The 114,117-nt window shown below is 70.9% G+C and carries 97 protein-coding genes, 1 tRNA gene and 10 pseudogenes (1 of these 108 only partly in view); 53 read left to right on the forward strand and 55 right to left on the reverse strand.

The annotated features are described in order from the left end of the window. The 4 genes from ACFVT1_RS05560 to ACFVT1_RS05575 form a co-directional block, all read right to left on the reverse strand. On the reverse strand, window positions 1-632 hold the 5' end (the start) of the coding sequence (locus ACFVT1_RS05560) for an NAD-binding protein (RefSeq protein ID WP_389792805.1). 1,360 nt of this gene lie to the left of the window's left edge; the window shows 632 of its 1,992 coding nt (coding positions 1-632); it begins with the start codon at window positions 630-632; its stop codon lies beyond the left edge, outside the window. Between the two features lie 29 nt (window positions 633-661). Next, window positions 662-5,692, reverse strand: coding sequence for a DNA repair ATPase (locus ACFVT1_RS05565; protein ID WP_389792807.1), 5,031 nt, complete (start codon window positions 5,690-5,692; stop codon window positions 662-664). Window positions 5,693-5,952: 260 nt separating this feature from the next. Then, a complete protein-coding gene (locus tag ACFVT1_RS05570; RefSeq protein WP_389792809.1) occupies window positions 5,953-8,073 on the reverse strand; it encodes a flotillin family protein in 2,121 nt (706 codons plus the stop codon). A gap of 118 nt (window positions 8,074-8,191) precedes the next feature. After that, window positions 8,192-8,896 (reverse strand): hypothetical protein, encoded by a 705-nt coding sequence (locus ACFVT1_RS05575; protein WP_389792811.1) that lies wholly within the window; start codon window positions 8,894-8,896, stop codon window positions 8,192-8,194. A gap of 276 nt (window positions 8,897-9,172) precedes the next feature. Here ACFVT1_RS05575 and ACFVT1_RS05580 point away from each other — a divergent pair, with 276 nt between their 5' ends. Beyond that, window positions 9,173-10,243, forward strand: a complete 1,071-nt coding sequence (locus ACFVT1_RS05580; protein ID WP_389792813.1) for a PucR family transcriptional regulator — start codon at window positions 9,173-9,175, stop codon at window positions 10,241-10,243. Between the two features lie 329 nt (window positions 10,244-10,572). On the opposite strand, the gene ACFVT1_RS05585 is transcribed toward ACFVT1_RS05580, so the two are convergent. After that, window positions 10,573-11,028 (reverse strand): TerB family tellurite resistance protein, encoded by a 456-nt coding sequence (locus tag ACFVT1_RS05585; RefSeq protein ID WP_362192843.1) that lies wholly within the window; start codon window positions 11,026-11,028, stop codon window positions 10,573-10,575. Between the two features lie 336 nt (window positions 11,029-11,364). On the opposite strand from ACFVT1_RS05585, the gene ACFVT1_RS05590 reads away from it, so the two are divergent. Next, window positions 11,365-11,790: a BlaI/MecI/CopY family transcriptional regulator gene (locus ACFVT1_RS05590; RefSeq protein ID WP_389793350.1), complete on the forward strand. Its 426-nt coding sequence runs from the start codon at window positions 11,365-11,367 to the stop codon at window positions 11,788-11,790. A gap of 7 nt (window positions 11,791-11,797) precedes the next feature. Next, the gene (locus ACFVT1_RS05595; protein ID WP_389792816.1) at window positions 11,798-12,772 is read left to right on the forward strand and encodes a M56 family metallopeptidase; all 975 of its coding nucleotides are present in this window, start codon (window positions 11,798-11,800) and stop codon (window positions 12,770-12,772) included. A 134-nt stretch (window positions 12,773-12,906) separates the two neighbouring features. Here the strand turns inward: ACFVT1_RS05595 and ACFVT1_RS05600 are convergent, their stop codons facing one another. Both ACFVT1_RS05600 and ACFVT1_RS05605 read right to left on the reverse strand, forming a co-directional pair. Continuing rightward, window positions 12,907-14,166 (reverse strand): cation:proton antiporter, encoded by a 1,260-nt coding sequence (locus tag ACFVT1_RS05600; protein ID WP_389792818.1) that lies wholly within the window; start codon window positions 14,164-14,166, stop codon window positions 12,907-12,909. A 2-nt stretch (window positions 14,167-14,168) separates the two neighbouring features. Beyond that, window positions 14,169-14,639: a TrkA C-terminal domain-containing protein gene (locus ACFVT1_RS05605; protein ID WP_362192851.1), complete on the reverse strand. Its 471-nt coding sequence runs from the start codon at window positions 14,637-14,639 to the stop codon at window positions 14,169-14,171. A gap of 244 nt (window positions 14,640-14,883) precedes the next feature. Between ACFVT1_RS05605 and ACFVT1_RS05610 the strand changes: the two genes are divergently transcribed. Next, window positions 14,884-15,279: a nitroreductase/quinone reductase family protein gene (locus ACFVT1_RS05610; RefSeq protein ID WP_389792820.1), complete on the forward strand. Its 396-nt coding sequence runs from the start codon at window positions 14,884-14,886 to the stop codon at window positions 15,277-15,279. 121 nt (window positions 15,280-15,400) lie between these two features. On the opposite strand, the gene ACFVT1_RS05615 is transcribed toward ACFVT1_RS05610, so the two are convergent. The 3 genes from ACFVT1_RS05615 to ACFVT1_RS05625 all read right to left on the reverse strand — a co-directional run bounded on the left by ACFVT1_RS05615 (window position 15,401) and on the right by ACFVT1_RS05625 (window position 18,072). Continuing rightward, on the reverse strand, window positions 15,401-16,858 hold the full coding sequence (locus ACFVT1_RS05615) for a flotillin family protein (protein ID WP_389792822.1): 1,458 nt from the start codon (window positions 16,856-16,858) through the stop codon (window positions 15,401-15,403). Window positions 16,859-16,928: 70 nt separating this feature from the next. Beyond that, the gene (locus ACFVT1_RS05620; RefSeq protein WP_389792824.1) at window positions 16,929-17,438 is read right to left on the reverse strand and encodes a hypothetical protein; all 510 of its coding nucleotides are present in this window, start codon (window positions 17,436-17,438) and stop codon (window positions 16,929-16,931) included. Between the two features lie 148 nt (window positions 17,439-17,586). Continuing rightward, the gene (locus ACFVT1_RS05625) at window positions 17,587-18,072 is read right to left on the reverse strand and encodes a peroxiredoxin family protein (protein ID WP_389792825.1); all 486 of its coding nucleotides are present in this window, start codon (window positions 18,070-18,072) and stop codon (window positions 17,587-17,589) included. Between the two features lie 119 nt (window positions 18,073-18,191). On the opposite strand from ACFVT1_RS05625, the gene ACFVT1_RS05630 reads away from it, so the two are divergent. The 3 genes from ACFVT1_RS05630 to ACFVT1_RS05640 all read left to right on the forward strand — a co-directional run bounded on the left by ACFVT1_RS05630 (window position 18,192) and on the right by ACFVT1_RS05640 (window position 21,330). Next, the gene (locus ACFVT1_RS05630; protein WP_389792827.1) at window positions 18,192-18,977 is read left to right on the forward strand and encodes an alpha/beta fold hydrolase; all 786 of its coding nucleotides are present in this window, start codon (window positions 18,192-18,194) and stop codon (window positions 18,975-18,977) included. 13 nt (window positions 18,978-18,990) lie between these two features. Continuing rightward, complete coding sequence (locus tag ACFVT1_RS05635; RefSeq protein ID WP_389792829.1) at window positions 18,991-19,263, forward strand: DUF1876 domain-containing protein; 273 nt, start codon at window positions 18,991-18,993, stop codon at window positions 19,261-19,263. Window positions 19,264-19,671: 408 nt separating this feature from the next. Then, window positions 19,672-21,330 (forward strand): SpoIIE family protein phosphatase, encoded by a 1,659-nt coding sequence (locus ACFVT1_RS05640; RefSeq protein ID WP_389793351.1) that lies wholly within the window; start codon window positions 19,672-19,674, stop codon window positions 21,328-21,330. 88 nt (window positions 21,331-21,418) lie between these two features. Here ACFVT1_RS05640 and ACFVT1_RS05645 read toward each other — a convergent pair whose 3' ends face one another. The 11 genes from ACFVT1_RS05645 to ACFVT1_RS05695 all read right to left on the reverse strand — a co-directional run bounded on the left by ACFVT1_RS05645 (window position 21,419) and on the right by ACFVT1_RS05695 (window position 31,993). Further along, window positions 21,419-22,267 (reverse strand): GNAT family N-acetyltransferase, encoded by an 849-nt coding sequence (locus tag ACFVT1_RS05645; RefSeq protein ID WP_389792831.1) that lies wholly within the window; start codon window positions 22,265-22,267, stop codon window positions 21,419-21,421. A 90-nt stretch (window positions 22,268-22,357) separates the two neighbouring features. Then, window positions 22,358-23,017, reverse strand: a complete 660-nt coding sequence (locus ACFVT1_RS05650; protein ID WP_389792833.1) for a hypothetical protein — start codon at window positions 23,015-23,017, stop codon at window positions 22,358-22,360. After that, the gene (locus tag ACFVT1_RS05655; RefSeq protein WP_389792835.1) at window positions 23,014-24,312 is read right to left on the reverse strand and encodes an MAB_1171c family putative transporter; all 1,299 of its coding nucleotides are present in this window, start codon (window positions 24,310-24,312) and stop codon (window positions 23,014-23,016) included. The genes ACFVT1_RS05650 and ACFVT1_RS05655 overlap by 4 nt, the downstream gene beginning before the upstream one ends. Window positions 24,313-24,352: 40 nt before the next feature. Next, entirely contained in the window at window positions 24,353-24,970 is a 618-nt protein-coding gene (locus ACFVT1_RS05660) for a toxin (RefSeq protein WP_389792837.1), read from the reverse strand. Between the two features lie 6 nt (window positions 24,971-24,976). Beyond that, window positions 24,977-25,444 (reverse strand): hypothetical protein, encoded by a 468-nt coding sequence (locus ACFVT1_RS05665; RefSeq protein WP_389793352.1) that lies wholly within the window; start codon window positions 25,442-25,444, stop codon window positions 24,977-24,979. Window positions 25,445-25,949: 505 nt separating this feature from the next. Beyond that, window positions 25,950-27,848, reverse strand: coding sequence for a LamG-like jellyroll fold domain-containing protein (locus ACFVT1_RS05670; protein WP_389792839.1), 1,899 nt, complete (start codon window positions 27,846-27,848; stop codon window positions 25,950-25,952). A gap of 288 nt (window positions 27,849-28,136) precedes the next feature. Beyond that, window positions 28,137-28,904: an SDR family oxidoreductase gene (locus tag ACFVT1_RS05675; RefSeq protein WP_389792841.1), complete on the reverse strand. Its 768-nt coding sequence runs from the start codon at window positions 28,902-28,904 to the stop codon at window positions 28,137-28,139. Window positions 28,905-29,177: 273 nt separating this feature from the next. Further along, window positions 29,178-29,552: a fluoride efflux transporter CrcB gene (gene crcB, locus ACFVT1_RS05680; RefSeq protein WP_389792843.1), complete on the reverse strand. Its 375-nt coding sequence runs from the start codon at window positions 29,550-29,552 to the stop codon at window positions 29,178-29,180. After that, window positions 29,549-30,001: a DUF190 domain-containing protein gene (locus tag ACFVT1_RS05685; protein ID WP_389792845.1), complete on the reverse strand. Its 453-nt coding sequence runs from the start codon at window positions 29,999-30,001 to the stop codon at window positions 29,549-29,551. Before ACFVT1_RS05685 ends, crcB (ACFVT1_RS05680) begins: the two co-directional genes overlap by 4 nt. Then, on the reverse strand, window positions 29,998-30,408 hold the full coding sequence (gene crcB, locus ACFVT1_RS05690; RefSeq protein WP_389792847.1) for a fluoride efflux transporter CrcB: 411 nt from the start codon (window positions 30,406-30,408) through the stop codon (window positions 29,998-30,000). The genes ACFVT1_RS05685 and crcB (ACFVT1_RS05690) overlap by 4 nt, the downstream gene beginning before the upstream one ends. Window positions 30,409-30,619: 211 nt before the next feature. Further along, the gene (locus ACFVT1_RS05695; protein ID WP_389792848.1) at window positions 30,620-31,993 is read right to left on the reverse strand and encodes a hypothetical protein; all 1,374 of its coding nucleotides are present in this window, start codon (window positions 31,991-31,993) and stop codon (window positions 30,620-30,622) included. Between the two features lie 200 nt (window positions 31,994-32,193). Between ACFVT1_RS05695 and ACFVT1_RS05700 the strand changes: the two genes are divergently transcribed. From ACFVT1_RS05700 to ACFVT1_RS05725, 6 genes are all read left to right on the forward strand, one after another. Continuing rightward, window positions 32,194-32,319, forward strand: coding sequence for a lasso RiPP family leader peptide-containing protein (locus ACFVT1_RS05700; protein ID WP_344512892.1), 126 nt, complete (start codon window positions 32,194-32,196; stop codon window positions 32,317-32,319). Window positions 32,320-32,486: 167 nt separating this feature from the next. Next, window positions 32,487-33,095: a hypothetical protein gene (locus ACFVT1_RS05705; protein ID WP_389792850.1), complete on the forward strand. Its 609-nt coding sequence runs from the start codon at window positions 32,487-32,489 to the stop codon at window positions 33,093-33,095. After that, window positions 33,049-34,326, forward strand: a complete 1,278-nt coding sequence (locus ACFVT1_RS05710) for an asparagine synthase-related protein (protein WP_389792852.1) — start codon at window positions 33,049-33,051, stop codon at window positions 34,324-34,326. Before ACFVT1_RS05705 ends, ACFVT1_RS05710 begins: the two co-directional genes overlap by 47 nt. Next, window positions 34,313-34,603: a PqqD family peptide modification chaperone gene (locus ACFVT1_RS05715; protein WP_389792854.1), complete on the forward strand. Its 291-nt coding sequence runs from the start codon at window positions 34,313-34,315 to the stop codon at window positions 34,601-34,603. The genes ACFVT1_RS05710 and ACFVT1_RS05715 overlap by 14 nt, the downstream gene beginning before the upstream one ends. A gap of 5 nt (window positions 34,604-34,608) precedes the next feature. Continuing rightward, window positions 34,609-35,022: a lasso peptide biosynthesis B2 protein gene (locus ACFVT1_RS05720; protein WP_389793353.1), complete on the forward strand. Its 414-nt coding sequence runs from the start codon at window positions 34,609-34,611 to the stop codon at window positions 35,020-35,022. A gap of 83 nt (window positions 35,023-35,105) precedes the next feature. Continuing rightward, window positions 35,106-36,140 carry a protein-L-isoaspartate O-methyltransferase gene (locus ACFVT1_RS05725; RefSeq protein ID WP_389793354.1) on the forward strand — a complete coding sequence of 345 codons (1,035 nt, stop codon included), beginning with the start codon at window positions 35,106-35,108 and terminating at the stop codon, window positions 36,138-36,140. 71 nt (window positions 36,141-36,211) lie between these two features. Here the strand turns inward: ACFVT1_RS05725 and ACFVT1_RS05730 are convergent, their stop codons facing one another. Continuing rightward, a complete protein-coding gene (locus ACFVT1_RS05730; RefSeq protein WP_389792855.1) occupies window positions 36,212-36,403 on the reverse strand; it encodes a hypothetical protein in 192 nt (63 codons plus the stop codon). A gap of 277 nt (window positions 36,404-36,680) precedes the next feature. Here ACFVT1_RS05730 and ACFVT1_RS05735 point away from each other — a divergent pair, with 277 nt between their 5' ends. After that, window positions 36,681-37,517, forward strand: coding sequence for a helix-turn-helix domain-containing protein (locus tag ACFVT1_RS05735; RefSeq protein ID WP_389792857.1), 837 nt, complete (start codon window positions 36,681-36,683; stop codon window positions 37,515-37,517). Beyond that, window positions 37,514-37,729, forward strand: coding sequence for a DUF397 domain-containing protein (locus ACFVT1_RS05740; RefSeq protein ID WP_389792859.1), 216 nt, complete (start codon window positions 37,514-37,516; stop codon window positions 37,727-37,729). Before ACFVT1_RS05735 ends, ACFVT1_RS05740 begins: the two co-directional genes overlap by 4 nt. A 331-nt stretch (window positions 37,730-38,060) precedes the next feature. On the opposite strand, the gene ACFVT1_RS05745 is transcribed toward ACFVT1_RS05740, so the two are convergent. Then, window positions 38,061-38,465 carry a toxin-antitoxin system YwqK family antitoxin gene (locus tag ACFVT1_RS05745; protein ID WP_389792861.1) on the reverse strand — a complete coding sequence of 135 codons (405 nt, stop codon included), beginning with the start codon at window positions 38,463-38,465 and terminating at the stop codon, window positions 38,061-38,063. 431 nt (window positions 38,466-38,896) lie between these two features. Between ACFVT1_RS05745 and ACFVT1_RS05750 the strand changes: the two genes are divergently transcribed. Then, window positions 38,897-40,402, forward strand: a complete 1,506-nt coding sequence (locus ACFVT1_RS05750) for an alpha/beta hydrolase (RefSeq protein ID WP_389792863.1) — start codon at window positions 38,897-38,899, stop codon at window positions 40,400-40,402. Window positions 40,403-40,472: 70 nt separating this feature from the next. Here the strand turns inward: ACFVT1_RS05750 and ACFVT1_RS05755 are convergent. After that, window positions 40,473-41,099: pseudogene (locus ACFVT1_RS05755) on the reverse strand (phosphoribosyltransferase); the annotation flags it as partial. Window positions 41,100-41,218: 119 nt separating this feature from the next. Here ACFVT1_RS05755 and ACFVT1_RS05760 point away from each other — a divergent pair. Further along, window positions 41,219-42,088, forward strand: a complete 870-nt coding sequence (locus ACFVT1_RS05760) for an HAD-IIA family hydrolase (protein WP_389792865.1) — start codon at window positions 41,219-41,221, stop codon at window positions 42,086-42,088. A gap of 26 nt (window positions 42,089-42,114) precedes the next feature. Here the strand turns inward: ACFVT1_RS05760 and ACFVT1_RS05765 are convergent, their stop codons facing one another. From ACFVT1_RS05765 to ACFVT1_RS05780, 4 genes are all read right to left on the reverse strand, one after another. Continuing rightward, window positions 42,115-42,912 carry a VOC family protein gene (locus ACFVT1_RS05765; RefSeq protein ID WP_389792867.1) on the reverse strand — a complete coding sequence of 266 codons (798 nt, stop codon included), beginning with the start codon at window positions 42,910-42,912 and terminating at the stop codon, window positions 42,115-42,117. Window positions 42,913-43,194: 282 nt separating this feature from the next. Further along, entirely contained in the window at window positions 43,195-43,881 is a 687-nt protein-coding gene (locus ACFVT1_RS05770) for a response regulator (protein ID WP_389792869.1), read from the reverse strand. Then, window positions 43,878-45,116 (reverse strand): sensor histidine kinase, encoded by a 1,239-nt coding sequence (locus ACFVT1_RS05775; RefSeq protein WP_389792872.1) that lies wholly within the window; start codon window positions 45,114-45,116, stop codon window positions 43,878-43,880. The genes ACFVT1_RS05770 and ACFVT1_RS05775 overlap by 4 nt, the downstream gene beginning before the upstream one ends. A 195-nt stretch (window positions 45,117-45,311) precedes the next feature. Continuing rightward, the gene (locus tag ACFVT1_RS05780; protein WP_389792874.1) at window positions 45,312-47,561 is read right to left on the reverse strand and encodes an MMPL family transporter; all 2,250 of its coding nucleotides are present in this window, start codon (window positions 47,559-47,561) and stop codon (window positions 45,312-45,314) included. Window positions 47,562-47,984: 423 nt separating this feature from the next. Between ACFVT1_RS05780 and ACFVT1_RS05785 the strand changes: the two genes are divergently transcribed. Then, entirely contained in the window at window positions 47,985-48,689 is a 705-nt protein-coding gene (locus tag ACFVT1_RS05785) for a hypothetical protein (RefSeq protein ID WP_389792876.1), read from the forward strand. A gap of 148 nt (window positions 48,690-48,837) precedes the next feature. On the opposite strand, the gene ACFVT1_RS05790 is transcribed toward ACFVT1_RS05785, so the two are convergent. From ACFVT1_RS05790 to ACFVT1_RS05825, 8 genes are all read right to left on the reverse strand, one after another. Further along, entirely contained in the window at window positions 48,838-49,632 is a 795-nt protein-coding gene (locus ACFVT1_RS05790) for a DUF2785 domain-containing protein (protein ID WP_389792878.1), read from the reverse strand. Between the two features lie 508 nt (window positions 49,633-50,140). Next, window positions 50,141-50,950, reverse strand: coding sequence for an enoyl-CoA hydratase/isomerase family protein (locus tag ACFVT1_RS05795; protein ID WP_389792881.1), 810 nt, complete (start codon window positions 50,948-50,950; stop codon window positions 50,141-50,143). Next, entirely contained in the window at window positions 50,947-52,077 is a 1,131-nt protein-coding gene (locus ACFVT1_RS05800; RefSeq protein ID WP_389793356.1) for a cytochrome P450, read from the reverse strand. The genes ACFVT1_RS05795 and ACFVT1_RS05800 overlap by 4 nt, the downstream gene beginning before the upstream one ends. Before the next feature lie 327 nt (window positions 52,078-52,404). Then, window positions 52,405-53,796 carry a cytochrome P450 gene (locus ACFVT1_RS05805; protein ID WP_389792883.1) on the reverse strand — a complete coding sequence of 464 codons (1,392 nt, stop codon included), beginning with the start codon at window positions 53,794-53,796 and terminating at the stop codon, window positions 52,405-52,407. A gap of 102 nt (window positions 53,797-53,898) precedes the next feature. Next, the gene (locus tag ACFVT1_RS05810; protein ID WP_389792885.1) at window positions 53,899-54,489 is read right to left on the reverse strand and encodes an ATP/GTP-binding protein; all 591 of its coding nucleotides are present in this window, start codon (window positions 54,487-54,489) and stop codon (window positions 53,899-53,901) included. Next, entirely contained in the window at window positions 54,464-54,838 is a 375-nt protein-coding gene (locus ACFVT1_RS05815; protein WP_362192980.1) for a DUF742 domain-containing protein, read from the reverse strand. Before ACFVT1_RS05815 ends, ACFVT1_RS05810 begins: the two co-directional genes overlap by 26 nt. Continuing rightward, window positions 54,835-55,239: a roadblock/LC7 domain-containing protein gene (locus tag ACFVT1_RS05820; RefSeq protein WP_389792887.1), complete on the reverse strand. Its 405-nt coding sequence runs from the start codon at window positions 55,237-55,239 to the stop codon at window positions 54,835-54,837. Before ACFVT1_RS05820 ends, ACFVT1_RS05815 begins: the two co-directional genes overlap by 4 nt. Then, complete coding sequence (locus ACFVT1_RS05825) at window positions 55,236-56,477, reverse strand: ATP-binding protein (RefSeq protein WP_389792889.1); 1,242 nt, start codon at window positions 56,475-56,477, stop codon at window positions 55,236-55,238. Before ACFVT1_RS05825 ends, ACFVT1_RS05820 begins: the two co-directional genes overlap by 4 nt. Before the next feature lie 500 nt (window positions 56,478-56,977). On the opposite strand from ACFVT1_RS05825, the gene ACFVT1_RS05830 reads away from it, so the two are divergent. Both ACFVT1_RS05830 and ACFVT1_RS05835 read left to right on the forward strand, forming a co-directional pair. Then, window positions 56,978-57,979: a GlxA family transcriptional regulator gene (locus ACFVT1_RS05830; protein ID WP_389792891.1), complete on the forward strand. Its 1,002-nt coding sequence runs from the start codon at window positions 56,978-56,980 to the stop codon at window positions 57,977-57,979. 188 nt (window positions 57,980-58,167) lie between these two features. After that, window positions 58,168-58,923: an MBL fold metallo-hydrolase gene (locus ACFVT1_RS05835; RefSeq protein ID WP_389793357.1), complete on the forward strand. Its 756-nt coding sequence runs from the start codon at window positions 58,168-58,170 to the stop codon at window positions 58,921-58,923. 23 nt (window positions 58,924-58,946) lie between these two features. On the opposite strand, the gene ACFVT1_RS05840 is transcribed toward ACFVT1_RS05835, so the two are convergent. Beyond that, window positions 58,947-59,612 carry a hypothetical protein gene (locus ACFVT1_RS05840; RefSeq protein WP_389792893.1) on the reverse strand — a complete coding sequence of 222 codons (666 nt, stop codon included), beginning with the start codon at window positions 59,610-59,612 and terminating at the stop codon, window positions 58,947-58,949. Window positions 59,613-59,700: 88 nt separating this feature from the next. Here ACFVT1_RS05840 and ACFVT1_RS05845 point away from each other — a divergent pair, with 88 nt between their 5' ends. The 6 genes from ACFVT1_RS05845 (at window position 59,701) to ACFVT1_RS05870 (ending at window position 65,007) form a co-directional block, all read left to right on the forward strand. Next, entirely contained in the window at window positions 59,701-60,372 is a 672-nt protein-coding gene (locus ACFVT1_RS05845) for a helix-turn-helix domain-containing protein (RefSeq protein WP_389792895.1), read from the forward strand. 401 nt (window positions 60,373-60,773) lie between these two features. Continuing rightward, the gene (locus ACFVT1_RS05850) at window positions 60,774-60,980 is read left to right on the forward strand and encodes a hypothetical protein (RefSeq protein WP_362192995.1); all 207 of its coding nucleotides are present in this window, start codon (window positions 60,774-60,776) and stop codon (window positions 60,978-60,980) included. A gap of 269 nt (window positions 60,981-61,249) precedes the next feature. Continuing rightward, complete coding sequence (locus ACFVT1_RS05855) at window positions 61,250-62,119, forward strand: JmjC domain-containing protein (RefSeq protein WP_389792897.1); 870 nt, start codon at window positions 61,250-61,252, stop codon at window positions 62,117-62,119. Between the two features lie 35 nt (window positions 62,120-62,154). Next, window positions 62,155-63,033: a JmjC domain-containing protein gene (locus ACFVT1_RS05860; RefSeq protein WP_389792899.1), complete on the forward strand. Its 879-nt coding sequence runs from the start codon at window positions 62,155-62,157 to the stop codon at window positions 63,031-63,033. A gap of 224 nt (window positions 63,034-63,257) precedes the next feature. Continuing rightward, complete coding sequence (locus ACFVT1_RS05865; protein WP_389792901.1) at window positions 63,258-64,319, forward strand: LuxR C-terminal-related transcriptional regulator; 1,062 nt, start codon at window positions 63,258-63,260, stop codon at window positions 64,317-64,319. A 223-nt stretch (window positions 64,320-64,542) separates the two neighbouring features. Beyond that, entirely contained in the window at window positions 64,543-65,007 is a 465-nt protein-coding gene (locus tag ACFVT1_RS05870) for a hypothetical protein (RefSeq protein WP_389792903.1), read from the forward strand. 62 nt (window positions 65,008-65,069) lie between these two features. Here ACFVT1_RS05870 and ACFVT1_RS05875 read toward each other — a convergent pair whose 3' ends face one another. The 3 genes from ACFVT1_RS05875 to ACFVT1_RS05885 all read right to left on the reverse strand — a co-directional run bounded on the left by ACFVT1_RS05875 (window position 65,070) and on the right by ACFVT1_RS05885 (window position 67,032). Further along, the gene (locus ACFVT1_RS05875) at window positions 65,070-65,300 is read right to left on the reverse strand and encodes a hypothetical protein (protein WP_389792905.1); all 231 of its coding nucleotides are present in this window, start codon (window positions 65,298-65,300) and stop codon (window positions 65,070-65,072) included. 203 nt (window positions 65,301-65,503) lie between these two features. Continuing rightward, window positions 65,504-65,731 carry a helix-turn-helix transcriptional regulator gene (locus ACFVT1_RS05880; RefSeq protein ID WP_362193014.1) on the reverse strand — a complete coding sequence of 76 codons (228 nt, stop codon included), beginning with the start codon at window positions 65,729-65,731 and terminating at the stop codon, window positions 65,504-65,506. Window positions 65,732-66,096: 365 nt separating this feature from the next. Continuing rightward, the gene (locus ACFVT1_RS05885; protein WP_389792907.1) at window positions 66,097-67,032 is read right to left on the reverse strand and encodes a LysR family transcriptional regulator; all 936 of its coding nucleotides are present in this window, start codon (window positions 67,030-67,032) and stop codon (window positions 66,097-66,099) included. Window positions 67,033-67,156: 124 nt separating this feature from the next. Here ACFVT1_RS05885 and ACFVT1_RS05890 point away from each other — a divergent pair, with 124 nt between their 5' ends. The 3 genes from ACFVT1_RS05890 (at window position 67,157) to ACFVT1_RS05900 (ending at window position 69,544) form a co-directional block, all read left to right on the forward strand. Then, a complete protein-coding gene (locus ACFVT1_RS05890) occupies window positions 67,157-68,356 on the forward strand; it encodes an MFS transporter (protein ID WP_389792908.1) in 1,200 nt (399 codons plus the stop codon). Between the two features lie 208 nt (window positions 68,357-68,564). Continuing rightward, entirely contained in the window at window positions 68,565-68,960 is a 396-nt protein-coding gene (locus ACFVT1_RS05895; RefSeq protein ID WP_389792910.1) for a PadR family transcriptional regulator, read from the forward strand. Continuing rightward, entirely contained in the window at window positions 68,957-69,544 is a 588-nt protein-coding gene (locus ACFVT1_RS05900; protein WP_389792912.1) for a DUF1700 domain-containing protein, read from the forward strand. Before ACFVT1_RS05895 ends, ACFVT1_RS05900 begins: the two co-directional genes overlap by 4 nt. A 104-nt stretch (window positions 69,545-69,648) precedes the next feature. Here the strand turns inward: ACFVT1_RS05900 and ACFVT1_RS05905 are convergent, their stop codons facing one another. Then, window positions 69,649-74,295 carry a CHAT domain-containing protein gene (locus ACFVT1_RS05905; protein WP_389792913.1) on the reverse strand — a complete coding sequence of 1,549 codons (4,647 nt, stop codon included), beginning with the start codon at window positions 74,293-74,295 and terminating at the stop codon, window positions 69,649-69,651. A 467-nt stretch (window positions 74,296-74,762) separates the two neighbouring features. After that, entirely contained in the window at window positions 74,763-75,800 is a 1,038-nt protein-coding gene (locus tag ACFVT1_RS05910; protein WP_389792915.1) for a hypothetical protein, read from the reverse strand. A 402-nt stretch (window positions 75,801-76,202) separates the two neighbouring features. On the opposite strand from ACFVT1_RS05910, the gene ACFVT1_RS05915 reads away from it, so the two are divergent. The 5 genes and pseudogenes from ACFVT1_RS05915 to ACFVT1_RS05935 all read left to right on the forward strand — a co-directional run bounded on the left by ACFVT1_RS05915 (window position 76,203) and on the right by ACFVT1_RS05935 (window position 79,375). After that, window positions 76,203-76,328 (forward strand): hypothetical protein, encoded by a 126-nt coding sequence (locus tag ACFVT1_RS05915; protein ID WP_389792918.1) that lies wholly within the window; start codon window positions 76,203-76,205, stop codon window positions 76,326-76,328. A gap of 41 nt (window positions 76,329-76,369) precedes the next feature. Further along, window positions 76,370-76,435 (forward strand): annotated as a pseudogene (locus ACFVT1_RS05920) (NUDIX hydrolase); the annotation flags it as partial. A gap of 329 nt (window positions 76,436-76,764) precedes the next feature. Continuing rightward, entirely contained in the window at window positions 76,765-76,992 is a 228-nt protein-coding gene (locus ACFVT1_RS05925) for an integrase (protein WP_389793375.1), read from the forward strand. Between the two features lie 372 nt (window positions 76,993-77,364). Beyond that, window positions 77,365-77,964, forward strand: coding sequence for a hypothetical protein (locus ACFVT1_RS05930; RefSeq protein WP_389792920.1), 600 nt, complete (start codon window positions 77,365-77,367; stop codon window positions 77,962-77,964). Window positions 77,965-78,592: 628 nt separating this feature from the next. Continuing rightward, window positions 78,593-79,375 carry a polysaccharide deacetylase family protein gene (locus ACFVT1_RS05935; RefSeq protein WP_389792922.1) on the forward strand — a complete coding sequence of 261 codons (783 nt, stop codon included), beginning with the start codon at window positions 78,593-78,595 and terminating at the stop codon, window positions 79,373-79,375. Between the two features lie 654 nt (window positions 79,376-80,029). Here the strand turns inward: ACFVT1_RS05935 and ACFVT1_RS05940 are convergent. After that, window positions 80,030-80,602: pseudogene (locus ACFVT1_RS05940) on the reverse strand (IS110 family transposase); the annotation flags it as partial. A 621-nt stretch (window positions 80,603-81,223) separates the two neighbouring features. Here ACFVT1_RS05940 and ACFVT1_RS05945 point away from each other — a divergent pair. Together ACFVT1_RS05945 and ACFVT1_RS05950 are read left to right on the forward strand one after the other, a co-directional pair. Next, window positions 81,224-82,495: an LAETG motif-containing sortase-dependent surface protein gene (locus ACFVT1_RS05945; RefSeq protein ID WP_389792924.1), complete on the forward strand. Its 1,272-nt coding sequence runs from the start codon at window positions 81,224-81,226 to the stop codon at window positions 82,493-82,495. A 437-nt stretch (window positions 82,496-82,932) separates the two neighbouring features. After that, entirely contained in the window at window positions 82,933-83,211 is a 279-nt protein-coding gene (locus ACFVT1_RS05950; RefSeq protein ID WP_389792926.1) for a hypothetical protein, read from the forward strand. A gap of 43 nt (window positions 83,212-83,254) precedes the next feature. Here the strand turns inward: ACFVT1_RS05950 and ACFVT1_RS05955 are convergent, their stop codons facing one another. Then, entirely contained in the window at window positions 83,255-84,193 is a 939-nt protein-coding gene (locus ACFVT1_RS05955; protein WP_389792927.1) for an alpha/beta fold hydrolase, read from the reverse strand. A gap of 127 nt (window positions 84,194-84,320) precedes the next feature. Here ACFVT1_RS05955 and ACFVT1_RS05960 point away from each other — a divergent pair, with 127 nt between their 5' ends. Then, complete coding sequence (locus ACFVT1_RS05960) at window positions 84,321-84,956, forward strand: TetR/AcrR family transcriptional regulator (protein WP_389792929.1); 636 nt, start codon at window positions 84,321-84,323, stop codon at window positions 84,954-84,956. Window positions 84,957-85,285: 329 nt separating this feature from the next. On the opposite strand, the pseudogene ACFVT1_RS05965 reads toward ACFVT1_RS05960, so the two are convergent. After that, window positions 85,286-85,959: pseudogene (locus ACFVT1_RS05965) on the reverse strand (nucleotidyl transferase AbiEii/AbiGii toxin family protein). After that, window positions 85,956-86,303, reverse strand: a complete 348-nt coding sequence (locus ACFVT1_RS05970) for a transcriptional regulator (RefSeq protein ID WP_389792931.1) — start codon at window positions 86,301-86,303, stop codon at window positions 85,956-85,958. The pseudogene ACFVT1_RS05965 and the gene ACFVT1_RS05970 overlap by 4 nt, the downstream one beginning before the upstream one ends. Window positions 86,304-86,365: 62 nt before the next feature. On the opposite strand from ACFVT1_RS05970, the pseudogene ACFVT1_RS05975 reads away from it, so the two are divergent. After that, window positions 86,366-86,590 (forward strand): annotated as a pseudogene (locus ACFVT1_RS05975) (helix-turn-helix transcriptional regulator); the annotation flags it as partial. A gap of 1,369 nt (window positions 86,591-87,959) precedes the next feature. Here the strand turns inward: ACFVT1_RS05975 and ACFVT1_RS05980 are convergent. From ACFVT1_RS05980 to ACFVT1_RS05995, 4 genes are all read right to left on the reverse strand, one after another. Then, window positions 87,960-88,664 (reverse strand): hypothetical protein, encoded by a 705-nt coding sequence (locus tag ACFVT1_RS05980; RefSeq protein WP_389792933.1) that lies wholly within the window; start codon window positions 88,662-88,664, stop codon window positions 87,960-87,962. A gap of 74 nt (window positions 88,665-88,738) precedes the next feature. Beyond that, window positions 88,739-89,404, reverse strand: coding sequence for a response regulator (locus ACFVT1_RS05985; protein WP_389792935.1), 666 nt, complete (start codon window positions 89,402-89,404; stop codon window positions 88,739-88,741). After that, window positions 89,401-90,507 (reverse strand): sensor histidine kinase, encoded by a 1,107-nt coding sequence (locus tag ACFVT1_RS05990; RefSeq protein ID WP_389792937.1) that lies wholly within the window; start codon window positions 90,505-90,507, stop codon window positions 89,401-89,403. The genes ACFVT1_RS05985 and ACFVT1_RS05990 overlap by 4 nt, the downstream gene beginning before the upstream one ends. 143 nt (window positions 90,508-90,650) lie before the next feature. Continuing rightward, entirely contained in the window at window positions 90,651-91,196 is a 546-nt protein-coding gene (locus ACFVT1_RS05995; RefSeq protein WP_389792938.1) for a hypothetical protein, read from the reverse strand. 1,273 nt (window positions 91,197-92,469) lie between these two features. Here ACFVT1_RS05995 and ACFVT1_RS06000 point away from each other — a divergent pair. Both ACFVT1_RS06000 and ACFVT1_RS06005 read left to right on the forward strand, forming a co-directional pair. Then, complete coding sequence (locus ACFVT1_RS06000) at window positions 92,470-92,919, forward strand: helix-turn-helix domain-containing protein (protein ID WP_389792940.1); 450 nt, start codon at window positions 92,470-92,472, stop codon at window positions 92,917-92,919. Between the two features lie 45 nt (window positions 92,920-92,964). Next, window positions 92,965-93,540, forward strand: a complete 576-nt coding sequence (locus ACFVT1_RS06005) for a PIN domain-containing protein (protein ID WP_389792942.1) — start codon at window positions 92,965-92,967, stop codon at window positions 93,538-93,540. 378 nt (window positions 93,541-93,918) lie between these two features. Here the strand turns inward: ACFVT1_RS06005 and ACFVT1_RS06010 are convergent. Further along, window positions 93,919-94,067: pseudogene (locus ACFVT1_RS06010) on the reverse strand (phosphotyrosine protein phosphatase); the annotation flags it as partial. Between the two features lie 187 nt (window positions 94,068-94,254). Here ACFVT1_RS06010 and ACFVT1_RS06015 point away from each other — a divergent pair. From ACFVT1_RS06015 to ACFVT1_RS06065, 11 genes and pseudogenes are all read left to right on the forward strand, one after another. Beyond that, window positions 94,255-94,656, forward strand: coding sequence for a hypothetical protein (locus ACFVT1_RS06015; protein ID WP_389792945.1), 402 nt, complete (start codon window positions 94,255-94,257; stop codon window positions 94,654-94,656). Window positions 94,657-94,798: 142 nt separating this feature from the next. Next, a pseudogene (locus ACFVT1_RS06020) lies at window positions 94,799-95,110 on the forward strand (hypothetical protein); the annotation flags it as partial. A 220-nt stretch (window positions 95,111-95,330) separates the two neighbouring features. Beyond that, window positions 95,331-96,686 carry a type VII secretion integral membrane protein EccD gene (eccD, locus tag ACFVT1_RS06025; RefSeq protein ID WP_389792947.1) on the forward strand — a complete coding sequence of 452 codons (1,356 nt, stop codon included), beginning with the start codon at window positions 95,331-95,333 and terminating at the stop codon, window positions 96,684-96,686. A gap of 58 nt (window positions 96,687-96,744) precedes the next feature. Further along, entirely contained in the window at window positions 96,745-97,926 is a 1,182-nt protein-coding gene (locus tag ACFVT1_RS06030; protein WP_389792949.1) for a MinD/ParA family protein, read from the forward strand. A gap of 22 nt (window positions 97,927-97,948) precedes the next feature. Continuing rightward, window positions 97,949-101,923 (forward strand): type VII secretion protein EccCa, encoded by a 3,975-nt coding sequence (eccCa, locus tag ACFVT1_RS06035; RefSeq protein ID WP_389792951.1) that lies wholly within the window; start codon window positions 97,949-97,951, stop codon window positions 101,921-101,923. 35 nt (window positions 101,924-101,958) lie between these two features. Next, on the forward strand, window positions 101,959-103,377 hold the full coding sequence (locus tag ACFVT1_RS06040; protein WP_389792952.1) for a DUF6177 family protein: 1,419 nt from the start codon (window positions 101,959-101,961) through the stop codon (window positions 103,375-103,377). A gap of 116 nt (window positions 103,378-103,493) precedes the next feature. Continuing rightward, a complete protein-coding gene (locus tag ACFVT1_RS06045) occupies window positions 103,494-103,826 on the forward strand; it encodes a hypothetical protein (protein ID WP_389792954.1) in 333 nt (110 codons plus the stop codon). A 43-nt stretch (window positions 103,827-103,869) separates the two neighbouring features. After that, complete coding sequence (locus ACFVT1_RS06050) at window positions 103,870-104,181, forward strand: pore-forming ESAT-6 family protein (protein ID WP_267797349.1); 312 nt, start codon at window positions 103,870-103,872, stop codon at window positions 104,179-104,181. Window positions 104,182-104,208: 27 nt separating this feature from the next. Then, window positions 104,209-104,649: a DUF6507 family protein gene (locus tag ACFVT1_RS06055; RefSeq protein WP_389792955.1), complete on the forward strand. Its 441-nt coding sequence runs from the start codon at window positions 104,209-104,211 to the stop codon at window positions 104,647-104,649. Beyond that, window positions 104,646-107,531: a hypothetical protein gene (locus ACFVT1_RS06060; RefSeq protein WP_389792957.1), complete on the forward strand. Its 2,886-nt coding sequence runs from the start codon at window positions 104,646-104,648 to the stop codon at window positions 107,529-107,531. Before ACFVT1_RS06055 ends, ACFVT1_RS06060 begins: the two co-directional genes overlap by 4 nt. 11 nt (window positions 107,532-107,542) lie before the next feature. Beyond that, window positions 107,543-108,394 carry an immunity 49 family protein gene (locus ACFVT1_RS06065; protein ID WP_389792959.1) on the forward strand — a complete coding sequence of 284 codons (852 nt, stop codon included), beginning with the start codon at window positions 107,543-107,545 and terminating at the stop codon, window positions 108,392-108,394. A gap of 509 nt (window positions 108,395-108,903) precedes the next feature. On the opposite strand, the gene ACFVT1_RS06070 is transcribed toward ACFVT1_RS06065, so the two are convergent. The 3 genes and pseudogenes from ACFVT1_RS06070 to ACFVT1_RS06080 form a co-directional block, all read right to left on the reverse strand. Beyond that, window positions 108,904-110,034, reverse strand: coding sequence for an IS110 family transposase (locus ACFVT1_RS06070; protein WP_389792960.1), 1,131 nt, complete (start codon window positions 110,032-110,034; stop codon window positions 108,904-108,906). Between the two features lie 170 nt (window positions 110,035-110,204). Next, a pseudogene (locus ACFVT1_RS06075) lies at window positions 110,205-110,609 on the reverse strand (metallophosphoesterase); the annotation flags it as partial. Continuing rightward, window positions 110,606-111,932 (reverse strand): annotated as a pseudogene (locus ACFVT1_RS06080) (UDP-N-acetylglucosamine 1-carboxyvinyltransferase). The pseudogenes ACFVT1_RS06080 and ACFVT1_RS06075, both read right to left, overlap by 4 nt. An 86-nt stretch (window positions 111,933-112,018) precedes the next feature. Here ACFVT1_RS06080 and ACFVT1_RS06085 point away from each other — a divergent pair. After that, window positions 112,019-112,781 (forward strand): annotated as a pseudogene (locus ACFVT1_RS06085) (tyrosine-type recombinase/integrase); the annotation flags it as partial. 217 nt (window positions 112,782-112,998) lie between these two features. Here the strand turns inward: ACFVT1_RS06085 and ACFVT1_RS06090 are convergent. Further along, window positions 112,999-113,072: transfer RNA gene (locus ACFVT1_RS06090), tRNA-Gly, on the reverse strand. Between the two features lie 468 nt (window positions 113,073-113,540). Here ACFVT1_RS06090 and dcd point away from each other — a divergent pair. Then, window positions 113,541-114,116: a dCTP deaminase gene (gene dcd, locus ACFVT1_RS06095; protein WP_072487843.1), complete on the forward strand. Its 576-nt coding sequence runs from the start codon at window positions 113,541-113,543 to the stop codon at window positions 114,114-114,116. Window position 114,117: the final 1 nt, after the last annotated feature.

The following is a 114,117-nucleotide window of genomic DNA, read 5'->3' on the forward strand; positions in this document are numbered from 1 at the left end:
GAGCCGGTGAGCGCGGTGGCGGCGAGGGCGGGCGCGGCGGTGTCGGCATCGGAGAGGACGGTCGTCGAGGTGTCCAGCGCGCGGCGGTCGAGGTCGGGGGCGGCGACGGCGGCGGCCTGGTCGAGCAGGGTCTCCAGGTACTGGCCCAGCTTGCGGTTGTAGAGCCGGATGACCAGCCGGAGACGGGGGTTGAGGCGGCGGGCGGTCAGCGCGGCGCGGATGTTGCGCTCGTCGTCGTCGTAGACCAGGGCCAGTGCGGCGGCCGATCCGACGCCCGCCTCCTCGAAGACCTCGTCGGACGGCTCCGCCGCCTCCAGGATGCGCACCGCCTCGACCCCGGCGTTGGTGTCGCCGTCCCCGGGAGCACCCGTGAGGCCGGTCCCGCCGTTGCGGTTCATCGCCTGCGACATCCGGCCGAACAGGGCCGCCGCCCGGCCCCGCCCGGTCAGCGGCAGTTCCGGCCGGCGCGCGTCGCGTCCGGGCGGCAGGACGAGGGTGACCCGCTCGCCGTACACATAGCGCAGCTCTCCGGCGAGCCGCTGGGCCAGCGCGTCGTCACCGCAGACGACCATGTGGCTGCCGAACGGGGAGCGTTGGGACTGCGGGGGAAGTGGAGGCACGGAACCCAGCATGCCTTGCTCCTCTGCGTCGTACCCGCCGGTCAGCGATCTTCTTCGGGGGCGCCGAGCGGGCGGGCCGCGTGCCGGGCCTGCGGGCCTGCGAGCGGGGGGCGTGGGTCCGCGGCCCGGACGATCGCCGACTCGACGGCCGCGATCCGGTCCGCGAGCAGCCCGAGCGCGGCGACCGCTCTCGTCACCGGGTCGCCGTCCGGGCCGCCGAGCGTCTGGGTACGGACGTAGGAGGCGTTGATCGCGGACCGGCGCGCGGACTGTTCGGCGGTGAGCCGCCCGCGCAGCGCGGCGAGTTTCAGCAGGTTGGACTCCGCGCCGCTGGTCAGCGTCTGGGCCTCGCCCGCGTAGTGGTCGTCGATGACCGCGGACAGCTCCGCCTCGTTCATCACCGGCACGATCCGCTCGGCGATCTTGTTCATGTTGCGGTACGAGCCCTGGAGCCGGAACGGCGGCTCGGTGCGTGTCGCGTCCGTCTGCGCGGCGGAGGCGATGTACGCGGCGTTCACGGCCAGCACCGTGTCCCGCGCGGCCAGCAGATGGCGCAGGACCGAGACGATCCGGTCGGCCTCGGTGGGGGCGTAGGGATGGTCGAGCCGGTCCGCGCCGGGGTCCATCCTGCTCGGACGGAGCGGAGTGTCCGGGGCGGGGCCCGTACCGGAGGCGAGCCGCAGGAACCGGGCGAGGTCGTCGCGGGAACGCCCGGCGAGCGGGGCCAGCACCGGGTTGGCGGTCAGCGCGTTCTCGACGAAGCTCAGCGCGAAGACGTCCTCGCGGCCGCTCAGCACCTCGCCGAGGTTCCATACGTCGGCCCGGTTGGCGAGCATGTCGGGGATGCGGAAGCGCGCCCCGGACTCGGTGTACGGATTGCCCGCCATGCACACCGCGAACCGCTTGCCCCGCAGGTCGTAGCTGCGCGGCCCGCCGTCCCGGACGCCCTCGATCCGGCGGGTGGCGTCGCAGAGCGGAATGAATTTCTGGAGCAGTTCGGGCGAGGTGTGCTGGATGTCGTCGAGGTAGAGGAGGGTGTTGTTGCCCGACTCCAGGGCGAAGTTGATCTTCTCGATCTCCTGGCGGGCGGTCGCGGTGCGCGCCTGTGCCGGATCGAGGGAGGTCACGTCGTGGCCGAGGTTCGGTCCGCTGATCTTGACGAGGACCAGGCCGAGGCGGTCGGCGACGTACTCCATGAGCGTCGTCTTGCCGTAGCCGGGCGGCGACACGAGCAGCAGCAGGCCCTGCGAGTCGGTGCGCCGGTCGGCGTCGGCGGTGCCGATCTGCTTGGCGAGGCTGTCGCCGATCAGCGGCAGGTACACCTCGTCCAGGAGGCGGTTGCGGACGAACGCCGACATGACGCGCGGACGGTGGTCGTCCAGCCGCAGCCGGGCGCGCTCGGCGGTGACGAGCGCGGAGCGCAGACGCTGATAGGCGCGGAACCCGGGAACGGCGGCGGTGCGGAACTCGGCCGTACGGGCGAGGAGTTCGTCCAGGCGGACGGTGAGCCGGCCCCGGGTGATGCGTGGATGGGTGCCGAGCAGGCCGTCCACGGTCGCGGTGAGCGGCGCGTCGCACTCGTACCGGGCGAGCACCGGCTCCGGGCAGAGCTCCACGGCGACGGCCTCCGCCAGATCGCCCGCGTCGACCTCCGTACCGCTCGCGGAGGCGTACGGGGCGAGCCAGCCCTCGACCAGCTGGCGCCGGGCGGGGAGGTCGTCGGGGAGGGCGGCGAGGTCCTCGTCGTACGCCGAAGTACCCGTCGTGCGGCGGAACTTGTCCAGGAAGGTGCGGACGGTGGCGCTCGTGACGAATCCGGCGGGGCCGCTGGTCAGCTCCTCGAAGAGGTACGCGGCGACCGCCCGCGCGTCGTCGGCCCCGGACGCCCCGCCCCCGCATCCGCCGGCCCGGACGGCGTCCGCCCATTCCTCCTGGAGGGCCCCGACGGCCGGGGCGAGGCCGAAGGTCTCACGGGCGCGGGCCAGCGAGCGGGCCCGCCGGGTCCAGGAGGTGCGCCGGGTCTCGTCCGTGCCGTACGCCCAGAACAGCTGCGCCGCCGCCCGGACGGCGGGCGGGCAGCGCAGCAGCCCGGCCCCGGCGTGCAGGCCGAGCAGGGTGGTGAGGATCGCGGTGGCGTCCTCGTCGTGGACCCCGCGCTGGTAGCCCTCGTCGTACGCGGAGGCCGCCGACTCCCGTACCAGAGAAGCCAGTTCGTCGGCGTTCAGGGCGGCGAGGGCATCGGTTCCGTGCTCGTCCAGGAGCCGGGCGGCCAGGTGCTCGGCGCGGTAGACGTGCGGGGACTCGGAGGGCAGCGTCCGGTCCCAGTACGGGCGGCTCGCCTCGAACTCCGGGTCGGTGACCGGCGCCCGGTAGTCCGTGCCGGTGAGGGCGAACGCGAGCCGGTCCCCGTGCGGGACGAGCGTCAGGTCGAAGGGCTGGGTGTTCACGGCGAACCGGTGCCGGCCGAGGCGGATCGTGGCGCCGCCGTCCGCGTACAGCTCGCCGCGGTCGCGCAGGGCCCGCCCGGCCTCTTGGCGGGCCGCCAGCAGCTGCCCGTCCAGTTCCTCGGCGCGCACCGGGTCGCCGAGCTCCCGCAGCTCGTCGGCGGTGCGGCGGACCTTGGCGACCATCGGGTCGGAGGCGAAGTACGTGTTTACGGCGTCCGGGTCGGGCAGGGCGGCCAGCCGCCGGGAGACGGTCTCCAGGACCCGGGCCGCCGAATCCGCCAGTCGCTCCGCCCGCCGGGCACGGGCGTCCTGCAACGTCTGCTTGCGGGCCGAGAACGCCTCGTACACCTCCGTCCGCCGCTCGGCCAGCTCGGCGAGGAAGTCGTCGAACTCCGCGAACCGCGACTCCAGGTTCTCCAACTGGAGCAGCAGTCGCGTGAGTTGCTCGTCGCAGGCGTCCGGGGTGTCCGCCGCGGCCAGGGCCCCCGTGACGGCCTGCCCGAGCAGTGCGAACTCTGCCGCGAACTCGGCGCGGCCCTCGTGGTCCAGGAGCTCGCGGCGGCGCGCGTCGAGCGTGGCGCGGGCCCGGTTGACCCCGCCGAGCACCTCGGCGATCCGCTCCAGGATCGACGTACGGACCGTCGCGTCGCCGATGTCGAGCCCGGCGACGACCTCGGTGACGGTGCTCAGACCCTCCGTCATCTCCGTCAGCCGGTCGCCGAGCGCCGAGGCGTCCACGACCGCGGTGAGTGCGGACGCCTCCGCGGTGAGGCGGCCGATGTCCTCGTGGTAGCCGGCGAACGCGTCGTCCCGGCCGAGGAACGCGACGGCACGCTGGGCGGCCGATTCGATGTCGTCGGCCGTGGCGGCGGTGAGTTCGGCGATCCGCTCGGTGTCCGCGTACCGCATCTCGGCCAGTGTCGCCAGCCGGCCGTGGGCGCGGCGCAGCTCGGTGAGCCGGTCGACCCAGGCGGCGGCCGAGCGCGGGGCCTCGCCCCGGATGCGGCGGACGAGCACGGTGAGCCGGTCGGCCGTCCCGGCCAGCGCTTCGGCGGCCTGCCGGGTCAGCTCCCGCACCGTCTCGAACTCGCCGAGGACCTGCTGCGCGGTGTCCCGAAGTTCCGCCAACGGGGCGGCCAGCTCACCCAGTTCGGGGTCGGTCAGCCAGTGGTAGCGGTCGGTGGCGCGGGTACAGTCCGCGACCAGCCGCGCGTACACGGCGGCGGTCGGGGTCGTTTCGGCGGCGCTGTGCGCGAGCGCGAGGCAGTCGGAGATGCCGCGCACCAGATCGGCGTTGCCGACCCGGGCGAGCGGGCCGGTCCCGGCGGGGCGGGACGCGGCGTGGGTGTCGGAGACGTACGGGGTGTGCCAGCGCTGCAACGGGTGGATCCGGGCCGGTTCGCCGCCCGTCGCGGAGTCCCGCAGCAGGACGAGCGTGCCGTCGTCGAGCAGGGCGTGGCCGCGGCCCTGGAGGGGGGTGGCGACCTCCTGCCGGATCAGGTTGTAGGGCAGGAGCAGACCGCGGCCGTCGTCGGGGGAGCGGAAGACGTAGAGGACGTCCTCGCCGTTCGGGGAGCGGACCGCGCCCTCGAAGACCGGGCGGGTGAGCGGCTCCGCGATGTCGAAGGTCTTGGTGGTGCCGGTGGTGAGGTAGTAGCCGCCGGGGAAGATGATCCCCTGGTCCTCCGGGAGCCGGTGGCAGGCGGGCCCGATGAGGTCCAGGCGCAGGACCGTGCCGAGCAGGGTGTTGTGGACCAGATACCGCCAGGACTCCTCGTTGTACGGGCGGACGCGGAGCAGGACCAGCGGGCCGATCACGGCGTGCTCGACATCCGCGTCGGCGAGGGACTGGAGCGGCTCGGTGACCGGCTCCTCGTAGATCCCGTCGGGGGTGTCGGTGTCGTTGACCGCCTTGACGGTGAGGGTGCCGCCCAGTGTGTCGACGAAGAGGACGGCGCCCGTGCCGTCCCCGTCCCCGCCCACGGCGATGTGCGGGTGCCGGCCGAGGACGTGGGACTCGCGGCCCGCGGCGGTCCAGGTGAAGTCGTGCGACGGCGGGAAGACGTGGTCGCGGTCGCCGCGCGCGTCGAGGAACGCCCCGGGCGAACCGTCCGGGGCGAGCGCCCAGCGCAGCACCCGGATGCCGTCGGCGCTCTCCCCGGTACGGAAGACGGCGAGCAGCTTGCCGTCCACGCGGCGCAGCCGCAGGAGGCGGGCGTCGCGGTAGTAGCGGTGCAGGGCGGCGAACTCGCGGACGAAGGCCTCGTCGTCGAGCAGACCGCCCCCGCCCGGCGGCACCTCGTCCAACGCCGGGCCGTACAGGGCGAGTACGTCGCGCACCTCGACGGCCTCCGCCGCCCCCGGGCCCCGCTCGAAGCCGAACAGCAGCCGGCCGCCGACGGCCACCAGGTCGCGGGCCACGGAGGCCCGCTCGGTACGGATCTGCTCGGTACCGGTCAGCCGGAGCTCGGTCGACCCGAACTCCTCGGTGCGCCGCGCGTTGAGCGCCTCGGCGCGGCTCGCGAGGTCGGCGGCCCGGCCGTTCAGCCGGCGGCGCAGCACGTCGTACGTCCCCGCGTCCACGGGGCCGCCGGCGGGCGGTGCGGTCGTGGTGTCGGTGTCCATACGTGCGGCTCTCCCTACGAGATGTGTGATGCGGGGTGGATGCGGCCGGGCGGGCCCGTCCGGCGTCCGGCGTCCGGCGACCAGCGACCGCGGACGAAGCGGGCGGACGGAGCGGCGGCCGGACGGGCTCGATCCGCCCGGCCTGTATGGAGATCAGGCCCGCCCGGCCTGTACGGAGATCAGGCCCGCCTGACCTGTACGGAGATCAGGCCCGCCTGACCTGTACGGAGATCAGGCCCGTCCGGCGATCGGTGTCCGCCCTACGCGACCGGTGACCCGTTCCGCGCGGCGGGTACGTCGGACGCGCCCGCCCCGGCCACCGCGGACACCGGAACGTCCGCCAGCCCCAGCTCCCGTGCCGCGGCCAGCAGTTGCTGCACCTGGCCCGGCGCGACCCCGGCCCCGGGCGCCCGCATCATCCGCATCAGCAGTGCCGACACCGTCAGGTTCTGCACGTCGCCCGTCGACACCGAGCCCAGCACCCGCGTCAGGTCGTCCGTGAACGACGACGTGCCGTTCAGCCACGGCCCCGCGAGCGCCTTCGCCGTGTCCGAGTTCTCGACGAACCCGTCGAAGCTCTTGCCCATCGAGACGGCCGAGACGAGCCGGTCGAAGAAGACCGACTCCCCGCCGACGATGTCGATGTCGGCGTTCTCCAGCCCCGTGGCCAGCACCGTCGCCTGCGCCTCGGCGACCTGCCGCTGCACATCGAGCCCGGCCAGCCGGATCTCCTTCTCCGCGGCGAGCCGCAGCCGGTACTCCTCGTGCCCGCGCGACGCGTCGTCCAGCGCCGCCATCGCGGCGGCCTTCTCGGTGAGTCCGGCCGCCTCGGCCTTCAGCTTCTCGCCGATCATCGCCGCGTCGGCCGTCGCCTGGGCCTGCGTGCCCTCCGCCGCCGCGAGCGCCTTCAGCCTGGACCCCTCCGCCTCGGCCTTGAGGCGGGCGGACGTGGCCTCGGCCTCGGCGAGACCGGCCTTCTCGATGACATCGGCCTCCGCTTCACGCACCTGGATCTCGGCGAGTCCGGGCGCCGCGGACTCCGCCTGGATGCCCTCGGCCAGTCGCAGCTTCGCCTGGGCGTCCAGGTCCGCGGTCTTCAGCCGGGCCTCGGCGAGCGTCAGCTGCTCGGCGGCCAGGTGGGTGGCCGCGGCCTCCGCGGCCTCCGCGGCCTTGATGTCCTTGACCAGCTTCTCCTGCGCCTCCGCCTCGGCGGCGATGATGACCGACCTGCGGGTGCGCTCCGACTCCTCGACGGCGCGCAGCGTCTTGATGGACTCCTCCTGCTCCGCGACCGTACGGTCCACGGCGATCCGCTCCCGGATCACATCGGCGACCTCGCGGCGCTCGGCCTCGACCTCCTTCGTCGCGGCGATCCGGTCGAGTTCGGTCTGCCGCTCGCGCCCGATGACCTCGATCAGGCGGTCCTTCTCGATGCGCTCGTTCTCCACGGCGATGACCCGCTCGCGGTTCTTCTGTGCGACGGCGATCTCCCGGGCCTGGTTCTCGCGCTGGATGCCGAGCTGCTCCTCGGTGCGGATGAACGCGGTCTGGGCGCCGAGCCGTTCCTCCTCCTGGACCCGGGCGGTCGCGGCCTCCTCGCGGGCCCGCAGCGTCTCGACCTCGCGGCGCTGCTTGATCTCGGCCTCGGCCTGCCGGCGCTCCAGCTCCAGGATGGTCTCCCGGGCGTCGACGTTCTGCCGGGTGATCTCCTTCTGCTCGGTGCGCTGGTACTCGTTGGTGCGGACGTGCTCGATCGCGGTCAGTTCGGTGATCTTGCGGATGCCCTGCGCGTCGAGGATGTTGGCGCCGTCGAGCTGCGCCATGGGGGTCTGCTCCAGGAAGTCGATCGCGGCGTCGTCGAGGTGGTAGCCGTTCAGGTCCGTGCCGATGACCCGGATGATCCGGTCCCGGAACTCCTCGCGCTTGGTGTACAGGTCGACGAAGTCGAGCTGCTTGCCGACGGTCTTGAGCGCCTCGGCGAACTTCGCGGCGAAGAACTCCTGGATCGCCACCTTGTCGCTGGCCCGCTCCGTGCCGATGGACTGGGCGACCTTGATGACGTCCTCGACGGTCTTGTTGACCCGCACGAAGAAGTTGATGTGGATGTCGGCGCGGATGTTGTCCTGGCAGATCAGACCCTCGCGCCCGGTGCGGCGGATCTCGATGGTCTTCACCGAGATGTCCATGTACTCGGCCTTGTGCAGCACCGGCAGGACGACGGCCCCGGTGAAGGTGACATCGACCTTCTTGGTCTTGGAGATGATCAGCGCCTTGCCCTGTTCCACCTTGCGGAAGAGCCGGCTGATGACGAGGAGCAGGGCGACGGCGATGAGCAGGGCAACGGCTACGAGCACACCGAAGCCCAGGGTGATGGCATCCATGGCAGTCCTTGGCAGCTGGTGAGAAAGGTGGAGAAGAAGTGGGCGGGGCCGCTCGGACGGTTCCCGCGGGGCGGTTCCGGTGCCGCGGTGCCGGTGCGGCCGCGACGGCGGGCGGGCGTCAGCCGGAAGCCGGTGGTCCCGGGTCCAGCGCCCTGTCGTACGGCGAGACCCAGAAGAACTCGCCCTCGTCGTCGTACGCGTACAGGAGCGCCGCACTGCCCGAGGTGAGCGCCGTGCCGCCCGAGGCGTGCATCGTGCCGCCCGACGTGCGCACCGTGCCGCGCGTGCCGTCCGTCCCGCCCGCGTCGTCCGCGGCGCCCGCCGCGGCGAGCAGCCGGACCTGGACGATCGCGGTGGAACCGTCGGCCGCCGCGACCTCGGCCTGGCCGAAGTCGGAGCTGACGGAGCCGGTACGGATCGTGCAGATTCGGCCGAGGAAGTCCTGCCGCGACGGAGGAGGCACCTCCGGGAAGCGCCGGCGCACCAGGCGCACCAGTACCCGCATCACGACCCAGGCGATCAGCAGCGCCCCGGCGAGCACGGCACAGGCGAGCCCGGCGCGGGTGGGGCCGGTGGCGCCGCTGCGGTGCAGCAGGACCGTACCGGCCAGGCTCGTGAACCAGCCGACGACGACCGTCACGGACACCGTGACGGTGACCGGCACTCCGCCCATCCCGGCCGGAACGGTGCCGAGGTCCCCGTCGAAGGAATGGTGATCGGCCGCACCGACCAGTACGAGAAGCCAGAAGAAGACGACCACGACCAGTGCGGCGCCGAACAGGACGGCCGGAAAGGCGGTTCCCGCGCTCAGGAACTCCTGCATCGGCCCACCCCCTGTCTGTTCTTGCGGGCGGCCCGGTGGCGGGTGACCGCGGTGCCGCGGCACCGCGTGTCGCGGCACCGCAGCAGCCGGGTCTTCCCCCGTATCCCCGTATCCCCCGAGTCCCCCCGTTTGGTGCTGACCGGATCGTGTCACTCGAAGGTGGGTATCGCACTGCCGGAATCCGGCAATCTTTACCAGTCCTTGATGCCGGGCACCGGCACCGGCCCGTATGCGTTGGGTGAGTGTCGATGTCGCGTCAGGATGTGAGGAGTTCGTGTGCCGGAGCCGGAGATTCCAGACGAGTATCTGGAGGGCTATGCCGGGATCCTGGCCGAGGTCGCCGCCACCGGCCGCAGGCTGACCCGGGACGAACTGGACGCCCGCCGCCTCCTGGGCCGGGAGGCCGCCGAGGCCGGATTCCAACTGCGCGCCCTGGTCGGCCGCCATCTTGCGACGACCCGCACCGCCTGGCCGCGCACCGCCTTCACCGATGCCACCTCCACCGACGCCGTGCTGGCCGCGATCGAGCAGGCCGTCGACGCCTTCGCCGAGGGCTTCGAGCGGGCCCAGCGGCTCACCGTGCGGCGCGAGGAGGCGGCCCGCCGCGAGTTCATCGACGACCTGCTGTACGGACGCAGTGACCTGGGCCGGCTCGCCGAGCGGGCCACCCGGTTCGGGCTGCGGCTCTCGCGGGCCCACGCGGTCGCGGTGGCGACGGGCCCGGAGGCGTACACGGAGACCGACTCCGTACCGCGTACGGTCGAGGCGGCGCTGCTCGCGCGTTTCAGCGGCCGGAAGATCCTGATCACGACGAAGGACGGGCGGCTGGTCTGCATCGCCCCGGGCAGCCAGCCCGATGTCCTGCGGTATTTCGCCAAGCAGTCGCACGCGGCGACGGACGGCGGACGGGTCGCGGTCGGCCGCCCGCACCGGGGCCCCGGCGGCGTGGTCCACTCCTACGACGAGGCGCTCGAAGCGCTCGACCTCGCCGAACGGATGGATCTGGACGAGCCGGTGCTGTACGCCTCCGACCTGCTGGTCTATCCGGTGCTGACCCGGGACCGGCAGGCGATGGCCGATCTGGTGCGCAGTCAGCTGGGCCCGCTCCAGCAGGCCCGCGGCGGCGCCGAACCCCTTCTGCGGACGCTCACCGCCTACTTCGACGCGGGCTGTGTCTCCGCCGAGACGGCGCGCCGGCTGTCGCTGAGCGTGCGGGCGCTGACCTACCGGCTGGAGCGGATCCACCAGCTGACCGGTTCCGACCCGTCCGACCCGATGCACCGCTACACGTTGCAGACGGCGGTCATCGGCGCCCGGCTGCTGGACTGGCCGGCCAAGGAGTTGTGACGTGGGGCGCCGCGCGGCCGGGGGAGGGTGAAGAGCGGCCCGGCCGGACCTTCTGGGCCCGGCCGGGCCCCGACCTCCTCAGTCCGACCCGACTTCCTCAGTCCGACCCGACCTTCTCGGGCCGACCGGGCCGACCGGGCCGGGCCGGGCCGACCGGGCCGGGTCCAGGAGGTCCCGGTCCCGCAAAGAAAGTGGCCGGAGGCGCGCATCGGGGGAGTAGCGCGCCTCCGGCCTGCCGGACGCGGACCGGTGGTCAGCCGGTCCGCGGTCATTCCGGCGGTCTGGGGGCGGGGCCGGACCGGTGGGCCGGTCCCGCCGGGCAGGGAGACCTACAGGTCGAACTCGTGCGGCGGCAGGTCGAGCGCGAAGCACGCCTCCCGCACGACGGCCTGTTCCGACTTGTCGAAGTCGCCGTCGGCGCCGCCGATCACGATGCCGATCTGGATGACGGCACGCGCCTCGGCGGGCTTCTTCTTCGCCTTGCCGATCTCCTGGAGCACGCTGACCTTGCCGAAGGCGAAGTCGGCGGTGAGCTTGTTCACGTAGTCGTTGAAGCGGCGCTGCAGGTCGTCCGCCGGGAAGTTCTGCAGAACTTCGTTGGCGGCGATCAGCGAGGCGACACGCTGGCGTTCGGACGGGTCGACGGAACCGTCGGCAGCGGCGACCAGGGCGCACATGGCCATGCTCGCGTCACGGAACGCCCCGCTCTTCAGGTCGTTCTTCTTCGCTTCCAGCTGCGACTGCATCGACGAAGCGGATTCCTTGATCCGATCCCACAGTGCCATGTCGTCGTCTCCATACGTTGCGTTGCGTTGTGTTGCCGGAACGGAAGCCAACTCTACAGACGTGTAGAAGTTAGCAGGGCGGGTGCCCGCTGTGTCCCGGAAACGACAGTAAGTAGGATGCTGCGACGCCGCGGCCGACGCGGTATCGCAGAAGGGCGGACCCAGATGGACTCGGCCAGGCCCGGCCACCCACCGGACAACGAGCCGCCCCACGCAGAAGTGCCCGCCCAGGTGGCCCCGGGCGCGGCACGCCCCGATCCCGTACGCCCCGATCCCGTACGCCCCGATCCCGTACGCCCCGACAGCCGGCGGCTCCGAAGGCGCGGGCAGGGCGAACTGGAGGCCCAGGTCCTCGCCGTACTGCACTCGGCGAACGGCCCCGCGACGGCAGGCTGGGTGCAGGAGCACCTCGACGGCGACCTCGCGTACACCACCGTCATCACGATCCTCTCCCGCCTCTACGTGAAGAAAGCCGTGACGCGTTCCCGCGAGGGCCGCTCCTACACCTGGACGTCCGCCTCCGACGAGGCCGGCCTCGCGGCCCTGCGGATGCGCCGCGTACTGGACGGCGAACGGGACCGGGACGCCGTGCTCGCCCACTTCATCTCGGCCCTGTCCCCCGGCGACGAGGAACGGCTGCGTGCGCTCCTCGCGCGGGCGGCGACCCCGGACGACCCGGGCGGCCTGGACGACCCGGGCGGGCCCGGTGATTTCGGTGATCCCGGGGATCCGGGCAACTCCTCGGACACGGAAGGCCGATAGCGGTCCGATGGGGGTCTTCGTCTATCTGCCGCTCGTGCTGCCGCTGACCGCGCTGCCGATCGCGCGGCTGGCCGAACAGCATCTGCACCCGCGCAGCGCGACCCGGCTGCTCGCCGTCGTCGGCACGCTGCTCGCCCTGTGCAGCACCCTGTGCCTGGCCCTGCTGATGGTGGTCGGCACGGCCCAGCTCCCGGGCAACCCGCTGCCGGACAGCTGGTCGGACCCTCAGGTGCGGAACGCGGTGCCGTACGAGGTGAAGGCGGGCATCGTCGCGATCGGGGTGCTGGCGGCGGTGCTCGGGGCGTGCGGCTGGACGGTGTACCGCCATGTGCGGCTGCGCGTCCGGGCCGGCCGCGCCTTGTCCGCCGCCCCTTCCGTGCTCTCGGGCGACGTAGCCGTGCTCCCGGACCCGGAACCGTACGCCTACGCGCTGCCCGGCAACCCGGGCCGGGTCGTCGTCTCGACCGCGATGACCCAGTGCCTGGACGCCCGTGAGCGCCGGGCCCTGATCGCCCACGAGCGGGCGCATCTGGCCGCCCGTCACCACCGCTACCTGCTGGCCGCCCAGCTCGCGGCGCGCGCCAACCCGTTCCTGCTGCCGCTGCGTACGGCGGTGGCGTTCAGTACCGAACGGTGGGCGGACGAGGAGGCCGCGCGTGCGGTCGGCGACCGGCGGGTGGTGGCGGTCGCGGTCGGCAAGGCGGCGCTCTTCTCGCACCGCGCCCCGGACGCCTCGGTCGGCTTCGCGGCCTTCGCCGCCGCCGCCGGCGCTGCCGCTCCGGGCTCGGCGGCGGGCCCCATACCGCGCAGGGTGGCGGCGCTGCTCGCCCCGGTCCCCCCGACGCGGCTGTGGCCCCCGTCGTCCGCCCATGCCGCCCTGGCGGCGCTCGTCGCGGCGGCGGGCACGGCGGTCTCGGCCCTGTCGTCGCTCAACGCCGCGGTGACGCTGGTGCAGATCCTGCACGCGGCGACCCTGCTGTGAGCCGTACGGAGGGGACGGGCCCGCCGGGGCGCCGGTGGCCGGGCGCGCGCCGTCCTCTCCGTACGGGCCCGCCGGGGCGCCGGTGACCGGGCGCGCTCGCGCGCGGCCACCACGCGGCGCCACCGCGGCCGGGCTCAGTCGGCGGAGGAGGCGAACTCCTCCTGCGCGACGGGTGCCGGACGGTTCGCGGGAACGCCGCCGCCCGCCGTCCTGCCGCCTGCCGTCCCGCCGCCGTCCCGGCCCCGCCACGCCTGGATCCTGGCCACGACCGGCTGGGTCCAGCGGGCGGTGAGCGGTCCGACGATGACGAGGATGAGGACGTACGCGGTGGCGATGGGCCCGATACGGGGCTCGGTCGCCACGGCCAGACCGGCGATGACGATGGAGAACTCACCGCGGGCGACGAGCGTTCCGCCGGCCCGCCACCGTCCGCGCGAACCGATTCCGGCCCGACGGGCCGCGTACCACCCGGTGCCGATCTTGGTGAGCACGGTGACGACGGCCAGCAGGGCCGCCGGGAGCAGCACCGGCGGGATCGCGGCCGGATCGGTGGAGAGCCCGAAGAACACGAAGAAGACGGCGGCGAACAGATCCCGCAGCGGCGTCAGCAGCTTGCGCGCCCCCTCGGCGACCTCGCCCGAGAGCGCGATCCCGACCAGGAACGCCCCGACGGCCGCGGAGACCTGCAACTCCTGTGCCACACCGGCCACCAGGACGGTCAGCCCGAGCACCACCAGGAGCAGCATCTCCGGGTTGTCGGAGGACACGGCCCGGCTGATCAGCCGCCCGTGCCGCAGCGCCAGATAGAGCACGAACCCGACGGTGCCGAGCGCGATGAGCAGCGCGATGCTGCCCCCGGCGAGTCCCACACCCGCGAGCATCGCGGTGAGCAGCGGCAGGTACACGGCCATCGACAGGTCCTCGATGACCAGGACGCCGAGGATGACGGGCGTCTCCCGGTTGCCCAGCCGCCCCAGGTCGGTGAGCACCTTCGCGATCACCCCGGACGAGGAGATCCAGGTGACCCCGGCCAGTGCGACGGCCCCCACGGGACCCCAGCCGAGCAGCAGCGCGGCCACCGCCCCCGGGGTCGCGTTGAGCACGAAGTCCACGGCGCCGGACGGGTATTGCGTCTTGAGACTGGTCACCAGCTCCGAGGCGCTGTACTCCAGGCCGAGCAGGAGCAGCAGGAGAATGACCCCGATCTCGGCGCCGACGGCGGTGAATTCCTCACTGGCCCCGAGCGGCAGCAGCCCGCCCTGCCCGAACGCGAGGCCCGCCAGCAGGTACAGCGGGATCGGTGAGAGACCTATTCGCCCGGCGAACCGTCCGATGATTCCGAGGCCCAGAATGACGGAGCCGAGCTCCACCAGCAGTGCGGTCGTGTCGTGCACGGTCAGCCCTCCGCAATGATCTCGGAGAGCGTGTCGACGCCCTCCCTCGTACCGACGACGACGAGCGTGTCCCCGATGGCCAGCCGGAAGTCCGGTCCGGGCGACGGATGCGCGCTGTGGGTCCGCAGCACGGCCACGATCGAGGCCCCCGTCCGCGTCCGCGCCTTCGTGTCCCCGAGCAGTCGGCCGCCGTACGGGGAGCGCGTCCCGAGCGGAATGTGCTCGGTGACGAGATCGATGCCGTCGGTCCGGACGGCGTCGATGGGCGCGGCGTCGATGAGGTGGGCGAGACCGGTGGCCTCCTGCGGTGTCAGGGGTACCGAGAGGCGGCACGAATCGGGATCGTCCTGGTCGTAGAAGCCGATGAACCGCCGCCCGTCGTGGTGGACGACGACGGAGATGTGCTGGCCCGACTCGGTCGTGTAGTCGTACTGCACACCGACTCCGGGCAGCGTGGTGCGGTGGGTTCCCATGGCTTCCTCCCGAGGTGTGCGGCGGTGCGGCGACGCACTTGGTGATCTCTTTAGCTGCTCATTACCTTATCCGGAGGCTTCCGCCGCTCCCGGTCCACGGGTGCGGCCGGGCCCCGGCCGACCCCGGCCGGCGCGTCGGAGCGGCCTCGTGGGCCCCCGGCGCCGGCCGGTCTAGACTCGCCCCGGCCGGAGAGCGGCCGGGCCACCTCCCGGTCGACCGCAGCAGCCGGCGGAAGGGCCGGGCATGTCGCGCAGCCGAGAGTTCAAGTTCCGGGCGGTCACGTCGTTCCAGCGGCATGTCGCCAACCCGCTCACCAGGCGGTTGCCGTCCCAGATCCTGCTGGAGACGACGGGCCGCACCTCCGGCCTCCCGCGCCGCACCCCGGTCGGCGGCCGGCGCGTGGGCCAGGCGTTCTGGCTGGTCTCGGAGTACGGCGAGAAGTCGCAGTACGTACGCAACATCCAGGCCGACCCCCGGGTCCGGGTCCGGATCGGGGGCCGGTGGCACACGGGCACCGCCCACCTGCTTCCCGAGGACGACGCCCGCGCCCGGCTCAAGGCGCTGCCGCGCTACAACAGCGCGGCGGTGCGGGTCCTGGGGACCAACCTGTTGACGGTGCGGGTGGACCTGGCGGACTGACGCCGGGGCACCGAGGCGCCGGGGCGCCGGGGCGCCGGGTTCCATCGGTCCGGACGTGCGCGTGCCCGGCCGGTGCGGTGCGGTGCGGTGCCGGCCGGGCACGGGCGGGGTGCGGCCCGGATCAGTCGGTGATCTCGATCTTCCCGTTGGAGGCCGCGGCGGCGGCCGCGTCCGGGGCCCGGTCGGGCAGATCGGCCGAAGTCCCGGCGGCGGTGCCGCCCTTGAAGTTCTTCAGCAGGGCCGCCAGGTCGACTCCCGTGGCGGAGCTGAGGAGTTCCATGCCCTGGGCGACGTTGTCCGTGACCGTGCGCGACAACTGGCTCGCGCCGTCCGTGGAGATGACGGTCATCTTGTCGATGGCGCTCAGCGGCTCGGACGCCTTGGCGACGACGTTCGGCAGTACCTCGACCAGCATCTGGAGCACGGCCGCGTCGCCGTACCGGTCGAACGCGTCCGCCTTCTTCTGCATGGCCTCGGCCTCGGCCGCACCCTTGGCGGCGATGGCCGCGGCTTCCGCCTCGCCCTCGATGCGTACGGCGTCGGCGAGGGCCGAACGGTGCAGCTTCTCGCCCTGACCGGTGAGCCGGGAGCGCTCGGCGTCCGCCTCGGCCTCCTTGACCTGGGCGATCCGGCGGGCCTCGGCCTCCTGCTCGGCCTGGTAGCGGGCGGCGTCGGCGGGCTTGCGGACCTTGGTGTCGAGTTCGCGGTCGGTCAGCGCGGCCTGGCGCTGGGCGACCTTCTCCTGCTCCGCGAGGACTTCCTGCTGGCGGGCCGCCTCGGCGAGCGGGCCCGCCGCGTTGGCCTTGGCGGCGGCGGCTTCCGTCTCGGCCTTGATCTCGGCCTGCTTGAGGTAGAAGGTCCGCTCGGCGATGGCGATCTCCTCGGCGGCCTTGAGCCGGGCCTGCTCGGAGGCGCGCTTGGCGATCGCCTCGGCGATGTCCGCCTCCTGCTTGGCGCGGGCGGCCTCGGGGCGGCCGAGGTCTTCGAGGTAGGAGCCCTCGGTGGTGATGTCCTGGATCTGGAAGGCGTCCAGGATCAGGCCCTGCCCGGAGAGGCTGGCCTCGGCCTCCTCGGCGACCTGGCCGGCGAAGGCGGCACGGTCCCGGATGATGTCCTCGACCGACATCCGGCCGACGATGGCGCGCAGCGCGCCGGAGAGCACTTCCTGGGTGAAGCCGACGATGCCGTCCTGCTGCTGGAGGAAGCGCTGGGCGGCGGCCCGGATCGCTTCCTCGCTGCCGCCGACCTTGACGATCGCGACGCCTTCGAGGTGGGACTTCACCCCGCGCAGGGTGACGGCTCCGCGCACGGCCACCGGGATGTGCCGGCTGGACAGGTCCAGGGTGAACTTCTGCTGGACGAACGGGACGACGAAGACGCCGCCGCCGACGACGACCTTCTGGCCGCTGTTGTCGATGCTGGTGCGGCCGGTCACCGGGTCGGTGGACTTCTTGCCGCGGCGGCCGGTGATGATGAACGCCTCGCTGGGCCCGGCGACCTTGTAACGGGTGACGACGACGAGGGCGAGGAGTACGAGGAGTACGACGACTCCGACGACTGCGGTCACGACTGGGCTCATAAGGGGATCCCCCCTGCCTCCCTGTGGGGACGGCAGTTGTTTTCGGGCGGTGTATCGGCTCGGGCGGTGGTCAGCGCTCGACGGGGCGGACCGCGACCGAGGTGGTCGACAGCGTGGCCTCCACCCAGATCTCGGTGCCGCGTTCGACCGGCGCCGGGCTCTTCGCCGCCAGCTTCACGGTCTGGCCCGCCATGCGCAGCAGGACCTCGCCGTAGCCGTCGGCCGGGATGGCGGTGACGACCGACCCGGACGTGCCGACGAGATCGTCGCTGCGCGGGGTCGCGCTGGTCTGGTCCCGCATCAGGGCCCGGCTGAACTTCCAGGTCAGCCAGGCCGCGACGGCTCCGGCGAGCACTCCGGCGGCGGTCGCGGCGACGGTGCCGGCACCGGTGGTGCCGAGCACGATCGCGCCGCCGAAGCCGAGCATCGAGAGGAACCCGGCGATGACGGGGAGAGAGAGGAGGCCGTCGAAGAGGCCGTCCAGGACGCCTCCGAAGAGACCTTCGAGGATGCCGTCGAAGATCAAGGACAGGACGAGCAGGACGATTCCCGCAATGCCGAGACCGAGAAACAAGGTCATGCGGTCACCCTCCCTGATCCATGGGTTCCCCGGACACGGTTCCCCCGATCACGTCTCCCCGGACGTCTCTCCCTCGAACATTTCTGTCGAACTGGCTGGATGATCCCATACATACCCGGCAACAGATACTGCCGGGTTCCGGCAATCTTTACTCGGTTTTGATGCCGGACAATTGTTCGGCCAGGGTGTCCAGCGACTGGAACGTGGCTCCGAGCAGTGCGACATGCTTCCAGCGCAGTACGCCGTCCGGCCCGATGAGGAAGACCGCGCGGCGCACCCCGATCCCGGGCGCCGCGACACCGTACGCCCGCGCGGTCTCCCGTCCGGCGTCCGCGAGCAGCGGCATCCGCAGCCCGTGGGCGTGCGCGAACGACTCATGGCTGTCCACACCCTGTGGACTGATTCCCCAGACCTCGGCGTCCAGCTTGCCGAAGGTCTCCATGCCCGAGGAGTACGAGCAGAGCTGCTTGGTGCAGACGGCCGTGTTGTCGCCCGGGTAGAAGGCCAGGACCACGGCGCGGCCGCGTGCCGCGGAGAGGGTGTAGTCGCGGCGCTCGAACGCCTCACCGGTGAGCACACCGCCCGGCAGCGTGAAGTCCGGGACAGCCCGGCCGAGTTGTGGTGACGATCCCATGTCGGTTCCTCCGTGGTCCGGTGCCGCGGGCGCCTTCCGGCCCGTGCTCCGTACAGCATGCTCGTCAGGGGGCCGGTTGCCGCACCCGGAGGTATGTATGACCGCACCAGGAGGTACGTATGACAGACCGCCGACCACCGTCCGCGGCCGTGCTCCTGCTGCACGGCGGCGTCGAAACGGGCCTGGGCCCGCCCCTGCCCGGCCCGCTGAACGTGCCCGCCATGCGGATGCGCCCGTTCGCGCGGGCCGTCTCCCGCGCCACGGGCGAAGGCGCCGCGGGTGTTCTCGTACGCACCGTCCGCTACACCCATCGAGGCTGGAACGGCCCGCGCGAGGACCCGCTCCACGACGCCGTCCGCGCCCTCGACACCCTGCGCCGCGAGGCCGGCGAGATCCCGGTGGTCCTGGTCGGCCACTCGATGGGCGCCCGCGCCGCCCTGCGCGCCGCCGGGCACCCGCTGGTGCGCGGGGTGGTGGGCCTCGCCCCGTGGTGTCCGGCCGACGACCCGGTCGTCCAGCTCGCCGCCCGCGACATCGTCCTGCTGCACAGCACCCGCGACCGCGTCACGGACCCCCGGGCGTCCCAGATCCTCACCGCCCGCGCCCGCCGGTCCGGTGCCCGCGCCTGCCTGGTCGCGATCCGGGGCAGCGACCACGCGATGCTCCGGCGCGCCGGGACCTGGCACGCGCTGACGGCCCGGATCACCACCGGCCTGCTCGGCCTGGGCCCGCTGCCCGAGGAGGTCGCGACGGCCCTCCGGCTCCCGCCGGACGCCACGGCGACCCGTGGAACCCTCGACGTCGACCGGATGGACCGCATCCGGCCCGGGAACCGGCGCGGGAACCGGCGCGGGCGCCCGCCCGGTCCGTGGTGCAGGGGCGGGGGAACGGGCGCACCCTGGTAGGGAGGTGATCGTCATGATGCACACAGCTGTCGGGTGGCATGTGGAGCTGGAATTCGAGGAGGACAGCCACCGCACCCGCGCGGCCGCACTGGTGCGGCTTCCGGACGGGTCCGAGGTGCGGGCCCACGGATATGCGAGCCGCCACCCCTCCGACAAGGAACAGCCGAGAGTCGGCGAGGAGATCGCGGGAGCCAGAGCACTCAACGAGCTGGCGATGAAGATGCTGACGAAGGCGCACGACGAGATCGACGAGGCGTCCGGCCGGACGTCGCACCCGCTCGCCTGAGCCCTGATCGGGAGTCCCGGACGTCCTCGCGTCCGGGACCCGCGGGCTCTGCGCGGGCCCGTGCCGGCGGAAGCCGTACGGAGGCCGCGGGAAGGCCGTACGGAGGCGGGAGGCGGGCGGTGTCCGGAAGGCGGGCGGTGCCCGGGGCTCCGGCGGCGTCCGGAAGTCCGGCGGTGTCCGGGCGGTGGGCGGTGTCCAGGAGTCCGGCGGACGCGGACATGGACATGGATGCGGACATGGCGGGGTGCGGCTGCGGATGCGTGACGGGGGCGGGCGGCCGACGATGGAATGCCGGGCTGCGGGAGGTCCGTGCCCCCGCCCCAGGAGGTTGACGTGCCGGCCGATGCGTACACCCACAGCGGGGTGCCCTTCGACCCCGCGGCCGTGGTGGCCCTGGTCGACGGCACCATGGCGGGGGTGGGCGTGCTCGACACGGGGCTGCGCTATCTGTACGTCAACCCGGCCCTCGAACGGCTCAACGGCGTTCCGGCCGCCGAACACCTCGGACGCACCGTCGCCGAGGTCCTCCCGGGGGTCGACGCGGGCGAGGACATGATGCGGGCCGTGCTCGCCGACGGGAAGCCCCGCGAGATCACCTCCAGCGGCTACACCGCCGCCTCGGCGGGCCGGGTCCGGCGGTACTGGCACGGGGCGTACCACCGGCTGGAGGTCGGCGGGCGGATCGTCGGCCTGGCCGGGATCGTGCTGGAGGTCATGGGCTCGGAACAGGGGCGGCACGAGCTGGAACAGGCCCGGCGGCACATGTCGATGCTCGACGCCGCGGCCACCCGGATCGGCACCACGCTCGACATGGACACCACGTGCGCGGAACTCGTCGACCTCGTCGTTCCGGGGCTGGCGGACCTCGCCACGGTCGAGGTCTTCCCGCCCGACGTCGCCGCCCCGGTCCGCCCCGCGCCCCCCGGGGTGCTGCGGCTGCGCAGGGCGGCGCTGACGGCGGTGGCCGGGCTGCGCGCCGAGCTGCCGGGGTTCGGGCTGACCGGTGAGTACGTCGACTACCAGGAGGGCGCGGCCGTACAGCGCTGCCTGGCGGCCAATCAGCCGGTCGTGGAGAACCACGCCACCGACGAACAGCTCATGCGCTCCGCCCCCGTCCCCGAACGGGTCGCCGCCTACCGCGCCCTCGGGATGCACTCGGCGGTCATCGTGCCCGTCGGCGTACGCGGCCGTCCGCTCGGCGTCCTCGTCCTGATCCGGGCGGGCGACTCACCCGTCTTCACGGACGACGACGTGGTGGTCGCCCGGGAGCTCGCAGGCCGGGCCGCCGTCGATCTCGACCACGCCCGCCGGTACGGCCACGAGCACACCATCGCCCTGGAACTCCAGCGCTCCCTGCTGTCCGAGCCGCGCCCGCCGCACCCGCACATCGAGATCGCCACCCGCTATCTGCCGGCCGACCGGAGCGTGATGGTCGGCGGCGACTGGTTCGACGTCATCCCGCTGCGGGACGGACGGCACCTGAACGCGATGGGCGATGTGATGGGCCACGGGGTGGAGGCGGCGGTCGCCATGAGCCACTACCGCTCGCTGCTGCGGATGTTCGCCGACGACGAGATGCCGCCGCACCGCATCCTGGAGCGGCTGGACCGGATGGTCGAACGGTCCGGGATGGACCGGGCGGCGACCTGCCTGCTGGTCGTCGTCGACCGGTCGGGCACGGCGTGCGAGGTGGCGAGCGCCGGACATCTGCCGCCGGTGCTCATCGATCCCGGGAAGGCCGGGACCAGGGTGCCCGACGAGGTACCCGTGGGCCCTCCCCTCGGTACCGGGTTCGGCGGGTACCGGACGGCATCGATGCGGTTCGGGCCGGGCACCGTGCTGTTCCTGTACACCGACGGTCTGGTGGAGCGGCGGGGCGAGGACATCGACGTGTCGGTCGGCCGCCTCGGGGAGCTGACCCTGCCCGCGAGCGGCAGCCTCGACCTTCTGCTCGACGAGGTGCTGAGGCGGTTCGGACCGGGTGCCGAGGACGACATAGCGGTACTGGCCTCGCGCACCCGGCCCTACCCGGGCGCCACCACCGCCCCTCGGTCCGCGACCTCTTGATCCGGGCCGCCACCACGGCGAGCAGTACCCCGCCACCAGCGCCGGCCGCGCCCCGAACCGCGGCGTCAGCCGGCCGGAGAGCGGCGCCTCAGCCCAGTTCCAGGCTGGTGATGCCGAACAGCCCGGAGTGGTCGACGTCCGGTGACGGGCCGGTGTACATCCGGGCGGTCTCGAACGACGGGGTGAGGCCCAGCTGTTCCGCGAGACGCACCGCCGCCGGGTTGACGTCGGGTGCGTCGATCGCCACCGCGGTCTCCGGGGCGCCGGCCGCGAGCGCGCCGACCAGGGCACCGGCCACCTCGGGCGACTCCGCGTACACCGGACCGATACGGGACGACGTGCGGCAGGGACGCAGCACGGCGAGGCCGCACAGCTCCCCGTCGCGGACGGCGGCGAGCGAGGTGCGGGCGGGCCCGGCGATCCACGGCGCGAGGAAGCTGTCGCGGTCGGCGGGGAAGAAGCGGCGGTCGTAGTCGGCCAGCCGGTCGAAGGGGAGGGTGCGGGCGTCGACGAGGACGGTGCCGGACGGGGCGGCCAGACCGGTGGGCGGGCGGCCCTCGTAGCGCAGGGTCGTCCAGACGGAACGGAATCCGGATTTACGGTAGTTGGGCTGCTGGGCCACCACCCCGTCCAGCCCGATGTTGCGCCCCTCCAGCCGTGCCGTGCCGGCCCGCCAGAGCCGGCTGCCGTAACCCTGTCCGCGCAGCTCGGGGCGGGTGAGGTAGAAGCCGAGGAACCCGTGGCCGGAGCCGTAGCGGACCACGGAGACGCAGGAGACCGGATCGCCGTCGAGCCGGCCGATCAGGAATCCGCGCGGGTCGGTGGCGAAGAAGGCGTGGCGGTCGGTCAGGCCGGGGTTCCAGCTCTCGGCGTGGGCCCATTCGGTCAGCATCGTGAGGTCGTCGGCGCTTGCGGTGGTGATCTCGAAGTTCGGCACGGGGCAGCTGTACCCGTGGGCGATCGTTTCGACGCCCGCGCCCGGCCGGCCCGCTCGCCGATCAGACGAACCGGCCGGCCCGCTCGCCGATCAGACGAAGAGGAACGCGCCCGCGGTCGCGGCCCCCAGCGACGCACCGGCGACCGTCTGCGCCACCGAGTGGTACCCGAGCGCGACCCGCGACCAGCACACGGCGACGGTCATCGTGTAAGCGAGCAGCCACCACGGCGAGTGGACCGCCGCGGCCAGCGCGACGACGGCGGAGGCCACCGCGGCGTCCACCGAGATCTTCCAGACGGTGTTGACGGTCAGAAGGATCACGGTCATCGCCCAGAGCGCGAGCATCGCCACGAGGATGCCGGTGGGGGCGTGGCCCAGGACCATCACCAGCGAACCGGCGCCGATGGAGCCCAGGATGACGAAGAAGATCGGGGCCCGCTTGGTGCGGTCGACGACATGGCGGTCGCCCCAGGTGCCGCGCCCGCGCTGCCATTCGATGTACCCGGCCGGAATGAGCCCGGCGCACAGGGCGCCCAGCAGGCCCCAGAGGAGCCCGGTCCAGTGGCCGGCGGCGGCCAGGCCGATGCCGAGCATGCCGACCAGCAGGACGTTGCGGGGCTGGAAGATGTCGGTGACGGTGCGCGCGGTGCCGGTGGCCGGCGATGCGGGGGCGTCGGTGGTCCCGGCGGCGTCAGGGGTGCCCGGGGCGTCGGGGGTGCCCGGGGTGCCGGGGGTGTCGGTGCGGGTCATGCGGTCTCCTCCAGGGAGGGCGTGGGGGTCGGCCCGTCGGCATCGGCGGATGCCGCGGACCTGGCGTGTTCCAGGACCTGTTCCGCCCGCTCCGCCGTGACCGTCCGGTAGGCGGCGGCCACCCGTACCAGCCAGGCCACCTCGCCGTCCTGGTCGGTGGCGTGCTGGGTCTCGACCGTCGCGGCGGCCGCGGCGGGCGCTCCGGCGTTCCTGGACCGCAGCGCCGCCTTGATCCAGTACGCGTCGGCGAGCGGTCCGGCCTTCTCGCGGTCGGGGGTGCCGTCCGCGGCGGCGGCCTTGGCGGCCGGGAGCAGGGTGTCGGGGACGTAGTGGCGCAGCTTCTCGACGGCGTCCGCGATGTCGGCGGCCCAGCGGTCGACGCGCAGGTCCGCGGGGGTGCCGAAGCGGGTCAGTTCGCGGACCAGCGGGGCCGGGGGGTCGAAGGGCTGGTCGGGGAAGGCCGTCATCAACTCGTACCAGAGGCCGTGCAGTCTGGCCTGGGCCCGCCACAGCTTCGCGCGGCGCCGCCCCTTGCTGAGGGCGGGGATGGAGGCACCCACCGCGAAGAAGGCGAACAGCACCACCTGCGCGGCCTCGGTGACCTCGTCGAACCGCAGGGCGAAGGACTCGCTCGGGGTGTCGGCGACGCTGATCCACAGGAACAGGGTCCGGCTGACGGTGTATCCGACCCCGATGAACATGGCGAAGGTCATCATCCCGAGACCCACGCGCAGATGACGCATCCCGGCACCGGCGGTGGCCAGCGCCCACTGGTACGCGCAGACGGCGGACGCGGCGCCCAGGTAGAGGTAGAACACGCTCATGTACAGCGTGGCGCCCCACTGTCCCGCGTGGTCGGCGACGAAGCGGTCCGAGGGCACGGAGCGGTCGACGACGGTGAAGAACAGCACCGTCAGCAGGATCAGCGTGGCGACCGACGCCTTGGCCGCGACCTGCTGGATGGCGCGGGCGAACCGTACGTGGCGCGGGACGGTTCCGGCGTCGGGGTACTGGCCGTAGATCGCGACGATGTAGCTGAGGATCGCCAGGATCGCGATCGTCGCCGTGTAGTGCTTGATCAGGACGGCGAGGTCGGTGACGGCGCTGTCGTTGAGCGCGATGCGCACGGCCCGGGTCTTGGTCCACAGGGCGGCGGCGAACCCCGCGTAGCAGCCCCACAGGGCCCGGCGGCGCTTGTCTTCTTCGTCGCCCCACAGGGCGGCCGGCATGCGCCAGAGGGCGACGGCCGTCATCAGGGCCGCTATGAGATAGCCGGCGAGATCGAGCGGGGTCACGGCAATTCCTCGGGGGTGGGGAGAGCGGGAGGGGACGGTGTCAGGTACGGCGGAACAGGCCGCGGCGGCGGGTGGCGACGGGGCGGGAGAGGGAGTTGGCCAGCCGCCCCACCATGTCGTCGCTCGGGACGTCCCTGGCCATGCGGGGAATGAGCGAAGCGCCGAACTCCGCCATGCGCTCGTCGTGGGTGTCGTACTGCGCGCGGGCCTGCACGGTGCCGTCCCCCGACCGGAGCGCGTCGGCGATCGTGGCGGCCACGGGCGGCGCGGCGGCGGGGGGCTGCGGCGGGGGTTCGGTTCCGAGGACCCGGCTGATCAGCGAGGTGTCGAAGACCGGCAGCAGCCGCCGGAGCTGTTCCGGGTCGAGCGAGGTGCCGTGGTCGAACCATTCGTGGCACAGCTCGTGCAGGATGACGTGCTGGGTCTGGTACGCGGTCGGCCGGCGCCGGTAGAGCACGAAGCTGGTCCCGCCGGTCTTCAGCCGCAGACCGCAGGCGGCGTTGACGCGGGCCAGCCGGTCGGGCATCTCGTGCAGCACGATGGTGCGGCCGCGGGCCGCCTCCATGTTCGCCACCAGTGCGTCGATGGAGAAGGGCGCGGGGATGGGCAGGTCGGCCAGCCCGGCCTCGCACTCCTTCCGTAGTTCGCGCAGGGACATGGAGACCTACTTCGCCGGCTCGCCGCGGGGTCCCGCGCCGTCGTCGCCCGCCGCGCCCCGCCGGTCCCTGGCGTCCTCCAGCAGGGAGAGCGCGAACTGCAGCAGCTCCGGCGGGAGGCCGTCCTCGTCGAGGCCGCGCCCGGCCACTCCGCTGATCTCCCCCGTACGCCGCTTCGCGAGGAACTGGAGACCGGCGACGACGTCGTCGACGACCTCGGACTCCTCCTTGAAGAACCGCCAGTCGACGCCGAAGCCCAGACCGAGTGCCTTGAGGATGTCCTCGGACGGCTGGGTGACCTTTCCGGCCAGGATGTTGGAGAAGTAGCTGTGCGAGAGGGCGCCGCCGCGCTCCTTGACCAGGTCGGCGAAGACCCGCCCCGAGATCTTCTGGCCGGGGAACGTCTTCTCCACCATGTACTCGACCTTCTGCCGCAGCGTCCGCAGCTCCGGTGCGCGCTCTTCGCCGATGTCCATCCGGCCCCCCACGTATCCGTCCCCGTCCGACCGGTGCCGCACGGTCTTCGATTCCGTCAACGGGCTCGTACTGTAACGAACCCCGATGCGGTGGCCTCGACGCGGGAGGCGGAACGCGGGGCGAAGCACAAGGAAAAACAGGGGGCGGAACACGGGGCGGAACCGGGGGCGGAACACGGCGCGGGACGGGGGCCGCGCGGGGGCCGTGCGGGAGGTCGTACGAGAACGGGCTTGCGTAAACACTCTACGTCACTGTTAACTCGAAAAAACACGGGCAGGGAACCACGAGGGGAGTCCCCTGCTCGTGAAGTCGGCGCGGGCAAAAGGGATATGCACCGCAATATGGGTGTAGCCCTTCACGACGGGGGATGCGTGAAGGGCTACACCTGCATTATGACCGCTGGTCAGGTTGTCATCAACTGACTGCCCGGTCAGTGGGACGGCGGCGTCCGGGGTCTTTCGTCCGGATCACCCCGCGAGCCCGGCGTGATCCGGACGAGAGGTCCTAGGCCGTCATGAAGTCCCGGACGCGCAGGGGGCGTTCGACGATGCGGACGTCGCCGAGCCAGCCGTGCATCAACTGGTCGAGCCTGCCCCCGTATTCATAGGCGCCGAGCAGCCAGGGCAGGCCCGCGGTGGCGAGACCGGTGGTGCGGGTGGCGGGATTGCGGGCGACGACGCAGCCGTCGACGTACATCGTCGTGTGCTTGCCGTCGTTGACGACCGCCACGTGCCACCACCGCTCGCGCGTCAGCTCATGGCTCCAGTTGGTGACGGCCCCCGGCTGGTTCAGCGGCGCCGCCGCCCACTGGAGGCCGGGGCCGTCCGACACGCAGAGGGTGGCGACGGGCTCGTCCGGGTCGCCGGACGTCTTGCCCGCGGCCCCCAGCGTGCCCCGGCGGCCGAGTACGGCGCCCCAGGCGTTGCGTCCGGCGTCCCAGTCGGCGGGGAGGCGGAGGAACGCCTCGATGGTGTAGCCGGATCTGAAGGTCTTGGTGTTGAGCGGGGCGTTGTTCTCCGTACGCAGATACGCGCCCCGCAGCGGCGGCTTCGAGCCGTCGAAGTAGAGGCTGCCGTGGCCGGGCTGGTCGGGGTGGTGGCCGGTGGACCAGCGCAGTGCGTCGGGCGCGCTTCCGGGCACGGCTTCGCGCACCAGGTCGTTGCGGTGCCCGGACAGGTCGGGGACGCGCAGATCGGCGGCGGCTGCGGAACCGTCCGGGTGCGCGGGCGAGTCGAAGCGCCAGTAGGCGACCGTGCCCGGGATCAGCAGCTGCTTCGCCGGGCGGGGGCCGCGCACGGGCACGGGCGCGAAGCCGGCGAACCGCTTCTCGAAGTCGATGGGGACGGCGAACCGGTCCTGTGGGCCGGTCAGTTCGATCTCACCGCGCTCCAGTTCGTTGAGCCGCTCGCCTGCCCGGCCGAGGATCCACGGCGAGATCGTCTCCACGTCGATGGTGTTCCTGGCCAGGTCGAAGCGGTAGAGGCGGATCATCGCGCTGCCGCCGTAGTAGCGGTTCTGGTAGTTGGTGAGGTGCAGATGGACGTCGTTGCCGGCGGTGTTCCTGCGGGTGGTGCGCCCGGCGGGCCAGTAGTGGCCGTTGAGGGTGAGGAAGATCTGGTCGTGCCCGGCTATCAGCTCGTCCCACAGATGCGTTCCGTGGTCGGAGAGCGCGGCCTCGTCGCCGTCCGCGTCGGCGTACACCAGCTCGTGGGTGGTGAGGACGACCGGCATGTGCGGGTGCTCGGCGATGACGTTCCGGGCCCAGGCGAGGGACGCCGCCGACGGCCGCCAGTCGAGCGCCAGCACCAGCCACTCCCGCCCGGCGGCGCGGAACACGTGGTACGTGTTGTAGCCGTCCGGGGTCGCCCCGCCGAACGTGGGCAGCCGCCGCATGCGCCGCGGACCGAAGGTGTCCAGGTACGGGGTGCGGCCGCGCCCGTCGTCGGTGGACGACGCGATGTCGTGGTTGCCCGCGACGACGCTGTAGCCGACCTGCCGCCGGTCGAGCAGCTCGAACGCCTCGCCTATCGCCTCGAATTCGTCGGCCCGGCCGTTCTCGGTGAGGTCGCCCAGATGGGACAGGAACACGATGTTCTCGTCGCGGCCGTGATCGAGGACGTATCGCAGCGACGCCTCGACCGGGGCCTTGTTGATGCTCGCCCCGTCGAAGAGGTACTGGGTGTCGGGCATGACGACGAGCGTGAACCGCGAACTCTCCGGATCGGGGTGCCAACGGGCCGTGGCGGCACCGGCGTTCTGCTGGGGGAGAGCCGCGGCGGGGGCGGCGGACACGAACCCCGTGGCCGCGGCGGCGGCACCGGTGAGCGCGGCGGCCCGCAGGAACGTACGGCGCCCGGCGCCGGGCAGGAGCGGTCCGTCGGGCTGGTGGAGGGGGCTGCACATGGGTGTCTCCGCGGAGGGCGATCGTCGGGGGGTGATCGTCTGCAAGCTAGCCGCGGGACCGGGGGAGGAATGGCCCGTATGGACGACATCCGGGCGAAGACTCCATGAATTGCCCGCTCCGGGGCCCGCGGTGGGACCGCGCGGCTCCGGCCCCGGCCCCGACTCAGGCTCCGGCCCCGGTTCGGGCTCCTGCCGCGGTTCGGGCTCCCGCCCCAGCCTCACCCCCGGCCCAGGCCCACCCCCGGCCCCAGGCCCCGGCCCCGCCGGAACGCCGCCGTGCCCGCTCCGCTACCGTCCGCCCGCGACCCGCAGGACCGCCCCCGTCACGTAGGACGCCTCGTCCGACAGCAGCCACGCGACGGCCGCCGCGATCTCCGGGGCCGCCCCCGGGCGGCGGAGCGGGATGCCGGACGCGGCCGCCGCCGCACGGCCGGGGTCGCCCGCGGTGGCGTGCATCTCGGTGTCGATCATGCCGGGGGCAACCGCGTTGACCCGGATGCCGTCGGGCCCCAGTTCCTTGGAGAGCCCGATCGTCAGGGCGTCCACCGCCGCCTTCGTGGCGGCGTAGTGGACGAAGTCCCCGGGGCTGCCGAGGGTGGCGGCGGCCGAGGAGACGTTGACGATCGCGCCGGACCCGGCGGCCGTCATGTCCCGCGCGGCCCGGCGGCAGCACAGCAGGCAGCCGAGAAGATTCACGTCGAGGACCCGGCGCAGCGTCTCGGCGGAGGTGTCGGCGAGCCGGCCCAGCGGACCTGTCACCCCCGCGTTGTTGACCAGCCCGGTGACCGGGCCGAGCTGTGCGGCAGCGATGTCGAAGAGCCGTTCCACATCCGCCTCCACGGCGGTGTCCACCCGCACCGTGACACAGCGCGCCCCCGCGGCCCGCACCGCCGCCGCGGTCCGCTCGGCGGCCTCCGCGTCGCTCACGAAGCCCAGGGCGAGGTCATGCCCTTCGGACGCCAGCCGGACACAGGTGGCGGCGCCGATGCCGCGACTGCCGCCGGTGACGACGGTGACGGGGCGCGACGAGGGAGGAGTGGTACTGCTGACGGCCACGGGAGGAACCTCTCGCTCTCGGATCATGCGTGTGCGTCGCATCGTACGGAGAGCGCCTGCCGTTGGAGTGGTGCCCGGCGGGCCGTTGGCGTGGTGCGCGGCGGGGGACCGCACCCGTGCCTAGGGTCGGCGGCTGACGGACCGCTGTCGGCGTGGAACGGGTTGAATCGCCCGGGACCGGTGGCGGCTCCTCCCCAACGGCGTTCCCCTGCCACCGCCTCGCATCGCGGTGGCAGGGGACGCCGACCGTCCGCGCCTGTACGCCCCTGGCCGCTACGCCCAGAGCGCGTCGGCGAGGGAGACACCGACGAACGCCGCGCCGAGCCCTGCCACCACACTCGCCACGACGTTGGCCGCCGCGTAGAACTTCGCCCCGTCCTCGGCCAGCCGCAGCGTTTCGTAGCTGAAGGTCGAGTACGTGGTGAGCGCCCCGCACAGTCCGGTGCCGAGGAGCAGTTGCAGCGAGGAGGAGGCGGCGCCGGCCGCCACCGCGCCGGTCAGCAGCCCCAGGATCAGCGAACCGCTCACGTTGACGGCGAACGTGCCCCACGGGAAGACGGTGTCGTGCCGGGACTGCACCGCCCGGTCGGTCAGGTACCGCAGGGGCGCCCCGACCGCCGCCCCGACGATCACCAGCAGCCAGTTCACCGGCGCCGCTCCCGGCTGTCGCGGTCGCTCCCGTCGCGGTCGCTCCCGTCGCCGACGGCGTCGTTCCCGATGGCGTCGTTCCCGACGGTGTCGCTCTCGTCGGTGTCGTTCCCGTCCGCGTACCGGACGACCTCGCAGGCGTCCAGGACGACCAGACCGCCGTCCGCGACCAGCTCGTCGACGAGCGGCAGGAACGCGCGGATCCGCTCCTCCGCGTCCACGATCACGACCGCCACCGGCAGGTCCTCGCTCAGGGAGAGCAGCCGCTGGGTGTGGATCATCGACCCGGCGCCGAACCCCTCGATCCCCCTGAAGACGCTCGCGCCCGCCAGCCCCGCCCGGTGCGCCCGGTGCACGATCTCCGTGTACACCGGCCGGTGGTGCCACCCGTCGGACTCGCCGACGAGGACCGTCAGGCGCAGTGCCCGTTCCGTGTTCGGCGCCGTCATGACTGCCTCCACGCCAGCACGCGGCGGGTCGCCCACACCGCACTCCACACCGCCGCGAGGGCCGCGCACAGTGTCAGTCCCAGATACGCCAGGCCGGTACGGGCCCGGTCACCCTCGACCAGGCGCTGGATGTCCACCGCGTACGTCGAGAACGTGGTGAAGCCGCCCAGCACCCCCGTGCCGAAGAACGGCCGCACCAGCCGGTGCGCCGCCCACACCTCGCTGATCACCACCATGAACACACCGATCACCGCGCAGCCGACGACATTCACGATCAGTGTCGTCCAGGGAAAGCCGAGCAGGGAGGTGGGCCAGATCAGCGCGGCGCCGTAGCGGGCGCACGCTCCGAGCACGCCGCCGAGCGCGATCACCGCGATGACGGGACCTTGGGGATTCCGAGTTCCCATACGTACGTGTCTCCTGCCTGCTACACGCACCAGGCTATCGCTGCATCCCCCGGCAGGCCCACCGCACCTTCGGCGGGCCCGCCGGCCGCTACGTCGGCGCGTGGCCCACCAGGTCTTGCCCGGAGTTGCTGTCCCGAGGGGAGGCCGGCCCAGGTAGGCACAGAAGACGCAACGGGTGATCCTCAACCCGTAAAGGGCTGCTGCGTTCTCTTCAGGCGCGGGTGAGGAAGTCGGTGGCGCGTTCGTCGAGTTCGGCCGCGTACCGTACGCCGCGGGCCCGGAAGCGGGCGAGGTCCCGGCGCATGCTGGTGACGGCCTTGCGGGTGCGTGCGGACCGCACGCCGTCCATGTGGTCGATGGCCCGGTTCCAGGTGGCGCATGCCTGCTCGATCCGGCCGCGCTTGAGCTGCATCTCGGCGCCGGCCACCAGGTCGAGGGCGACGATCCGCGCATAGGTTCCGGCGGGACGGGAGGCGGCGGCGCGGGCGTACTGCTCGGCGGCGGCGCGGTGATCGCCGATCGTCTCGTAGACCTTCGCGGTACGGGAGTAGACCGAGGCGGCCGGAGGGCCCCAGGCCAGGGCCCAGAACGGCACCTCGTCCCCCGGGGCGGCGATCAGCAGGGCGCGCGCCTGCTCGGCCTCGGCGAGGGCCGTCTGCGTCCGGCCGGCTTTGGCAAGGGTGTGTGCGTGGACAACGCGGAAGAGGGATTCGGTCTGGGCGTCGACCTTGCCCTTGGCACGGTTCAGTCCGGTTTCAGCGAGGCCCTGACAGTGCTCTGGTCGGTGCAGCTTGAGGCCCTGCATGGCCATCGTGCGCATCACGAACCCGTCGTGGCCGGTGATCCCGGATTCGACGGCGAGCGCGTAGGACTGAAGGTAGTACCGCTGAGCGAGGCCCTGCTGGCCCGCGTCGTAGGACTTCCAACCCAGGAGGTGCACGCCGCGGCTGGCGGCGGAGAGCATGTGCCGGCGGATCTCTTCGGTTCGGAAGCGGCCCCGGCACAGCGGGGCGACGTCGTCGCGCAGGTACTGGACGAGCGCGCTGCGGCCGTGCTGTCCGCCGTGGCGTTCGTCCATCTCGGAGAAGACGTGCACCATGTCGCGCACTGCGGCGACCTCGGCCATGCCGACGATCTGGCCGGTGCGGGCGGCGGCCATGCGGTCGGCGATGTCCTGTACGTACGAGAGCGGCAGGGCGGCGGCGGCCACCGAGTAGGCAGAGGTGGTCAGGAAGCGGCGCCGGTCCAACTCGAACCTCCACATCGGCAGTAGGGCCTCGATCGGGTCGGCCCCCAGCGACAGACCGATGCTGTCATCCTCCTGCCCGTCCTCGTCCGCCAGTCCGAGGTCTGGAAGGGTCAGCAGGCGGCCGAGCCGCCGGGACAGGACCACGGCGAGGTAGCGGCCGGTGTCTCCGGCGGGCGTGGTGCCGGCAATCCAGTGCTCGACGGTGGATTTGTTGGTCCGTAAGGCGACGCCGCACTCGGCGGCCACCGTGCGGACTGCCTTGGCCAGGGCAGCGTAGGTCAGCCTGGATTCGGCGACGAGGTCCCGCAGCTGGTGGTTCGGCGTGCGCGTGGTCATGAGTACCTGCCCGTATACCCGATATACCGCTTGCCCTGCCCGCCACCGTACCGCCGGATGGGCAGCGCGGGTTGACTGTTCATCAGGCCGCACAGCAGGGGCCCAAGCGGCTCCCCGGGCCCTTGCCGTGCGGCTGTGCACCGCCCGTCCACCGCGCCCATTCCCGGGTGCGGGGACGAAAGGAACTGGAGGTTTCGATCATGGAGCAGACCATCACCCCCGTGTACTCCGCGCCGATCGTTCTGGACGCCGGGGACGTCGCCGAGGTGACGCTGGGGACCAACAACTTCGACACCGCTGACGACACCCAGTACAAGAACGCCTGAACCACCGCTCTGCCCGGGGCCGGAGGGGCTGAGTGCCACGCCCGGCTCCGGGGGTGAGAGGGCGTCGGGCTGCGGGGCCGTGCCGGGTCACGGCCACATCCGGTCCGGCGCCCGCTCCTTTGTCGACTACCGAGCGATGGAACGGACTTCGAGGAGAGCGGCAGCTGATGCGGTGGAGTACGGGCTGTGTCGGAGGAAATGAATACGACCGGCTGCCGAGAGGCGGGCGGCCGATTCCGGGACTTGAGGCGACGTGGACGGTCGGCTGGCCCGTCGACCGGGTCCGGACAGCGGGCTCCGGCCCGCTGGCCTTGGCCGTCGTCGGCGATTGCGGCGCCGGTGACCAGCAACTTGAGCAGGCGCTGGAGACGGTAGGGGCGAAGGACTGGCGGGCACTGACCCGCTGGCCCGGGTCCTACCTGGCCCTCGCCCGCTGCGGTGAGGCGCTGGCGGTGATCGGTGATCTGGCCGGCCAGCACCCGGTGTACTGGCGGACCGAAGTCGCCGGAACCAGGTGGTCGACCTCGGCCAGTGCACTGGCCGCGCTGGGCGGGGCACAGGTCGACCCGACCGCGCTGGCCGCCCATCTGGCCCTGGCCCAGCCGGACGTGCTCGGACAGCGGAGCCTGTTCCGCACGGTGAACCGGGTGCCGACCGGACACCTGTTGCTGATCACTGCCGAGAAGAGCGCCGCCGTGCGCTACGAGCCGACCGACCGATGCCCGACGGGTGAGCCTGCGAGATGCCGCCCCGACGGTGCGGGCCGCGCTGAGTGAGGCGGTTGCCGTCCGGCTCGACGGCCGTACGGTCAGCGCGGATCTGGCGGGGCTGGACTCGACCACGCTGGCCTGTTTGGCGGCGAAGAGCGGCCCGGTGGCCGCGGTGACGTTCGCCGACGAACGCCTGCGTGACGATGACCTGGCGTACGCGGTCCGCACCGCAGCCTCGGTGCCGGGCCTCACTCACCATGCGGTACCTGGCAGCGTGGACACCGTGTACTACGCGGGCTTGGACGACCTGTCATCGCTCCCGGCCAGTGATTCCCCGAATGCCTACGTGGTCACGGCCTCCATCAAACGGTCCGTCCTGGACGCGGTCGTTGCCCGAACCCCGGAACTGGGTGTCCACTTCACCGGCACGGCAGGGGATGCGGTGTTGTCCGCACCGTCGGCCTACCTGTCCGATCTGCTGCGCGAGGGACAGCACCGCCGGGCCTTCCAACACGCTCAGGCGCACGCCCGGCTGCGGCACACCTCCGCGTGGACCGTGCTCCGCCGGGCCCGTTCGGCGTCGCGCACCGACCTGCCGGGGGCCTGGCGGCACCTGGCCGCCGTACTCCGTCAGGCACCGAGGGAGTGGGTGCCGCAGGCCCAGCAGCCGGTGGCCTGGACACCGCTGCTGGCCACCGCGGACTGGATGAGCCCCGACGTACGCACCGCTCTCGCCGACGCCCTCGATACGGCGGCCGACAACAGCGCGGAGGCACCCCGGCTCCTGGCGGCATGGGCCGACGGCCAGGACCTGGCCCGGGTGGGGGCGGACACCACCGGGTGGCGCGAGATCGCGCTCGCCGGACACGGCATCGAGATCGCCGCCCCTTTCCTGGACAACGAGGTCATCCGGGCCTGCCTCGCTGTCCCCGCCGACGAGCGCGGCGCCCCGGGCCGCTACAAGCCGCTGCTGGCCGCGGCGTTCACCGGTTCCGGTCTGCTGCCGGACTTCGTGTTGTCCCGGGTGACCAAGGGCGGCTTCAACGCCCTCGCCTACGCGGGCCTGACCCAGCATGCTCCTGTCCTTGCCGACCTGCTCGGTCCCACCTCCCGACTGGCCGCAGCCGGCCTGGTCGCCGAAGCGCCGGTGGCGAAGATGCTTGCCCGCGCGGCGGCCGGACAGCCGACCGCACAGGGCGCCCTGCATCTGGCCGTTGCCGCCGAGGTGTGGCTGCGGCAGCTCGAAGCCACCAATGCCCGTTCGTGGTGGGAGGTGATCGCTCGTGCGGCTGAGTGAGAGCGCCCACGCGGTGCTCACCGACGAGGGCGGCGCCATCCTGGATGAGCGCTCCGGACGCTGGACACATCTGACGCCGACCGCGGCCGCCGTGGTCCTGCTCCTGCTGTCCGGCTCCGGCGAGGAGCAGACCGCAAGCCGCTTCGCCGAGCGGTACGGGATCGGTGCCGAGCAGGCTGCCCGCGACGTGCGCACGGTCGTCGGCATGCTCGCCGCCCAGGGCCTGGCCGCCGACGAACCGGCGCTCGCGCGCCACTGGTGGAGGTGGCGGCGGTGACCAGCATGGAGGCGTACTCCACCGTCCGCGTCGGCACCTTCACCGAGCGGCTGGCGGCAGCCACGGGCCTCTTCTTGGCGCTGGTGCTGCTGCGGCTGCCCTTCCGCCACACAGTCCGCGCTGCCCGGCTCGCCCGGCAGATCGGCCGCCGCCCGCTCGACGCCGCGCGGGCGGCGGCGTTGGTCAGTGCGGTTCGGCACGTCGGCCGGCTTTGGCCGGGGCGGGCCGCCTGCATGGAGACCTCGCTGGGAGCCGTGCTCGCCGCAGCTCTGCTCGGCCGCCGCCTCAACTGGTGCCTGGGGGTGAGGTTCTCCCCGCCGCCGGTGGAGTACCACGCCTGGGCCGAGGTGCCCGAGATCGGCCAGGTCGGCGAGTACACCGCCGCCGGGTGGCACCACCACGCAGCCCTGACGGTCTGATCCAGCCCGCGTCATCGGGCGCCGTGTCCTTCACCCGCCCGGAGCAGTTTGACCGAATGCCCGTACCGAAACCCCTCGAAGGAGTGAACCCGTTGAACGCCGTCGCCCTGGCTGCCGAGTCTGTCCCTGAGCGCCAGTACACCCACCACGAAGGCCGCGGGCCGACACCACACCGCTCCAACCCGGTCGTCATTCACCGAGAGCTGACCACCCTGGATGTCCGCCCCGGCCACGAGGTGGCCGAGTTCGGCACCGGCTCGGGCCTGTCCGGAGCTCTGCTCGCCGAGCTCGTCGGACCCACCGGTTCGGTGACGAGCCTCGACGTCGACGACTTCCTGGTCCGCTGGGCCAACCTCATCCACCGTGAACGCGGCATCGACAACGTCCGCTGCCACACCGCCGACGGCACGGCCGGCTTCGCCGCGCGGGCTCCGTACCACCGGATGGTGGCCTGGTGCACCCCACCGCTGCTGCCGAGGGCCTGCGTAGACCAGGTTGTCGACGGCGGGCTGATCGTCGCCCCGCTGCCGATCGCCGCAGTGCCCAACATGACGGTCGTCGCGAAGATCCGCGTGAGCGGCGGGAATCCGGTCGTGGAGGCGGTGTTCACCGGCGGGTACATCGAAGCGACCTCCTCGCCCAAGACCGACCTTGACCTGCCCGGCCGCTGGGTGGACTGGGAGGTGCGTGTGCCCGCTCCCTCCTGGATCTCCATCGCCTGGCGTCAGGAGGACGACCCGCTGCACACCGGCGCCCGCACCGCGCTGGAACGGCTGCTGAAGGACGCGCACACCGAGCCGTACGGTGGTGCCGACGTCGACTGGCCGGCCTGGCGGACGTTCGCCGCCACCCTGGGTGATCACCGGCTGACCACGGCCGGGCTGAGTCCGGACCTGTGGGCGATCGGCCACACCACGGCGACCACGGCGGCCGTCATCCAGCAGGACGGCACGATCCTCGCCGATCGGTCCGACTCCCCGTCCCTGGCCGTGCTGCGCGGCTGGCTACAGCAGTGGGAGGCGGTCGGACGGCCCGCGCCCGAGAGCTACACCCCGGCCCTGGTCTGCGCGGGCGGCGATGAGGGTCCGGCGGGCTGGGACCTTCGGCTGTCCCGGTAGGCCGCCGCCTTCACCCGGATCGTCACCTCGGCGATCTTTCCGTCTGCGCGAGCCGATGCGCGCCGGGGTTCTCACCGCGTCCGCCGGAGGGAGTTGCGCAGCCCGTTCTCCTCGGTGACCTTGGCCCGGAGTTGCCGTATCGACGCGGAGTCCCCGGCGTCGTCGTTCCCGCCGGCGCGGCATCGCGCGCACTCGCAGGGCGGCCAGCGCAGCGGGTTGAACTCGGGGAACTCCGGCTCGGGCGCGGGATCTTGCTCCTTCATGCCGATCCTCGTTCCGTGCAGTCCGCCGTGTCCCGGTGACGCCGGAGCAGCACCCGGCAGTCGGTCGCCCCGCTGTAGTCGTGCTGATCGCTGGCGAGGGCCTCGGCCAGCCGGAGCTCCTGGCACTCGGGACAACAGCCTTCTGTTTCACGCCTGTTCTCGGCGAACACAGATAACTCCCCTCCGTAGTCATTCCACTACTAAGGGGGTTCAGGTTGGCCTAGAGTCGGGAGTGCTTCAACTTGTTCGGGACGAGCGAAAAGTCAGGTGGCAGCCGTTGAATCGCAAGGAGTTGGACCCCGAGAGCAGCCCGGAGGCCGCCTTTGGTGCACGCATCCGCCGCTTGCGAGAGGAGCGCGGATGGAAGCAGGAGGAGTTAGCCGACCGGATGGGCTACTCCGGCACCCACATCTCCGCCGTCGAAACTGGTCGCAAGATGCCGACTCTTCGGTTCTCGCGCAATGCAGACCAGGTTTTCGGCACCGGGGAAACGGCAGACACGTTCGAACGCCAGTACCGCGAGATCCGGCACGGTTCGCTGCTGGAGGGGTTCCCGCAGTACGTGGGCTACGAAGGACGTGCTGCGGAGATCCGGCTGTACGAAGTCGGGATCGTTCCTGGGCTGTTGCAGACGCAGGGGTACGCGAGGGCATTGGCGGAAGGTGACGTGTGGCGCGGTTCCATTACGTCCGAGCAAGCAGCCGACCGCGTCTCGTTCCTGGCGGAGCGTCAAGCAGTGCTGGTACGGCCCCGCCCTCCCACGATGCTGGTGGTGATGGACGAGAGCTGCGTCCGCAGGCGGGTCGGCGGGGACGAGGTCATGGCCGCCCAGCTCGACCGACTGCTGGAATTCGCCGAACTGCCGAACACCGTGCTCCAGATCGCCCCTTTCGACATGGCGGAGCGCCGTCCGTTCAACCTTCCGATGAACCTGCTGACGTTGTCGGACCTGTCCGCCGTCGCATACGCGGAGTCTCAGATGCGGGGCCATGTGGAGCGCGATACGACCTTGGTCCTCCCCTTGCTGGCGGCCTACCATCAACTGCAGGCCGAAGCGCTGTCCCAGGCGGCATCGGTGACCATGATCCGTGAGGCACGAAAGGGCACCCCGTGACGACCACGACCGAGTCTCCCCGCTGGTTCAAGTCTTCGTACAGCTCCAACGGCGGCAACTGCATCGAGGTCGCCGCCAACCTCGTCGCCTTCCGCGGCGTCGTCCCCGTCCGTGACTCCAAGAACCCGCGCGGCCCGGTGATGAACGCCTCCCTCGCCTCGTTCTCCTCCTTCGTGGCGGGTGTGAAGGCCGGGGAGTTCGGCGCCGTCTGACCTCGCCGGATCCAGCGCATGTGATCCGAGAAGCCTCGCCGTGCAGTGCATGGCGGGGCTTCTCGTTGTTCCCAACTGCGCAGTCAGTGCATTGGGTTCATGTTCTGGCGGGCCGCTGACTGGTTGCGGCGGCGGTGGCAGCCCGGCGGGTGGGCTGGATCGAAGGCGGGCCGATGCGGCAGAAGGGCGACAAATTGGTCACGAGCGGTTCGGTAAGCCAAGAAGGCAGCACCGGCCTATCACTCCCCAACGGTCGCACAGCGCCGCAGGTGTGGTGATCGCAGCGCTGGTGGTTGTCTCGTCGGACAGGCGAGTGGCAGCCCCGTCACGGTTACGACGCTCTGTTGTAGAGCGACCGGAAGTGCAGCAGCGTCTGATGGTCCGAGTCGGATTCCGTGAGCGTGTGGTCGTCCTCCAGGACACCGTTCTCATCCCACTGCTTCGCCCACAGTGCAATGCCGTACTCGTACTCGCCGTCCTCCGCGAGCTGCCCGTTTCTGTGCCACTCCCGAGCCCGTCCATGCAGTGCCCCCCGTGCGAACATCGAGTCCACCATGGGCTGCCCCGGCGCGTACCACTCCTTCGTCGGCCCCCACCGCAGACCCTCCCGGTAGGTCGCCTCGGACCTGAGGACGCCGCCCTTCTCCGTGAACGCGACCCCAGTGAAAGGCACGTCGTCCAGGTAGTGGAGACCGTCGTCTTCGTAGTCGACTCGGTCCGCCGAGACTCGATCCATGGAGATCTCCTAGCTGTCTTGCCCGTCTGGTTCGACGGGCGCATCCTGTCGGCTGCCGGTCCGCAAGTTCCGGCTGGTGCCGGTGACTTGTGATATCCGGTCCGATCCGATTCTGCCAAGTCGCGGTGGTCGTCCAAGGAGTGCTGCCGGGCACGGAGGCATCTGTTCGGGGAGCCGGAGCGCGGGCGTAACGTCAGCCGGGTAGCAACCGGACCACAGCAAGGCCCAACCGCGCCCCTGTCCCGCCTATTCGCGAGAGTTCCTACTCGGCAGAACAACTTCCAACCCGTGTGCCTGCACCGTCACCTGGCAGCGCTGGACAACGATCGTGGCGGGCGCGAAGGCCGGAGAGTTCGCCGGGGGCTAGCTCCACCCCAAATGGTGGCGCCTCCCGGTTGTGCTGCGGCGGTCGGCTCAACAAGGCTTGCGGCATGAGGACTTACGGAAAATCTGCCGCGTTCGTCGCCCTGTCCGTCACCGCCGTCGCCACCGCGCTCACCGGTGCCGCGCCCTCGCAGGCCGCCGCGTCGGCCAACCCCGCGCCCGCGCTCTCCTGGCGGTCCTGTGCCCAGGACGGCGGCCCCGCCGGGCAGGAGTGCGCCGAGCTGCCCGTGCCGCTCGACTACCGCGACCCGGGCGGCCCGCAGATCTCCCTCGCGGTGACCCGGGTCCGCAGCGACCGTCCGGCCGCCCGGCGCGGGACGCTCATGGTGATCCCGGGCGGGCCGGGCTCCTCCGGGGTGCAGCGGGTGACGCAGAAGGGGGAGCGGTTGCAGCGGGAGACGGAGGGGCGGTACGACATCGTGAGCCTCGACCCGCGCGGGGTCGGCGGCAGCCCGAAGGCGAGCTGCGGGCTCGCCCCGGAGGACCGGGAGTTAGTGAACCTGCGGGCCTGGCCCGGCGCCGACGGCTCGATCACCGAGAACGTGACACGCTCCCGGCGTACCGCCGAGGCCTGCGCCCGCAACGGCGGAGCGCTGCTGCGGAGCCTCACCACGGCCAACGAGGTACGGGACATCGACCGCTTCCGGCAGGCGCTCGGCGAGGAGAAGCTGTCGGCCTGGGGGAGTTCGTACGGCACCTACGTGGGCGCCGTGTACGCGCAGAAGTACCCGCAGCACACGGACCGTTGGGTGCTGGACAGCAGCGGCGACCCGAACCCGTCGCGAGTCGCCAAGGGCTGGCTGGCGAACATGGCGGTGGGGGCGGCCGACCGCTTCCCCGACTTCGCGCGCTGGGCCTCGGACCCGGCCAGGGAAGCGGAGGGGCTGCGGCTGGCTCGGCGGGCCGAGGACGTGCAGCCGCTGGTGCTGGACCTGGCGGCGCGGCTGGACCGTGAACCCAGGGAGTCCACCACGCCGGGCATCCGGCTGACCGGCAACCGGCTGCGCCAGGCGATCCAGCTGGCCCTGTACGAGGACGACGCCTTTGCCGGGCTGGCGGGGCTCGTCCGGGCGGCCGGGGACCCCTCGGCGAAGCCGGTCCTGCCCGATGCGCTGAGCGGGCCGATACCGGACGAGGACGCGGCCGTGACGGTCGGCGTGATCTGCAACGACGTGCGCTGGCAGGGCACGGTCTCCTCGTACGCGCGGGCCGTCGCCGCCGACCGCGTGAAGCACCCGCTGACCGCCGGGATGACAGCGAACATCACCCCGTGCACCTTCTGGAAGGACGCCCCCGCCGAGCAGCCGACCAGGATCACGGACCAGGGACCGTCCAACGTCCTGATGATCCAGGGCCTGCGCGACCCGGCGACCCCGTACTCCGGCGCCCTGAAGATGCGCGCGGCCTTCGGTGACCGGGCCCGCCTGGTGGCCGTCGACCACGGCGGGCACGGCATGTACCTGGGCCACGGGAACGCCTGCGGCGACCGCGCGGTCACCACGTTCCTGAACACGGGGGTCCGGCCGGAGCGGGACGCGTACTGCGCGGACTGACCGTGACGGGGCTGCGACTGGGCAAGCGCTCCGCTCAGTCGCAGCCCGGCGTCACATGTCCGCTGTTCCTGGCCTGCGCCAGCAGGGAGACGACCTCCTCGTCGGACGTCTGCCCGAAGTCCCGGTACCACTCCCCGACGGCGTAGAACAGGCGCGGCATGGACAGGCACACCACCTCGTCCGCGCTGCGCCGCAGCCGGACGACCGCGTCCGGCGGCGCCACCGGCACGGCCGCCACGACACGTGCCGGGCGCTGTGCCCGTATCACCAGGCAGGCCGCCTCGGCCGTGGCACCGGTCGCGATGCCGTCGTCCACGACGATCACGGTGCGGCCTTCGACCGGCGTCCGCGGCCTGCCCGCGCGGTAGGCCTGCGCCCGCCGTGCGAGTTCCGCCGCCTCGACGTGTTCGATCGCCGCGAGATCCTGCTTGCCGACCCGGAGGTGGCTGACGACGTCCTCGTTGAGGACCCGTACCCCGCCCTCACCGATGGCGCCGAACGCCACCTCCTCGTGGTGCGGCACGCCGAGCTTGCGGACCACGATCACATCGAGGGGAGCGCCGAGCATCTGTGCCACCTGGAAGGCCACCGGGACTCCGCCCCGGGGCAGACCGAGCACGACGGGGTTCTCCCGCTCCAGATGACGGAGCACCTCGGCCAGCTGCTGTCCCGCGTCCGCGCGGTCGGCGAACAGCACGGCGGTTCACCCCCAACCAGGGGAGGCAGGGACCACACGGGCCGTGCGGACCCCACCCGCTTCCTACCTCGAAACAACCCCAAGTGCGGTGTCCGCGCAACTCGGGCAGGGTCGGTGGCATGGAACGAATCGGAGCGGTCCTGATCGACATCGACGGGGTGCTCACGGTGTCCTGGAAGCCGTTGCCCGGCACCGTGGCGGCCATGGAACGGCTGCGCGGGGCGGGGCTTCCGCTGGCGCTGGTCACCAACACCACGTCCCGCACCCGTGCCTCGATCGCGGGGAAACTGGCCGCCGAGGGCTTCCCCGTCACGGCCGACGACATCCTCACCGCCCCCGCCGTCACCGCCGCCCACCTGCGGCAGCACCACCCCGGCGCCCGTTGCCTGCTGATCAACACGGGCGACATCCGGGAGGACCTGGCGGGCGTGACACTCGTCGACGAAGGCGCGTACGGGGCCGGGGCCGGGACCGGGGCTGTGGATGAGGCCGGAGACGGGGACGGAGACGGGCCCGGTCCGACTCACGGTGACGCGCCGGACGTCGTCGTCATCGGCGGGGCCGGGGACGCCTTCACCTACGCGGCGCTCAACCGCGCCTTCCACCACGTGCGGCGCGGCGCCCGGCTCGTCGCCATGCACCGGAACATGTACTGGCGTACGGCCACCGGTCTCGACCTCGACACCGGAGCCTTCCTCCTGGGGCTGGAACGGGCCGCCCGCGTCGAGGCGGAGATCACCGGCAAACCCGCCGGATCGTTCTTCGCCGCGGCCCTGGCACACCTCGGCGCCACCGCGTCGCAGGCCCTGATGGTGGGCGACGACATCGAGTCCGACGTACTGGCGGCCCAGCGCGCCGGACTCACCGGTGTACTCGTCAGAACCGGCAAGTACCTCCCCGAGACCCACCGGGCCGCCGACGGCACCCCGGATCACGTGATCGACTCCTTCGCCCATCTGCCGGACCTGCTGGAGCGGCCGGGGACGTGAGGAGTGCGCCGGCACGCACGGCCGGGTCAGGACACCGGGGACGTCCTGGGCACCTCGCCCTCGGTCGTGTGGACGTCGATCACGGAGAACGCCGCACCCTGCGGGTCCGTCAGCGCGGCGAAGCGGCCGAAAGGCATGGTCATCGGGCCGAACCGCAGGATCGCGCCGCGCTCGGTGGCCTTCGCGACGGCCGCGTCGCAGTCCGCGACGGTGAAGTACACATTCATGTACGGCGGCACCTCGGGCGGGAACTCGTCGCCCATCTTCATCCGCCCCATGACCGTCCTGTCGCCGAGGTTGAACATCCTGAAGTCGACGTGGTCGTCCTCCATCTTCACCATGCGGTACGGGAAGACAGCGGAGAAGAAGGCATCGGACTTCTCGGGCTCCCGGGTGAACACCTCGGCCCAGCAGAACGCGCCGGGGACGCCCTGGGCCTCGAAGCCCTCATGGGCGCCCGCCTGCCACACGCCGAAGAGGACACCGCTGGGATCGCGGGCGAGCAGCATCGTGCCGAACGCGCCGACCTCCATGGGGTCCATCAGCGTCTCGCCCCCGTTCTCGCGGATCTTCGCGGCGGTGGCGGCGGCATCCGGCGAGGCGAGGTACAGGCACCAGGCCGACGGTCCCTCCTGTCCGGGCATCGGGGGCACGACGGCGGCGACCGCCTTGCCGTCGGCGTACGCCTGCGTGTAGTCGCCGAACTCGGCCGTGGACTCGCCGAACGTCCAGCCCAGCACGTCACCGTAGAAGCGCTTCGCGCCTTCGAGGTCGGGGAACATCGCGTCGGCCCAGCACGGTGTGCCCTCCGGGTGTACGGCCATGACGTCGACTCCTTCGTGATCTTCACGATCTTCGTGCTCGGTGGGTGGTCCGGTCTGTCACGCTAGCCAGCCCACCGGCTCCCCGCGCGCTGGAAGCGTCGCGCTCCCGCGTCTCGCTGGGGCACACGGGTGAGCGGGCCAGCCGGTGGACCGGCCCCGTCCCGGCCGACCGGCCCGCCGAGCAGCCGCCCCCGACCCGGCTGACGGACCGGCCCCGTCCCGGTCGACGGACCGGCCCCGACCCGGCCCGACCTGCCCCGACCCGGCCCCTCCGGAGTGCCCTCAGCGCCCGGCGTCCGGCAACGGCGGGTCCACGCGCACCAGGCCCGACTGGTAGGCCATGGCGACCAGTTGGGCCCGGTGCCGGGCTCCCAGCTTGGTCATCGCGCGCCCGACATGGGTGCGTACGGTCAGCGGGCTGACATGCATCCGCTCGGCGATCTCGTCGTTCGACAACCCTTCGGCGGCCTGCGCCATGACCTCGCGCTCGCGGGCGGTCAGGACGTCCAGGGACTCGGGCGCGGCGATCCTGCCCTCCGGGCGGGCGAGGTAGCGGGTGATGAGGGCCCGGGTCGCGGCGGGCGACAGGAGCGTGTCGCCCGCGGCCACCGTGCGGATGGCGTCCAGCAGTTCCTCGGGCCCGACGCCCTTGCCGAGGAAGCCGCTGGCACCCGCGCGCAGGGCCTGGGCCACGTACTCGTCGATCTCGAACGTGGTGAGGATGAGGATGCGGGTCCCCCGCAGCGCCTCGTCCTGGCAGATCTCCCGGGTCGCCGCCAGCCCGTCCAGGCCCGGCATCCGGATGTCCATCACGACCACGTCCGGCGTCGTGGCGCGGGCCAGTTCCACCGCCTCCCGGCCGTCCGCCGCGAGACCGACGACCTCCATGTCGTCGTTCGAGTCGATCAGCAGCCGGAAGGTTCCGGCCAGCAGCGCCTGGTCATCGGCCAGCAGTACCCGGATGGTCACCGCGCCGTCCTCTCGTCGTGGTCCGATCGCCCCGGTGACGATTCGGGCTCCGCTTCAGCCGTCTCCAGCGGAAGCTCCGTGGTCACCTCGAAGCCGCCGCTCGCCCGGTGCCCGGCGGCCAGCCGGCCACCGGCGGACAGCGCCCGTTCCCGCATGCCGATGAGGCCGTACCCCGGCGCCCCCGCCGTCTGCGGCTCGTGCCCGTCGTCGCTGATGGTGAGCGTGAGCAGGCGGCGCGAGTAGCCGAGCCGGACCGACGCCGCCGCGGAGCCCGCGTGCTTCGTGACATTGGTCAGCGCTTCCTGCACGATCCGGTACGCGGTCAGGTCCGTCCCCGGCGACAGCGGCCGCTCCGCGCCCTCCACCGACACCGAGACGACGAGGCCCGTCTGCTCGAACGAGGCGATCAGCTCGGGGAGCTGGGCCAGGCCGGGGGAGGGCTCCAAGGGGGTCTCCGGATCGCCCTCGCTGCGCAGCAGCCCCACGGTCGCCTTGAGTTCGCGCAGCGCGGAGGAGGTGGTTCCGGCGAGCTGGTCCATCATGTCCTGCGCCTGCTCGGGCCGGCTGCGCAGCAGGTACGCGGCGGTGGCCGCCTGCGCGTGGGCGAGGGCGATGTGGTGCGCGACGATGTCGTGGAGCTCGCGGGCTATCCGGGTCCGTTCCTCGCTGACCCGGCGGCGTGCCTCCTCCTCGCGGGTGCGTTCCGCCAGCTCGGCCCGTGCCTCCACGGCGGCGACATGATCGCGCCGGCTCCGTAGCGACTCACCGATGGCACCCGCCAGCAGGACGCAGGAGAGAACGCCGATCCGGTCGGGCCGCAGCAACGCGGCGTCGCCCCAGCCGACGGAGATGATGAGGAGAGCGAGAGTCGCTCCGGTCGTGTACACCACGGTCGTACGGAGGTCCGTACGCAGGGCCAGGAGATAGAGGGCGACCAGAGCGGCGCCGATGAAGGTCGGGCTGGGGTCGGAGCCCATGCGGCCGCTCATGAGGCCCAGGACACCGCCGTACACCGTCGTCACCAGCACCACCGTGCGCGGGTACCTGCGGCGCCCCAGCAGCAGTACGGCGGAGGGCACCAGGGCGGCCAGGGAGAACGCGAGCGTCGGGCCGCGGACGATCCGGGCGCCGGTCATGGTGCTGGAGAAGACCGCGATGGCCCACAGCAGCACGGCCACCGCCACATCGACGGACCAAGGGTGGCGCCGGGCCCACTGCCGCCAGTCGGTGAACATGCAGTCTCTCTTCCTCTTCCTCGGAGCCCGTTTCCGCGGAGTCCGTCCGTCCCACCCATGGTCGTCGACTCGCCCCTCGTACCCGCCCGGGGCGGCCGGAGGCCCGCCCGTCATGCCGCACGACGGACGGGCCCCGGACACGTCACTTCACGTCACGTCACTTCTCTTCACTTCACGCCACGTCACCGATCGCGCTCATACGCGCACGGGATCGGGTTCGGGTTCGGGTTCGGCCACCGGTACGGCCGCGGGCCCGCCGTGGGTCAGCTTCTCGCCCTCGACGTCCACCCGGGGCACGGCCTTCTCCAGCCACCGGGGCAGCCACCACGCCCGGTCGCCGAGCAGGGCGAGAACGGCCGGGACGATCGTCATCCGGACGACGAACGCGTCGAAGAAGACGGCCGAGGCGAGGCCCAGGCCCATCATCTTGATCATCGACTCGTCCATCCCGATGAATCCGGCGAACACCGCGATCATGATCACGGCCGCCGCGACGACCACCCGCGCGCTGTGCCGGAAGCCGGCGACGATCGCCTCGCCGGGCCGCTCCCCGTGGACGTACGCCTCCCGCATCCGGGTCACCAGGAAGACCTCGTAGTCCATGGCCAGGCCGAAGACCACACCGATCAGGAAGATCGGCGTGATGCTCATCACCGGCCCGGTCTGCTCGACGCCGAGGGCATCGGCGAGCCAGCCCCACTGGAAGACCGCGACGATCACTCCGAAGGACGCCGTCACCGACAGCAGGAAGCCGAGCGCCGCCTTGAGCGGCACGAGCAGCGAGCGGAAGACGATCATCAGGAGCAGAAAGGCCAGGCCGACGACGAGCGTCAGGTAGGGGACGAGTGCGTCGTTGAGCTTCTGCGAGATGTCGACGTTCACCGCGGTCGTGCCGGTGACGAGCATCGTCGCACCGGTTTTGGACTTCAGGCCGCCTGCCTCGTCACGGATGGTGTGGACGAGGTCCGTGGTGTCCGAGGAGCTCGGTCCGGTGGCGGGCACGGCGGTGAGCACCGCGGTGTCACCGGCCTTGTTGAAGGCGGGGGGCGTCGTGGCGACGATGCCGTCGGTGGCGGAGAGCCGCTTCGCGGCCTGTGCCGCGGCGGCCTTCGGGTCGTCCGATCCCTTGGCGTCGACGACGACCGTGAGCGGCCCGTTGAAGCCGGGGCCGAAGCCGTCGGCCAGGGCGTCGTAGGCGCGGCGCTGGGTGGTCGAGGTGGGCTTCGACTCGTCGCCCGGCATGCCGAGCCGGAGATCGAGCGCCGGTACGGAGATCAGGCCGAGGCCGAGGACGCCGAGCACCAGGACCGCGAGCGGTCGGCGGATCACGAAGCGGGCCCAGCGGGTGCCCATGTTGGGCTTGGCGCTCCCGGCGGCCCCGGACACCGCGCCGCCCCTCGCACGCTGCCGGCCCCTGGCACCGCCCCCGGCCCGGCGCTCGGTGCGCGACAGGACGGCCTTCTGGAAGAAGCCGAGCAGCGCGGGCAGCAGACTGATCGCGACGAGGACGGCGATCACGACGGTGCCCGCCGCGGCGAGGCCCATCTTGGTGAGGACGGGAATGCCGACCACGGACAGGCCCGCCAGGGCGATGACCACGGTGAGGCCGGCGAAGACGACGGCGGAACCCGCTGTGCCCACGGCCCGTGCGACGGCTTCCTCGGCGCTGTGGCCGTCCGCGCGTTCCGTCCGGTAGCGCGAGACGATGAACAGGGCGTAGTCGATGCCGACCGCGAGCCCCAGCATCAGGGCGAGCGTGGTGGTCGTCGTGGACATCCCGAGGGCGACGATCGAGGCCACGCCCACGCCGATGCCGACGATCGCGGTGAGCAGCGGGAGGCCCGCCGCGGCGAGCGACCCGAAGGTGATGAGCAGGACGACCGCGGCGGCGGCGACGCCGACGAGTTCGCTCGTGCCGCCGAGCTCCCCGTCCGGCACCAGGGCCGAGCCGCCGAGCTCCACGGTCAGGCCCGCGTCGCGCCCCTCCTTCGCGGCGTCCTCCAGCGCCTCGGTCGTGGCGTCGGTGAGGTCGACGCTCTGTACGGCGTACGAGATGGTGGAGTACGCGGTCGTGCCGTCCTTGCTGACGGCTCCGGCCATGTCGAACGGGTTGAGGGCGCCCTTGACCTGCGAACCGCTCGCCACGTTCGTGACGATCTTCTCGACGGCCGCCCTGTTCGCGGTTGCCGTCACCTTCTGGCCCTTGGGGGCGACGAAGACGATGCGGGCGTCGGCGGTGTTGGAGTTGCCGCCGGGGAAGCGCTCGTCCAGCAGGTCGAACGCCCTCTGCGACTCCGTTCCGGGCATCGAGAACCCGTCCTCGGCGGCGGTCGGCGCCTTGGCCGCGGCGAACGCGCAGGCGGCCAGGACCACCACCCAGAGCAGGGCGACGAGTCGGCGTCTCCGGAAGGAAAAGCGGCCTAGCCGGTAGAGGAAGGTAGCCACGAAGAGGCGCTCCAGTCTGTCTGGATCGGGCAACGGGTCGGCGGCGCGGATGCCGCGCTCCGGCCGTGCCTGGGCCGCGCCGGTCCACGGCGGGGCCGGAGGAATGCCTCAATCCTTCGTGAACGGGGGCGTCATCGTCGTCGTCCGCCTGCATGGAGTCGTACGTACTACCGCTGCCGTACGCGACGGGCCCGGCGTACCGCCCGGACAGGACGGCCGGGGCGCGTCGCGCCCTCCTCGGGGCCGGCCTCCGCCGCCCGGGTCAGACCCCTGCGGACGCGGGAAGCGGGGGAACGGTCGTTTTGGAACCGAAGTTGCTGAGACAGAACCCGGACATGTACAGGATCATTTCAGGATCGACTCGGCCCTAGTGTCATCGGTGTCAGCAGGAAACACCGCAACCGACAGCCGCTGGAGATCACGATGCGCTCGCGTCTCGCCGCCCGTTCCGCCCGTCTCGTCCTGGCCGCCGCGGCCGTGACGGCCCTCGCCGCCACCACCACCGCCTGCGACCCCGAGGACATCGCGGACGCCGGCAGTTCCACGGCCCCCTCCGCCGTCGCCTCCGCCAACAGCGGCGGGAGCGACAGCTCCTCCAGCGACAGCCCCTCCACCAGCGGTTCCACCGGCGGTGGCTCCAAGTCCGGTGGCTCCAAGTCCGGCGGCTCCAGCGGCTCCGGCGACAAGGCCGACTCCGGCGACGGCAAGAAGGGCGGCTACGGGCAGTCCTGCGGCACCAACGACCTGGACTTCACGGTCACCTCGGAGACCCAGGCCGGCGGCTACTACCTCGTCACCGCCAAGGCCAAGTCCGGTATCACCTGCTACCTGGACGTCAACACCCCCAGCGTGTCCTTCGGCTCCGGCGCCGACGGCGTCGCCTCCCCCGTCGGACAGGGCGGCGAAGACCCCATCAAGCTCACCGGCTCCGCCGTCGCCTACACCGGTATCAACCCCAAGACCACCAACAGCAATGCCGGCAAGGAGTTCGAGAACGTCATCATCGCCACCACCGAGGACGACCCCAACCCCGCCGAACTCAAGCTCCCCGACACCGCCAGCGTCGACAAGCCCATCGTCACCAACTGGGCCACCAACCGCGCCGAGGCCGTCCCCGTCATCGTCTGACACCTCCACCTCTCCGTAGAGGCTTCGCCGCAGTGAATCCGGCGGTGGTATCCACTGCGACACCACCCCTACGGGCCATCGGCGCGGGAAGGCAGAAGCAGTTCCCGCGACGGCCCGTCAGGTTCGGTCGGCCTCCGGCGTGGAATTGTCAACCGATGGATTTCGCATCATTCGCCAGCACTTCAACAATCCGCCGCTTGACCGAGTCGCGGTGCGGAAGCTGACGAGACGGCTGCCCCGGCTGCGGCGAGACGCCGAGGTCGGCGAGAATGTAGAGCATCCGCAGGGTGCGTAGTGCGTTGGAAACGTACGTCGGAGTGGTGCCCCGGGCCACGGCCCGCAAGTCGGCACCGATTTCGTCGAGCCAGGCGACGGATTGATCCGCGGTGAGCTTCGGGTTGGTGAGAGTCAACGCAATTGCGCGGGCGAGCCGATCGTCTTCCCGTTCGGCGTACAGGTAATCGGTGGGCGCGACGAGCCGCGCGGTCGCAAGGTCCAGCATCTCGACCGGTTCGGCATCGCGGTGGCAGCCGAAGGCGCCGAGCAAGTCGGCGCCGTGTGCCACAGCGTGCAGCCACCCCAGGCGCGCATCGTGTCCGCGCAGGTCGCTCTCCGCGGGGTACCAGCGGGCGAACGCGTTCATCCATTCCCGGCAGAAGTCCCCGCGGTTGACGATCATGGCCAGGACCAGCGGCGCGAACGTGCGGGCCTGAATCTGCTCATCGGCGAAGCGGGCCGCCATTTCATTGCCCAGGCGTATTCGGCGGTCGCCGTCGATGACGTCGCGCTCGATCCAGGTGCGCAACACGCCGTACGGGTAGCCGTCGCGCACCTCCGGGTCCGGATCTCGCAGACATTCCGCCAACTCTGCGGTGAGCTCGTCCAGGTCGCCCCCCGGGGGCAGGGCACAATCGTCCGAGTAAATTTTGTACCAATCAGTCATGATCGGTGAGATTAGCCCGCCACGCGCGGAATGCCCAGCCATTATTGGACGTCCTTCCTCAACTGGGCCATACAAAGCCGCCGTTGCCGATGCTTCCTTTCCATACCTGTGATGAGGGCAGTTGAGCCAGAACCCGAACTCATGAACAGAACCAAGCTGGGGAAGCCGGAGCGTTCCTCCACACACATCGATCAACAACGTGACGTCGCTGGGCCAATGTGTCACTTTCCGAAGCGGAGGGGGATGTGACGCCACGGTGACTCGCGTTATGAGTGGTGGCGGCCGATCGCGGCGGGCGGTGGTGGTGGCGGTAGCGGCGACGGTGGTGGTGGAGAGCGTGTGCTCACCCCCCTCAGCTGTCCGGCACCCCGGGGAGGGTTCCCGTGACCTGCGTCACCGGCGAGTGCGGTCGGGCTCGTGGGCACGGGGTGAGTGCGGTCGGGCTCGTGGGCACGGGGCTTCCAGGTGTGTTGATCACGAGCGTTGCCGACGGTCGTGATCAACCCGCCTAGCGCACCGCCCCGGTCCTCCGGGCGTCGCGGTTCCGGCGGGTCGCGGCCGCGACGGTGGCCATCAGTTCCGCGTCCAGGACCGACGGATCGGCCAGTCGCGTCGGGGCGGCGTACGAGTTGAGCAGGGCCTTCGTGACGCGCAGGGCGGCCTCGGGGCGGCGCACGATGGGCTTGGTCCACGCGGTGACCGCTTCGTCGAGGGCGTCCTCGGGGACCACGCGCTGGAGGACGGACAGCTCGTACGCCTCGGCGGCGTCGAACGCCCGCCCGGTCAGGATGAGCTCGCGCGCACGGGCGGCGCCGACCTCGTGGATCAGCCGGGGCAGCACGCCGCCCCACGCGGTGGGCAGCCCGAGGGCCAGTTCCGGCAGCCGGAAGCCGGCGGTGTCGGCGCCCACGCGCAGATCGCAGGCGAGGGCCAGCGCCAGACCCGCGCCGATCGCCTTGCCCTGGATCCTGGCGACGGTGACGGCCTGGCTGGTGGAGATCGCCTCGCAGACGCGGCGGGCCTTGTCGCCCGCGACCCGGATGCCCCGGCCGGTGGGGTCGTCGTCGAGCCAGTCGGCGAACTCGTTGCGGTCCCCGCCCAGGCAGAAGTCGTCCCCGGCCCCGCTGAGCACCATGACCCGGACGTCGGGGTCCGGTACGGCCAGGACCGCCAGCAGGTCGTCCAGCATCGCCTCGGTGACCGCGTTGCCCGTGGCGGGGCAGTTCAGCTCCACGCGCAGGACGGGGCCCTCGCGCAGGGTGCGTACCGTGCGCGGCCGTCGGTACGGGGGCAGGTAGTCGGGGAGCGAGAGCTTCATGCCGCCACGCTCATCGAGGTCACGCGCCGGAAGACCAGGCGGGACGCATAACTGGGCCGGGTGACGGCGCGCAGGGTGGGGAAACGTTTCACGAGCTGGGTCAGCAGCGTACGTGCCTCAAGGCGGGCGAGGGCCGCGCCCAGGCAGTAGTGCACCCCGCCGCCGAAGGTGAGGTGGGTGCCCGTGCGCTCGATGTCGAAGGTGTCCGGATCCGTGTTGCGCCGCGGGTCGTGGTTGGCGGCCCCGTACATGACGTGGACCATGCTGTCCTTCGCGATCGGCACGCCCGCCAGGACGGTGTCCTCGGCGGCGACCCGGGTGTTGATGTGGATCGGCGGGTCGTACCGGAGCGCCTCGTCGACGGCGGCGTCGATGTACCCGGGGTGCTCCGCGAGCCAGGCCCACCGGCCCGGCTCCCTCAGCAGCAGCCCCACCATGGCCGACAGCAGCGTCGCGGTGGTCTCCAGCGAGGCGATGGTGACGAACATGGTGAGCCGGTAGAGAATCTCGTCCGCCGTCTCGCGGTCGGGCTCCCGCGCGTCCCAGCTGTGTATCCAGCCGGTCAGGACATCGTTGCCGGGGTTGGCGCGGCGCTGTTTCAGCAGCTCGGTGAAGTACGCGCGCAGCTGCACGGTCGCCTCGGCGGACACGGCGAGCTGGCTCTTGGTGGGCAGCAGCTCCTGGGCGTGCACCTGGTTGTGGGTGATCTCCAGGATGTGGGCGTAGTCCTCGGGCGGGATGCCCAGCCAGGAGCCGATGGTGCTGATCGGGAGCTGTTCGCTGACCGTGCTGACGAAGTCGGCCTCGCCCCAGGCCAGCTTTTCGGCCAGCTCGTCGAGCAGGCGGGTGACGTGCTCCTCGACCTGCGGAGCGAGCCGCTCGATGGTCGAGCGGTCGAAGAGATTGCCGAGGCTGCGGCGCTGGCAGGTGTGCTCGGGCGCGTTGAGGCGGGAGAGCGTCCTGGTCATCTCCTGGGTGGCGACCGCGTCCCAGCGCTCGGTGTCCGCCTGGCGCTCCTGCCAGGCGAAGTCCGGCGCCAGCCAGTTCCGGCCGCGAAGCACCTCGCTGCACACGTCGAAGCCGGTGACGAAGTACGCGTCCCACGGAGCGCGTACGACGTCTCCCATGGCTCTCAGCTCGCCCAGAAGGGCGTAGGGATCAGCCTGCCCTTCGGGCGATTTGAGACGTCTCAGGAGGGAGATGAGGGCACGCCGGTCGACGGGGGGCCGGTCGGTGCCACATATAGCGCTCACGCAGAGTTCCTTGCCCTGGGCTCATGGTTACGGCCAGAACCTACCCCTCCGCATCTCTCCGCCAAGCGTCGATCTCTGTTGCCCGTATCACAGGGAAATGTGCCGCCGACCCCTTGTCGTATGCCCAGTCGCCCTCAAGTGTGCTGCCCGGTCAGGCGAGTTATGCGTACATGCCGCCTGAAAACCAGTCACCGGCCGTCGTCATACGCGGAACACGTCCAGGAAGGAACTCCACCAGCCCTTCGCCCTCTTCGGTTGCTCCACGTGGTCGTACCGCGCGGCGGGAGCCTCCTCCGGGGTGGCGATCCGGGACGAAACGGGCGACTGCGTCGCGGCCTTCGCAGCCTGGCGCGGCGCACTCGGGCTGAATCGCACCGGCAGGGACACCATCGCGCGGTGGAACGGTCCCGGCCGCCACTCGACACCGGAGGCCGGGACGGCGAGAGCCAGGTCCGGCACCGAGTTGAGGACCTTCTCGATCGCGGTGAGGGCGATGAGCTGCGCGGGGGACTTCGCCGGGCAGACGTGCGGACCCGCGCCCCAGGCCAGATGGGCGCCCTTGCTCAGGGTCTGGCGGGCGTCGGTGAGCGCGGGGTCGCTGTTCGCGGCGGCGAAACTGATCAGTACGGGGGTGTCCGCCTTCAGCGTCACGCCGCCCAGGTCGATGTCCTGGACCGGGAAGTGCGTCGCGTAGTTGGCGATCGGCGGGTTGTTCCACAGCACGTCGTCGAGGGCGTCCTCGACCAGCAGCCCCGTACCGCGCCGCTGCGCGTTCCCGGTGTCGTCCGACAGCAGGAGGAGCAGCGCGTTGGCTATGAGGTTGCGTTCCGGTTCGATGCCCGCGCCCATCAGCATCACGAGCTGGTCCTTGAGCTCCTCGTCCCGCAGACCCGCCGGGTGCTGGATGAGCCAGGAGGTGATGTCCTCGCCGGGCTGGCGCCGCTTGAGCGCGACGAGCTCCATCAGGCACTCGGTCAGCTCGGCGTTGGCCCGCAGTACGTCCTCGCCGTCGAAGATCGCGGACATGCTGCGGGTCAGCCGGTCGCCGATCTCACCGGGGCAGCCGAAGAGCTGGTTGAACAGCAGCAGCGGCAGAAGCTTGGCGTAGTCGCCCAGCAGGTCGGCGGAGCCGCGTTCGATGAACTGGTCGATGAGGTAGTCGGCGATGCGCTCGACGTCCCGGCTGAGCCGGGTGGTGTTGAGCCGGCCGAGGCTCTCGGTGACCGCCTTGCGCAGGCGCAGATGCTCGGTGCCGTCCGTGAACAGGCAGTTGGGCCGGTACGCCATCATGGGCAGCACCGGGCTGTCGAGCGGTACGCGGCCCTCCCGCAGCGCCGCCCACCGCCGTGAGTCACGGGCGAAGTAGGAGGGGTTCTGCAGGACCCGGAGCGCGGCCTCGTGCTGCACGATGAGGGTGGCGTCCACGCCGGGTGCCAGCTCGATCGGAGCGGCGAGCCCGTGCGCCCGGAACTCGTCGTACACACGCTGCGGATCGGACGCGAACTCCGGCCCGTAGAGCGACTTCTGCCGCTCACTGTGCATGGGGCACCCGGTGGGGGCGCTGTACGGGGTGGCTCCCGGATGAGAGTCCATGTGTGATTCCTCGATGTGATCGCGGGCCTCGCGGGGCCCGGACGGTGGACGGAAAACGGGGACGGGACCACCCGTACCGAAGGACGGCGGACGGAGCGGGGGTCAGGCCACCCGGGCGAGAAGGTGCTGGACCAGAGTGATCAGGGCCTGCGCGGACGAGTTCTCGTCCCGGGCGTCGCAGTACACGACCGGGGTGTCCGGCAGCAGGTCGAGGGCCTCGCGCAGCTCCTCCTCGGCATGCCGGGAGTACGGGTCGAAGCTGTTGACCGCGACCGCGTACTCCAGCCCGTACGTCTCGACCAGGTCGATCACCGGGAAGGTGTCGGCGAGACGGGCCGGGTCGACGAGGAGCAGCGCACCGAGCGAGCCCCGTGCCATGTCCTCCCACAGCTCGACGAAGCGCTGCTGGCCCGGCGTACCGAACAGGTACAGCACCAGCTCGTCGCTCAGGGTCAGACGGCCGAAGTCCAGCGCGACCGTCGTGGTCACCTTGTCGGGCGCGCCGCGCAGATCGTCGATGTGCGCGCTGGCCTGCGTCATCCGCTCCTCGGTGCGCAGCGGAGTGATCTCGGAGAGGGTGCCGATGAGCGTCGTCTTGCCCACGGCGAAGTGTCCGACGACGAGGATCTTCGCCGCACGCTGCACCGCGTCCGGCACATAGATGTTCTCAGCCGAACCGGACCTGGAGTCCATGCAACACCTCTTCGAGGATCTTCCTGTCAACGAGCTGGGCCGGCGGGGGCGCCTTGCGGCGGATCAGATGACCTTGTTCCGCTAAGTCGTTCAGCAGCAGCCGCGCCACTCCGACCGGCTGCCCGAGGTGGCCCGCCACCTCGGCCACCGACAGATAGCCGCCGGAGCACAGCTCCCAGATCGCCCGGACCTCGGGGCTCGGGTTCGGGGGCCGCAGCCGGTCGGGCGCGATCGTGACCAGGGTGACGAGGGAGAGGTCCTCCGCGTCGGGCAGGCCGCGGCCGCCCGTGATGACGTACGACCGGACGAACCCGCTGCTGACCGACTGCTCCTCGCCCGGCGCCGTCATGCGTCGCTTCCGGCGTTCTGGCGGGGCGGCGTGGTCATCGCCTTCCCCAGTGCGGTGACCTGCTGCTGCATGCGGAAGGACATGGCCTCCATGTCCACGTCGGCCGCGGCGGCCGCCGCCAGGTAGGCGCCGGTACCGGCGGCGATCAGGAAGATCCAGCCGTGCTCGTACTCAAGGAGGGTCTGCCGCCAGCGGCCGGGGTTCTGGGCGCCGATGAAGGGGGCGACGGCCCGGCTCAGCGACTGCATGGAACTCATCGCCGCCGCCACGGTCTCCGCGTCGTCCCGGCCGATCTGGCTGGAGTTGGCCAGCAGCAGGCCGTCGGCGGATACGAGGATCGCGTGCCGGGCGCCGGGTACCTGGAGCACATCGTTGAGCACCCAGGAGAGATCGGGGTTCACAGGATCTCGGGTCCTTCCATCGTCGTCTGGTCACGTCCGGACCGGGTTCCGCGCTGGAACGCGCCCAGGCGGGAAGCGGTCTCCTCGTTGCTGCGCGCCGGCCCGGGTTCGGTCGACGGCACCACGGACACCGGGCTCTTGCGACGACGCTTGGGCAGGCCGCCTGCGGTGGTGAAGGCCCCCGAGGGCTGCGGGGCGGAGGCCGGCTGCGCGGCCGGGGGGAACAGCGGGGTCGGGGCCGGCGCGGGCACGTGGCGTTGGGGGAGCGCCGCCACGTCCGCGTCGTAGCCGCCGTGGGCCACCGGGGCCGCGGCGGCGGCCGGGGGCGCCGGCACGTCGCCGGTGAGAAGCTCGTCGGGCAGGAGAACCACCGCGCGTACGCCTCCATAGGGGGATACGGAGTCCACCGAGACCTTGAACCCGTAGCGGGAGGCCAGCACGCCGGAGACGGCGAATCCGAACTGTGGGGGAATGCCCAGGCTGGAGACGCTGATCGCGGCCTGGGGCGCGAGGAGGGCCGCCGCGCGGTCCTTCTCCTCCTGGCCCATGCCGAGGCCGGCGTCGTCGACGATGAGGCAGACGCCCATCGGGACGGCCTGGATGTTGATCTCCACCGGGGTGCCGGGGGCGGAGTAGTTGGTGGCGTTGGCCAGCAGCTCGGCGAGGACCACCGCCACCGGCTCCACGGCCTTGCTGACGACGGAGAAGTTGACCTGCCCGTTGACCCGGACCCGGTCGAACTGCCGGATACGGCCCTGGGCGCTGCGGGCCACGTCGAAGACGGACGCGACGGTCTCCCGGCGCCCGAGCCAGCCACCGCACAGCACCGCGATGCCCTGTGCCCGGCGGCCGAACTGGCTGTTGGCGTGGTCGATGGCCATCAGGTCGGCGAGCATGTGCGGGTCGTCGCCGTACTTCTTCTGGGCGTTCTCGATGACCACCTGCTGCTCGTCCGCGAGCCCTTGGAGGGTGCGCACGGCCGCCTTGAGGACGGCCTTGGTCTCCTCCTCGGCGTCCTTGCGGACCTCGGTCATCTCGGCGGCCTGCCGGTGCAGCAGACCGGTGTGGGCGACGTGGAGCTCGTCCCGCTGCCGTTGCAGCGCGTCGCGCTCGCCCCGGAGTTGGGAGTTCTGTCTGCGAAGCCCGATATTGGTCTTGCGAGCCCGCAGGACGGCACCGACAGCGACCAGTGCTACGACAACCAGCGCCCAGAGGAGCGGGCCCTGTGCAAATGTCATGAGACTCACTTCAAGTGCCATGGCTATGGAAACGGCTTGACGCTCCCTCATGTGCCGCACGGGCCGGGCTGGTTGCGCCACGGCCTGTGTCACGCGGGGAAGCCTCCGAAAGTGGGGCCGAGGAACCCATCCCTCCCGGAATGCCCCCGTATGCCATCAGCCCACTGGAAGTAAGATGATCTTAGCATCGGCCTGTTGGGTAAATGTCAAGACCGACACGCCAGTTGCACGCTTGGCGCGGAATGTTCACATCCGGGATGAGGGGCGGAGCCCCCTCCGCCCCGGCGAACGCCTCGGTTTTCCGGGGTGAAATGTGACGATTGATCAGGTCTGTCCGGGGTGCCTCGCGGGAAGGGCCTGCGGCCCGAGGGGGCTGTCGACGCGCGGGCGGGGCCGTTCGGAACGGCCGGGAAGTCCGGCTCGATGCCCGAATGCCGCTGTCCGTATGTTGCAGAGATCTGTCATTGCGGACATTCCGGCCAGGGGTGAAGGTTGAGGGCATGAGCGATTCCCTTTCGATCCCGCATCTGGTCGTGATCCCGGTGTTCCCCGGAGTCAACGCACTCGATGTGACCGGACCGGCCGAGATCTTCGCGCTCGCCGCCCGGATGCCGCCCGCGGGGCGGGCGCCGTACGAGGTGCGGGTGGTCGGGGAGCGGCCCGGCGACGTGGCGACCTTCTCGGGCGTACGGCTCGGCGTCGACGGGACCTTCGCCGAGGAGTCCGGGAGGCCCGACACCGTGCTGGTGCCCGGCCGGATGGACATCGGTCCGCAGGGCCCGGAGCCGCGGATCGACGAGGCCGTGGTCGCGTGGCTCCGGGAGGCCGGGCCGGAGGCCGGCCGGGTCGCCTCGGTGTGCGCGGGCGCGCATGTGACGGCGGCCGCCGGGCTGCTCGACGGCCACCGGGCCACGACGCACTGGGCGACCGCCGCACGCCTCGCCGCCGAGTACCCGGAGATCGAGGTCGAGGCCGACCCCGTCTTCGTACGCTCGGGACGGATGTGGACCAGTGCCGGACTCACCTCGTCGATGGACCTCGCGCTCGCCCTGGTCGCCGACGACCACGGGGACCGGGTCGCGCTGGAAGTGGCCCGGATCATGGTCATGTACCTGCAACGGCCGGGCGGGCAGAGTCAATTCAGCGTGCCGCTCGCTCAGCAGGCGGGAAGCCGGGACGACGTACGCAGTCTGCGCCTGTGGATCGGTGCGCATCTGGACGCCGATCTGTCGGTGCCCGCACTGGCTTCCAGGCTGGCGATGAGCGAGCGCCACTTCGCGCGGACCTTCCACGCCGAGACTGGCAGCACGCCCGGTGCGTTCGTCGAGGAGATGCGGCTGGAGGCCGCGCGCAGACTTCTGGAACGTACGGACCGGGTGCTGGACGACGTGGCGCGCGCCTGCGGTTTCGGCTCCGTGGAGACCCTGCACCGCGTCTTCCGCGATCGCCTCGGCACCACGCCGGCCGCATACCGGCGCCGCTTCCGGACCTCCGCGCACTGACGCCACGACTCCGGGCCGGCCCCGGGTCCCCGACGCCTCAGGACATCGGCGCCGCATCCCGTGGCGTCGAGCACTTCCGCACGCCGCGATACGGCGGCGGCGACACCGCCAAGGCGCCGTCTCGACCGAGGCGCTGACTCAACCGAGGCGCCGACACCACCGAGGCGCCGTCTCGACCAAGGAGAATCATCTTGAAGATCACCGTCACCCACCTGGGCACCGCGACCGTCCTGCTGGAGATCGGCGGGCTGCGTCTGCTCACCGACCCGGCGTTCGACCCCGCACCCGCCGTGTACCACCACGGTCCGGTCACTCTGCGCAGCACCGCCGGTCCCGCGATCGGCGCGGCCGAGCTCCCCCACGTGGACGCCGTGCTGCTCAGCCATGACGAGCACCCCGACAATTTGGACGCCACCGGACGCGGACTCCTGGCGGGGCGTCCCGTCCTCACCACCGTCAGCGGCGCGGCGCGCCTCGGGGGCGAAGCCCGCGGCCTGGCGCCGTGGGAGACCCGGACACTGGCCGTCGGCGACAGGACCGTGCGGGTCACCGGCACACCCGGCCTGCACGGTCCTGTCGGGGACGTCACCGGCTTCGTCGTCGAGGTGCCGGGCGAGGACGAGGCCGTCTACGTCTCCGGCGACACCGTCCACATTCCCGAGCTGGACGAGATCGGCCGGCGCTTCACGATCGGCACCGCCCTGCTGCACCTGGGGGCGGCGCGTATCGAGGCCTTCGGCGGCGGCGAGCTGATCACCATGGACGGCGCCCAGGCGGCGGCCCTCACCCGCTCGCTCGGCGCCCGCAGGGTGGTGCCGGTGCACTACGACTCCTGGGAGCACTTCACCGAGGGCCGCGAACAGGTCGCCGCCCGCTTCGCCGAGGCCGGTCTCGCGGACCGGCTCCACTGGCTCACCCCGGGGGTCGCCGAGCCCCTCGACTGATACGGGGCCCGGTCCGCCGCTGGTTACCGGGCCGCATGCGCGGCCTCCAGCCAGTTGAGGAACTCGCAGGCGAAGTGCCACTGGTGGCCGGTGAAGACGTGCTCGGGGGCGTGTGCGGGGAACTGGATCGTCAGGCGGATGCGCAGGCCGTGCGGGCCGTCGCCGAACTCGTGCATGACGCGGCAGATCTCGGTGCCGTCGGCGAGTCGGCCGGTGCCGCCGATCCGGACGGGGTAGGTCTCGTGGCCCTCGCCCTCGATCGCGACGCCGTCGTGGAAGGTGAGGAAGAAGCGCAGCGGTCCGGAGCCGATGGTTTCGATGATCTCGACCACCCCGTCGGCGGAGTCGGCGAGGTAGTGCTCCGGATTGGCCGCGAGCAGCGCCGCCCGGTCTGCGCTCGCGAGCCGTCCCTGCCACCAGGTCAGGAACTCCTCGGCGGTGATCCCGCCGATCTCCATCTCGGTCACGGCGGACCGCCACGCGCCGCCCGAGGCGTCCGGCAGCGGTGCCATCGCCTCGTCCGCCGCGCGGAGGTCCTCGGTGAGCAGTTCCCGCATCGACTCGTCCCCGATCCGGTCCTTGAGCAGGGCGAGCGCGGTGCGGGCGCGGTCCAGCTCCCATCGGCGGACGTCGTCCCGCGTGTACTCGGTGCCGTCGATCACGGTCCGGACAGTCAGCGCGCCGTTCATGGCGTGCTCCTTTCGACACTGAACCTTAAACGGAGAGTTTTTCTCCGTCTTCAGGAAGATAGCATGCGGAGGGAAACTCTCCGATTGGTTGGGCGACGAAAGGCGGTACACCGTGCGGGCGGATGCGGCACGCAGCAGGCGGCGGATTCTCGACGCGGCCCGGGACGTCTTCCTGGAGCGCGGTCTCGACGCGCCCCTGGACCTGATCGTGCGCCGGGCCGGAATCGGGCCCGGCACGCTCTACCGGCGCTACCCCGACCGGGAGGCGCTCGTCCGGGACCTGACCGGCGACCTGCTCGTCCGCCTGGAGAGCGCGGCCGAAGCGGCGGCCGCGGTGGACGACGACGCCTTCGCGGCCGTCCGCCGCTTCGTCCACGCGGCGGCGGACCTGCGGATGGGCGCGGTCATCCTCGTCCTGCTCGAAGGCCTCGTCGTCGACGAGGAACTCGTACGCATCCGCACCAGCACCGCGAACACCGTCCAGAGCCTGATCGACGCCGCGCACCACTCCGGCCGGCTCCGCCGAGACGTGGGCATGGGCGACCTCGTGCTGCTCTCGATCCGCCTCTCCCGCCCCCTCCCCGGCGGGCTGGACCGCCTCGACCCCGACGGCGACCTCCTCCACCGCCACCTCGACCTGGCCCTCGACGGCCTCGACACGGCAGCAGCGACCCGGCCCACGGCCACCCCGCCATCCGGCACCCCCCTGACCTTCGCCGATCTGATCGCCGCCGCCGACCGCCCGGCCACCACCGACTGAACACCGCACGGTGCGCCCCGTTCCCGTGCACACGCGCACGACCGGGGCCACCGTCCGGGCCCGGGTCGGTCGTGCGCCGCAGCAGAACACCTCACCCGGCTCACCGCGATCTGGCCCCAGGCCCCGGTGAGCCGGGTTTCCGATCCAGGCCCAACCCAGGCCCAACCCAGGCCCGAACCCAGGCTCAAACCCCGGCCCCGACCCAGGCCCGAACCCCGGCCCAGGACGCGGTGTCATGGTGTGCCCGGCCGTCCCGGGACCTCGGGTCACGTGCATGCGGGAGCGGGCTCTCGTCACTGTCGGCGAAGGCGGGCGGAATCCAGTATTGAGACCAGCCAAGGGGAAACGCCCCAGGCAGAACCCCGGTCCTCACAGGACCGGCCGATGTCACAGGAGATCTCATGAACCTCTCGCAGAACACCGCCCAGTCGACCGACGCCCAGACCAAGACCGGCCTGACCCTGTCCCGCAAGGCCGCGCTCGGTGTCGCCGCGGCTGCGGTCATCGGCGGCTCGATGTTCGCCCCGAGCGCCTTCGCCGCGACGGACTCCGCGCCCAGCCACTCCGTCGAGGCGGGCTGCGGCGACTGCTACCCGGACGTCATCTGATCCCGGCAGTCGTCCGACTGATCCCGGTCGGTTGACCCCGGCAGTCGTCCGACCGATCCCGGTCGGTTGACCCCGGCAGTCGCCCGACCGACCCCGGTCGGCTGATCCCGGCAGTCGTCCGACTCCGATGGTCGCCCGACCCCCGGAGCCGTCCGACTCCCGCGGTCCCTTCGGATCCGACCCGACAGCGCCCTGACGGGGCCCGCCTGCCACCCGGCCGGCGGGCCCCGCAGCCGGAGCGTGAGCAACGTGAGCAAGGAGAGTGAGCCGTGAACTGGCTCGAACGCTGTGTTTCCGACGCGGAACGGTTCCTCCGTACGCAGTGGCGCCAAGGGCCCGTCGTGCTGCGGCCGGACGATCCGCCCACCGAAATCCTCACCCCCGCCGACCTCGACGACCTCATCGACTCGGGCGCCCTGAGAGTGCCCTACGCCGGACTGTTCACGAAGGCCGGCGCCGTGCCGGAGGCGGCCTTCTGCCCGCCCCGCGTGGTGGCCGGGCGGTATCTCGAAGGCTGGCTCGACCCGGAGCGCGTACGGACGCTGATCCGGGAGGAGCAGGCCACCCTGCAACTTCGCTACGTCAACCACTGGTACCCGCCGGTCCGGCAGCTCACCACGGGCCTCGCCGAGCAACTCGGGCGGCTGGCCGAGGCGTTCTGCTTCTACTCACAGCCCGGCCGCTTCGGCGCCGTACACCGCGACGACGGCGACATCCTCGTGCTCCAGCTCAGCGGCGCCAAGCACTGGCAGGTGTTCGGCGGCCCCACCGACGCGGGCTGGCAGCCCGTACGGGAGGACGACCCGGGCCCGGTCCTGCTCGACACCGTCGTACGGGCCGGCGAGGTCCTGTACGTCCCGAACGGTTACGCCCACACCGCGCAGGCCACCGAGGACGGCCCCTCGCTGCACCTCACGATCGCGCTGCGCGAAGCCGGCGCCGGGCACCTGCGCGCGGAGCTGCAGTCCCTGCTCTCCTCCGGCCTCGCCCTGCCCGCCCGCCCCCTCGACGACGCGGATCTGACCGGGACGGCCGCCGCCCTCCTCGACCACTTCCGCGTCCGGCTCGACAGCGCGGACGCCGAGTCCCTCGTGCACAGCGCCCGCCTGCACGCGTACAGCAGCCGCCCCACGGCCTGAGCGGCCGGAGCACCCGACGGAGAGTGAGAACAACGATGGACTGGCTGAAGCGATGTGTCCGGGACGAGCAGGAGTTCTTCGCCACGCACTGGCGCCGCGCACCGGCCGTGCTGCGCCCCGAGGACCCCCCGGTGGACCTCCTGGACACCGCCGAACTCGACGGCCTGCTCGATGCCGGGCTGCTCAAGGTGCCCTACATCGGGCTCGTCCACGAGGACAGCCACGTACCCGCCGAACGGTTCTGCACGCCGCGGGTGGTGCTCGGCGAGGTGGTCGAGGACTACGCGGACGCGGAACTCGTGCGCCGACTGGTCGACGAGGAGCGGGCCACCGTACTGCTGCGGTACGTGGACCAGTGGCACCAGGGTGTACGGGCCCTCACCACGGGCCTCGCCGGGCAACTCGGCCGCCAGGTGGAGGCGTTCTGCTTCCGCACCCCCGCGGGCACCCAGGGCCGCCCCCTCCACCGCGACGACGCCGACGTCCTCGCGATCCAGATCAGCGGGGAGAAGCGCTGGCGCGTCCACGCCGGACCGGCCGACGGCAACTGGGAACCGGCCAGGGAGGACGGCGACCCGGGCGAGGCACTGCTGGAGACCGTCCTGCGCCCCGGCGAAGTCCTGTACGTGCCGCGGGGGTTCGCGCACCACGCGGACGCTGTGGGCGACGCTCCGTCCGTCCACCTCTCGCTGACCGTGCGCGAGGCGGGCACCGCGAACCTCTACGCCCTGCTGCAGGCGTTCCTCGCGGACGGAGCCGCGATCCCCGGCCGGCCGCTCGACGACGAGGCGCTCACCGAGGCCGCGGAGGCACTGATCGGCCACACCCGCCGCACGCTGGCGACGCTGACCCCCGAGGCACTGGTGGCCCACGCACGCGACGCGATGCGCGCGACGATGCCCGCCGCCGCGTGACCGGTCCGGGCGGCGCGGACGTCCGCACCGGCGCCGGTGACTGAACCGCCGCGCAGCACACAGCACACAGCGCACAGCACACAGCCCCCGAAGCCCCGTGCTCGGGGGCTTTGCGCAGTCCTGACGCGACAAGATCTTTTCTGCCCGGCCCTTCTGCCTATTCTTGCCCGGGGCATCCGATGCGCCGGTCGGCACCACCCGTCAGACGGCGACGAGGGGGGTACGTGGAAGGGCAGGAGCAAGTACGCACCGGGCCGTTCGAGGCGGCCCGGGGGCTGGGCGAGAACGACCTCGCCGTGTACGGCTGGGTCCTCGAACACCGTACGGGCGACCCGGAGGCCGTGTCCGAGGCCACCGGGATCGGCCTTGAGGAGGCCGCACTGAGCCTGGAACGGCTGCGGCTGGCCAGGCTGTTGCACGCGCAGGACATTCCCGGGAGCTCCCGGACGCTGTTCGCCGTCGCGCCCGAGACCGCGCTGGCGCAGCTGGCCGCGCCCGTGGAGGCGAAGATACGCGAACAGCAGGACGGCCTCGCCGGTATGCGCCAGGACCTCGGTCCCTTCGTCGCGTGCTACCACCAGCGGCATTCCCGCAGCGAGTCGTTGGAGCTGCTGGAGAACGTCCAGGACGTCCGCAACACCCTCAACCAGGCGTCGAACCGCTGCCGCAAAGAGGTGCTGACCAGCCAGCCCGGCGGCGGGGCGCGGGACCCCGAGGCGATGCGGGAGGCGCTGGTGCGGGACCAGTCGATGCTGGAGCGCGGCATCCAGCTGCGTACGCTCTACCACCACACGGCCCGTTTCAACGGCCCCAGCCAGGCCTACGTGGCCGCCGCGTCGGCGCTGGGCGGCAAGTACCGCACCGCGCACGAACTGTTCGGCCGGCTCATCGTCTTCGACCGCGAACTCGCCTTCATCCCCGTACAGGACGACAGCTGGGGCGCCGTCGTCATACGGGAGCCGTCCACGGTCATGTACCTCTGCGAGATCTTCGAGCAGGCCTGGGACCGGGCCACCCCGTTCGCCGATGCCGTCAGCCAGGGCCTGGAAGAGGTGTCCCGGGAGATCCACGAGACGATCGTCCGGCTGCTCGCAGCGGGCCTGAAGGACGAGGCCATCGCACGCAGACTCGGCATGTCGCTGCGTACCGCCCGCCGGCACATCGCCGACATCATGGAGGAGTTGGACGCCACGAGCCGCTTCCAGGCCGGTGCGCACGCCGCGGCCCGGGGGCTCCTGGCGAACCCCGTTCCCGTAGCCGAAGCGCCTGACGTCCCGGTCGTCTGACGGCCTGGTCGTCTGACGGCCTGGTCGTCTGGTGGTCCAGCCGTCCGGTGGCCCGGTCTCCTGAGCGCTGTCGGCCGGCGGCCGTGTCTCTCGCCGGCCGGTCCCGTCTCCCGGTAGCGAACTTACGCGACTGGCCCGGGGCCGTCCGGTGTCGGATGCTGTGAGCAGAGCCCGTGCGGGACGCTTCCCGCGCGGCGCTTCGGCGGCGACCACGAGGAGGGACATGGACGGCCGGCCCCTGGCACCCCCGGCACCCCGGGCAGAGAGTGAAGGCAGGCTCCATCTACAGGAGTTGCTGCTGTTCCTCTCGGTGCACCTGGACCGGGCGCCCGGCGTGATGTGGCCCGAGTACGAGCATCCGGCCCTCGGCAGCCCGGAACGACCGGGGGCGCTCGACCGCCTGGCCGCCGAACTCGGTCTGCGTACCGGCCTGGTCGCGAACAGCGGCCGGGCCACTCGCACCTGCGACGGCGCGCGGAACCCCGCCGCACACCTGGTGATCCATCAGACCGAAGGCGCGGGGTTGTGGCGGCTGAGCGGTGACCGGACCGACGGCGGCGCGGGGGCGTTCCGGCACCGCCTGCGGTCGGGCGAGGTCCTCTACATTCCGGCGCGCTGGTCCTGGACGGTGGAACTGACGCCGGGAGCGCAGTACGTGGTCACCGACCTGACGCCGCCCGGCAGTTAGGCCCGTTCCGGCCCCTGCCGGCCCCATGGGCGCCGACCGGGGGCGCCGGGGCCCCGGGAAGATCAGCCGCCCCATGAGGTGTCGCACGGGGTCACCACGCCCTGGCCCGTCGGCTCCACGTCCGAGAGGTGCCATCCGGTGGCCGGGTCGCCCGCGGCCTCCTCGGCGGAGGCGGGTACCGACTGGAGCCCGATGCCGCCGCAATCGAGGTCGGCGGCGTACGCGGGGGAGCCGGGCTGGAGGACCAACAGGGCGGCGGTGGCGGTGAGGAGCAGGGCAAGGCGCTTCGGCATGATTCCCCCCAGGGACGTGGTGTGGGGCCCGCCGTTCCGGCGGACCCGCTCCGTTCGTGCGGTGTGTGACCACACTGGCCCAGGCCCGTCACGCATGTACGGGAGCGAGCCCCTCACCAAGGTGCGTGACCGCAAAGTGAAGGGGGCTCGAATGCCCCCGAGCCGGTGGAAGTCCGGCGAATCTCCGGGCCGCGTGCGCCCCCTCAGGTCAGGTAGCCCCGCTGCATGGCCAGCACCACGAGCTGGGTCCGGTTCGTCGTGCCCGTCTTGTCGCGGAGCCGGCGCAGATGGGTGTCGACCGTGTGCGGGCTGATGCCCAGCCGGCGGCCGATTCCCCAGTAGGTCTCGCCTCCTGCGAGCAGCGTCAGGACCTGGTGCTCGCGGGGGGTCAGTGTGGGCTCGCAGACAACGGTGTTCAGGGCGTCCGGCATGGCGGGCTCCTCCTCGTCGACGGGTGACCGGCGGGCGCCCTCTTGGGGTGGGCCCGTCCGGACATCCACCACATTGGGCCACCCGTGAACCCGCCCGCGACGGGCCGGACGCCTCATCAACCTGCCTGACAGCAAAGCGAGGTGGCGACAAAGGGGGACGAAGCGCGTCACGGCGTCGCGGGCCCGGCCCCGTTCAGTGGTCGCCCGATGCCCGATGCCCGACGTCCGATGCCCGATGCCCGATGCCCGATGAGTCTTCACCGAAGCGCAACCGAAAGTCGGCGAAGCGCAACCGGAAGCCGGCGAAGCGCGGCCAGGAACCGGCCCCCGCTCCCCGCGTGAAGCGCCGGCGGTTTTCCCCCTGCTCAGTTGGGCTTGTCGTCCCGGCGCCTCCGGCGCGGTCCGGCGGCGCCATCCGTGACGGTGGCGAGAGCCTGTGAGAAGGCGCGGATGCGCGCGGTCTCGTGGTTCCGGTGCCACACCAGGCCGAGATACGAGTCCGCGAGCCCGGTGAGGGGTACGAGGGTGATCGCGCGGCGGCCGTAGTAGTCGGCGGCGGGGCGGCAGAGAAGCATGGCGCCACGGTCCGCCTGCACAAGGGCGAGGCCCTCTTGAAGAGTGGTCACCGTGGGCCCGGCGGGAATCGCGAGTCCTTCGGGGGTGGTGCTGGGCGCTTGCGCGCGGCGCCAGTACTCCGGCGCCGCGCCCTGGACGCTGATGAGCGGGCAGGCGGCGAGATCCTCGGCGCTCAGACTGTCGCGTTGCGCGAAGGGGTGCCGGGAGGAGACCGCCAGCGCCTGCGGCTGTTCGGAGAAGACCTGCCCGAGAACGAGGTCGCTCTCCTCGACCGGCAGGAGGACCACGGCCGTGTCGACCTCGCGACGGTGGATCGGACCGAACGGGTCGGAGAACGGGATCTCCACGATCTCGGTGGCACAGTCGGGGTGCCGGTTCTGGAAGAGCGCCATGGCGTCCATGACGTGGTCGTTGGCCGTGCCCTGGAAACCTATGCGGAGGACCCCTTCGACGCCTCTGGCGACCGTACGGACGTCATCGAGCGTCGCCAGTATCGCGTCGAAAGCGGGACGCAGCCCCTCGAACAACTGCTCCCCGAGCGGGGTGAGCCGTACGCGACGGCTCGTGCGCTCGACGAGCCGGGCGCCGATCCTGTTCTCCAGGGCGCGCAGCAACTGGCTCACACGGCTCTGGGACAGGTAGAGGCGCTCTCCGGCCCGGCCGAAGTGGAGTTCTTCGGCCAGCGCGAGGAACGCCTCCAGCTCGCGGGCTTCCAGGCTGCTCACGGGCGTCCTCTCGTCAGGTGCGAGCCGGGGCCTCGCAGACCGCCAATCTATCGATGAGCCCAGCTCATGGATGGATGAGGGATTGGCCGTTGTTCCAGCGACCCGCGGTCTGTTGTCTGGGGGCATGACGCACGTCGAGGAATCCACACGTACGCCACTCATGCAGGAACGGTCCGCGGTGCGGGGCTGGTCGGGCGTGGTGGCGCTGGCCTTCGGTACGTTCACCGTGGTCACTTCCGAGATGCTGCCCGTCGGGTTGCTCACCCCGATGGGAGATTCTCTCCGGGTCCCGGAAGGCGTGGCCGGTCTCACGCTGACCATCGCGGGTCTGGTCGCGGCGGTCTCGTCGCCCCTGCTGATCTCGGTATCGGGACGGCTCGACCGGCGCGTGGTGCTCTGTGCGCTGATGGCTGTGCTGGTGATCGGGAACCTGGGCGCGGCCTGGGCGCCGGGCTTCGGCGTCATGGTCGTGGCACGGGTGCTGGTCGGCATCGGGATGGGCGGGGTCTGGGCGATAGCGGCGGGTCTGGCGGTACGCCTGGTGCCGGCGAAGTCGGTCGGCGCCGCGACCTCGCTGGTCTTCAGCGGCATCGCCGTGGCCTCGGTGCTGGGCATCCCGGCCGGGACGTATGCCGGAGCGCTGGCAGGCTGGCGCGCTGCTTTCGTGGCCGCCGCCGGCCTCGCGCTCGTCGTGCTGATCGCGCTCGCCGTGCTCCTGCCCCGGCTCCCCGCGGAGCAGGCCGTTCCGCTGGGTGGCCTGATGCGGCTGTCCGGCAACGCGCGCGTACGTACCGGCCTGATCGTCGTCGGATTCGTGGTCACCGGCCACTTCGCCGCGTACACCTACGTGCGGCCGGTGCTGGAGGACGTCTCCGGTGCCGGTGCGGGCGCGATCAGCACCCTGCTCCTGGTGTACGGAGTCGCGGGCGTCGCGGGGAACTTCATCTCGGGCGCCGGAGCCGCCCGTTCGCCGCGCAGGACGCTGCTGGTGATCGGCGCGGTCATGGCGGGCACCCTTGCGCTGCTCCCGGTGGTGGGCGGATCGCTCCTGGTCGCGGGCGTTCTGATGGCCGTGTGGGGCCTCGCCTACGGCGGTGTCTCGGTGAGCACGCAGACATGGATTCTGGCCTCGGCCCCCGAGGCGCGTGAGGGTGCTTCCTCGCTGTTCGTCGGGGTGTTCAACGGCGCCATCGCGCTGGGCGCGCTGCTCGGTGGCCTGGTGGCCGACGGGACCGGCATCACGGCGGTGATGTGGCTGGGCGCCGCGCTCGCGGTCGGAGCGGTGGTGGCCGCCGCGACCGGCCGCGCCCCGGCCGACGGCTAGGGCCTCTCGGGCGCCGGGCGCGGTCGGCAGCGGACCGACGGCACGGGTGCGGGGGGCCCGCGGTATGTCCCCCGGCCCTGGAGGTCATGCGGTCGCCCCGTACGGGTGCTGCGACATGCCTGCCCGGCCCCGGAAGCCGTGCGCTCGCCCCGGCGCCGATGCAGGTCGACTCGCGATGTAGGTCGGCACGCCTGGTACATTGCTATGCATGGAACGCGGTAAGGCAAGTCGCCAAGCGCCGGAGAAGGTCGAGAGCCAGCTCCGCAAAGGGGTTCTGGAGTACTGCGTCCTGGCTCTGATGCGCGACGGGCCCAAATACGGGGTCGAACTGCTGAGTGAGTTGCAGGGCACCGGCACCCTGGCGACCAGCCAGGGCACGGTCTACCCGCTGCTGTCACGGCTGCGGCGGGACGAACTCGTCGTCACCACATGGCAGGAGTCCGCGTCCGGTCCGCCACGGCGCTACTACGAACTGACCGAGTCCGGGCACGCGGCACTCGCGGAGTTCGCCGGCATCTGGCCAGGGTTCCGCGACGCCGTCGACCACCTCCTCACGCCGGCCACCGGGCATCGGCACAATCCCGCAAAGGACGAACACTCATGAAGACCGACGACACCCTCGTCCGGGACTACCTCGCGGCCGTCGACCGCGAGAGCGCGGCGCTGCCCCCGGCCGCCCGCCAGGAACTTCTGGCCGACCTGGGCGAGCACATCGAGGTCGCGCTCGCCGAACGGCCCGGCGGCATACGCGAGATCCTCCGCGAAGTGGGCGACCCGCGCACGATCGCCACCACAGCACTCCAGGAACTCGGCCACACCCCCGACACGCGCGCCCACAAGCCCCGCCGGCGCCGCTCCCCGGCATGGCTGCCGATCCTGCTCCTGCTGGTCAGCGCTGTCCTGCCCTATGCGGGAGGCTTCGTCCTCCTGGACTGGCTCTCCGTCGCCATCAAGATCACCGCCATCGTGATGGTGTGCCGCTCCCACCACTGGAGCGCGTCCCGGAAGTGGATCGGCCTCACCCTGACCGTCCTCGTCCCTGTGGCCATGCACATCGTCTGGTACTTCCTCTTCGTCGCCCCCGACAACACCGATGTCACCGAGACGTGGCGCTGGACGGCCGTCGCCCTGGTGCTCGTCCTGACGGCGGTCGGCTCCGGGTGGTTGTGGCGCACCAAGCGCTCCTGACCGCGCCCCTTCCCCCTTTCCCCTTCCCCCTTCCCCCTTCCCCCTTTCCTCTTTCGGCTTTTGGCTTTCGGCTTTCACCGGCAGCCCCGCTCCCGAGCGGTGCGTCACCTGCCGACGTGGAGATGGGACGCCCAGCGCGTCGGAACTCTGCGATAGGCGTGGCGGAGCCTGCGCAGGGCATGGTGCAGGGCGAGTGCGATGTGGTCGGTGTCGGGGGTGCCGTCGGGCCGTTGCGGCAGGTTGTCGTACACGTCGACGGCGATGTCGGCAGCGGCGTCGTCGGCGACGGGCCAGAGGGTGCCGATCACATGGCGGTATCCCGCGATCTGGAAGGCCGAGGTCAGATGGATCGCCTCGGCGGCGAACCGGGGGCCGGTCCGAGCGGTCTCGCAGGCCGACAGATAGGCCAGGTCGGCGGTGAGGTTCAGACGGGCGATGTCCCTGATGCTCAGCGGCCGTTCGAGATGGTCGTGGACGAGGAGGCGGCCGGCCGAGGGGTCGGCGGGGTCGTTCACCGCGTGGCAGGCGAAGTGCGCGAGGGAGTGGTGCGGCAGCTCCGCGAGGACGCGGGAGGCCGTGGCCTCCGGTCCGGTGAGCGTGAGCGCGTACGGGTAGTGGGAGGTCAGCTGCCGGAGCTCGCGCAGGGCTCCGTCGAGGGCGGCGGCCCCGGGGGTCCGCGGCATCGAGACCGCGAGAACCCCGCCGCTGCCGCGCCCCGACCGCGCACGGGAGTGGGCGAGCGCCCGGATGGTCGGGGTGTACGAGGAGACGGCCCGGTCCATGACCGTGCGGGCCGGACCGGCATCTTTCCCGTGCCGGCCGGCGGCGTGCAGGGGAAGGGTGCTCAGCAACCCGCCCGGCGACCACCAGATCCGGGGCCAGGGCCGGCCCGGTGCGGGGTGCGAGACCAGGCCCAGGGCGTCCAGGACCGGTTCGGCGACGACGTCCCACAACCAGCCCAAGGTCTCATGCACCGACTTCTGGGCCGTCAGGCGCTCCAGCACCGTGAGTGCGGGATCCTGGCTCGCGTCGACGGCCTGGGCGAAGGATTCGGCGCGGGTGCGGGCCGCCGTCTTGGTGAGGCCGGCCAGCGGCACCACCTGGATCCGGTCGTGGTGCAGTACCAGCGCGTCGCAGCGGAAGTCGCTGGTGTTGACCACGACGACGGGGCCCGCCACGGCCTGGGCGCACAGCTCCGCCGTGGTGGGCGGCCGAAGGAACCCCTCGAAGCCCGGCAGTCGGCGGATGTCGTCGAGCAGCGCGTCGAACTCGGCGACCGCGCGTCGGCGCTCCTCGGCGGCCCGCCGGCTCAGGCCGCCCGGAGGCACCGCCGACCCCCCGGGGAACTCGGTGCCGGGTCCGTCCAGTCGCAGGCGCAGCGCGGTGAGGCGGTCGGCGAGTTCCGGTTCCGCGCGGCGGAGTCCGGTCACATCGGTACGGATCTCCAGCGCCTGCGCGAGCAGGAGACCGCGCCCTGCCTCCAGCAGCCGCAGCGCCCGCTCCGGATCGTCCAGGCGCAGGGCACAGGCCGCCGCGTCCGAGGCGAGTGAGGCGAACCTGCCCAGCCAGTTCTCCTGGGTCCTGCGCTCCTCGTACCGCGGCGCGACCGCCGGCAGCAGGCCGTTGGCGTACTCGTAGGCGGCGCACGCCCGGGTCCAGGCGCCCGTCTCCGCGTGGCAGCGCGCGAGTTCCTCGGCGGCGACCACCCGTGCGCTCGGCGTGAGGACGGGATTGCGCGCCGCCTCCTCAAGGGCCACGCGGGCCTCCTGGAGCGCCGACGTGTCCCGTGCCACCGCATGGCGCAGCACCAGGGCACGGCCGAGTTCGAGCAGGACGACTCCGCGGACGGGGGCACTGCCCGGGGCCAGGGCCGCGGCCTCACGGTGGCAGTGCAGGCTCTCGTCGAGGTCGGGCAGGCCGGCGGTCAGCCGGAAGCGCTGTTCGAGGGCGCTGCCCAGCTTGTGCAGGGCGAGTGCGCGCTCGACCCGCAGGGGCGGGGTGGCGTCGAGGGCCCTGCGGTGGGCGTCGACGGACTCGTCGAGGTCGGTGGCGTCCCCGGCGCGCCGGTACCGGGCGTCGAGCGCCTCGCCGAGGCTGCCCCAGAACCGGTGGAGGCTGTGGTGGTAGCCGTCGGCCGTGCGGGCGGCGTGCCGGGCATGCGTCACGGCCTCGTCGAGTACATCGGTGCGGCCGCTGCGGGCGTGGTAGTGCCCGAGGAGCGCCGAGGCCAGGTTCGAGTGGAACAGCGGCAGGTCCCGGTGGTGCGCGGGCGCGCGGCGGATGGCCTCGCGCGTCGTCTCGACGGACTCGTCGATGTCGGCCAGCGCCCCGGTCAGCTCGAAGCGCCGGGACAGCGCGTTGGCGAGGATGGACAGTACGCCGGGGTGCCCCTCGTCATGGGGGTCCGTCGCTGCCACGGCCTCTCGGGCGACGCGCAGGCAGTCGTCCAGGTCGTCCGGGTTGCCGGTGTGCTCGAAGAGCCGCCGCAGGGCCCTGCTCCGGCCGGCCAGGGCGTTCGCGCGGTGCGATGCGCCGGGCGCGGTGGACCGGACGGCCTTTTCGGACATGCGTACGGCTTCGTTCAGGTCGCCCGGGTCTCCTGCCGAGTCGTAGCGGCTCAGCAGGGCCTCGCCGAGATTCAGCAGCGCGAGCGTGTGGTCGTCACCGGCCGCGCGCCCGGCCTCGATGGCGGCGTCCAGGTCGGCCGCCGCTCCGGTTCGCTCGTGGCGCATCCCCAGGGCTGCCGCCAGGTTCGCCTGGTAGCGGGGGCGTTCGGGATCGTCGGGGGCGGCGGCCCGTGCCACGGCGCGCGCCGCGTCGATGTGCAGGTCGAGGTCGCCCAGGTCCTGGGTGCGGGTCTGCCGGAGATGCCGGATGTCCGACAGGAGGGACAGATGGCGGACCAGGGCGGGGTCTCTCCCGGGCGTGGCGTCGACGGCTTCCTGTGCCGCGCCGACGGCGGCGTCCAGGTCCGTCATGCCACCGGTCAGCTCGTGCCGGGCCCGCAGCAGCACCGCGAGGTTGGCCAGCCGCCCCGCACGCCGGGGCGCGTCGGCCGACGTGGCGCGGACGCCCGCCCGCACCTTCTCGACCGCCTCGTCCAGCACGGCGGCGTCGCCGGTGATCTGGAAACGGTCGTACAGGGAGAGGCCCAAGTCGTTGAGCACCTTGGGTTTTTCCGGGTCCCGGGGGTCGTCGGCCACGGGGGTCTGCTCCGACCTGCGCCAGTGGTCGATCCACGCGCTTGCGCCGCGGAGGTCGTCCGCGTACCGCTGCCTGCGCAGCCGCGCCCGCTCCAGCTGGGAGGCCATCTCTTCCCGGGCCGGGTGGTCGGCCGAAATGCCCCCGACCGCCTCCTCCATGGCTTGGATCGCGGCATCCAGGTCCGCCGGATCGCCCGAGATCTCGGACCAGGCCATCAGTGCCGAGCCCAGGGGGGTCCGGATGCCGGACTTCCTGGCGCTGTCGGGCAGCGCGTGGGCGGCGGACCGCAGGAGCCGGATCGCGGCCTTCAGGTCGGCGGAGTTGCGGGCCCGGTTGAACCGGTCGCACAGCGCCCTGCCCACCGCGCCCTCGGTGACCGCGTGGAGCGGATGGCTCGGGGTGATCGCGCCCAGGGCGGCCCGCCCGGCGTCGATGCAGGCGTCCAGATCGTGGGAGCTGTCCGTCAGGAGGTAGCGGTTGCGCAGATCCTGGCAGAGGTTGTTGAGCGCCGGGAACCGCAGCGGATGGTCCGCCGGTACGTCCCTGACGATGGACTGGAGCGCACCGATCGACCGGTCCATGTCGGCCATGTCTCCGGCCCGCTGGCCCCGATTGGCCAGCGCCCCCGCCAGGTTGAAGACGTACCGCTGCCGGAGCGGGTCGCTGGGAACGGAGGCGTCGACCGCCCGCTGAAGGACGTCCACCCCCTCGTCCAGCGCGGCCGGTTCCTGATCGCACTGGTACTGGTTCAGCAGCGCGCCGCCCAGATTGGACAGCCGTTTCGCGTATTCGGGGTCGTTCGCGCGGGTCAGGCCGACGGCCTGCCGGCAGACGTCGAGTCCTTCCGCCAGATCCTCGCGGCTCCGCGAGGCCATGTACCGGTTGAGCAGCGCCCCGCCGAGGTTCGACAGGAACATGGCTCGCGCCGGTGCGGCGGGGGCGGCCGTGCGGACCGCCTCGCGCAGATGCGCGACGGCCGAGTCGAGGGTGTCCAGGTCGCCCGTGCGCTCGTAGGTGTTGCGCAGAGCCACCCCGAGGTCGCTGAGGATGCCCGCCCGGTCCCCGTGCCCGGCGGGCACGAGGCGGAGTGCCTCGGTGAACCGGAGCACCGCCTCCGCCAGTGCCGCGGGATCCCCGGTGGCCAGCGCGCGGCGCAACTGCTCCATGCCCAGGCGGTGTTCGGCACGGAAACGGGTGTCGACGCCGTCGTCCGCCTCCTGGAAGTGGACCGCGAGCTCGGCCGGCACGGAGTCCGGCCGGACCATGTGCACCACGCGCAGCAGCGGCACCGCGATCTCCAGGTCCTGAGCGCCCTCGTTCTCGGGGAGGAGCAGGGCGCGCTGCCAGTGCAGCATGCCCACCGCGTACAGGACGTCCGTCTCGGCGAGCGCCTCTTTCACCAGCGCCAGGAGCCGTCTGGCCTCCGTCCACGCCTCGGCCGCCAGGACCGGTCGCCGGTCGCCGGTCTCCTCGTACCGGCGGAGACGGGCCAGGAGTCTGGCCGTCAGCTCGTCACGGAGCGGGTCGTGGTCCGGTGTCGCACTCACTGAATGTTCCCCCCGGCAGATGGAGACGGGCCGCAGCGGCACGATTACCCTACGGGTCCGTTTCGAACCATGAGGGGATCGTGGGGCAGGGAGAACCGGCCGCTACGCCGGACCGGATCAGCGGGCTGTGCGAGGAAAACGCCGCCGGAATCGGGGACATCGCGCAGACCGCACCACCGCTGCTGCCAACGCTCCCGCCGCTGCTGCCACTGCTGCCACTGTGCCCGCCGCTGCTGCCGCCACTGCGCCCGCCGCTGCTGACCACCGCGATCCGACGGGGCGAGCGGCGTGGTGCCTGCCCTCGGCGGACCGGACATGGTGCTGGTCCGGCCAGGCGTCGAGGGCGGTCGGGACGGCCGTGCCGGGCGGGGTTTCACTCCGCCGCCCGGCGTGCGCGGCCATCCGCCGGAGGAGGCGTGGACGTGTCCCGCGAGCAAGTCCCGAGCATGGCTCGCGGGCAGCACGCCTCACGGCTCTGCCGGCAGCTGCAACCCCGTACAGTTCCCGCGCCGCACCTGGTCCTTCGCGAACGCGGCCACGTACTCGCGCAACAGCACGCGCCGCTCGGCCGCCGTCGAAGGCCCGGACTCCTCTTCTGCGTGCCGGTAGAGGGACGTGTAGCCCCAGTGCGCGGCGAAGCCGGCATTCTCGCCGCCGCACTTGGCGACGGCCCACGCCCTGTCCTCGGTCAGCGCGGGCTTCCAGACGGCGCCCTCGCCCATCGGCAGCGGGGCAGGGCCCGAGCCCATCTCGCGCATGTTCCTGCCCCACTCACCCCGCCAACTGGTCAGTTCGACGAGTGGATTGCCCGGTCTTCTGCTGCTTCCGTCCGCGTCCTCCTCGGCCGGCTTCGGCGCGTGCAGCGTGCACCGTCCGACGACCCCGCCGTCGGCGACGGCGATGCGGACCTCCCCGTCGCGTCCTTCCGCCGGGACGTGGGTGGTGGCGAGAGCGTTGCAGGCGGTGCCCTTCGCTTCCGCGCGGGGTACATACCTGCCCGTGTCCGGCACCGCCCCGTCCTCAGGCGCGGGCAGCGGCTCGCCGCCGCAGCCGAGCTTTCCGGTCACCTCGTTCGTCATCCGCACGGCGAGCCGCAGCATGGCTGCCTTCTCCTCGCGGCTCTTGGCGAAGTACGTCCAGGTGCCCACCAGCAGTCTGCGGTGTTCCCGAGCAGGCCCCGTGCCGCCGCGCGGGCACTCGGGCATGAGGTAGACGCGGCTGTTCTCGGCCTCGAAACCGGGCAGCCCGCCCGGCAGTACGGCGTGCGGCGCATAGGAACTGCCGATGTACCGCATCTCATCGGCCCGGTCTTCCCCGCCGAGATAAGCGTCTACGGCGACCACGACTTTGCCCTGGTCGTTCTTCAGCACGCAGCGGTACTGGCCGAGATCCTTGTCGAAGGACTCCCGCTCCGTCCCGAGCCGCTCGCCCGTCCGTACCGTGTCCAGATCGCCGCGGGGCAACTTGCCCCCGCACGCCTCACGCGCCAGCCACCAGTCCTTCACCGGCGCCCGGACCGAGAACCCGGCGATGACCAGGACGACCAGCGCACAGCCCGAACCCCACAGCCACCTACGGTGTCGCCACGCCCAGTCTCTCACCGGTTCCCCCTCGCTCACTCGTACGCAACTTCCGCACCAGTGTGCCCAGCCCTCCCCAACCACCCACCGCCCGGGCCCGAACCGCCTGGACCCGAATCGGCCGGACCCGAACTTCCTGGACCGAATCTCCTGGACCCGAATCGGCCACCGGTCGGCCGAGTTGCCCCGGCAGTCGACAGGCCGACGCCAGTGCCCCCAGTTGCAGGTCCTACGCGTCGACGACTTCGTCGACGGCAGCGGGACCGAGGGAGTCGACGTCCTCCATGAAGCTCAGGCATCCGGGCGTTGACCAGGTCGGGGTGGACCATGACCGACCCCGCCCGCGCCGAGATCGGCCCCTCCGCGTCGTTCATCACCGGGCGATCCGTACACGTCGACGGCGGGCGCTGCTGCACTGAGACCGCCAACAACCAAGGAAAGAGCACCACGTGATCGGGCGGGTCTGCGCTGTCATCGTCACCCCGAACGACACGATGCCGGTCACCCGCCGTACCCGGCCCGGCATCCCTGTCCACTGGGTCCTGCCCGGAGGAGGCGTCGAGGCCACCGACGAGTCCCGGGAAGCCGCACTCCACCGGGAGAGCCACGAGGAGATCGCCGAGCAGGGCCGACATCGTCCGCCTTCTGCGCACGCTGGAGACCGACGACGAGCGACAGCTCTTCCACCTCGCCCGCATCAAGACGCTGCCTGGCCGGGTTTCGAGGTCGGGTGGCGATTCAGTCGGAATTCCTTCGGCCCGGTCTTCAACGTCACCCGGACTTGTATCGGGAGAAAAGCCCGGACGGTCTGCTTTTCTTGGGAGAGAAGGAGCCATTTCGCCGGTCCACCTTCGGGCGGAGGTGGAAGAGGGCGCGCACCGAGGTCAGGATGTCGGATTTCCGGCTCTATGGCCTCCGCTATACCGTGCACGCTTTTTCTGCCCGATCCGGGGCGACGCTCAAGGACACGATGGCGCGCGCCGAACAGTCGACCGAGAAGGCTGCACTCATTCACCAGAATTCCGACCTTGGGCAGCAGAAGGAGGTCGCCAGTGGGCCGGGCCGGACGGTGCAGGCCGCCCGAGAGGGGGGCGTGAGCAGCAGGAGAAAGGCCTGATCGGAGAGGCGGCCGCCGTGGTTCGCTCGCCGGGTCGCCGGGTCGCCGGGTCGCCGGGTCGCCGGGTCGCCGGGTTGCCGAGCCGCCGGGTTGCCATTCGACCAAGACCGCCCGCATTCATTTGGCGGCTGACCCGGTTCCGGAAACCCCGCCGAAGCGGTGAGTCGCCTCTTGGGCCTCATCGCATTTCTCTACGGGGCTGCGTTTCGCCGACGATTCGAGAGGATTTGCCTGTTGTGCTGTCGGAAGAAAATACTCGAAGAGTTGACTGTACTATCGTGAGCGCGAAGGTATGCGTAAAGGAACCGGCTGTTCGCTTTCATGATATAGTCCTCATGGATTTACAGAACGCCGCGAAAAAAGGGGAATGGCGTGAATACCGAGAAGGTTACGGCTCGACGTCTTACGGCCGAAGAGGTTTCGGAATTGGGCCTCCAGGACGGCATCTTCGTCTCGGCGGAGATGGATGGCCTTCCTCTCGACTGCTACGCCCCGGCCTTCCTTGTGAAGCCGGGTAAGAATTTCGAAGGAGGGTCCTTCGCCGCGAGGACGATCTTCGGTGAGGAAATTCATGTTCTCCCGGACAATGCCGAAGAGCGCGGGATCTGGATTGCCGACAAGGCAGGGGAGGAAATCGAGGTTCTCAAGAGTGCCGGCGTCCTCCTGAACCTCGCCCTCTTCGTGCCCGAGGGGAGCAAGGAATCTCTGGATTCGCTCTACGCCGCCGCTCGGGACGCGTTCGGCGCGGGGATCGTTCAGCGCTGGAGCGAGGAAACCGTCGCGGTGCCGGACGTCAAGGTCGACCTGTACGAGGAGCCGGCCCGGGGACGGAAGAACACGAACAATCAGAACCGCGACCGCCGTGCCCTGGACATCTACCCGACCCGAGTGCGGTTCCTGGAGCCCAGCGATGGCTGGAAGTTCGTTGTCGAACCGCACAAGGAGATCGTCGATGAGACACCGACGATCTGACCTGAGGGCAGGTTAGCCTCGGTCTTTCGCGGGAGCCCGTCAGCTTGCTGACGGGCTCTTCTTCGTCTGTCGGCGCGTGGGGGGCAGGCCGTCGGCCCGGTTGTCGCGGCGGGTGGGCGCCGGAGTCCATGCTTCCGGTGGGATGGTTCAGGCTCGTCGGGGCAGGTGGATCTCTGGTCAATCGGGGTTCGGGAGGGCGTCGCTTCGCTCGACCGCGCTGGTGATGACGTCGGTCCAGTCCCAGTGGTGGGTGAATCGCATCTGCCAGCGGAGGGCGGTGGTGATCAGCCGGGCGGCGGCTGCGAAGAGGCGGAGTCGCAGACGGCGGGGTTCCCGGAGCGGGGCCGGTCGCGATCGGGGTGTCGCCGGCGAAGCGGGCGAGCCGCAGGCCGTCGGCGTCGGTGAAGCGCAACCGGGTGTCGAGGTACGGCCGTTGCTCGCGGACGAACAGCCGCATGCCCTTCGGCCGGCCGGCCGGGACAGCCTTTCGTCTGTCGCGGAGCTCCTGCGTTTGTCGCCGGCCCCCTGCGAATTCGTCAGCGATCGGTAACAGAGGGATCTTGCACAGGCATTCGTATGTCTTCATAGAGGCACGGCATCGGCGGAGACAGCAAAGGGGTGGGCGGACATGGCAAGGCACAAGGGAAGGGGATCGCACGGTCGGCTCCTCGCGGCGGCGCTCGGGGTGACAGTGATGGCCGCTGCCGCCTCGATGTGGACCGCGCAGGCCGACCCCACCGGAGGGCGGCAGCCGCAAGCACGTGTCTCGGTGCCGGGCGCCCAGCCTCAGGACCGGACCGTGACCAAGGTGGCGGCGGACATCGCGCACGCCTCGGACCGCGGGCCCCGGGGCGTCAACATCACCATCGACGACGGACCGGACCCGGTCTGGACGCCTCAGATACTGCAACTGCTGAAGGACAGCGGTGTGAAGGCTACGTTCTGCATGGTGGGCACGCAGGCCCAGGCGCACCCGGACCTGGTCAAGGAGGTCGTGGCGGCCGGGCACCGGCTGTGCGACCACACGATCTCGCACGACACCGCCATGGACACCAAGTCCGAGGCATACCAGTCCCAGCAGATCCTGGATGCCGAACGCATGATCACCAAGGCGTCCGGAGGCGTCCGGCCGCAGTATTACCGGGCCCCGGGTGGCGCCTTCACCCCGTACAGCCGACAACTCGCCGCGTCCCGGGGGATGCGGCCGCTGGGCTGGAACGTCGACTCCAAGGACTTCGAGCGTCCCGGCGTGGACACCATGGTCGCCACCGTCAAGAGGGAGATCTCCAACGGGCCGACCATCCTCTTCCACGACGCGGGAGGGGATCGCTCCCAGACCTTGGCCGCCCTGCGCGAGGTGCTGCCCTGGCTGAAGCAGCAGGGGTACTCCTTCGGCTTCCCCGTGCGGTGAGTGAGGCTCGCCCGCACCGACATCGGCCCCCCCGGCACCGGCAGACAGGCATGACCGGTTGGCCGTCGCAACCTCCGACCGGTCTCAGGTGATCAGGAGCGGCCGGACGGCCGCGTTCTGCACACCGCGGGCCGACGGCAGGCAAGTCTCCACTCCGAGCGAGTGCAAAAGAAGCCCCTGGCCACTGGCCCGGGGCATCTCAATGCTTCAAGTCAAGCAGTGCGTGACCTGATACATCCTAGTTCGTTCACTTTTGTGAGCTCTGACCATTTGGTGGGGCGACCGGACGAACGGGAGGCGACACATGAGCGGATCCTTGGACGATGGCATGCAGGCATCCGGGTCGTGGGATGTTCAGACCCAGGCTGGAAATGATCTGCTGAGGAAGCTCGGTTCGGCGTACTACGCCGAACGCCGAGGCGATGGAACTTCTGATAACACGCAGAGTGCGCTGGACGCTCTCGATGCACACATCTCCACTCATGGAGATGGTTTCCTCCAGGGCTGACCCTCTTTTCCCATCGCCCCGGTCTGGCTCGCGCCACCGGGGCATCTCCACGCAGAAGTCAAGCCGCCGCAGGTACCGGTGCAGCGGCTGTAAACAGGCGTTTGTCCCTCAGCATCGCCCGCAGTACGTCCACCCTGCGCCGGGCAACGGATCGCCGCAGGTTTCTGGTAGCCAGCCAGAAGGACCGGAGGCGCCCGCGACCGGTACTCGAAGGCTCGCTCCAGGGCTGGGGAGATGCCCACCAGGAGGTCGCGAAGGCGGTTCAGCATCCGCACGCGGTCGGCCATCAGATCCCGGCGGTACCCAGTCAGGAGCTGGAGCTCACTCGTCATCTCGACGGAGGTCTCGACCGGACGGAAGTCCCGGCGCATGCGCGCGGTGTCCGCGATGGTCCGAGCGTCCTTGGCGTCGGTTTTCCCTTCGCCTCGGTAAGCCCCCGACATGCGGTTCACGGTCTTGCCGGGGATGTAGACCACCGACTGGCCGTGAGTGAGGAGTAACGCCAGCAGCAGAGCAGACGTGCGGCTGGAGATGTCCACCGCCCAACGGACCTCGTCCGCCAGGTCCAGCGCGGCGGCGATCAGCGCCAGGGTCTCGGCTTCGTCGTTCGGGACCTTGCGCGACAGGAGTGAGGCGCCCTCGCCGTCGACGGCCACTGCCCAGTGGTGGCCCTTGCCGGCATCGATGCCGACCCAGATCCGCTGAGGTTCAGTGCTCATTGCGCGCCCTCACCACGATTGACCTGCACTTCTGTGGTCAGAGGAACACTCCGCCGTCGAAGCCTTGATCGGCGGTGTCCGCATCTCTCAATCAGCGGTCAGAGCGTCCAAGGGAGCCGGGCGGCCATGCCCCGCGAGCCATCTGAGCGGCACTTTCTCATCAGTCACACCCGGCTCCCCCGAACCACAACCGACCTGTCTCGCCTTGGGATCACACCGATGGTCTTAAGGCTTTTTCATGGAACGGGTGACGAGATTCGAACTCGCGCGCTGAGCTTGGGAATCACCTCACCGGCGATGTCTGCCCGAATGAGCTGCGCTGCCGGCCGCAGGGGCGCGTACACGGAGGTGCGGGTGTGCGCCGGGTGGGGCGGCGCCGGAGAGGCATGGAACGACGCGTCCAGTCTCATGTGGCATTCCTCACAGCGAAAACACAGGAAGTGAAAGCAACTGCACCCTTTCGTCTTTTCTGTCTGTCCCGGTGTCGTGGTGTGGGCCGGAACAGGTGAAGAAATCGTGACGGTCGACTGTTGTCCCGGTCATACGATCACCTCAAGTCGCATCTGCGTGTCCCATTCCGCTGCGACCCCTTCTTCTCTTTTCGGACCCCGAAGGGCTTTTGTGAAGATTCGCCGGATTCTTGCCACAGCTGTTGCCGCTGCAGTGACCACGCCCGCCCTCCTGCTGTCGGTCACCCCCGCGTTCGCCGACGACAAGCCGGCAGCGCAGACGCAGAAGAAGCCGTCCATCGCGGAGCTGGAAAAGGCCGCCGCCGCAGCGAAGGCGGCGTACGACGACGCCGTAACGGCCGAGAACGCCGCCCACGCGGCTCTGGAAGCGCTCCTGTCCGACACCGCTCCCCTGGCCGTGGCGGCCAAGGCCGCCCAGGCCGCGGCGGCCGTGGCCGCCACCGTGAAGACCGACGCCGACCAGGCGGTCGTCGACGCCAAGGCGGCGGTCGACGCCCTCCCGGAGACGGCCACCGAGGAGGAGAGGGCCGCGGCGGCGACGGCTCTCACCAAGGCGGAAGCCGACGCCGCAGCAGCCGGTGAGGCCAAGGCCGCCGCCGACGCCAAGGTCGTGGAAGCCCTGGACGCGCGTGACGACGAGCGGGTCGCCGCAGTCCGGACGCTGGACCGGGCGCAGAAGGCCACCAAGGCGGCGCTCGCTGACAAGACCGCCGCCGACGAGGCGCTGGCCAAGGCGAAGGAGGAAGGTGAGGGCGGCGAGGACTGCGTCCCCGAGGCCAAGCTCACCACGGTCGTCACGGGTCTGCCGTCCACAGTCGTCGCCGGAACGAAGGTCAACTTCAATCTCCGGGTGACCAACGGCACCGACAGGACGATGGACGAGGTACTTCCGTTCGCCTACGTCCACGCGACCGACCGGAGCGGGCTCAACGACATCGACGACCTGGTGCACCTGCAGTGGTCGTCCGCCTCGTCCTCGACGTGGAAGAACGTCGACAACGAGCACTACATGGACGCCATCAGCCCGCTGAAGGCCGGCGCCCACGCCGACGTCAAGATGCGCCTCACGGTCGACGCCTCGGCCCCTGCGGGCAACGGCATCACCTTCGTCACCGGTGACTACTTCAACGACAACGGCACCTGCGGCGGGAACCCGGACCTCAAGGACTACGAGTTCCGGATCGCCGCCGCGGGCAGCAAGCCCGGCAAGGTCGACGACGCCAAGCCCGGCACGACCAAGCCGAACACCTCGGACGTCAAGCCGCAGGGCGGCGCGTCGGCCAGTCCCGTGAGCGGCAGCCTCGCCGCCACCGGCTCGTCCTCCGCGACGCCCCAGCTCGCCCTCGCGAGCGGCGCGGCCCTGGCGATCGGCGCGGGCGCGGTGTTCGCCGCACGCCGTCGCAAGGCCGGCTCCCACGCCTGACGCATGAGGCGGGGTGCCGAACCAGGCCCCCGCCCCACGCGGGCCGACCAGCCCCCCCCGCCCCACGCGCTGACCGCCCAACGGGCCCGACACCGAGCGGTGTCGGGCCCGCTGCCCATCACTCCACCGAAGAGCGCCGGCGCAAGCCCGCTGACGACACCGACGCCGATGTCCGACGCCTGCACACACAGGCGGACCGGCGCCTGGACGGCAGCGCGGTCGCCCACATCTACGAACTCGTACCCCGGATTCCGGCTCCGCCCGGAGCTGCGCGGAGAAAACGACGCGCAGGGGCGTGGGCCCGAACGTAGACGGGTCTGCACCCTGAGGTGTGTGGCACAGGTCGCTGGAAACCGCGTCCTGGCATTCGGGACTCTCGGCCGCATTCGCAGCGCCGCCGCCGAGGCAGGCATCCGTACCGCCGGCGGGGCCGCCGGGTGACCGACGACGGTTGGGTAGGGGAGTACGCCTTCCCTCCTGAGGACGGGGCCGGCTACCCGAAGACTGTGCGCGACGAGGTGAAGGCCGTCGCCGTCCAGATCGTCGGACTTGCCAACCTCGGCATCCACCCGGCCGGACTCGGTGATCCCACCCCCGGCACGGCTCGCCGTCACATGCTCGCCTCCGGCGGACGGTTCGAGACCCGGGCACTCCCCCGGACAGGGCCACGTCTCCTCGCCGCGGTCCTGGTCGTACCACCGCTGCACCTGCCCTGACTGCAGCCGCCACACCGGCGCCAGTGTTCCCCAGCCGCAGGTCCTACGCGTCGAATGCGGCCGGCTCGAGGGAGTCGACATCCTCCATGAAGCTCAGCATCCGGGCGTTGACCACGTCGGGATGGTCGATCTGCGGTCCGTGGCCCGTCGCGGCGATGATCTCGGCGCGGGCCCCGGGGATCAGGCGCGGCACCCGCTCCAACTGCCGTTGCGGGTGTACCAGAAGGCTGCGCTTGCCCATGATGACGTAGAGCGGGGTCCGGATGGAGTGCAGCGCGTCCTCGGCCAGCGGCAGCGGTGCGGGGCGGCGGATCCTGAAGGCCCGGGCGCCCACCTGGACCCACTTCCGCAACTCGGGAACGGCGATGACCGGCTGCTCCAGCCAGGAGGCGAGGCGGGGGCGCAGCGCCTTGGGGGCGAAGCTGGCGAAGAGGCTCACGAAGACCCAGGCGAAGAAGCGCAGGCCCACCTTCTCCAGGCCGCCGGGGTCGAGGGCGGTGACCGAGGCGAGCCGTCCGGGTCGGCGGTGCGCCTGGTTGAGCACCAGCCAGCCGCCATACGAGGAGCCGACGAGGTGGACCCGGTCCAGGCCGAGCGCGTCGAGGGCCTCGTCCATCCACTGGGCGGCGCGCTCGGGCTGCCACATGGGCTCGCGGTGGACGCTGCGCCCGGCGTCGCCGGGGGTGTCGAGCGCGTAGACGGGCCGTTCGCCGCTGAGCGCGGGGGTGTTGGGGTACCACATCGCCGAGCAGTAGCCCGCGCCGTGGATCAGGACGACCGGCGTGCGGGATTCGGCGGCGGGGTCCGTGGGACCGTACCGGTAGACGTGCGTGGTGCCGAAGCTCGTCTCGACGTCCGTCTCGGAACGAACGGGTGCGCCCATGGCGTAGAGGACGTCGCTGGCGGCGAAGTAGCGGTCGCGCAGGGTGTCGTTGACGTAGCGGCCGACGTCGCGGCGCACACGGGTCGTGTTCTCGGGCACGGGGCACCTCCGGGAAGATCCGTTCTTCGTAATACGACCGTACCATGGTGATGGTACGGCAGTACCATAAAGGTGTCCGGAGAGAGCGGACGGCGAACCCCACCCCGACGGACGGAGACACCGGCACATGCCAAAGCGCGTGGATCACGAGGAGCGGCGCACCCAGATCGCCGATGCGTTCATCCGGGTCGCGGGGCGGCGAGGGCTGCACGCCGTCGGCATGCGCGACGTGGCCGCGGAGGCCGGAGTGTCACTCCGGCTCGTGCAGTACTACTTCGAGACCAAGGAGAAGCTGCTCTTCTACGGGGTCCAGCACCTGACCGATCGCTTCACCGCACGGGTGGGCACCCGCCTGGCTGCCGCCGGCCCGGACCCGGGCCCCCGCGCGACCATCGAGGCGATCCTCCTGGCGTCCCTCCCCACCGACGAGGAGAGCCGCACCTTCCACCTCCTCTACAGCTCCTACTCGATCCTGTCCGTGACCGATGAGGCGCTGGCTTCTCAGCCCTTCCTCGACAACCCCGACGCCGCGGAGAACGCCCTGACAGGCTTGCTCGAACAGGCCCAGGCATCAGGCCTGGCCGATCCCGGCGTCGACGCGCGCACGGAGGCGATCAGTCTGCTCGCGATGACGGCGACCATGGGCACCGGCATCCTCGTGGGCCAGCGGAGTCCGGAGTCGGCCATCGGGGTACTCCATCACCACCTGGACCGGATCTTCGTGACCGTCGAGGCGTCGGCGGCCGGGGAGGGTCCGATCTGACGTGCCGTTGCGGGACTTGTGGCACGCGGACAGTGCGCGGCTCTGAAGGATTCAGGCAACACAGAAGGCCCCGGTCGCCGGCCTGGGCTTTCGTTCAAGAGCGGGTGACGAGAATCGAACTCGCGCTCTGAGCTTGGGAATCACCGGCGCTTACTCAGTGGGCAGGTCGCTGACCTGCTTGTTTGTGCTCAGAGATGGGGATGGCGCGGGCTCTGGTGGCCGTGCTTGACCGCTGTTGTCCGCTCCGAAGGGCGCGGATGGGGCACGGTCGCCGGGGCTGAGTAGCCTGACACGCATCGTGCCGAGCGTGTCCGGTCTCCATGCGGCCATCAGTCTTCGTGCGGGGCCTCCAGTTCCTGGAGCCGTTCGCCGATGTCGTCGGCCCATGCCTGTGCCCACTGCCGCAGCCTGGTGATGGCTTGCCCGTCGAGTCCGTAGGCGGCGAATTCCGTGTCGTCGATCCAGTCGGCTCCGCCCAGTCGCGCTTGCAGCTCGCTCAGTTCGAAGGAGTCACGGGCATGGCGTCGCCCGAGCTCCTCGAGTTCGACATGGCTCCAGCGGTCCGCAGCGGCCTGTACGTCGATCAGGTCCCTGGCGAGTCCGCGGTCGGACAGTGCACGGACCTTGGTTCCGACGACATCTTCGAGGGACAGCACCAAGCCGTGCTGTGTGTGCACGGGTGGCCGCCAGAGTGCTTCCTTGAGGATGTCGACCTCGCACTCTTCATGACTGCCGGGATCTGCGACGAGCAGGCGCGCGGAGAGCGGGTCTGCTTCCAGAGCGCTGACCTGCCACCCGCGTTGTTCCAGGCCGGTTCGTACGGCAGCAGCAATGTCCTCCATGCGATCGGGGTTCTCGGTCGCGACGTCGAGGTCCTGGCTGAGCCGGTCGACCAGAGGCCGTGCGCCTGGACCGCATAGCCGCCGGTAAGGGCCAGAGGATACGCACCGCCTACGGCAAGCACGTCTGCGAGCAGGCGACGGTGCAGGTCTGTGAGGTTCACGCAGCGGCCTGGGCGCTGTGGGCCAGTTCGTCGAAGGAGCATTCCCAGACTTCACGAACATCACGGCTGATCAGTGTGCGCAGTGTGGGCCACAGGCTGGTGAGGAGGCCGCGATTGAGGTACTGGACCAGGTCGTCGTGCTGGCCCTCGGCCAGGACGATGCGGTAGTAGCTCATCCGCAGCCGGGGCTGGTCGAGGTCGAACGTGGTCAGTCCTGACCACGCAAGGTGGAGCGGCAGGCTCACTGTGCCGTGCTCGGGGCCGGCAAGCTCGGAGAGTGCTGCGGGCACGCGCCGGGCGAACTTTGCGCGGCGGAGATCGGAAAGACTGGGCTGTGATGCCATGCGTCGATTATCCAGGAAGAGGCCCCACGGGCACTCGGCCAGCCGGTGACACGGCCTTCTCGATGTGGGGGCGACCTTGCCGCAGGCGCCCTCGACTGTTGCTGCAATCACGGGGCCGTATGTCCGCGCGGGGAATCGCCGACGAGCTGAACGTGTCCGTGCGCACCGCCTACCGTGACGTGGCACGTCTGCAGTCCGCAGGGGTCCCGGTCTACGCGGAGCCGGGCCGCGGGGGCGGCTACCAGCTGCTCGACGGCTACCGCACCCGCCTCACCGGGATGAGCGAGACGATCAAATCCAACTCGACGGGCAACCTCAAGACGACCGTCACCGCCTCCACCGACGGCTACTTCCGCTACAGCTTCGCGGGCACAGCGACGACTCCGGCGGTCAACGCGGCCGGCGACTTCGTCGACGTCCGATAGCCACGTACTGAGAGCGTTTCTGAGACCTCATGCGGGAGAACGCCGATTCGACCACAGGCGACCGTCACACCGCGCTGGTCGAGTCCGAGCGGATGTCCGACAGGGGCGCCGCCCTCACCGGGGCGGCGCCCCTACCCGTATGACGGTGATCCTTTGACCCTGTGGCCTTATCCCTGTCAGTCGTCGTCGCGGTCGACTTCACGATCGTCCGCGCTCACCGGCACGCTGCCCGGGGCCTGTCGAAAGGGCCCCGGCCGGCAAGCCGGCCGACCCTGCCCTCGGACGGTCCTGCAGAGATCTGACCACCAAGAGCCACCTCGCGTCCGACTGCCGCTGCGGCCCGCTTTCGTCGTCACCACAGGCGAGGTCGGTGATGCACCGGCGTTCACTCAGGTTATGGACGGCCTATGCGTGCTCAGGCGGGTTGGCTGCCCCAGGAGCACACCAAACGTGGTCCTCGCGAACAACGCGTGCCGTCTCGCGTGATCCGCACGCATCTGCGGCGGGCGGAATTCGTGCCGGGCCGTGACCTGACAAACAAGGCCCGGGTCTGCGACCTGGGCCTTCGTCGTGGAGCGGGTGACGAGAATCGAACTCGCGCACTGAGCTTGGGAATCACCCGATGCTCGGGCGTCAATGTGCGACCTGACCTGCGGAAACAGGCTGATGCTTCCCGGATCCGAGTGTCGTATCGGCACCTGTGATGACCGCTCTTTACCGCTCCGACTGGCACGTAATGGCACGGCCGGTCACAGGTTCAGGTCCAGGCGTCATGGAGGTCCTCGGGGGTGAGAGTGGGGACGTCGGCGGTGCAGCCGTTGCGGGTGACGGAGAGCAGGGGGTGGTGTCATCGGCGCCGGGCAGCTGGGAGCGACGGGTGAAAAGGCGGGCGAGGCCGCGGTTGTCGAAGGGCTTCTTCTCCAGCCACTTGACCGAACCCACGAGGGTGATCTTCTTGGCGATGGGGGCGCGGTCGGCGCAGCGAGCCGGGGCAGCATGCACGCTTCATCGCCACCGTCCGCACCGTCTTGGAGCAGATGGAATGGTACGACGCCGCTTCCTGGATGGCGTCGAGTGAGCCGACTGCCGTCACCGTGGTTCACCGCCCCAGCGGGCACGCAGCAGGCACGGCGATCACTCGTACACGACTGCGGCGCTCAGGCGCGAGTGAACAGCGTCGGCGACCCGTTCCAGCGCAGCCCGATCCTGTCCACGACCTGGGTCGCGAGCGTTAATGCGGCCTCGTCCCGAAGCCGTCCGTGAGGGTTGCTTCGTCGGCACTCAACCGCGCGGCTGTTTCATGACCGAGGGCTTCCGCTTGTGCGACGAAGACGCCGCTGGCCAGTCCTCGCAACCACTCCACCATCAGGCGAATGCAGAACGGGTTGGGCCAGGGCCTGCCCTCGACCGGCAAAGCCAGAACCTTGATCGCTGCGGCCAGGCGGGCGAGCGGAGAGTCGTGACCGTCCAAGACCGGCCCGAGTTCATTCGGCCGGAGCAACTGGCCCTCTGGAGCGACGCGGACGAGTGGCAGCGGATGCTGCGCGACCGCGGTCACCGGGAGGCTCCGATCGCCCGAACCGAAGCCAACACATACGCGCGAAGCACGGCCGGGATCGTCAACGCACAGGACGACACGTTGCGAGCCTGACGACACCAAGCCCGTGACCCACCGGGTGAGGTTCTCCGCGTCGGCCACGCATACCCGCGACCCCTCTACGTTCAGCACCCCGTCGAAGACGTCGTCTCCCATGACAGGCATAGCGCGGTTCCAGATCGATACCCGAGTGAGCGCGGTCTGCCCGCGAGTCTGGACGACGATGTGTTTGCCGTCGCTACAAGCTGGCGCGTTGTCCCAGTCCAGCTCCGGAGGATCGGTGGATCCGATGAGGAGCACCGGATGATTTGTGTAGAAGTCCACAGCCCCAACCAGCACGACGCCCCTCCTGATCTGCTGAGATGCGCAGAGAGTATCGCCGCGCGAGGTGGAGGCCGCAGAGTCTCGACGACTCAGGCCAGGCCTGCCCCGAGGGCGCGGCGCACGGCGTCGGCGCGGTCCTTGATGCCCGCCTTGGCGAAGAGGTTGTTGATGTGCGTCTTCACCGTGGCCTCGCTGATGAAGAGCTTCTCGGCGATGGCACGGTTCGGCAGGCCCTGGCCGATCAGGGTGAGGACCTCGCGCTCGCGCGGGGTGATGTCGCCGGGCAGCGGCTGTCCGGGGGCCGGGGGCTTGGTGCGGACCGTCTCCAGGAGGCGGTTCTGGACTTCGCGGTCGAGGACGGACTGCCCCGCGGCGGCGGCGCGGATGGCGCGGGTGATGTCCTGGCGCCCCGCGTTCTTGGTGAGGTAGCCGCTGGCGCCGGCGCTCAGCGCGGCCAGGATGGAGTCGTCGTCGGCGAACGTGGTCAGGATGACCACGGCGACCTCGGGGTGCTCCTCGGTGAGCCGCCGGGTCGCCTCGGTGCCGTCCATCACCGGCATCCGCAGGTCCATCAGGACCACGTCGACCGGGCCTGCGGCGACTGCGGCGAGTACTTCGGTGCCGTCGGCGGCCGAGGCGACGACGTCGATGTCCTCGGCCAGATCGAGGACCGCGGCCAGCGGCTCCCGTACGGCAGCCTGGTCGTCAGCGACGATCACACGCAGCCGCTGGGGATTCTGCGTCGGTTCACTCATCCCGGAATCACTGCCTCCACTTGCCAGCCGCCTACGTCCGGTCCTTCGGTGACCGGGCCCGCAGTGATCGTGCCACCCAGCAGGGCGACCCGTTCCCGCATGCCGATCAGCCCCATTCCGCTGCCGACGCCCGCGCGCACCGCACGGCTCGCCGCGCTGTTACGGATCCTCAGTGTCGTCGATGCGGCATCGAACGTCAGCTCCACATGGACCTCGCCGCCGGGCGCGTGCCGGACGGCGTTGGTCAGCGACTCCTGCGCGATCCGCAGCAGGTTCTGCGTGACCTGGGACGGTACGTCGCGCACGGTGCCGGTGAGGGTGAGGGCGCCGCGGTGGCCGGACGAGTCGAGCATCGCGGTCAGGCTGCCCACCAGCGGCAGGGAGTCCTCACGGAGCGCGTGCACGGTCCACTGGGCCTGCTTCAGGCTCTCCTTGACCATGCTGTGCGCCTTCTGGTTCGCCTCGCGGACCTTCTCCAGGTCACCGGTTTCGATCAGGGCGTCCGCCAGTTCCAGCTGCATGTTGATGCCCGCGAGGGAGTGGGCCAGGACGTCGTGCACGTCGCGGGCGATCCGTCCCCGCTCGGTGAGGACGGCGGCCTGGGCCTCGGCGCGGGCAGCCCGCTCGGCGGACTCCGCGGCCTCGATCACCGCCTGGACGGCGCGCCGGCGGCTGCGGTTGATGATGCCGAGGACGACCGGGGTGGCGGTGGCCAGACCGACCGCCCAGGGCAGCAGATGGTGGCCGGGGCCGACGCGGAAGTACAGGACTCCGCCGCACAGCAGGCTGCAGAACGCCGCGAGGGCCAAGGCCGGCTTGGGCTGCAGCCGGTATCCGGCGTGGCCGACGATGAAGAACGCGAAGAGGTAGCTCGATCCGCTGCGGCTGACGGCGATCAGGGCGGCCGCGGCGACGATGCCGAGGGTCAGCCAGACCAGGGCGACGCGGGGCGGGACCCTGTGCTCGGGCAGGTGCCGGGCGAGGAGGGCGAGGCAGTTGACGACGATGAGCGCGGCGACCACGAGGCCCCGGCCGCTGAGACCGATCGGCCGCACCGTGATGAACGCGGAGCCGATGACGCAGAGGGTCAGGACCCAGCCCACGCGAGGATCGTGACCTGTGAAGGCCAGGGGGCCGGACGCTCGGTACGGGGCCGAGCCCGTATCGGGCGCGCTCTGCTCTGTAGGGGTGCTCTGCTTTTCTGGGACGCTCTGTGCTTCGGGCACGGCGTGACCATAGTTCACGGTCAGGCCGTGCGGTCGAGAGAGGGCGCCGGGTGCGTCGCTGCGGTCGTCTGCGCCTGCCTGCCGTTCACCATCCGGCTCCGGACAAAGATCGTCGCGAGTCGCGTGACGACCTCGGTGAGTGCCATCAGGACGAAGGCCGCGACCCAGGCCTGGTCGGTGGTGATGTGGTGGGCGATGCTGAACCGCGCGACGTTGTCGGCGCCGCCGTGCGAGACCCAGAACTGGAAGCACATGCGGGCGCCCATGCCGAGCACCCAGAGGATCGCGGAGACCGCGCCGGCCTTGATCAGCAGGTGCTCGCCCGCACCCCGGATGCGGGTGTAGACGCCGCCCGCGATGCCGAGCGCCGCGCCGACGGCCATGAGCGCGCCGATCAGCACCAGGTCGTTGCCCGCGGTGGGCACGCTGTCGAGGTACGTGTGGGCCACGAAGGCCACGATCCCCAGCGGGATCAGGAAGGTCTTGAGGTCGAGACGGCCTTCCCGCAGTTGCCGGAAGACGATCAGGACGAGGGCGATGTCGGTGATCCACTCGGTCGTTGTCATGCCCTCAAGAGTGCTGGCGTAGGGCCTCGCGCACCTGGACCCATGGGTGGAACGACAGGTGGAGATCGTCGTCCCGCACTCATCCACCCCACCTGCCCGCGCCTCTGCGCCGTACCGCTTGGCGAGGTCCGGGGCGAGCTCGGAGAGGCAGGCGCACAGGTCCATCACGGCGGCCGCGCGCTCGGGGTCGGCAGGGGTGACACGGGTCGGCACGACATGCGCCCTGAGGCGGGGCGGTGGCAGAGGCGGCTCCGGCGCCGCGACGAGTGCCGCCGGGCGAGGCCGGCGCCGTAGGGAAGTACTCCCACAGCGTCCACCGGCCCGCTGTTGCCTGGACTGCAGACTCCCGTACCTTGGCTTCCTCGTCTGGACTCGCCCACGCACGGATTGCCACCTGTAGCGAAGCGGAGCTCGCCATGGCTCTTTCCCCGCCCGCCCCGGCACCGCCAACCGGACCTGAGCCGCGCCGAACTTGTAGGCGCAAGCGCACCAGAGTGAGGTCGGAGGGGGGTGAAGCGCCGGATGACCGGCACGCCGATACGGACCTCATGGTCCGAGCGCACCAGTCCAGTCCGAAGGCACAACTGATCTACCAGCACCCCACGAAGAAGCACCAGCGCAAGCTCGTGAAGAGCATCAAACCGAAGTCCGGCAGCAGCGTGAAGAAGCAGCTGAGCACGCTCAGGCGGAGAAGCCGGAGTACTCGGGCTGAGGTGGCGGCGGCCTCGCCTGCGGGGCACGCAGCGGAGGCGGGACTGCCCAGCACACTAGACAGCAAAGAAGAACCCCAATTTTTGACCTGGGGCTCTCATGCGGAGCGGGTGACGAGAATCGAACTCGCGCTCTGAGCTTGGGAATCACCTGGCCCTTGACCTTACGTATGGGCTCTGACCTGCTGAAATGCGTCCCGATGGTCAGGCCCTGACTGCTACGTCGGTTCCTTTGGTGACCGCTGTTTATCGCTCCTACTGGCACGTTGTGGCACGGCCTCTTGCGCGGTGACAGGGGGAGGTATTGGCAGGGGGTGCGCGTTGCCCAGCGCGCTGGCGTGGTTCGCCGGGATGCCCGGTGGCGTGGGCATCAGCTTTGCCTGTGCTGCTCACGTATCCGTTCGGAGGGCCTCCACGGGCCGTTGGCCCGCAGATTGGTGAGCAGGGCAAGTCGCTCGGGCGGGACGCGGCAGATCCCGTCTGCCCTGGGGTTGCCCGCGTCGTACCCCCAGGTTACAGTTATTTCAGATGGTACTAGGCGGGGTCAGTGATTGGAGGCGACCATGGCTCGTTCCAGCGTTCTTGCCCGTGCCGAGAAGGTGGAGCCGAATCCCTCGCACCAGGGTGCGCTCGCGGCGACTGCTCGGATGGCGCCGGAGGCGGTCGAGGTGTTGGTGCGTACCCGGGATGGCAGCGAGTTCGTGCTGCCTGGGGAGCTGGTCCGCCTGCTTCTGACCTCGGCCGGTGAGCTTGCCCGTGGGCATGCGGTGACGGTCCTGGCGTCCGAGACGCAGCTGTCGCCCGCTGAGACTGCTGAGCTTCTGGGTCTGTCTCGGCCGTTCGTCGCACGCTTGCTTGATGCCGGCGACATCCCTTCGACGAACCTGCCGGGCAGTAGCCACCGGGTGGTCCGCCTTGCGGACGTGCTGGTGTTCCAGCGGCAGCGTGAACGACGCCGAGAGGGCCGGCGCCAGATCGCAGATGTCTTGGAGGGTGTCGATCCGGCCTCTTGATCCGGGCGTCGCGGGTAGCCGTCGGAGTGAAGAAAGAGGGGGAGCGTGGCAGCGCGGGTCTTTGTGGACACCAACGTCCTGTTTCCGTTCTCGGTCATGGACGTGATGCTGGCCCTCACCGAGGATGCTATCCACGAGATCGTGTGGTCCGAACGGCTGCTCGCGGAGTGGGAGCGGGTCATCGTCCGGGAGGGAAAGCGTTCGGCGAAGTCGGCTGCCGCAGTTGCCCAAGCCGTCCGGCGTTTCTTCCCCGACTGCGAGATCGAGACCGCGGTATACGGGCACCTCGTGGATGAAATGCCGGGTGATGACCCCGACGACCGGCATCACTCGGCGGCAGCGGTGGCGGCCGGTGCCGACGCCCTGATCACGTGGAACGTTGCCGACTTCCCTGCCGGTGATTTGGCCGAGCGCGGAGTGCGAGTGATCGACCCGGATTCGTACCTGTGCGGGCTGTACAAGGAGTTGCCGCACGAGGTCGCGGAGACGGTAGTCAGACTTGTCGGAGAGAAGCGCAACCCGCCAGTCACCCTCGCTGATGCCGTCGCCCGTCTCGCGAAGGCCGGCCTACCCGTCTTCGCTGACCTGCTGACAGGACACCTCGGGCACCGAATGAGGTGACGCGAGGGCTGGTGGTGCGAAGGTGGTGCCGAACCCCTGATGCGGACCAGACGGAAAAGAAGCCCCTGGCCGTTGGCCTGGGGGCTTTTTCATGGAGCGGGTGACGAGAATCGAACTCGCGCTCTGAGCATGGGAATCTACTGCGCGGAGGGCATTCACGCCATGCCTGACCTGCGTAAACAGGCTCTGTCGGACCCCTCTCGAAGGCCCTCCGGGATCAGGCTCTGACCGCTGTTGACCGTCCTTAAGGGCACGGTTGGGGCACGTCCTTCGCGGTACTTCCTCGTAGAGGGCGTGGGCCGCCTGGATCGCCCGCGAGCGCCTCTCGCTGGTAGGCCGCTGATGCCCGGGCTTGCTCCCGCAAGCAGTCAGCTGGAGGGGGCGGGGGGTGACCTCCGCGATCAGGCCCTCGACCAGCTTCTTGATCTCGTCTCGGATAGGCGGACGGCCTCGACGTCCTGGCCCGCAGGGTCTTCGGGCTTCCAGTCGAGGTAACGCTTGCCCGGGAAGACGGGGCAGGTGTCGCCGCGGCAGGCATTGCGTGTCGGCGGGTGTGACTGGCAATACGCAGGATTGCGTGCATCAGCTGTTCATCAGGCCGAAGGCTGGGCCTTCCAGGAGCGGGCCAAGGACTCGTCCTATGCAGACTCGGCGTCGTAGTCGAAGGACGCTGCCCTGCAGCCTCGGTTGCGGGCAGCGTTGCAATTCACCCAGTTGTCTTCGCCGGGACCCAGCTCGATGGGCTTCCGGCAGTTGCGACACTCCGACCGTTCCGTGGCCGAGCTGATGCTCGCGGCCAACTCGTCGATGCGCTCGAGCAGCTCGCACGCGGGCATCTCGGGATCCTCTGAGGCCAAGAAGGCGACCATGCGGCGGGCTTTCTGGAGCGTGGACGCATTCAAGTCGGTGACCCCTTTGGGAGCGGCGCCCTGCTCGCTGCTGATCTCCGTACTGGTCATCGCGGCGGCCATTGATCGGACGGGCCCCTTCGAGAACCACAGCCTCTTCGAGATCACGGCCAACCTGATGGCCCTCAACGGCTCGGCCGCCCTGACGGCCCTGCTCCTGTCCGCCATGGTCACCGAGCAGAAGAACGTCTGCCTGAAGATCGAGTAGGCCTGCGTGGAGCTGGCCGAACTGTCGCCCGCCTCTCCGCCGTGACCCGGACCGCGACGCGCGGAGCCTCCGGGGTGTACCCGAACCCGACAGATGTTCTATGTTGCACAGGCGAAACAGCGGGGGAGGCGACGGACGACACATGGCACGGGACTACGACAGTCAACTGCTGGAGTCGGTGGCGGTACGCCGTCGCAGGATGCGCGACGCGTTGCTTTTCGGAGCGGGGCGGGCGCGACGCACCGCGGACGAACGGCTCGGGAAGGTGTTCGCGGGGATGGCCATCGCGGCCGTCCTGTGCGCGGTATGCGTCGGATGGTCCTTCATCCAGGCCACGCTGGCGAAGCAGAAGGCCGAACAGCAACAACAGAAGCAGCAACAACAGGGACTCGTGCAGCCGTACGCGCAGCCGTCGGCGCCCCCGACCCCCTCGCAGGCGTCGGCCCCGTCGAAGACGGCCTTCAAGGCGGCGTCCGGGCACGCATCCGGGCCGCCGTCCACCACGCCCTCGAAGGCCGGGACCCCTGCCAGGTCGGCAACCCCGACGAAGTCCCTCCGCCCGTCCAAGGCGCGCACGTTGCCGCCGCCGTAGGCGACGAAGACGCCCAAGCCGACCCATTCGTAGAAACCTTGACGCTGAAGGGCCGCAACGCCGCGATGATAGGTTCCCGCAAGTGGTGAGCACAGCAACGACTTCCCGAGCGCAACTGTCCCGGGTGACCCTGGTCGGTGAGCGACGCCGGGCCGACATGGTCCTCCCCTCGGACACCCCCATAGGGCAGCTGCTTCCGGACATCCTGCAGTTGCTCGACGACCGTGCTGCCTCGCGGCCCATGACACGCCAGTTGGTGACGTCGGACGGTTCGGCGCTGCCGCAGGACAGCACGCTGGCCGGCGCCGGCATAGCCGACGGCGCGGTCCTGCGGCTGGTCAGGACCCACTCCGCGCCGCCCGCCCCCGTCGTTCACGACGTCGTCGACCTGGTGGCCGACGATCTCGACCTCCAGGCCTGGCGCTGGCGCCCCGCCGCCCGCAGGGGCAGCGCGGGAGTGGCGACCGTCGCCTTCGCGGTGACCGCCGCACTGCTCGCCCGCCGCGAGTTCGCACTCGACGCCCTGGCCGGCGCCCTGCTCGTCGTCACCGTCCTCCTGCTCGCCGCCGGCGCCCTCGGCGTCCGCGTCGGGAACGGAAACCGAGGCCTGGCCACGACTCTCCTGCTCGCCTCCGGAGGACTCGGCATCCTCACGGCGTGGACAGCCGCCGATGCCTACCAGTGGGCGGGGATTGCACGACTGGCCGCCGTCGCGGCCGCGCTCGTCCTGCCCCTCGTCATGCTCGGCTGGTTTTCCCCGCTCGGTCGCGGCGGATTCATGGGCGCCGCCGCCATCGCCGCGATCACCGCCGTGTGGGAGGTGGTCGCCTCCGTTCAGGACGACCCGGCCCGACTCGGCGCGGTCATGGCCATGTTCTCCCTCGTTCTACTCGGCCTGCTGCCCCGCCTCGCGCTGATGGCCTCGGGGCTGACAGCGCTCGACGACCGGCGCTCCGGCGGAACCTCCGTGAGCCGGCACCAGGTGGGCAACGCGCTCGCCGCCACGCACCGGGGCCTCGCCCTCGCCACGATCGCGACGGCCGTCTCCGCCGCGGCGGCCGGCTGGTTGCTCACGCTGGCCGGCGAACCGAGCGTGTGGACCGTGGTGCTGCCGACGCTCGTCGCCGTGGTGCTCCTGTCGAGGTCACGGGCCTTCCCGCTGGTCGCGGAGGTCGTGGCGCTGATCGCCGCGGCGGGGTTGCTCCTCGTACGCCTCGTGATGCTGTGGATCGGACACGGCGGCGGCGCGGGAGCCCTCGCCGTGCTGTGCGTGGCCGCGCTGCTGCCGCTGCTCGGGCTCGCGATGCAGCCGCCGGACCACGTGCAGGTACGGCTGCGGCGCATAGCCGACTTCGTCGAGTCCGTCGGGGTGGTGGGGTTGTTCCCGCTGGCCGGTGGGGTGTTCGGCATCTACGGGCAGTTGCTCGACAAATTCTGAGGTTCACGCGCAGGCGCTCCGCGCGGGGCAGCAGGTCGGAAGAAGAGGGCAGGGGCACATGTCAAACGCAGACAACTGGCAGGGTGACGTCCTGCGGGACCTGAGGGGCGGCGGCCGGCAGCCCGCCCCGCAGGGCGGGCTCGGGCCCGCCGGGCAGAGCGCTACCCCGCCCGTGCCCCCCGGCCAGGGTCAGGATCCCGCGCTGCCCGTCGCCCCGCAGGCCCCGCACCCCGCCCCCCAGGTCCCGCCTGCCGCCCGACAGCCGCAGAACCACGCCCCGGCACACGGCCCCGCCCACGCCGGCGCCCGCGCGACCCGTACCCCCGACTCCCGCCCCGCGGTCGATCCGAGTCTTGCCGGAGCGAGCCGCAAGCCCCGCAACGGCGAACCCTTCACGGCCCGAGCCGCCCGCGCGATCTGGCGAACCGTTTCCTCATCCGTGGCCCGCGAGGTCGCCGAGGTCTCCCGCATCGCCGAATCGCTCCAGCAGCCGGTGACCACCGGTCGCCAGATCGCCGTCACCTCCATCCGAGGCGGCGCGGGCAAGTCCACCGTCGCGGCCCTGCTGGGCACCACGTACGCCCACTACCGCCAGGACCCCGTCCTCTTCGTCGAGGCCGACCCCGCCCTCGGCTCGCTGCCCATCCGTCTCGGTGCCGAGTCACTGCGCTGGACCACCGGGGACGTCGCTGACATCGTCCAACCGCAGATGTCGCTGCTCGACATCACCGGCTACCTCGTCCAGCTCCGCGACAACGCCTGGCTGCTGCCCGGTAGCCAGGGCCAGATCGGCGCCATGCTGGACTTCCGCTCCTACGAACGCGCCATGGTCGCTCTGCGCCGCTACTTCGGCGTCACGGTCGTCGACTGCGAGACGCTCCCCGCGGAAGTGGCCCGCGTCGCACTGACCGCCTCCCAGGCCTGCGTCCTGACCACCCCCGCGACCCTCGACGGCGTCGCCAGCACGCACGCGGTGCTCCAGTGGATGCAGGGCCTGCCCCCGCACGTGATCGGCGGCACCGTCGTGGTCCTCACCGAGCAGGCCCCACACTCGGGCATCAACACCGACGAGGCGGTGCGCACGCTCCGGTCCACCGGGACGAGCGTCCACGTCCTGCCGTACGACCGCCACCTCGCGGACGGCGGCGCGATCCGCACCGTCCTGCTCGCCCAGGCGACCAGGACGGCCGCCACCCGCATCGCGGCGGACGCGTTCCAGCTTTCCCAGAAGCGCCACTGACGGACGACGACGGACGACGAAGATGAGCACCCGACTGATCCACCGCCCGGCCCGGACGGTCAGGCCGCCCACCGCCTCCGAGGCGCGCGTCATAGAGGCACCGCCCAATCTGCCCGAGGGCAAGGCGGGCAACATCGCGATGTCGCTGCTGCCCGTGGCCGGTGTCATGTCGTCCGTCGTGATGATGACGGTCGTCCGCAACAGCCAGTTCGCCGCCCTCGGCGCACTCATCCTCGTTGTCACCGTCATCGGTTCCGTCGGACTCGTCTTCTCCCAGCGCGGCAAGGCCCAACGCACCCGCCGGACCCAGCGCGAGGCGTACCTCGCCTACCTGGAGGACCTCCGCGAGGAACTCGCCACCGAGGAACGCGAACGGGGCGAGCGCGCCGACGTGCTCAACCCGCCGCCCCACGCGCTCTACGACATCGTGCGCGACCCGGCCCGGCTGTGGGAGCGCCGCCGCGTCGACGCCGACTTCCTGCGTGTGCGCGTCGGGACCGGCGAGATGCCCGTACGCGACCTGCGGATCGCGGACCAGGGCTCCACCGTCCTCACCCCGCCCGACCTCTTCATGCTCAACGAGGCCTCGGCCCTGACCACCCGGTTCCGCAACGGCACCGAACTCCCGCTCACCGTCCCCCTCGACCGCGTCGGCAACGTCACCGTCGTCGGTCCCCGCGAGGACTGCCTACGCGTCGCCCGCGCCCTGATGGTGCAGACCGCCGCCGCCCACGCACCCGACGACGTCGCCATCGCCTTGGCCGTGCCCGGCGACCGGCTCGACGACTGGGAATGGGCCAAGTGGATGCCGCACCTGCTCGACACCGAGCAGCTCGACGGCCCCGTCGCCGCCCGCCGGATCGCCCCCTCGGCGGCGCAGCTCGCCCGCTGGCTCGGCCCCGAACTGCGCCGCCGCGCTTCCTACGCCGCCGAAGTCCGTCGTGGCCTGTCCGGCAAGGACGCCCTGTCGATGACCTCCCGGCTGCTCGTCGTCGCCGACGGACACGGCGAGGACGCCGTCGAGCTGCCGCGCCCGGACGAGGCCGTCGGCCTGCGCGAGATGGGCGTCACCGTCCTGCACCTGCTCGACCAGCGGTTCCAGGAGCCCGGCCACGTCGGCGTACGGATCACCGTCGAGGGAGACCGGGTCCTCATCGAGGACCTGCGCCAGGAGGAGCCGATCAGCGCCCAGGGCACCGTGGACGAGGTCGGCATCCCCTTCGCCGAGGGCCTGGCCCGGATGCTCGCGCCGCTGCGGCTGTCCGCCGAGTCCCTGATCGACGCCCCGCTGTCCGGACCCGTCGACTTCGCCGACCTGCTCGGCATCGACGACGTGGCCCGCCTCGACCTCGACCGACTGTGGGCGCCGCGCGGCGAGCGCGCCTTCCTGCGCGTGCCCATCGGCGTCAGCGACTCCCGCGAGCCGGTCCTGCTCGACCTGAAGGAGTCCTCCGAGCTGGGCATGGGCCCGCACGGGCTGTGCGTCGGCGCCACCGGCTCCGGCAAGTCCGAACTGCTGCGCACCCTCGTGCTCGCCCTGGTCGCCACGCACCCGCCGGAGGACCTCGCGCTCGTCCTCGTCGACTACAAGGGCGGCGCGACCTTCGCCCCGTTCGCGGACCTGCCGCACGTCGCCGGTGTCATCACCAACCTGGAGAACCAGGCCGGTCTCGTCGAGCGCGTCCACGCCTCCCTCGCGGGCGAGGTCAAGCGCCGCCAACAGGTCCTCAAGGACGCGGGCAACGTCGCCGACATCGGCGACTACGCCGCGCTGCGCGCCGACCGGCGGCCCGACCTGGAACCGCTGCCGCACCTGTTCGTCGTCATCGACGAGTTCGGCGAACTGCTCACGGCCAAGCCCGATTTCATCGACCTCTTCCTGTCCATCGGCCGGATCGGCCGCTCCATCGGCGTGCACCTGCTGCTGTCCAGCCAGCGCATCGAGGGCGGCAAGCTCAGGGGCCTGGACACTTACCTCTCCTATCGGTTGGGCCTGCGCACCTTCTCCGCCGACGAGTCCCGCACGGTCCTGGACACCACCGACGCCTTCCACCTCCCCCCGCTGCCCGGCTTCGGCTACCTCAAGGTCGACACCAGCCACTACGAGCGCTTCAAGGCGAGCTACGTGTCCGGTGGCTACCGCGGGCCCGTCCGACGGACCGAGGAGGAGGACACCGGTCCCCTCGCCCTGGAGTACGAGGCGTTCAACACCCTCGCCGACCTGGAGAACCAGGGGCCGCAGGAGGCCTCCGCCCGGCGCCGCGAGACCGGCCCCACCGAGATGGGTGTCATCGTCGGACAACTGGAGCACGCCTCCGCCCCCGTGCGCCGGATCTGGCTGCCGCCGCTGCCCACCGCGATCGCGCTGGACACGGTCGCCGGCCCGCTGGACGCCGGCCCGCGCGGGATGCAACTCGCCAAGCGGCGCGGCCGGCTCACCGTGCCGCTCGGCCTGCTCGACGACCCGACGAAGCAGTGGCAGGGCGAGTGGTACCTCGACCTGACCGTCGCGGGCGGCCACGCGGCCGTCATCGGCGGACCGCAGTCCGGCAAGACCACCCTGCTGCGCACCCTCGTCCTCTCTCTCGCACTGACCCACACCCCGCGCGAGGTCGGCGTCTACGGCATCGACCTGGTCGGAGGCGGCCTCCAGGCCCTGTCCGGTCTGCCGCACGTCGGCGGCATCGCCGGTCGCGCCGACCGCGAGCGCGCGGCCCGTACCGTCGAAGAGGTACGGAACATGCTCGTCACCCGCGAGGACCTCTTCCGCGACCACGGCATCGACTCCGTCGAGCAGTTGCGCACCCTGCACGCGGCGGGCCGGCTGCCGCAGCTGGCCTCCGCCGAGATCGTCCTCGTCATCGACGGCTTCGGCGCACTGCGCGACGACTTCGAGGAACTCGACGACGCCGTCGTGGACATCCTCAAGCGCGGCGGCGGCTACGGCATCCACGTCGTCGCGGGCATGCTCCGCTGGAACGACGTCCGCATCGCCACTCAGTCGAACTTCGGCACCCGGGTCGAGCTGCGCCTCAACGACCCCGGCGAGTCCAGCATCGAGCGCAAGCTCGCCGAGACCCTCTCGTCCGACGAGCCCGGCCGGGTCCTCACCGACGGCAAGCTGTTCGCACAGGTCGCGCTGCCCCGTACGGACGGCCTGGCCGACCAGGCGGAGCTGGGCGCCGTACTGGAACGCACGGCCCGCCAGGTGCGCGCCACCTGGAGCGGAGAGGCCGCCCAGCCGGTACGGGTACTGCCGCACGTCTTGGAGCCGCACCTGCTGCCGGGACCCGCCGCCGAACCCCGCCGGGTGCCGATCGGCCTCGACCAGACGGCACTGGCGCCCGTACTGCTGGACCTCTTCGCGTACGACCAGCACCTGCTGGTCATGGGCGACAGCGAATGCGGCAAGACGAACCTGCTGAAGACCATCGCGGCCGGACTCATCGAGCGGTACGGCGAGGAGGAGCTGGTCTTCGCCATCATGGACCCGCGCCGCGCCCTGCGCGGAGCGATTCCCGAGGAGTTCAACGGGGGCTACGCGTACAACGCCAAGATGTGCGCGGGACTGGCCGTGGGCATCGCCACCGAGCTGGAACGGCGGATGCCCGACGGCAGTGCCCCCCTGGACGACCTGGAACCCGGCAGCTGGGGCGGCGGTCCCCGGATCGTGGTACTCGTGGACGACTACGACGTGCTCACCACCGCCGGGCAGCCGCCGCTCGCTCCCTTCCTGCCGTACATCCCGTCGGCGGTCGACATCGGCCTGCACTTCGTGCTGACCCGCCGCGTCGCCGGCGCCTCGCGCGGCATGTACGAGCCGCTGGTGCAGGGGCTGCGCGAATCGGGGGCCTCGGCCGTGGTGATGGCGGGCGACCGCAGCGAGGGCCAGCTCTTCCCCGGCGTGTACGCCTCGCAGCAGCCTGCCGGACGCGGTGTGCTCGTCCGACGGGGGCAGACCCATCGCCTGATCCAGACCGTGTACACGCCCGAGTGACGAAACCGCCAGACCACTAAGGACCGTACGACCCCATGACCAAGGACGTCATAGCCCTCACCCCGCGGATGCCCGACGCCTGGAGCGTGCTCGCAGGGCTGCTCTCCGGCGGCCCGGACAAGCTGGTGGACACCACTGGCGAGGGCGCCGTCGTACAGCTCTGCGACGCGCAGGGCCGGCCGCTGGTGGCCGTCGAGGCGCCGATGCTCGTACAGGTCCCTGGCGAGGCCGCGCGGCTGTTCGGGGCCGTGGAGCCACCGGTGCCGTTCTGGTGGACCGAGGCCCGCGCCACCACTGGCGTCGCGGAGGCCGAGCGGCTGGCGGGCACCTTCGCGGCCCGGGTCGCCGCGCTGACCGGCGGCACGGCCTGGCCGCCGGAGGCCGCGCTCTCCGTGGCCGTGGTCCCGTCCGAGGGCGTGGGCGTCGCCCCCGCGCCGGCTGCCGCGCAACCCGCCGTGGACGTCCTGACCGACAAGGTCGCCGTCGTCATCATGGACCGGCCCGTGGTCGCGATGACGGCCTGGCTCTCGGACTCCTTCCGGGCCGCCGCCGCCTCGGAGCGCGGACTCCAGATCGTCAGCCCGGCGGTCAGCACCCTCACCCCGGCCGTGCGCGACGCCCTGCCCGGCTGGCCCTCGCGCTGGGTCGTGCAGGACGAACGGGACGGCTACTACGACGGCCGCTCGGGCGCCGTGCTGCGCTGGCAGGAGGGCATGTTCGCGACGGTCGTGCAGCCGGACGCGACCGAGGACGATCCGCGCACCCCGGTTGCGGCCTCGTTCCGGGAGTTCGCGGACACCGGCGAACGCCAACTGGCCGTCTCCTTCCGGACGGTCCACCCCGCCGACGACCGGCTGGTGCTCGGCGGCGCCCTGGAGACGGTCTGGCGCGAGCTCACCGGCGAGGCACCGGCCGGCTGGGCGACCGCCGAGCCCGCCAATCTGCCCTGGTCCCCGGCGCGGTTGACCGACGTCGCCCACGCGCGGTCGCCCGAGCCGAGCTGGTTCGTGGTCGTCGGGAGCCCGGCGCGGCCGGGCGTCGCCGGCGTCCGGGTGACCCGTACGAAGGCGGGCGTGGAGGAGGACGTCACGCTCGCGTTCGGCTACGGGGCCCACGAGGAACCGCCGTTGGACGCGCTGCCGCGGCTCGCGGAGGCGCTCGCCACCCGCCACCCCCTGCGCTCCATGCTCGTACAGCTCCGCAAAGCACGCCGTGACCTGGCGGTACCGGCCCGCTTCGAGGGCCCCGGTGTGCCGTTGGCGTTTGCCCTGGGCTCCGAGGAGGTCCGGGCGATGCCGGGCGACCGCGCACGGCGCACGCCGCTGTCAGTGCAGCCGGTCACACTGGGACCGAAGGCCCGCCCGGCGCTGTACTACCCGTTCCCGGGGGATCCTTCGGACCTTTCGGGGTGGAGCGACTTCGAGCGGTTGGTGCGACACCTGAAGGGCGAATGACGGGACTGCGGGTTTGTCAGGCCTTTGTCACAGCTGCTGGGTTGCTGGTTGCACTAGCGATGTGAGTTCATAGAAATGAACATACTTACGATCATTCGAGTGTGTGGGGGAGCGGAATGAAGTTCGACATGGGGACGCAGGTTCTGACGAGCCTGATGTCGGGGTCGCGTAACTCGAGTACCGACCTGGGAACGCTGATCCAGCAGTTGATCAACGCGGCGCAGCCCCTGGAGGGCAAGTTCAACGGCCAGGGCAAGGTCGCGTTCGACTCGTTCAAGCTGCGGTCGGACGGGATCACGAAGGAACTGAACGCCTCGCTGTCGGCCATCCTGGGCGGCCAGTCCGGCATGGAACAGGCCTTCGGGGCCGGTGATCAGGAGCACGGCGACAACGCGCGCACGCAGATGGGCGCGGGCAACTTCGACGCGGCCCGGTTCTCCGGCCGCTGATCCTCTTCAGAACCTTTCAACCATACGGGGAGTGTGATGTGTGATGGCCGGTGACACGGACCGTCGGTCCTACGACACGGGTGCGTCGACCGAGGCGCAGGGCAACATCCAAGTGGTCATCGGCCAGTTGGAGCAGGTGATCGCGGCGCGCGAGGCGCAGGTGAGCGCGGCGATGTCGGACTTCGCGGCGGACGGTGTGGCGGACGACTATCACGCCAAGGAACTGCGTTGGAAGAACGCCTCGCAAGAGGTGAAGAACATCATCCGGCTGCTCAAGACGACGCTGGAGAAGAACGACGCGACGGCGCAGCAGACGCTGGCGCGGGCCAAGGCCGCGGTCGACAACATCGGCTGAGTGGGTTGTCGGAGCTTCGGGGGAGCCATGACGTCGTGGGACATCAAGCCGCAGGGTGTGCAGAGCCAGCTCAAGCTCACCGGCGAGCGGGCGGCTGATCTGGAGAAGGCACTGAACAAGCTGATGTCGGACATGTCGGAGGCCGCGTACGCGGCCGGTACGGCGATTCCGGGTTCGGCGGCCAAGGTGCCCTCACCCACCATGCAGGGGCCGGTGGCGACGGGGCAGGTGCCCTTGTCGCACCGGGGCAGCACGGGACCGGTGGGCGCCGCGCTCAGCCAGTACCTGGAGAAGCGGCAGACGGACCTCAAGTCCATGGTGGACCGCATCCAGGCCGCCGTCCTGGGCGCGGCCAAGGCGACGAACGAGTACGTCCAAGGTGACCTGGAAGCGGCCAAGGAGGCCCAGGACGCGGCGAAGAACGTGCGCCTGGACCAGTTGAAGGACGCCGCGGGAGGCGCCAAGTGAGCAACGCACCGGTTGATGCTGCCAATGTGCCCGTGTTCACGGGTCAGTTGTCGGTGTTGGACGAGAAGGTGAAGGCGCTGTCGGCGGATGGCGGCGCGTTGGCGAATGCCGGCTCGTCGGTCCATACGACGTTCGGTGGGATGTCGGCGTATTACCAGGCTCCCGAGGCGGAGCAGTTGTTCGCGGTGACGAAGCCGGTCGTGGACATCACGTTGTCGTTCAGTGGCGACATGTGCACCATCGCGGGGGCTTTGGGCACGTACTCGCAGGAGATCCGGCCTCTGGTGAAGAAGCTGGAGGAGTTGAAGGCGGAGGCGGCGTCGTTCCAGTCGAAGGTCTCGCACGATGAGGACTGGATCGAGGACGGGGATCTCATTGATGAGAACCTTGATCGTCGGAACGAGATCGCCGAGGTATGGACGCAGTTCCAGGCGGCGGAGCGGCACGCGCACGACAAGATCGTGGCGTTGGTGTGTGGTGCGCCGCTGAAGGTGAACGACGGCTCCAACGGTGAGGGCATGTACGGCTATGACGCCGAGGCTCTCAAGCAGGCGAAGTCCTTGCCGTGGGGTGATGCGGTGGAGGAGTCGGTTCCGGCGTGGCAGGTGTGGGAGCACGTCTATGACTTCGGCAAGGGACTGATCGTTGATGGCGTGTGGGGCACGATCAAGGGTCTGGGGACGCTGGTCGGCGTCGATGGTTGGGACGCGGCGGGGCAGGCGTGGACGGGGCTGGGGAAGCTCGCGACGGGTCTGGTGATCACCGCGACGCCGGCGGCGGCGGTGTTCTGGATGGCGGACGACAAGGATTTGCCGCCGTGGATTCGTGATTCGCGGACGGCGATGAAGGAGACCGGCAAGGCGCTTCTTGCGTGGGATCAGTGGGGTTCGAACCCTTCCCGCGCGGCGGGTGCGGTCACGTTCAACGTGTTGACGACGGTGTTCACCGGTGGTGCCGGTGGTGCAGCGGCGGGTGCGGGCAAGGCGGGGCTTGCGGCGAAGGCGATTTCGTTGGCGGGCAAGGCGGGTCGTGCGATCGATCCGATGACGTATGTGTTCAAGGGTGTCGGGGCCGGTGTCTCGAAGATCGGTGATGTGATGGCCGGTCTGAAGGGCATGGGGAAGGTCGAGGTTCCCAAGATCGACGAGGGTGCGTTCAGCCTGCCCGAGGGCGCCATGGAACTGCCTGACGGAACGATTCAGCTGCCCAAGGACACCCCGATACCCGAGGGGGCCATCAAGGTCTCCGACGACACCATCAGGCTCCCCGAGGGCACCACCTCCCTGCCCCCGGGCACGGTCAAGTGGCCATTCGACGGCCCCGCGAAGTACGCCGATGAGGCGGGCAACCTCTACAAGGAGGACGGCAGCCTCTACCAGAAGGCCGGCGACGCCAGGCCGGAGCCGTCCCCGAAGCTCGACACGGGCGCGAACACCCCCAAGTCGGAAGTCCCGGTCCTCCAGGAGGCCCCGGTCCTGGTGGGAGTCGGCGGCCGAGGCGGCGACGACGTCATCCGCGTCGGCAGCGACATCTCCGACCCGGTCCACGCAGTGGACAACGGCGCCCACGGTGGCGCCCACGGCTTCGACAACAGCCCCACGGGCCGCGCGGGCGACCACACCCCGGGCGGCCACGCCCCGGATGGCACGCCGCGCAACGACCTCGACAACACCCCCCGGGGCTCCCGCCCCGGCGATCTGTCCCCGGTCGGCCGATCCGACGGCTCGTCCACGGGCGGCTCCCACCCGGACGGCCCCGGCTCGGGCGGTTCCCACCCCGACGGGCCGACCACGGGCGGCTCCCACCCCGGCGACCTCTCACCGGTCGGCCACCCGGACGGCCCCGGCTCGGGCGGCTCCCACCCGGACGGCACGGGCGGTGGTCACCCGGACGGCCCCGGCGGTACGGGCGGCGCCGACCCCCACGGCCCTTCGCCCTCGGCACCCCTTGACGAGGCGACCCGCGCGGCCCACCACGCGGAGTACGAGGCCGCCCGTGAGGTGCCGGCCAAGGATCGGACGCCCGCCGAAAGCGCGGCGATCACCCGCGAACACGTCCGGCTGGCCAACGAGGACCCCATCTGGCGTGCCGAGCACTACGACAAGTGGGGGCCCGGCTACCGGAACAGTGCGGAGGAACTGGTCGATGGCCAGCTCCTGCCGAAACTGGTCGAGAAGCCGGGCGGCGGCTGGATGGCCGCGTCCTCGATTCCGTACGCGCACCCGGGCGGGTTCCACCTCGACACCTTGGAAAGGGGCCGGTCCACAGTCGTGCCCGATGACCTCAAGCACCTGGACAAGGTCGCGGCCAAGCGCATGGCCGGCATGGAGCTGACCAAGTGGGAGAAGGCCTTCGAGCAGAACCCGAGTTTCGACAACGCCTACGAGTTGGCCCACGCGCAGGAGAACTTCAACGCGATTGGCGAGGGCGCCGCGAACAACAGCAAGCTCGGTGAGGCCCTCGGTGAGGAAGCCGCCCGCCGGCACATGCTCCGGCAGGTGGAGTTCGAAGGAGCTCACGAGCTGACCGACCTGCCGGAGACGGCGAACGGTTCGAAGAGGTTCGACCAGCTCTGGCGTGACAAGGACGGCAACCTCATCATCGTCGAGGCCAAGAGCCCCAACGGGACCTTGGATTGGCGCCAAAGCAATGGTCATCCCAGCGGTGGCACGTTCATGGTGAAGCAGGGAAGCCTCGATTACGTCCGCACCATCGTGGCCGACATGAAGGATCGCGTCATCGAATCACCGGGCGAAGCCAAGTACATCAAGGAGATCGAGGACGCCATCAAGGACAAGACACTGCGTTACGTCCTCGTCCAGGCCTCCGAAAACACCGGTACGTATGCTGGAGCCGTACTCAAAGACTTCAAGCTCTTTTAAGGAGAAATGCCTTGGTTTCGGTCATCCCCCGCCATCCCTTCCCCACAGAGAACGCGGAAGCAGCGCTCACCGCGCTCAAGGAGAGTGCGGAGGGGTGGATCGGTGGTCTGGAGGCGGACTCGACTGGTCTGGGCGAAGCCTTGGACACCACGCTCATGGTGGCCAAGGTGCGCTGCCTGACGGATCCGCGGGGGTCGATCTTTCCCACGTGGGATGCCTGGGTGAACGCCATGCAGGTCGGTTCGGCCGTGTTCGCCGCCGCGACCGCGGCCGAGGGCCAGGTGCAGTGCCGGATCGCGCACGAGGACCGTACGCTCCGGGCCACCGGCCCGCAGCAGTACGTGACGCCGGGTACCTGGCTGACCGCCTTCTACCTGGCCGTGGTGTGCCGGGAGCGGGACAGGATCACGGCCCTGTGCCGGGTGCCGCTGTCGCTGCTCCGGGACAACAACGCGCAATTCGACGCGTTCGAATACGCCTGGATCGACGCGCTGCAGACCTACTGGCTCGGTGGTGACGGCCTCAGCGCGAAGCTGGTGGCCGCGATCGACGGCACGGACCCGGCAGTCGCCACTCATCCGGAAGCCGCGGGCAAGCTGATGTATCCGCCGATGGAGATGTTCCACCGCGTCGTTCGCGGGGACCACGCCGGCTTCAACCGCGCCCTCGCCGCAGCCCTGGAGTGGCACAAGGAGTACTGGACCGACGGGGGCCGGGCGGCCCGGGTCTCGGGTCTCGTCGCTCTCGCTCCGCTCGCCGTGGCCTGCTTCGCCCAGAACGAGGGCATTCCGATCGAGGCCGAGTCCGAATACCTGCCCGCCACCCTCCTCGCTGGCAACTGGTGCGGCGAATTCCCCACGTAAGGCGGACTGCGTTACGAGCCCGGTGCGTCGCGTCCACGTGGATGACCCGGATGTCGACGGGGACCCGGGTCATTGCGTGCTGTACCGAGGTGAGCCGTTTGCCGGGGAGGTCGCCGAGTACGTGGGCGGGCAGATGGTCTACCTGGACGTCTATGCCGAAGGCATCCGAGACGGCTTGTCGCAGGGGTGGTATCCGGACGGTTCCAGGAAGTCATTGGGGACCGTGCGAAACGGTGTGGCGACAGGTGAGTTCAGGGAATGGCATCCCAATGGAGCCCTGAAGGCGCGGTGATTCTTCGACGATGACATCTACAGTCCGCGAGACGAGGCGTTCTGGGACGAGGACGGCAATGTCACTCGCGACTGGCATCGCGAGTAACGAGCGGACAGCGTGCCGTCCTGGCGGCGGGTAATGGAATTCGATCGAGTCGACGTGCGTCGTGTCGATGTCGACGACCCGGACGTGGACGGCGACTACGGGCAACGGCTGCTCTATCGGGGAGAGCTGTTCACGGGCGAGGTCGCGGCTTTTGCGGGCGGTCGAGGTTGCGGGTGTGGAAGTCGGCTCCGAGGTCGCGGTAGCGGGCGGTCGGGTCGTTCATGAGGTGCCAGACGGACACCAGGATCGAGCGGGCCACGGCGACCAGGGCTTTCATGTGGCCGCGGCGTTTGACGATGCGGCGGTAGCGGGCGCCGAGGAAGGTGTCGGTGCGGGCGGCGGAGATCGCCGCCTCACCGAGCGCGCCGCGGAGCCAGGGGTTGCCCTTGCCGGTGGGCCCGGAGGTGTTCTTGTTCCCGGACTGCAGGGTGCGGGGGGAGAGTTTCGCCCAGGACACCAGGTGTCCGGCGGTGGGGAACACCGTCATGTCCAGGCCGATCTCGGCGAGGATCACCTGTGCGGTGCTCGGGCCGACGCCGGGGATCTCGTCGAGGCGTTCGGTGTCGGTGATCGGTATCAGGGTGCCCTGCCCGGGGCCCTGGTCGTCCTCGGTGGTGGACAGCTCGGCCAGGCGCACGGTGATACGGGCGGTGAGCTTGTCGATCTGCACGGTGAGGTAGTCGATGGTGTCCAGCAGCATCCGGCACATGAACCCGTGGTGTTCCTCGAAACGGCCGGTCAACGATTCGGCGAGGGTGGCGTGGCTGGCCTTGATCGTGCCGTGGGCCAGATCCGCGAGGGCTTTCGGGCTGCGCTCGCCGACGATCAGCGCTTCGAGCATGGCGCGCCCCGAGACGCCGAAGATGTCGGAGATCACGGTGGAGAGCTTGATCTGGGCGTCTTCGAGGAGTTTCTCGGTGCGCTGCTTGTGGCGGGTGCGCTCGTGCGTCATGACCGCCCGGTCCCGGGTCAGGTCGCGCAGTTCACGGACCGCTTTCGGGGGTCGAAGGAGGGACGGAGCATGCCGCGTTCGGTGAGTTTGGCCAGCCAGACCGCGTCCAGGCGGTCGGTCTTGGGCCGGCCGGGGACGTTCTTGACGTCTCGGGCGTTGACCAGCCAGCACTCCAGGCCGCGTGATTCGGGGAGGAAGAAGTACGGCTTCTAGTCTAGGCGCCGGCCAAGCCGCCGCCGACTCAACGGGCAACTGCGGAAGAACGAAGCACCCGGCGAGGCACAGGCGGTCCTTCGGCTTTGACGCCATGGACGACTACCGCGGCCCGAGCCGCCAAGACGTCCCCGAGCTCCTGGCACAGAACCTCCGGACCACATCATCTGACCCCAGAGAGTGCCAACGATGACCGCCTCCACCGGCCCGGGCGCCCACGCCGAGAAGGGGCCGGACGGGTTGCTGTTCGTGGGGGAGAAGCGTCCGCGGTTGGCGTGCGGGACGGCGTTGAACGCCTGGATGCCCATGACGCCGGTCACTGCGACGCGTCGGCCGTCGACCCTGGCCAGATGGATGCGCCGGAACAAGGCACCCCCATTGGCGTCGTCCACCACGTTGGCGCAGACGGTGAGTTGGTGGACGCTCGGTTCGAAGTAGTGCGGCCAGCCGTGGTTCCCGGGGGCGATCACGTCGTACAGGGTGGTGAGGATCTCGCGCTCGACCCGTCCCCGGCCGAGCCGGTAGTACCCGCTGCCTTCGAAGAAGTCGCCGCTGTCGACGATGAGCGCCTCGGACCGAGCCGCATGCAGGTGGGCCAGCAGAGGCAGGGCGTCCTCGAAGGCGGAATGGACATCGGTCGTGGCCAGGATGCGCTGGAGGCTTCGGGTCACGGCGTGACCTCGCAGATGTCCGCGCCGAGAGAACGGAGCTTGGCGGGGAGGTCGGCGTGGCCCCGGCGGAGCTGCTGGAGCCCTCCGAGAGTGGTGACACCGCGCGCGGTGAGCCCGGCGATGAGGAGGGCCGAGCCGGTACGGATGTCGGTGGATTCCACCCCCGCGCCGGTCAGACGCTGCGGGCCGGTGAGACGGCACATCGTGGGAGAGATCTGCTCGATGTCCGCGCCCAGTACCGCCAGTTGGGGGAGCAGGTTGCCGTGGCGGCCGGGATTGATCGTGTCCGCGAAGAGATGCGTGCCGGGTAGCCCCAAGGTCAGGGCCATCAGCGCGGGTTCGAAGTCGGCGTCCAGGCCGCCGGGGGAGAGCGACGCGATGGCGCGCAGTGAGTGGCCGGTCGGTATCGTGTTCCGGGCGTGAACAGTGAGGGCATCCTCGTGCACGGCCACAGAGATGCCGAGCCAGCACAGTGCGGCTACGAAGGGTGCGATGTCTCTGCCTCGTACGCCCTCGATGCGGCCATTGCCTCCCGTGGCCGCGAGCGCGCAGGCGAGTGTTCCCGCTTCGATCTTGTCGCCGGGAACTGTCCAGGTGACCGAGTCCTCCACGGTCGCCGCATACGGGCGGGGTGAGGGCGATCATGCGTTCGGTGGTCCGCGTTCCCCAGCCCGCTGACTTCAGTGCGTCCAGGACACTGGTGACTTCGGGGGACAGGTTTGGGTGGCCCAGCCGCAGCGGGCGGTTTGCGACAACAGCTCGCAGGATCGCGGCGACGGTCGCACCGCGCGAGCGGAAGGGCAGCTTCACCGATACGGAATCCGTACGGGTGCTCCCGGCCACGACGCTGTAACCGCGGTCGTCCACGGCGTATCGGTCGCCGAACGCCTCGTAGATCCTGAAGTGCTGCTCCATCCCGCGATCCCCGATCTGGCACCCGCCGGGCCACGGCATGACGGCGTGTCCGTGGGTAGCCAGCAGCGCGGGCACCAGGTAGTACGAGGCGCGGATGCGGCTGGCGGTCTCGAACAATTCCGGGGCGACGTGCCCGACGCTGCCGCCCAGGACCAGAACCGTGGTCGGGTCACCGACCGCACGCGCCAGTCGGTGCCCGGCCTGCTGCAACAGCGTGAGCATGGCGTATACATCAGCGCTGGTAGGGACGTTGCTGAGCCGCGCCGGCCGGCGCAGGGCCGCAGCAGCTGCGAGAAGCGGCAGAGCGGCGTTCTTGGAGCCGTCGACGGTCACGGCCCCGGTGAGTGGCGGGCCGGGCCGGATTGCGATCACTTCTGCGGTGGTGGCAGGGGTCTGGGCGAGGGGCATGGTCATCTCCTAGGAAGCAGTACGTGCACGGCCGCGTCCGGAGGTGCGGGCGGCGCAGGGACAGGGATCTCGGCCCAGCACCGCTTTCCGCCGTCGAGGACGACATGCTGCGCAAGAACCCCTGCCGGATTCGCGGGGCAGGTCGCGAGGACGCCGACGAGCGGCCGGTGGCGACGGTCGAGCAGGTCTTCGCTGCGGCAGAGGTGATCGGCCTGCGCTGGCGCCTCATGGTTCTGCTCGATGCCTTCGCCTCGATGCGGCCCGAGGAACTCGCCGAGCTCCGCCGGCAGGACGTGGACCTCGGCTCCGGCGCGCTCTGGGTTCGCCGTGCCGCACCGGAGCTCAACACAGGGCGCCGTGTGATCGGCGCTCCCAAGTCCCGGGCGGGCCGACGGGAGATCGTGCTTCCGTCATTCCTCCACGAGGACGTCCGTCGACACCTGGAATGGTTCGCTCAGCCGGGGCCGGACGGACTCGTCTTCGTTGGTGAAAGGGGAGCGGTACTGCGCGGCACCACGTTCGGCCGTAAGTGGCGGAGGGGCCCGGGACAAGGCCGGGCTGCCCGAACGCTTTCGCTTCTACGATCTGCGGCACACAGGCAACACGCTCGCCGCCGACACCGGCGCGAAACTCAAGGACCTCATGGTCCGGGCTGGCCAGTCCTCCGAGCGAGCGCAACTGATCTATCAGCACTCCACCAAGGAGCATCAGCGCAGGCTCGCCGCCAACATCGATCTCGACGTACGCCGCCAGCAGTCGGTCGCAGCCTCGGGGAGTGGGGGTGCGAGCATCCACCCGCTGGTGCCGCGTCCGCCAGGACCATCCGCCTCACGGGCCGCGCGGCGTTGATCGCGCAGGAGTAGACAGCCCCCACCGCGTATGTGACGCAGGCCACTTAGAAGTGATCTCACGATGCGGGACCCGGTAGTGGAGTGCTCGCCCTGAGGGGTGACGGATCCACGACTAATGGAGTCTGGGAGGGCCGCTATGGCACGCGAATGGCACGGGCCCTAAAAGTGGTCTAGACAACAAACAAGGCCCTGGTCTCTGACCAGGGCCTTCATCATGGAGCGGGTGACGAGAATCGAACTCGCGCTCTGAGCTTGGGAAGCTCATGTTCTACCATTAAACTACACCCGCGGAGCACGCCGTGTGATCGGCTACGCATCGTTGCACACTCTACCCCATGCCAGGTCCCCGGCGTTTGAGCCGTGGGGCTTTTTTTGTTGTGGGGGAGGGTGGATGCGGGTGCGGTGGGCGGGAGTTGGAGGCGTAGCGTGGGGAGTCGGAGTGCCGCCTGGAGTGGCGTCCTGTTCATCCCCTAATGTGGCTTTCTCGTCCACGGTTTGTTGGGGAAGGGACTTGATGGACTCCATGGAGCGCACCGTCGTCCGCTGTGCCGAAGGGCACGTTTTCGCTACCGCTTCGTTCCCGATGCAGCAGCTCGGGGCCGGGCGGATCGGTCCCGGGCGGCTCATTCGCTGTCCTCGTTGTGCGCGGCTGCGGCATGCCGTGCCGGTGGTGTTCGAGCAGCGGTAGGAGCGGTGACAGGCGCGCGGGGCGGTCCCGGATTGGGGCGGGCCCGCGCGTTCTGCGTATCCTCGGGGCGTGCTTCTCTCAGATAAGGACATCCGGGCCGAGATCGACGCCGGACGTGTACGCATTGATCCGTTCGACGCGTCGATGGTGCAGCCCTCGAGCATCGATGTGCGGCTCGACCGCTACTTCCGGGTATTCGAGAACCACCGCTATCCACATATTGATCCGGCCGTCGAGCAGGCCGATCTGACGCGGATGGTCGAGCCCGACGGGGACGAGGCGTTCATCCTGCATCCCGGCGAGTTCGTGCTCGCTTCGACGTACGAGGTCATTTCGCTGCCCGACGATCTCGCGTCGCGGCTGGAGGGAAAGAGTTCGCTCGGACGGCTCGGTCTTGTGACGCATTCGACCGCGGGGTTCATCGACCCCGGTTTCTCCGGGCACGTGACCCTGGAGCTGTCGAATCTCGCGACGCTTCCGATAAAGCTGTGGCCGGGGATGAAGATCGGGCAGCTGTGCATGTTCCGGCTGAGTTCGCCTTCGGAGTTCCCGTACGGCTCCGAGCGGTACGGATCCCGGTACCAGGGCCAGCGCGGGCCGACCGCGTCGCGGTCGTTCATGAATTTCCACCGGACCCAGGTGTGAT

It is taken from the genome of Streptomyces sp. NPDC057963 (assembly GCF_042887155.1).
Classification (GTDB): Bacteria; Actinomycetota; Actinomycetes; order Streptomycetales; family Streptomycetaceae; genus Streptomyces.

Bases quoted from the DNA above. Each gene is read 5' to 3' on its own strand.
- ACFVT1_RS05565 (WP_389792807.1), bottom strand. From the start codon at position 5,692: ATGGACACCGACACCACGACCGCACCGCCCGCCGGCGGCCCCGTGGAC.
- ACFVT1_RS05570 (WP_389792809.1), bottom strand. From the start codon at position 8,073: ATGGATGCCATCACCCTGGGCTTCGGTGTGCTCGTAGCCGTTGCCCTG.
- ACFVT1_RS05575 (WP_389792811.1), bottom strand. From the start codon at position 8,896: ATGCAGGAGTTCCTGAGCGCGGGAACCGCCTTTCCGGCCGTCCTGTTC.
- ACFVT1_RS05585 (WP_362192843.1), bottom strand. From the start codon at position 11,028: ATGGCACTGTGGGATCGGATCAAGGAATCCGCTTCGTCGATGCAGTCG.
- ACFVT1_RS05595 (WP_389792816.1), top strand. From the start codon at position 11,798: ATGGGGGTCTTCGTCTATCTGCCGCTCGTGCTGCCGCTGACCGCGCTG.
- ACFVT1_RS05605 (WP_362192851.1), bottom strand. From the start codon at position 14,639: ATGGGAACCCACCGCACCACGCTGCCCGGAGTCGGTGTGCAGTACGAC.
- ACFVT1_RS05610 (WP_389792820.1), top strand. From the start codon at position 14,884: ATGTCGCGCAGCCGAGAGTTCAAGTTCCGGGCGGTCACGTCGTTCCAG.
- ACFVT1_RS05615 (WP_389792822.1), bottom strand. From the start codon at position 16,858: ATGAGCCCAGTCGTGACCGCAGTCGTCGGAGTCGTCGTACTCCTCGTA.
- ACFVT1_RS05620 (WP_389792824.1), bottom strand. From the start codon at position 17,438: ATGACCTTGTTTCTCGGTCTCGGCATTGCGGGAATCGTCCTGCTCGTC.
- ACFVT1_RS05625 (WP_389792825.1), bottom strand. From the start codon at position 18,072: ATGGGATCGTCACCACAACTCGGCCGGGCTGTCCCGGACTTCACGCTG.
- ACFVT1_RS05630 (WP_389792827.1), top strand. From the start codon at position 18,192: ATGACAGACCGCCGACCACCGTCCGCGGCCGTGCTCCTGCTGCACGGC.
- ACFVT1_RS05635 (WP_389792829.1), top strand. From the start codon at position 18,991: ATGATGCACACAGCTGTCGGGTGGCATGTGGAGCTGGAATTCGAGGAG.
- ACFVT1_RS05640 (WP_389793351.1), top strand. From the start codon at position 19,672: ATGGCGGGGGTGGGCGTGCTCGACACGGGGCTGCGCTATCTGTACGTC.
- ACFVT1_RS05650 (WP_389792833.1), bottom strand. From the start codon at position 23,017: ATGACCCGCACCGACACCCCCGGCACCCCGGGCACCCCCGACGCCCCG.
- ACFVT1_RS05660 (WP_389792837.1), bottom strand. From the start codon at position 24,970: ATGTCCCTGCGCGAACTACGGAAGGAGTGCGAGGCCGGGCTGGCCGAC.
- ACFVT1_RS05665 (WP_389793352.1), bottom strand. From the start codon at position 25,444: ATGGACATCGGCGAAGAGCGCGCACCGGAGCTGCGGACGCTGCGGCAG.
- ACFVT1_RS05670 (WP_389792839.1), bottom strand. From the start codon at position 27,848: ATGTGCAGCCCCCTCCACCAGCCCGACGGACCGCTCCTGCCCGGCGCC.
- ACFVT1_RS05685 (WP_389792845.1), bottom strand. From the start codon at position 30,001: ATGACGGCGCCGAACACGGAACGGGCACTGCGCCTGACGGTCCTCGTC.
- crcB (WP_389792847.1), bottom strand. From the start codon at position 30,408: ATGGGAACTCGGAATCCCCAAGGTCCCGTCATCGCGGTGATCGCGCTC.
- ACFVT1_RS05695 (WP_389792848.1), bottom strand. From the start codon at position 31,993: ATGACCACGCGCACGCCGAACCACCAGCTGCGGGACCTCGTCGCCGAA.
- ACFVT1_RS05700 (WP_344512892.1), top strand. From the start codon at position 32,194: ATGGAGCAGACCATCACCCCCGTGTACTCCGCGCCGATCGTTCTGGAC.
- ACFVT1_RS05705 (WP_389792850.1), top strand. From the start codon at position 32,487: ATGCGGTGGAGTACGGGCTGTGTCGGAGGAAATGAATACGACCGGCTG.
- ACFVT1_RS05720 (WP_389793353.1), top strand. From the start codon at position 34,609: ATGGAGGCGTACTCCACCGTCCGCGTCGGCACCTTCACCGAGCGGCTG.
- ACFVT1_RS05730 (WP_389792855.1), bottom strand. From the start codon at position 36,403: ATGAAGGAGCAAGATCCCGCGCCCGAGCCGGAGTTCCCCGAGTTCAAC.
- ACFVT1_RS05745 (WP_389792861.1), bottom strand. From the start codon at position 38,465: ATGGATCGAGTCTCGGCGGACCGAGTCGACTACGAAGACGACGGTCTC.
- ACFVT1_RS05750 (WP_389792863.1), top strand. From the start codon at position 38,897: ATGAGGACTTACGGAAAATCTGCCGCGTTCGTCGCCCTGTCCGTCACC.
- ACFVT1_RS05760 (WP_389792865.1), top strand. From the start codon at position 41,219: ATGGAACGAATCGGAGCGGTCCTGATCGACATCGACGGGGTGCTCACG.
- ACFVT1_RS05765 (WP_389792867.1), bottom strand. From the start codon at position 42,912: ATGGCCGTACACCCGGAGGGCACACCGTGCTGGGCCGACGCGATGTTC.
- ACFVT1_RS05775 (WP_389792872.1), bottom strand. From the start codon at position 45,116: ATGTTCACCGACTGGCGGCAGTGGGCCCGGCGCCACCCTTGGTCCGTC.
- ACFVT1_RS05785 (WP_389792876.1), top strand. From the start codon at position 47,985: ATGCGCTCGCGTCTCGCCGCCCGTTCCGCCCGTCTCGTCCTGGCCGCC.
- ACFVT1_RS05790 (WP_389792878.1), bottom strand. From the start codon at position 49,632: ATGACTGATTGGTACAAAATTTACTCGGACGATTGTGCCCTGCCCCCG.
- ACFVT1_RS05795 (WP_389792881.1), bottom strand. From the start codon at position 50,950: ATGAAGCTCTCGCTCCCCGACTACCTGCCCCCGTACCGACGGCCGCGC.
- ACFVT1_RS05800 (WP_389793356.1), bottom strand. From the start codon at position 52,077: ATGGGAGACGTCGTACGCGCTCCGTGGGACGCGTACTTCGTCACCGGC.
- ACFVT1_RS05805 (WP_389792883.1), bottom strand. From the start codon at position 53,796: ATGGACTCTCATCCGGGAGCCACCCCGTACAGCGCCCCCACCGGGTGC.
- ACFVT1_RS05810 (WP_389792885.1), bottom strand. From the start codon at position 54,489: ATGGACTCCAGGTCCGGTTCGGCTGAGAACATCTATGTGCCGGACGCG.
- ACFVT1_RS05815 (WP_362192980.1), bottom strand. From the start codon at position 54,838: ATGACGGCGCCGGGCGAGGAGCAGTCGGTCAGCAGCGGGTTCGTCCGG.
- ACFVT1_RS05825 (WP_389792889.1), bottom strand. From the start codon at position 56,477: ATGACATTTGCACAGGGCCCGCTCCTCTGGGCGCTGGTTGTCGTAGCA.
- ACFVT1_RS05830 (WP_389792891.1), top strand. From the start codon at position 56,978: ATGAGCGATTCCCTTTCGATCCCGCATCTGGTCGTGATCCCGGTGTTC.
- ACFVT1_RS05840 (WP_389792893.1), bottom strand. From the start codon at position 59,612: ATGAACGGCGCGCTGACTGTCCGGACCGTGATCGACGGCACCGAGTAC.
- ACFVT1_RS05850 (WP_362192995.1), top strand. From the start codon at position 60,774: ATGAACCTCTCGCAGAACACCGCCCAGTCGACCGACGCCCAGACCAAG.
- ACFVT1_RS05860 (WP_389792899.1), top strand. From the start codon at position 62,155: ATGGACTGGCTGAAGCGATGTGTCCGGGACGAGCAGGAGTTCTTCGCC.
- ACFVT1_RS05870 (WP_389792903.1), top strand. From the start codon at position 64,543: ATGGACGGCCGGCCCCTGGCACCCCCGGCACCCCGGGCAGAGAGTGAA.
- ACFVT1_RS05875 (WP_389792905.1), bottom strand. From the start codon at position 65,300: ATGCCGAAGCGCCTTGCCCTGCTCCTCACCGCCACCGCCGCCCTGTTG.
- ACFVT1_RS05880 (WP_362193014.1), bottom strand. From the start codon at position 65,731: ATGCCGGACGCCCTGAACACCGTTGTCTGCGAGCCCACACTGACCCCC.
- ACFVT1_RS05890 (WP_389792908.1), top strand. From the start codon at position 67,157: ATGACGCACGTCGAGGAATCCACACGTACGCCACTCATGCAGGAACGG.
- ACFVT1_RS05895 (WP_389792910.1), top strand. From the start codon at position 68,565: ATGGAACGCGGTAAGGCAAGTCGCCAAGCGCCGGAGAAGGTCGAGAGC.
- ACFVT1_RS05900 (WP_389792912.1), top strand. From the start codon at position 68,957: ATGAAGACCGACGACACCCTCGTCCGGGACTACCTCGCGGCCGTCGAC.
- ACFVT1_RS05915 (WP_389792918.1), top strand. From the start codon at position 76,203: ATGACCGACCCCGCCCGCGCCGAGATCGGCCCCTCCGCGTCGTTCATC.
- ACFVT1_RS05925 (WP_389793375.1), top strand. From the start codon at position 76,765: ATGTCGGATTTCCGGCTCTATGGCCTCCGCTATACCGTGCACGCTTTT.
- ACFVT1_RS05935 (WP_389792922.1), top strand. From the start codon at position 78,593: ATGGCAAGGCACAAGGGAAGGGGATCGCACGGTCGGCTCCTCGCGGCG.
- ACFVT1_RS05960 (WP_389792929.1), top strand. From the start codon at position 84,321: ATGCCAAAGCGCGTGGATCACGAGGAGCGGCGCACCCAGATCGCCGAT.
- ACFVT1_RS05970 (WP_389792931.1), bottom strand. From the start codon at position 86,303: ATGGCATCACAGCCCAGTCTTTCCGATCTCCGCCGCGCAAAGTTCGCC.
- ACFVT1_RS05985 (WP_389792935.1), bottom strand. From the start codon at position 89,404: ATGAGTGAACCGACGCAGAATCCCCAGCGGCTGCGTGTGATCGTCGCT.
- ACFVT1_RS05995 (WP_389792938.1), bottom strand. From the start codon at position 91,196: ATGACAACGACCGAGTGGATCACCGACATCGCCCTCGTCCTGATCGTC.
- ACFVT1_RS06000 (WP_389792940.1), top strand. From the start codon at position 92,470: ATGGCTCGTTCCAGCGTTCTTGCCCGTGCCGAGAAGGTGGAGCCGAAT.
- ACFVT1_RS06030 (WP_389792949.1), top strand. From the start codon at position 96,745: ATGTCAAACGCAGACAACTGGCAGGGTGACGTCCTGCGGGACCTGAGG.
- eccCa (WP_389792951.1), top strand. From the start codon at position 97,949: ATGAGCACCCGACTGATCCACCGCCCGGCCCGGACGGTCAGGCCGCCC.
- ACFVT1_RS06040 (WP_389792952.1), top strand. From the start codon at position 101,959: ATGACCAAGGACGTCATAGCCCTCACCCCGCGGATGCCCGACGCCTGG.
- ACFVT1_RS06045 (WP_389792954.1), top strand. From the start codon at position 103,494: ATGAAGTTCGACATGGGGACGCAGGTTCTGACGAGCCTGATGTCGGGG.
- ACFVT1_RS06050 (WP_267797349.1), top strand. From the start codon at position 103,870: ATGGCCGGTGACACGGACCGTCGGTCCTACGACACGGGTGCGTCGACC.
- ACFVT1_RS06055 (WP_389792955.1), top strand. From the start codon at position 104,209: ATGACGTCGTGGGACATCAAGCCGCAGGGTGTGCAGAGCCAGCTCAAG.
- ACFVT1_RS06070 (WP_389792960.1), bottom strand. From the start codon at position 110,034: ATGGCGTCAAAGCCGAAGGACCGCCTGTGCCTCGCCGGGTGCTTCGTT.